Genomic DNA, 108,167 nt, shown 5'->3' on the forward strand with positions numbered 1-108,167 from the left:
GTCTCCTTGACCGAGACCGGAAAACCGAGGTTGTGCACGAAACGAGCGATCCGGTCCGGTGTTAGGTCTGAGGACGGCGCGATCAGTATCAACCGGGTCTCTACATCATCGTTCATTTGGATTTCCCCGCCTTCTTGGTGGACTTGTTCGACCTCGTCCCAGCACCATTGACCTTCTTGGTCTGAGGCCTTTTAGATGGTTTCTTCGAAGTCCCTGTCTTTACCTTGCCCTTAACGACAGGAGCCTTCTTGGTCGCCTTTATTTTCACTTTTTTCTCCGGTTCGACAAACTCATCCAACAGCGCCTTGCGCACATAGATGACGTCTCCTTCCTGGATGTCCTTCATCATGCGATCGAGGTCGCCGATGAATCGCCCTAGGACATTGGTCCCGTGGGCCTCTTCGCCCGTGGGACCGAACTCATCGCTATCCTCCAACCTAATGCCCACCAATCCCTTCTGTGGACGTGACATGTTGGTTATGGCCACATCGCCACGTACCGAAGGTCCCATTAGTCTCTCGGGGTACAGATCGGCGGCCATTACGGGGTCCCCTACGAAGGTGATCATGGGCATGTCCTCGAAGGTGAAGTGTACCTTCAGGGTGCCTATTGTTTTGTGGTCGAGTCCGGTTATCTTGCGGAAGTAACGAACCGACCACGGTGATTCTTTCGCGTCCATGGAAATGGAGAATATCTTCTCCGAGGGAACGCCCATTGTCTCGATCTCCTCCTGTTTAAGGGCAAAGATGGTCATCTCCGGTTCCTGTTCCACGATGACAGCGTCGTCGGAAACATCCCCGACCCTCTTCTGCTTAAGACCTCGGGCTTCCAGGAAGGCCTTGGCCTCTGCCTGGGTCATACCTATGGTCATGACACGCATAGGGTCCGGTCTGACCAATACTTTGCCTCCAACCGGTACCAGATGTACCAGATTGAAGCCGTTCGTGACGTTCCCCACCTGGTTGTGGGAACGATTCATCTGCCGCACTTGGTTATAGAAATATATCTTGCCCGCCTGGTGGCCTTTGTGCCGTACGGTGACCGTATTTGATCGACGTACGTCGCTGTATTCCTGTCCCAAGCTGGTATCCATGTTCGTTTCACAGGCACTGTAGCTGAATCCCTTTTCATCGATGGGCAGACTACCTTCGCTCGCTACCACTAGAAAATGTTCACAGCATAGAGGCGAACGTTCGTCCAGCTTGACACCGACATAGGTCTCGATGGACATGCCATCTTCCACAGGTACGGTCAGATCGACCGTGGCGAAAGCGTCCTTTGAGGTCATGCGGAGCACGACTGGCTCGATGTCCTCAATGATGTCACCCTCATCAAGACGATCCAGAACATGCCTGCCCTTGGTAACGCGCCCAAAGATGGCGTCCTTTAACCCCAGATCATCGTTCATGTCGATCCTGGAGATTATGAAATATGTAGTGGATGCATCGAATCCACCCAGAGCGAAGAAACAATCATAGCGCTTGAAGCTGCTGACGCCCCTTGTCCCTTGAAACTCGGTGGGAAAGGATCCGAAGGCGTGTAGTCGACTTGTCTGCCAGCGAAGATTCTTTCCGATCACGTCGTGGTAGATATCCTTCCAGGCTTCCGCATAGGATGATTCATTGAGCTGAATGATGAATTGTCCCTTAGTGGTCTTGACCATGTATTCGTTGGTCAATTTTCGCTGGGCCTCCATAGGGCGGATCAATGCCACGGAACTACCTGGGACATATGGTTCCCCTTGAATGGCCTGGGCGACCGTGGTCCCGTCGGGCAACTCTTTTTCCAATCCGTTGACGACAGTTCTCATCTTGTCCCCCCATGGATACAGTGCGGCGATAATAAGGGTTTTGCCAAATGTACTGAACTGGCCACTCATTAATTGCCGTACAGCCTTCTCAGATGTCTAGCGCACCATCATCGATAAATAATCTATGAATAGGCATAGGGCCATATTTCGCCGATGAATAGAATGGAATTGCGGTCCATGGTCCGATCGCGGATCATGTCCCTGGAAGGAGTGGACTCCATGGAATTTCTCGATCATCGCCTCCGGGAGAAAGTAGAGGAGATGGAGAGGGGAGCGGAGGGCAATGGTGCGGTCGGTGGACTTATGCCTTTCGTGAACACCGGGGTTTGGGATGTCCTCACCCGCCAGGAGGTCTTAATAATCGTAGCCCGGCCAGACGTTCTCATTATATCACCTCAGCAAAACCTTGTCCATATCGTTGACCAGAACGAACAGATCATAGGTGAATACCTGCCCGAAGGATGTCGTGAAGACATATTATTGAGAGAGAACGCCTACCTGCTTAGTGAGGATTTCGTGATCTATGGCGATGTAGAGATCGTAGGCGAGCCGTACTTTCGCATACCGACCATGAGCTTCCCGCTCTTGGAAGACATACCCGGGATCAAGAACATCGCTAGCGCCAGCATATCTACGATCTCTGACGAATACCTAAGAAATCATCTTGGTTTCGTGGGCACCAAGCACTGGACGCACCTGGTAGGATATGATTATTGAGATCATCACATATTTCTTTTGATCTTGGAGACGATCTCATCCAGCTTGACCTGGCTGACCGTGGTGCCGCGCACTACTCCGGTGACGATGTCCATGATCGTCCCCTTGGTACCGATGTCCGAATCCTTGGGCATGACCAATCGGGTCTTGCAACCTATGCGTGCGAAGTCCTCGAAATCCACCGGGGCCTGACAGACGATGACCGATGGCAGGTCCACGTTCCTCATGATCAACCTTGCCTTGTAGATGATATGGTTGCGGACGTTGCCCAGGTGGATCAAGGCTAATTTGAACTGTTGGATGCGCGCTACCTCCACTGGGTCCAGTCCGAAAAGGGAACTGGTAGAGACGTCCGGAGCATCTGAAGGTACGCCAGACCCGGCCGTGACCACGATGACGGAAGTGTCTATGCCTTCTTCCCTTAGGCCGTAGGTTATCTCGCAGACCGGTTTGGTGATGTGACGCTTACCTGGTCCCATGGCCACTGCCACCACGTCGCGGCCGCTGTCAGAGATGGTCGCCCTGTTGGCGAGACTGCCCCCCACACCCATACCGCGGGCTTCGCGGCATTCCACAAAGCGGGTCTTGCGCCCAATGGAATCTTTCAAGTTCAAACCTCGCAGACCTTGGCCTCTTCACCTTCAAGGTCTTCCTGGGTCATTCCAGCCAGGACCTCTTGGGGTGTCCCCATTGCCACCACTTTTCCCCCCTTTATGAGGGCAACACGGTCGCAACACGCCAAAACGAAATCCATGTCATGACTGACGATGAGGAAGGTCTCGTTAAGCTCCTTGCGGGCATGGAGCACCGATTTGGCCACCGCCAAACGGGTGATGGGGTCCATAGTGCCGGTCGGTTCGTCCAGGACCACGAATCGGGGTTCGATGATCATGGTGCGAGCTAAAGCGATACGTTGCTTTTCCCCCACGCTGAGGGAGTCCGGGTAGGCATAGAGAACTCTCCCCACCTCCTTTGCAGTGAACCCAACTCCTCGGAGCACCTGGATAGCCTTCATCTTGCCCAGTTCTTGAGGTAGCCTCATGCCCAGACAGACGGTCAGGTTCTGCAACACCGTGTTGAACGGGTACAGAGCGTTCTCCTGATGCATGATGCCGATGTACTGAGTGGCGCGACCTCTTCCCTCTTCCCCGAGGTCGGACATATTGACCCAATCGTCGCCGACTCGCACTAAGACCTCTCCGTGCGTAGATGGGGTGATCCCGGAGATCATGCGCGATAAAGTGGTCTTTCCCGCACCACTGAGCCCTATTAAACCGAATATCTCCTTTTCACCTACATCCAAGGTCACTCCGTCCACAGCCTTGACCACGCCGCGAACGATGGAATAGAAATATTTCTTGGCATCGATCACCCGGATCACCGGCAGGCCGATCTCAACGTTCATTTCATTGTCCTTTTCGAACCCTACATCAAAATCCTTGGCGATATCGGAAGGCTTACCTTCCGCCTTGATCATACCGTCCTCGAGCCAGATGGCACGGTGGGATAGTAATTCGATGGCTTTTGGCCAGTGAGATGTGACTATCATGGACATCCCGGTATCTTTGACCGCCTTGATCAGCGCCTGGTGAACTGTTTCGGCCGTTTCCGGATCAAGCGTTCCCGTGGGCTCGTCGGCCAAGAAGAGGATCGGTTCGCGGGCCAATTGCCTGGCTAGTACCGTCCTTTGCTTCTCTCCTCCGGACAGGTCCCGGGCGATATGCATGGTACGGTAGGTCATATTGACCATTTCCAACAGGCGGATGGCCCTTTCCACCTTCTTATCGTCAGATTTCTCTTTCATGGCTTCGAAAACGTTTTCGATCACCGTGAGATCTCCGAACAGGGCGAAGGTTCTCTGCAACATGATAGCTATGCGGCTCCGCATCATCATGCGCACGGGATTCCTATCATCGAGGTTCCAGAAGTCCACTTCCTTGATGACCGTTCCCTTGCCGCACTTGGTGCATTTCGCACCAGGGGCGGGCAGGTCGATCCAACCACATTTCTCACAGTAGTTGACCCGGTAAATGATCTTTCCAGAATCTGGTTTGTACTCCTTGTTTCCCCGCATGGCGTTGATGAGAACGGATTTCCCACTACCGCTTCTGCCGATCAGTCCCAGGACCTCACCGGTATGAACCGTTGTACTAATGTCCTTCAATACCTGGTTCCCATTGAAACTTTTTGAGACCTTGTCCAAAATAATGAAGACCTCTGAACCGTCAGGCATATACCTTTGCCAACGATTATTGTCATTATAATACTTTCCCCGTTTATATCGCCTGGCATTAACAATTTGATTATGTAAAATTTATATGGATGGATTATATATCCATCCTATAATGTCCATGTCTTTTAACTCCTATTTCGCCGGTGGTCCAACACCCAAATTTAACGCTTTTCACATTTGGAAGGCGCACCAGATCGTGACAAAGGAAGGACCCATAGGGCGAAAGGCTTTAGCCGAACTACTTCAGATCGGAGAGGGAAGCACTCGGACCATCCTAGACAAGATGATGCGGGAGGGGTCCATAGAAAGCTCCAGGCTGGGCATCACCATCACCGATCGCGGCAGACACAAGCTGGAGAATTCTGGGATCGAGGCACGTCGGGTGGACCTATCGGACCTTACGCTCGGAAAATTCAACTGCGCCGTACTGGTAAAGGGGATGGCCTCCAGAGTTAAACTGGGTTGCGAACAGAGGGATGAGGCGGTGCGGGCTGGAGCCATGGGGGCCACGACATTGCTGGTAAGCCATGATCGTATCGTCTTCCCAGGCGATGAGGAGTTCCCAGAACAAAATCTGGTAGCTCCGTTGCGCAATTATTTCCGCATGGACGATGGGGATGTGATCATAATAGGCTCGGCATTTAGTTACGATGCTGCGGAGAAAGGGGCGGTGACCGCAGCGCTTTCGTTGGGAAATCTGAGCAAGAGGTGCTGGAACGAAGGTACCAATATTTTGAGCCAGGATACGGAGGCAGACGACCTGCGCTGTTTGGCTTTGGCGATTCATGAGCTCATAGGAAGATTACCGGTGACCATGCGTAGCCGGAACCATGAGGGCGTTCGATGCGAGGACGGTGATGTCGTCGATACGAATTTCACCGGCCCAATGCTGGAGGAATCGATGAGGAAAGGCACCATCATCAGAAGGATCTCCACCAGTGGGCCATACCGTGGTCTGCCGGTGATCGCCGTTCCGATCATGAGAAAGAGGGAGGCCATTGCGGTCATGGCCACTCTGGACCTTGGCAAAGGTACGCCCATTGAACTTCTGGAACGGCTGGCCCGGACCCGCGTTTAGAAGTAATACCAAATGCTGCGGTAGTCGTCGATGTTCTCTCCCCTTTCCGCCAGCTTACCGAGGAAATCGAGGATCGGTACGTCTTGGTGGACGTAGGTTGACGCCACGGCAATCTTCTCCTCCCATGGATGGAACTCATAGACCCGTTCCCCTCGAGGGGTTATGGAGATGAGATCGTGGGCCTGCCATGCCCTGAGATGGTTCTTCCCCAGGGCTGGTATGTTGAACACCGGTTCGTCTGTGCGGCTGAGGCCGGGAATTATTCGGGCCTCTTCCTTCCGCTCCTGCAGGAGACGGGGGATCGGCACTCGATAGCTGGATGTCTCCTCCTTGCCCTTGGCATTGAAGGTGTAGTAGGGATCTATCCCGATGGATTTTAAGGCCTGTCGTAGGGCCACGGTCTCGAAGCGCCGGGCGTTCTCCATGGTGAAAACCTGTTGGTTGTATACCGATATCCCCGACTTCCTCAATTTTTTGATACAGTCGGCCCCATCAGGCGTTATCTCGTAGGTATGCTCGAAATGGGTTACCAGGGCGAATTCACGATTGGGAGGGTCGTGCACCTCGGACACTATGTTTAGAAATCCCTCATCCACCCTCATAGGCAGGACAACTGGCACCCTGGTGCCCATTCTCACCCGTCGGACGTGTTTGATCTCCATCAGGCGTTTCATCAATTTGTGCAACATCCCGTTGGATAGTATGGCGGGATCACCTCCAGTGACCAGCACCTCGGTTACCGCTGGGTGTTCCTGGAACCATTCGATGGCTGCATCCAGTTTTTCAGGAGGAGCCATGGCATCTGGCGATAGTACCCCGTCTATCTCCCAGTTCCTCTGGCAATAGACGCATATCTGGGCGCAGGTGTTGTAGGGCTTGAATATGGCTATCATCGGGTAGCGCCGAGTGACCAGATCGATCGGTGATGTATCGCGCTCCATCATGAAATCCAAGGAAACCCCGGTGGTCCCCCTCGATGCTATCATCCCCCGCACATAGCTAAGGGGAGGAATGACCTGGGACCGTATGGCGTGATCAAATGTCCGCAAGGGCTCATGGTCCATCAAGGATAGGTAGTAAGGAGTGATGCCGAAGGGGATGTGGTTCTGTGAACAGAGGCGAATGGCCTCGTGCTCGTCCTCCGTCAGTTGTATCAGGTCGCCGATCAGATCGGCATCGAGCAGCACATTGCGCATGTGCCAGACGTAGTCCTGCCAATCTTCCATTGAGGCGTTGAAGTAATCCATTATCCGCCCCCGGTTGGCCAAACGGCGCTCGACCACCTCCGGCAATAATCCTGTTGGGTAACGATCAATATACTTCTGGGCCCCATCTGCCATGCCGTCCAAGTAATCAGACCTTATTCGGGCGGCATCCCTTCCGTCCACATACTGGAGGTCTAGAATACCCTCATCCTTGTATATCCCTGACTCGGCGCGGGTCCCCTTCAATACGTTGGCCATGTCGTAAAGGAAGGCCGGGTGACCGACGGTATGACCATCAGAACGAGATAGGTCGAAGAGGTGGGAGATTACCGATACACCGCTCAACTCCTCGTTCCTAGGGGAGAAGTAATTGCGCATGATCCTGATGCAAATAAGGGCGTTCGATCTCTCAAGAGCCTCGGTGTGGAATTCCCTGGAGTGATACCTCTCCTCTCTTCGCACTAACAATCTCAAGACCGCTTTGCGCGCCTGTTCGATCTCTCTGGATCGGGTCAGAATTCCATGCAGCTCCGGGTCTGCGTCCCAAAGCACTTTGTTCCCGATCAGAGTTCCAAAGGTATCTTCGGTCCTCTTTGTACTACCATCTGTAGAATATGGCCTTTTCTTCCCTGGTGTAGCCTTTTTGTTCATGAAATATCCTAGATCGCCCAGGAATTGTTGAAAAGGGATCATCCCGGGGTGTGATACTAATTACAAAAGGCTCATGGTACTTATGATTTATCAGTTTACGTGTGGATATGATTATCTGGCAGGAATGGGATTGAGGGAGAATGACCGATGAGATAGAATTACCATTACAGGCCACGGTGAAGTTGGATCCTGGAGTCTGCCGACTCCCCAGCACGATCCGGGTTCGTACCGACGGCCAGGTGGTGAAGTTCGAGGTGCTCGATAGCCAATGCCCTCAGGTCAGGAACCTGGAGAAGGTCTTGCGCCAGATGGAGATATGGGACGTGATGCGCATGCCATTCTGTGACAACACCGTTTATCAGATATGCGGAGAGGTGCTCAAGCATTCCTCGTGTCCTGTTCCCTTGGCCATGATCAAGTGTGCCGAAGCCGCAGCCGAACTGGCATTGAAGAAGCCAGTGATGATCGAGTTCGTCTGCTGATCATTCGGATAATAATTTCTTGATGGAGGGCATTCCAACTATCGCGCTCGGGCCGGCCAGATACATTGCTACGGTCAAGGATTCACGTATCTCGTCCTTGGTAGCTCCGGCCTCCATTGCTTTCTGGGCATGGAGGTCGAAACATTCATCACATTTCAGGACCGCGGTCACCGCCACGGCGATGAGCTCCTTCTCTTTGAAGGTAAGGATGTTATTCTTGAACACCTCGTTCTTAAAACGGTACATTGCCCGTATGACCTCGGGCTGCTGTTGTGCGATCAGTTCAAGACTCATGATCAGGGAATTGCTTTGCCGGGATAAAAAGCGCATCCAAGCTAATGAAATAAATATTTCTAATTATAGCACATTGGGGGCGGCGTGGACGCAGTAAAGAGGGCGATAGAAATCATCAAGGCCATGACAGGAACCAAGATGGCCTTTCCCTTGGAATCGGAGATCGTCGAGGCCATAAAGAAGATCGAAGGCAATGTAAAGTCCCAGATCGGACTGGATGTCGTCAACGAAGGGGTCGCTCAATGCCTCAATCGACAGCACGTGATCTGCATTATAAAGGATACACGCTTCAGACCTCCGCCAGAGCCGACCGTTCTCATGATGGGTGATAAGGATATGGTCCTAGGCACTGAGATCCTGCCAGGCATGCATACCTTATACAAGGACAAGGAAAACGTCTGCTGGCTTGGAGACGATTTCGTGGTCTTCACCGACATGGTCCCAAAGACCAAGGAGTATTTTCTAATGCCCCCGGTGTCGTTCCCGGAGCTGGAACAAATAGAGGGGGCGAAGAACGTGGTGTCCTGCAGTCCCTCACCTTTGGGAGATATCATTATAAAAAATCATTACGAACTAGAGGACGATCCTAAGCTCGCCAGTCTCCTGGTGGGCTTTGACATGTCCTGAACGATCTTTTTTGATCTTTATTTCGTGGCTGATGAGCGTCAATGACGTTCGTCCGTTTATTTTATTTTTTTAAAAAAAAGAAGATAGATGGAAAGGGTTTGTTTCGCGCGTGTTCAGCCGCCCCCGCTCGGTGTCAAGGTCGATATGTCGGCTATGACATCCTTGGTCAAAGCGTCCATTTCTTCCAATGACATCGTCCGGGTCCTCTCCTTGAAGGAGGTCCGCTTGTACTCGGCCGCCAAGGCAGGTTCGAGGAGACTGGTTACGTACCAGAGTTCGTAGGTGTCGAGCATAGCCCATTCCACCCCATCGCGCTCTTGCACTTCCAGTACCTTTCCCACCGTCCCGGTGACTTTGTATTTCGCGTAGTCTCCTTCTTGCATTGGACACCTTACTTGGCGGGGATGATTGCGGTCCTCTCACCCGCAGGCATGAATTCCCTCAGGCAACCGCGGCCAAACTCCTTGGTGATGTTGGCCCAGTCGAATGGGAGGTTCTTGTCTGCGAAGGCGATCTTGACCAGCGGGTTGCACACGTAGGCGTCGCCGCGAGCTGCGTGAGGAGCCATAGCGATACCGCCGTATCCGCTCAGGTGACCCACGTTCATGGCGTAGTTCGGGAAGTTCGGACCCCTCAGTTCGTGGGGCAGACCCTCGTCGCTCCTGTAGGAGAACGAATTGGCTGCACCGCACATATCCTGAAGATCGTATCCGTAGAACCCTAGCCTGCCGAGCCTCTCCCTGTGTTGGTACATAGAGAGATACCATCCGTTAACACCTGCGTTGGCGTTACCAGTGGCGAAGGCGGTAGCGATACCGGTTGCGGCTGCTGCCACAGTGGCCCTCTGGGATCCACCGAAGTGGGCTTCCATGGCGGCCGGGTAGCGCTCGTACATCTCCAGGGCGTACGAATTGACCTCGGACCCGAGCTTTTCGATAAGGTCGGTGGTGGGCTTGCTGTTGCAGAGTCCGCCGTACTTGTCCTTTATGTGGTCAATGGCCCAGTAGGTGTAGTCCTCTAGGATGTTGTCGGTATAGGCGGCAGTGGCGTACTGAGTGAACCCGACTCCTCCGGACATGTAAGACCCGAGGTATATCTGGTCATAGATCACTGCACCCAAAGCGACAGTCTCCAACGCAGCGCGACCTGGGTCGTCCGGCTTGGTCCTGGTGCTCTGCACCATATCGGCCAATACTCCGAACGGAATTCCACCAGGCTCGTTGGGGCTCCTGGCCCTCCTGGCGGGCATCATGGTACCCATTTCCACCACTGCAGCGTGCTTGGCGGCGAAGGCGAAGTCGGCGATAGCGGCTTCTCCGGCTGCCAGTCTGTAGGCGGTGATAAAGGCCATGGAAATCTGCATCGCAGAGTGCCTGGCTATGGTACCACCGTCGCACACGCGGCCTATGATGGATGGCACACGCACGACCTGCCACAGCTTCTTGCCAACGGCGGCCTTCAGCTGCTTGGCCTGAGCTGCTGGGAACTCCTTGTTGATGTCGATGACGAAGCACTTGTCGATCTCGTCGATCAGCTCGTCGTCACCAGAGAACACCTTGACGTAGGAATCCTTCACCATCTCAGGGCAAAGCTCGGCCATGTGCTCCTGAACCACTGCGCCGCCTGGCATGGTGTGGTTAACAGCTTCCAGGTAGCGGTTGATGGTCTCAGGGGTGACCTCCTTCGACAGCCTCTTCTCTATAACGTTGTGGGCGACGTCCAGACCGACGATGACGGTCCTGCGTATGTCGTCCCAGCACTGCTGCATTGCAGCGTTGTTGACCCAGTGTAGGTCATCGGCCTCACCATAAATGTCGGTATGGGACAGCTGGTAGGGCATCAAGACCCTCTGGCCGAGCGCAACACCGACGTCCTGGTTCATCATGGGGATTCCACGGGCCTTGGCGATCTTGTTCGCCTGCTCTACCCACTCCCGCTTCCTTCCAGACTGTCTCCAGCCTCCGTAGGAATAGTGCTGAGAGCGGACCTCCGTGGGGTCCTCCTTGAACTTCTTCTTCATGGCGGCGATAAACATTTTGTCCTTTTCCTTCGCCATTTTCAGTCCTCCTTAACATCGAAGGGCTTGAAGCCACACTTGCTTCTAAGGGTGTGTATCCTGAGGTTCTGCCTCATGACCTCCTCGTCGTCCCTCATGTCCACGCCATCTGCGCGGAACATCGGGGTGTGCTCCTTCAACCACTTCTCGGGCATCGGCTTTCCGACCGGGACAGGCTTGTCCAACGGGACACCGACCTGATCCTTCACGTACTCGACCTCTCCCTTCTTAGCGTTCCACCGGAACCTCTGCCAGGCGTCGAACATCAGACCGTTCTGGTCAAGCCTAACGGCGTGGCCGTGCACGGTAGCTCCCCTGATACCAGTCCTTGCGGTATCAAAGGTCTCGTTGTCGATGAGTTCCTTGGCGATCTTTTCGACGTCCCTCTCCCTCATCTCGATGATCTGCCTTCCAGATAGGGTACCAGTATCGATACCTCTCAACCTCCACATGTACATCTGAGCCCTAACATACGGTATGATAGGGGCCCAGTAGACAGAGTCGGTGAACTGAACGTATCTTATCCTGTCTCCATGCTTTGCGCCATCGCTTGCCTCGACCAACTGCCTGATCGGGCAGTCGGGCTCGGAACCCTCCTCCAGCGGCGGGTGGATGGTGGCATAGTCGGAACCTGGGGTTCTGTGACCCAAGATCTTGACCACGTCGTCCATCGGAACGTCGCGAAGCTTTTCCAACTTAACGTTGGGGTCCATCAGGCGTCTCCTGTTCTTGGCGGGCAGGGTGGTGCCAGGATAGAATTGTGCTTTGTATTTTGTCTTAGCCATGTTATTTCACCAATCCTTTTTTATAATCGGTAACAGTCGGCTTGAACTTCGAATATCGACCTACCTCGAGATTGAACCCGAAGGGGAGCAAATCCTTGCAAACCTCCTCGATGTCCTTTAAGGCCTGAGTTACAAAATCGATGTCGCTTATCTCGACGAAAATACGACCGACTTGGACCCTCAGTTCCACTTCTTCCCCAACCACTGTGATCATTCGGCGTTCCGGATGATTCACAGGGCCTCCGGTCCCGGGGCCCATTTTCATGACCGCCGGTAGGTCCTCGCCTTGAACGGTTATCTTTCTCACGTTCTTCACTTCGTGCAACCTGTTCAGTAACATTTCAGTGGTGTCCGCGAGCAGTAATCGCTCCGGGAAGATCTGTATCTCGGGCAGGGGAACCTCTTCAGAGGTAGGCTTATCCATGTTCAAGCCACCTGCTCCTTCAACTTCTTGGCCTCCTTGCCGACCACCTTCAATGGGTTCTTGAACTCTGGAATCTCACCGAAGACCTCCTTCAGAACTGCAGAGGTGTGTTCTGCGCTGAAGTACTGTGTTCCGGCATCCAGGGCACAACCCGCGGCAATCACCGGTATGACGGTTCCCTTCGCGTGTCTGGTAACCACGTGGTTTCCGTGGAACAGACCCGGACCGCCTCCACCATAGATAGAGTGGCTGAAGAAAGACATACCGACAGATGTACCCATAGCCCTACCATAGTCAGTACCGGGCAGGCTGGTTTCGTGCTCCACCAGGTCGTTGTAGTATAGAATGGTGGATGGAATACCTTGTGCGGCCCTTGCGGCACCGATGTTCACACAGATCGCGGCTAGCAGACCAGCGGACACATAGGCGTTCCACAGCGGGAAGTCGTTGGTAACGTACTCAACGAATCCGGACGGGAACTTCTTGCCCTTCTTGATGACCTTGTCCTCCAAGGCCCTTCCGACCATGGATGCGACGACGTCACCGACAGTGCCGGTCTTTCCGTTCTCCTTGACCCAGCTATAAACCAGGTTGTTGGCGTTCAGACCCTGGTAAGCCAGGGACAACAGGTGCTGCCTCTCGAAGTTGCCGATTGCGTCACCCATCTCGTAGGCCGCTGCGGTCTCGTAGATAGAGGACAGAGCGGCGGCGTTCATGGCGTTCCTACCGGTCAACATGACGATGTGGTTGGCCATGATGTTCCTGAGCGCGTAGCCAGTACCCTCGTTCAGCTGAGGAACATCAAGGATGCTCTTCAGGTTGGAGCCCAGCATGTTGATGGTCTGAGGGTATCTTCCCCAAACAGCTGCCTTCACCATCGAGGCCTCGAACATATTCACGTCGAAATGGTCGATAATGGCCTCAGTCACGGCGGCAGCGACACAGGTAAATCCAGTGGTATACTCGGCACCAGAGTCAATTCTGACGCTGGGGCAGGTAACAACCATTCTCTTACCGTCTGCCATGCTCTTGACTTCAGAGTCGTCGTCCTTGCTGACCTTGATTATGTCTCTAATCCTTTTAGCCAATTTGTCAGCGTCCGCCACTACTGCGACATTCAAAACCCTGCCTGGGACGTTCAAGTTGCCAACCGCTCCGGTCTTGAGACCTTTCTCAATACCCTCGAGGTTGACTGCGATCGTCCTCTTTGTCAGAGAGATGGTTCGCTTAATGGCCGCGTTGTTTAACGGACTTATTGCTTCTAGAGGCACGTCCTTTTCAATGACCTTGCCTCTGTCATCATACAAGTCCACCTTGTCTTTAAATCTTGCCATTTTTTACCTCCTTTTCAATAACTCGGTAATTTCACGAGCAGATATGCATCAAACTCATGAAAACCGGTTCCCCTTGCGAAGTCGAAAAGGTGGCGTTAGAATATAAGCTTGATGATGGATGGATTATCCATCCATATTAAACAATAGCTTACTTTTTTTAACTACCCAGACAAAAATGCCCCTGATTTAACGTCATTAAATTTTTTAATATTAAAATATATTTATTTTAATATGATTTGAGTTTTTTATTTTTTTTTAATAGCATCGATAATACTTAAAAATGGGGTTTATCGACCTCTTTAAAGAGATAACAGGACTGTTATCGCGTCTTCCTTCTTATAATCTCGGTAATTTGCTGTAAAATAAAAATTGAATCGCTCTGATTTTTCACGAGACAATAATGAAGAGATCATGGACAGGAATCCGGAAATGGTACGCCGGGGATAGTAAATCTTTCTGAATTCGGTGAGCATCTCTTCACCTTCTTTGAGATCGATCACCCCATCGCGTATCGCGGATTTCACTAGAAACCTGATATTGACCATGGGTTCAGATAGAGCTTCATAGTTCTCAGGATCGAATACCAGGGCTACTTCGTCGTCCCCTTCGATCTTACCGCTAGAATATTCTTCAAAAATGCGTCCGACGCCTATCATTCCTAACTGGCTCAGTTCCGATGCTCTTAGGGCGCCCATGCTACCCCCGCCAACCACCTTCACGCCCTTGACCATCAATGCCATTATCTCTCGGTGACCGACCGAGCAGTTCTGTAGGAACACACCGTCGATTATGCCAACGACGTCAACATCCCCCAACTGTGTCAGGTCCCCCCTCTTTACAGGAGGACGATAGTCCGCATCCAATATCTCACGTGCCTCATCCAGCGACAGGCTGGGGCCCAGAAACACCACCGGCCGGCTCATGTTCCCAGCCTGGGTCCGATCCGATCCATGTCCATGGCAAATATCTCCATACCGGGTACGATCATCCTGACCACCGGTATACCGAGCTCCGGCCTGGTCAGCTCGACCGCGATGACCTTCTCGAAGCCCCGGTCAAGAAGATGGTCCAAAACGACCTCGATGTCCTCGAGGATGTCCTTGGTATCGAATTCCGGGAAATCCTTCATACGTACCTCGGACGAGGAGGTGAAGTACATGGCGTTCAGACTCTTCATGCGCTCGTATCCCACCTCTCGGTTCAGGTCCGCCTTGGTGGTATCCTCCCTCGCCCCGTGTATCTGCGTGCAGCGACTTTGTGCCACCTCGGTCAGCGCCCTGATGGCTGCCACCCGAGGACTGAGATGGGTCCCAACTCCCAGATTGAGAAGTGCGGGGTCCTTCATTCGGACATCGTCGGCCGCGGCAGCGATGGTGGGTATGCCTACATCACTGGTCAGGTCCTTGAGGTGCACTTCCACCCCCTGAGAACTGAACTTGTTTAAAAGCTCGCTAACGACTGGACAATCATCCTCGACCACGATCTCCCCTCGTGACACTTTTCTAGCCTCGGAAATTGACCAGGCATCCCTTTCGATCACCTCGCACAGACCGTGCAATACCGCCTCCTCCAGATTGTTTCCGGAGGCGAGACCGTTGGTGTTGCTACGGAATAGCTGCAGGTCTTTTTTGGAGTCATAAGGATGATAGACCGCCACGGCCGGCACCCATATCTCCTCCCCCTCCATGAGATCGTAGCCCTTGACCCAAGCGATGGGGTGGTAATTTACATGCACGTTGATCATCTGCGGCAGGATCAACGTCCTGGGGTCGACGGCGTTCTCCGAGGCGAGCATGTTGTCCATCATATCCCGGCGCAACCTCTCGTCCCCCGGTTCGGCAGAGTAACGTTCCATACCCTCCATGATCGCGGAGACCCGCGCCTGCTCCCGGCTTGCCCCTTTACCATTGTATATGGATATCGCACCCTCCTTGGCCATGGGCCTGATGCTAGAGAACACCGGTATTCCAATGCGATCGAGGTCGGTGATGTCCGCCACTCGAGTGATGCCAGCCTTAGAGAGCAATGGTTCGACCCTTTTCAGGGTGGTGAGCGGATCAACAGCGCGGTGACCGTCCTTGGTATAGGTCTTGGGGGCGGGTCGTAGCTCCATGGAAGGGGTTAACCATCAGGGCGGTCAATAAATCTTTGGTGTCATCCCTCTCGACCTTCTTCCTTTTCCGCCAGGGGAGTTGCTAGGTCGAACATGGCATCCTCGTTCATACCGATCCTCTCTATGAGTATGTCCACCTCCACCCTTTGAATATACGGTATATTGACGATCTTGTCCTGAATGAGGTCATACAGCTTATCAACGCTGGTTGCGTAGACCTCACATATCAGAGAGTGATCGCCGAACACCTTGTAGACATATTGTATCTCATGATATTTTTTCAACTCATCGATGACCGATGTCAAGGGGGCGCCCACCACCTGAAGACCGATCAGCGCCCGCATGAGACCCATCTTAGTGGTGTTCACCTGCATGGTGTAGGCCTGCACATACCCATCGTCCTCCAGACGAGAGATGCGCCTGCTGATCGTCGCTTTAGAAACGCCTAACCGGTCAGCTATGCTACTTAGTCCCTCGCGAGCATTGCGCCGTAACATTCTGAGGATCTCGAGATCCGTTGTGTCCATGACCTTCCCCTGCAACAAATTTGCAAAATGGTCATTAATTATATGATTATTTGGACTTTTGTTTCATAAACTACATATTAATGTAAAAAAATTGTAAAAAGGGAAGTTTATCCTGTTTTGATCTTGGACTTCCCTCTTGGCCCGACGAGCCTCTCCAAAGCCGCCACTACCTCATCCAGTTTGGAGGCGGGAATACCGACCAGCATCTCTGAAGGCTCCAGATCGGTGGACTTGCGGCAACCGAAGCATCCGATGGACAGACTGAGCGTGTCATGCAAATAAGGGTAGACCGTGGAATAAGCGCAGCTCGCCTGGAACGGCTCCATCTCCACCACCATCTTGCCTCCTTGGAAGAACTTCGCCGCCACTGGGAGCAACCAATACATCTGCTCTGGCGTGCCTGTTACGATGACGACATCCGGTTTTATCTTCGTTTCGCTCAGTGGAGAGACGGCAGTGGCCATTACACTTCCGCATTCCAGCTGGGGGCGTTCCTCGATCATCTTCTTGGCCGCCTCAACCGTATCGAACATACCGATATTGAAGTGGAACTCACCGGATTTGACCTTGTCCGGTATGGGTAATATGCCAAGGGCGGACCCGCCCACCACGCAGGCATGCTTTTCCCCGGTCAGAAGCAACTTCTCCCCTCTCCTGGCCCTCATAATGGATTGACAATGCCTTATGTTCTTTTCCGGGACCTGATAACCTTCTGGCAGGGCCTCCCCCTTTTTGATCAAGGTAACAGCCACCGGTTCTGTCTTGAGCTCCAGAACGTCCATGAGAACTTTGGCGGATTTTGCATAGTCGGTCAATTTAACACCTTATAGAATACGTCCGTATACGATAGATAATGATTGGTATTGACCTACGTCCGATCCTGATCAACGCACCGAACATACCCAGCGATCGTAGAAGAGGTCTCTTTGATTTTCGAAGATGGTGCATGTACGACCTTTGTCATGGCACCATTGCTCCATGAACTTCACCTCCTCCTCTGTGGCAACCGTCATGATTATATTATCCGCCAATTCCAAAATCTGGTCAACTATCAACTTCCAGGTCCAGGAGTTGATGATGTTGATGTCTCCGGCCATCAACATGATGGCATACGGGGCCTTATCCAGATATTCCGAGGCCTTGGTCCCGTCCAGCAGCACGGTGTTCCAAGGTTGCAACCGACCCTCCAACAGACCGCGGCACAGCAGATCGCGGTCAACGTCATATGCCAATGGTCTCAGACCCATCTTCACCAGGGTCTTGCTCCCTACGCCGGAACCGCAACAACAGTCATAGCATAGGTCTCCAGGCTTGAAATGCCATTCCTTCCAGATGAGATCGGAGACCTTCTTCTCCCGATCGGCAGGAAGGTCATCCAAGGCAGGCTGGCATTCTTTCAACATTTTATTGGAGAAATATTCCATCACCGCTTCCCGCCAATCCTCGATACTGCACTTGAATACCTTGATGTCCAATTCCGGAAGGATCTCGATGAGGTCCTCGGAAGGCTCCTTCCACAGAAAACTGACGGCCTTCCATCCTTCGTCCTCGCGGGCCATTGCCAGCGGTGTTTCATCATTGTCTATCAGTAAGCGGACCTCGGTCGACCCCCGGAGCATTTGGACCAGGGATGACTCGTTGGTCAACGCTTCGAACGAGCTCTCGATCAATCGTACGTCCTCCAACTGGAAAAGCTCGGGAAGTTTCATTTCAATGCGGAAATGATTAATTCATTATTAATAACTGGTCGATACGACCCCGGCCCTGCACAAATGGATTATATATCTTTATTCTCTCCACATTGCAAATGAACCTTCAGCCTAAACGGGACTGGGACCTATGGGCCATCATCGGGCTTTCCTTGACCCTGATTCTGATCATATATCTGTTGCCGGACAACGTTATGCGTGTGATCATAGGCCTGCCGTTCATTCTATTCTTTCCCGGTTACGCCGCATTGTCCGTGCTCTTTCCTGAGAGCAAGGACCTGGAGATCATCGAGAGGGTTGCGCTCTCGTTCGGTCTCAGCATAGCCATCTCACCATTGGTGGGCTTCGGCCTGAACTATACGCCCTTCGGGATACGCCTAGCACCGATCCTGCTCAGTTTGTCGGCCTTGAACGTTGCTCTTAGCGCCGCGGGATTATACCGCCGACAGATGGCCGAGAGTCCCTACCTCCCGTTCGACCCCGTGAGGACCGCTCGAGGATACCTCGTGCAGTTCAAGGCCGAGAAAGGTTTGGACCGGATACTCACGGTCGTATTGGTGATCTCCATTCTGTCGTCCGTGATCGCCTTGGTGTACGTCGTTGCCGTCCCCCGACAAGGAGAGAGCTTCACCGAGTTCTACATACTGGGACCGGGGGGCAAGGCTGAGGACTATCCACACAATTTGACCGTCGAGCAGGAAGCCTCGGTCATCATCGGTCTGGCTAACCACGAGCATCGGGCGGTGGAGTACACCGTGGAGCTGTGGTTGGTAAACATGACCTTCGTGGATAACGTCACCCAGGTTCACAGCATGTATTATTTCGATTCTCTCACCGTGACATTGAACCATACGGATGTCGACCTTGAAGGGGAATGGCAGCCACAGTGGGAGGAGGCTTACAACTTCAACGTCAGCGTGACGGGCAACTACAAGCTCTGGTTCCTGTTGTACAAGGATGGGGCGCCGATCCTGCCTTTCGCCCCTGTGTCGATGGTCGATTATTCGGGCACCTCGGCCGAGGAGCGCATAGTAATGGCCGTAGAAAATGAGGTCCAGAGCCTGAACCTGAATCTAAGGGTGACCTGATCACATGATGGTCAGGTAACGCCTATCGTACTCGTTCATCAGGGCGTTACGATATATCTTCTCCTGCTCGGCCATGATGTCGTTCTTTGCCTTGGTCCGGGATAACAGTTCATCGGCCACGTCCTTCCTTTTTGTCAGTTTCATTCGTCGAACCTCTTCCATGGTCATTTCCAGATCGACCACATCCACCAATCTACCGTCGACCAGCAGTTTTTCCCCTTCCCGCATGGAAAGACCAGGGCCACAGTCAATACATTTCAATTTGGATTTTTCATCGCTCATGCTCGCACATGATGATGAATGTTAAAAAAGAAAAAAAGGGTTTCGGTAAGGGTTACAGGAAATAGAAGCGGGACCTGGAGGTAACGCAGACGTTCCCCATCTTCTCCAGGCGGTCCAGGACCCCTGAGTAACGGCGAACCATCATCTTGCCTTCGTCCGGCAGCTTCTCCCTGAGAAGTTTGACCTCTTCCAAAAGCTTGGCCGCCTCTTCCGCCGAGAATAGCTTCTTGCTACCGACGGAGCTCGGGACGCTGGCTATGATAGTGCACCCGTTCTTCTTTGCGATCTCCGGTAAGGCGCTGTTCTCCGGTCCGAAGGTACCCATGCATCCGCGTCCCTCGTCCCAGGAGAGGACGCACTTGGCGCAGGCCGCACCCATCTCGTCAAAGGAAAGCATGTCCCAGGCGGTAAGCCTGTCGTCCTTGCCTGACCTTTCCATCAAGGCGCTCATCCTTTCAGGCGAGACCTTGTCGACCGGGATCCATCCGGTGTATAGTTTCTGGCTCTCCGCCACTAACCGCTGCTTGTCAGCATCCTGCTTGATCTTGTCCAGATAGAGAGTTTCCATCTCCGGGTCCAAACGGTTCCTCTTTAGAAAGGCCTCCCAGTCATCGCCCATGACCAACTTGGCCTGGCTAATAGGGACCACTAGATCGAACTCGGCCACATCTTCAAAGCCTGCAACGTCCTTCAAATTCACCTTGAGCAACGTGGACTTGCCCACCTTGCACAAAGCGCTGTCACTGTCAACTTCACATATTGCTATAGAAACGCCCATTTTACCCCTTCTTACCTGTGTTACAAAACGAGTTGTATTTATCAATTATCCTCTTAACAACGAAATTGAATTCCTAAAAATGCTCATCCATACATTAGCCAGCATATCGACTGAGTTTAAATTTATATATAATTGAAATGAAATACATAGTTAGAAGGATCAACCATATGCTGGAAGGAAAATGGCCGATCGCTAGTGGGGATTACGTCCTTGGGAATGACGGATCTCCGGTGGCCGTCCTCATCATCGGCCGGGGGGCGGTGGACGTACCTTCGGACCTTTTCTGCATCAAGGGAATATTAAAGACGGAGAACATAGGATTGGAGAAGGTCATCGCCAACATCATCTCTCTACCTAGTATCCGAGTTCTAATAATGTGCGGACGGGAGGAGTTCGGTCACTTCCCAGGGGACGCCATACGAGCCTTGATGGAAAATGGCATCGATGAGCATCACCGCATAATCGGGACCAAGGCGGCCATACCTTTTTTGTGCGACCTGCCGCCCCAGGCGGTGGAGAGGTTCCAGGAACAGATCGAGATCGTGGACCTCTTAGACTCCTCCCAGGTAAATGAGCTGGTGGAGTTCGATCCCATTTACGAGTTCGATGAAGCTAGCGGGAAAAAGCTCATACAGGTATTGGAGGAGCTGCGTTCCCGGAAGTTCTCCCCCTTCCCGGCCGAACCATTGATCATAAGGGCCAAGGCGTTCAGCGGGGAGAGCGGCCGGATAGCTAAACAGCTCCATCTTGCCTCGGACGATTTCATTTCACCTATGCTTCGCATGCCCTCCGACGGGCTGAACACCGGTATGGGCATGGTATTGGTCTCCGAGGAGTTCGGTGTGGTCATAGAACCGCTCCAAGGAAGAGTGTTGACAGTTCCCTCGGTCGAATTTTCCCTTAGACTGAGGACGTATCTTACGGGGGTATGACATGTTCAAGTTCCAGACAACGCAGAGAAAGGCATGCATCGGTGGAACGGAGTTCGGAGGGCAACCGGGCCAGAGGCGAACGGTCATGGTCGGTTCATTGTTCTACCCCCGGCACTCGGTCGTTCTGGACCCTCGCACCGGGGCTTTGGACCATCATAAATTAACAGAAAGGTTGCACCAGTACCGTAAAGTGATCGAGAGCTGCGAATGCCCGTCCGCCCTCATGCTGTACGCTGAGAACGAGACGGCGGCCAGGAATTATCTGGAGGCGGTATGCGACATCGTTCCTGGTCCGTTGTTCGTGGATTCCGGCAGTTCCGATGTCCGCATCTCTTTCCTGAGGCATGCTGAGGAAATGGGGTTGCGGGACCGAGTGGTTTACAACACCATCAACGCCGGCCTCTCCGCGGAAGAGAAGAGTATGCTCGAAAAAGCTCCACCGAAGCACGCGGTTGTCCTGGCCTTCAATCCCCGCAGTGATGATGTCAAGGGACGCATCTACATGCTGGAAAGTGGGGACGACCTTCTACCGCAAGGTCTGCTGGAGACGGCCGAGGGCCTGGGAATAGACAATCTGCTACTGGACGTGGCGGTAACGTCGCCGCAACAGAACGCTGGATCGGCCTTGCGGGCGATAATGGTGGCCAAGGCTAAATGGGGACTGCCCTGCGGCTGCGCCCTGCACAACGCCGTGGAGTGCTTGGACCTGAGCGATATGACCGATGCCAAGGAGGCCATGCGCCATGTGGACAGTTCGGCGGTGGCCTTGAGCATGATGGCGGGAGCGGATTACGTGGTCTACGGCCCGCTGGAATATGCTAAAAGGGTGATGCCGGTGGCCGCCTTCGCCGACCTGATGCTGAGCCAATCGGTGGCTGACATCTAGATGTCGATGTAACAGCCCGTACCGAAGAGCTCAAAGCCGGGGAAACGGTCGGAGAACATCTTGGTGGCCTGGAAGCCGGTACAGTGCATCGGGACCACCTTCTCTACCCCCAGCTTCTTCAGTCCGTCCATGGTCTTCAACAATGTTTCCGGTGAACCTTGGGATAGGTGGAAACCGCCCATCACCATGTACAATTTACGTTCGCTTCTTTTTCTGACCTGGGACAATATGTTCACGACCCCGGCGTGACCGCAGCCTGTAACGACGATCAATCCTTTTCGGGTGGAGAGGACCAGCGCCTGCTCTTCCAGGATGTGGTCCGGCATCATAGCTCCCTCTCGCTCCAACATGAAGGTCGATGGGACCTCGAAACTGTTGGTGCGCAATACCTCACCGGTGGTGCTGATCCCAGAGACCAGTTCTTTCGGTCCGTTCTCGTAGATAGGAGGGTGTTCTTTCAGAAGGGATAGCAGTTCGGTCGATGGACCGATCTCTCTTGTATTCCCGGAAGCGGAATAGAAACGTTGCCCTTTGAAAGTGCTTGAATGGGCATAGCAGGGGACCCCGGCCTTCAACAGCAACGGCAATCCGCCCAGATGATCATAGTGACCGTGGGTGATGAACACCGCATCCAGCTCTTCCGGCCTAATGCCCAGCACACCCAGGTTGTGCGAGAACACCTGTTCCGATGAACCGGTGTCCATGATCACCTTCTTCCCATCATTGTTCTCGATGAGCATGGACAGCCCATGTTCGGATATGAATTTGCCAGGCGCCTTCTGCACTGAACGAGAATTACCACTCGATCCAGTGCAATTGTCTACTACGCACGTGATACGCAATTAGGCGTCCTCTCCTTTTCTTACGATCTTAAATTCGCTGAAATTGTAGACGTCCTCTGGACAGGCCGCCTGGCACTTCTTGCATGCCGTCCCCAGACAATGCTCGGTGTTGATCCTGACCTGGAACTTCTTTTCTCCGATCTTTGATACTTGCAGGGCACACTCTGGACACGCTTTTTGGCACTTCTTGCAGCCGATGCATCCTTCGAACGATCCTACGAGGAACACACCGACATCGTCCAGGGTCTTTAGACCCTGGGCGCCGATGACCGGGATATCCGAAACGACCAGGCGGATGGTCTCGCTCGGGCGCTTGATCTCCGGCAGCGGGCGCAGACCGGAGAACTGGATCATCTCGTTGTACATCTCAAGGGACATGCCCTCGGTCCAGTAGGCGATCTCGTTCACGTACATGTCCTCGAAGATCTTGCTGGTGGCGAACATGATGTGCTTGCTGGCGATGGAATTGGCCACGTCCTGCATGCGATCCAGACCATCATCGTCAACCAGGATATCGTAGGACATCATCAGTGAGGTGTTCCCGGCCTGCACGGTCTTGTCCAGGACCCTGGGGATCAATCCCACGGTCTGGGCCTTCAAAGGGTCCACATATGTGCCGGAGGCGCCAGCCATATACATGGTCCTGACACCGAAGTCATCTATGCCCACTTCCTCGATCAGGGTGCGGTGACCGGCGCGGATGGCTCCGAAGGCCTTTCCGGCTTCGCGGACGTCCTCTTCTCCGAAGTAAATGCCGTTCGTAAGGTGGATGCGGCGATCGGGGGTCTCGATGTAGGGCAACTTGATGATGCCAGCCTCCAGACCCATGGCCATTGCGGCTACGACGCCAGTACCGGTTATGCCCCGGGCGACCACACCGTCAAGCCGGCTCTCCGCACCGTTCCTTGGATCGACTATGGAGGATTTGATAGGGTGCAGTTTGTCGCTGAGGACCATATTGTACCAGCGGCCGTCGTCGGTAGGTATTACATCGGAAATGGCCTGCGGTGCGGCCAGCATGCCGAACTGGATGGATTGCCCTTCCATGGCTGGCCCGGCGGCGGCGCTGCCGGTGTACAGCTCACCATTATGGAACAGCCCCATTTCGGCGTTGGTGCCGTAGTCTGTCACCATGCAGGTCTCCTTCTTGTCCATGAGACCGGTCTTCATGATCATAGCCAATGCATCGGCGCCGATCTCGTGGCGTATGGACGGAGGAATGCGCACCTCAGCGGTTCGCCTGACCGAATTCATACCCAGCTCCTCGGCTTTGATAGAATGGGCCTTTCGTTCCGGGACCTTGACGTTCAATCTTTTCAATATCGATTGCCCGGCGAAGGCCAGGTCCCGTATCTCGATGTTCTCGAACATAGACATCTGGGCCGGATTTCCGCATACCGATACTCGAGCGATCTCCTCGGGCTTGGCTCCCAGGGTAGAAATAAGCTTGTCGACCGTCTCAATGACTATCCGGTGCCCCACCTCGGAACCGTTCTCTAACCAGAAGTGGAGATGGTCCATAATGTTGGCACCCGGTAGGGGATGCCTCATTGTTATGGCCGTGGCCAGAATCTTGCCTTTCCTATCCAGATCGACCAGGTGACCCCGGTAACCGCTAGTTCCCAAGTCGAGCGCTACTCCCAATGCCATGGAAAACCTCGGAGAGGGAATGACATCGCCTCATTATTAATACTGTTCCCGAAACAATCGCCTATTTATTTGTCCAGTAGCTCCATTTTAAACGCCGATGAACGTATTATACGGGACAACGGAATTATAGTGAAAAGGACGTTAATGCCTAGTTGTGATTTAATGAGAATCGCCCAGGTGACCGGATTCTTGGGGAGCGGAAAGACCACCTTTCTTATCGAGGTGGCCAAAGAGCTGAATTCAAGAGGTTTGAAGGTAGCGACCATAGTCAACGATGTTGGTCATATCAACGTGGACCGCAAGTGCATGGAGATACATGGCATAGACACCATGGAGATATCTGGAGGGTGCATATGCTGTGAAGTGCAGGGTACGTTGACGACCACCGTCACAAACATCTATATGAGCTTCCACCCGGACGTCATTTTAGTAGAGCCGACCGGTGTGGCCATACCGTTAGGCCTCAAACAGGCCGCGGCGGAGACGGTGAAAAAGATGCCGAAGATACTGGAACAATCACCCATCGTCACCTTTGTCGACGCTCTGCGCATCGATAAGCTGATGAACAATGTGCGTCGGTTGGTGGAGACCCAGATAATCGAGGCGGACGCGGTGTTGATCAATAAGGTCGATGCCGTCGACGAGGACCGACTGGACCGGGTGACCAAGATGGTGAGAGAACTGAATGCAGAGGTCCAATTGTACTATGGCTCCGCTCGCACCGGAAAGGGGGTCAAGGAGATAGCCGACATCATGGTCAACGGTAAAGCGGTGATATACGACCTACATGACGCTGAGAAACGCTTTGATCGGAAATACGGAGAGTGATGTGTGTGGACCAGAAATCAAGGGAACTGCTGACACACCGGGCCACGGACGAGCTGGGTAAGTTCTCTGTGTGGGTACGACTTTACATCGCCGATCCGTTGAGCAGTGAACAATCCGAGGGCATGGTGGTCGACCTGATGAACGAGATCACCACGGAGTGCTTCCGACAGGGTGCGGACATGATAGGACATGTCAAATCGTTCCTGACCGCGGAAGGCGGCAAGACCATTAACGTAAGCCTGATCGACATGGATATCGGACCGACCGTTCAGAACCGATTCGATGGAACGATGATGACACGTGGGGAGCTCATCGTCCACGTCATCGTGCATGGTATGTGGGACCCGGAGGTCCGGGAGACATCCCTGAACATAACCAAGGAGTTCATGGCCGAAAGGGGCATTGAATACGAGATCATCAACGATTTCTTCGAGAAGGAGAAGAGGGTGAAGGACTAGGTCGGCCCATTCGAGCTACCTTTTAATTCATACATCGCCTAAGATATGCTTATGACGCCCAAAGAAAGGTTCGAGGGAGCTATATCGCTTTTACCAGTGGACCGCCCGCCGATGATGTATCAGCATCTGGGGGCGGCCAAGACGGTCCTGTCCGCGGCAGGGCTCACTATGCGGCAGGGCTTCCACGACCCCGAGATCTTCGCTCGCATCGCCATCTTAGCGCAGAGGATCACCGGCTTCGACAACGTCATGGCCGGTTGGGGCGACATATTGGTCGAGGCACGGGCTCACGGCACTCAGTGGATGTGGCCGGAGCGGGACTTCTACCCCAGGGTTGAAAAGTACGCCGTAATGTCGCCGGCAGATGTAGATAAGGTTCACCCTGTGGACCCCATGAGGGACGAGTACTGGTCTGTTCCACTTAAGGCCGCGGGGATCATGAACGAGCGGGTCGGGAACGAAGTGGCGGTCCTGGGGTGCATAAATTCGCCGATGCTCATCGTCAGCGAGATCATGGGGTTGGAGGGTCTGCTCATGGCGACCATCACCGATCCGGACGTGGTGGACCAGCTTCTCGGGGTTGTGATAGAGTCCACTAAAGCATACTCGGAGCATCTGGCCGGCATGGGCGTCACCACGGTCTTTGTGGAGAACGGCACCGCCGGATTGGAGACCAATTCACAGGAGAACATCGAACGGTTCGACCTGTGTAATCTGAAAAAGGCCATCGATCATTTTCACCATCATGGAATTAAGGTCATTGCCCATAATTGCGCTGCAAAACCCTACCTGGACGGTTATCCAGGCGTTGGTGCGGACGCTGTACATTTCCACCTGACGGCCGTGGACAAGAACGAAGTGTTCTCCAAGCTTAAGGGGCGCACCGCGGTCATGGCCGGTATCGACCATATGTTCCTGCTGTTCAAGGGTACGCCCCAGGAGATCGATCGAGAGGTAGCTGACATCGTGAAGACATGGGGGGACGGGGCGGGGCTCATGATCAGCCCGGGCTGTGAGATGCCGTTCAAGACCCCGATGGACAATATAGTCGCATTTCGAGAGGCGGTCGCTCGGCACGGAACTGCCTCGAATCGTTGATGATCGTTGGTTGAACATTTGTTAATTTATTTACAATTGTTTCACATGGAAGACCATGAGCCAGATTATTATTATTAACCGGTGTTAAAGGATGATTGTTGTGAAGAACACCCCGATACATTAATGTACGGTAAAATTGATACTCGGGACAGGTCCGATTCCAACTGGATTATAGGGGGAATGAATTTGTCTACAAATATGACTCCAAGGGACAGAGTACTAGATGCATTGAAGGGCAAGCAACATGACAGGCCGCCGGTCGCGGTCTTCACCCAGAGCGCCACGATGGGACAGATGGATGCGCTCGGTGTCAGCTGGCCAGAAGCACACTACGACGTTGACATGATGGTCAAGTTGGGTGCGGGACAGGCCACGGTATTCGGGTTCGAGGCCGTCAGGGCCCCGTTCTGCTTGACCGCCGAGGCCGAGAGCATGGGATTGACATGTGACAAGGGGCGCAAGGACAGGACCCCGATGCTTAAGGGACACCCCTATGCGATCGAGGACGAGCCCACCATTATGCCCGTAGATCAGTTCCTGAAGAGCGGCCGTGCCGCCATCGCCCAGCAGGCCATCACCAAGATGAAGGCCCTGTACGGCGCCGAATATCCGATCATCGCCGGGAACACTGGACCGTTCACCCTGGCAGGACACATGGTCAGTACCGAGAACCTCGTGCTGTACATCATGGTCGAGCCAGAACTGGTGCACAAGTGGGTCAAGGCCGTCAACGTCATATGCAAGGGATATTCCCAGGCATTGGCCGACGCCGGAGCCGACGTAGTGCAGATGTCCGAGCCGTCCGCCAGCACAGACCTGCTGTCCCCGGACATGTTCAACGAGTACGCAGGTACATACTTGGCCGATAGCCTGGCCCCAGTGAAGGGCGCTACTGGCGTTCTGCACATCTGCGGTAACACCACCGATATCCTGAACAACATGATCAACACTGGATGCAAGGCTCTGTCTGTTGAGGAGAAGGTCGTTCCGGAAGAGGGTGTCAAGATCGTCAACAAGCGTGCCGTCCTGATCGGTAACGTCGGTGTGGTCAACCCGCTTCTGCAGGGTACCCCGGCTGATGTCTTGGCTCACGGAAAGCGCTGCGCTGCCGCCGGCTTCGACATCGTCTCGCCTGGATGCGGCCTCTCCGCCCTGATAAAGGACGAGAACCTGGCTGCGCTGGTCAAGGCCGTAAAGGGCTAAAAGCCCAACCCTTTTCTTTTTTTTTATTTTTTCTAACTTCTGTGATCAAGAAATATCGTTTATCGAACTGTTAAAACGAATAGCAAAAATAGTGCTCCTTCGCCTTGATCATATAAAGACGATGTATCGAGTGATCTTCATATGTGAGCTGCCGCTCACCGCACCTGCCATTATACCAAAGGTCCTCAAATGGCACATTTGGAAGATCTTGTCAGCAGGGTCTTCAAAAACTAGATAGATTGATAGGATGTGTTTTAGCGACCCATGTTTGAATGATGAGCCCCGTCGTTGTGGAAACGCGGTTTGTCACCGGTTCCCGGAGGATGGGGCAAGGATCGTGACGAGGACGCCTAATCCGAACGCTTAGGCTTAATCATCATACGCGGTTCCCCGGTGGCCCTTGCTGTCACCTCGACCCAAGCGGTCTGTTCACCTTCCACGTTAATGCCGCCGTAGAACTTCTGTTCGTAGATATCGCTTCGCACCCGGATGTTCTCGGCCCCGGCCTCGTATGCACGATTCTTCACGTACTCCTCGGCCTGCCTTCGGGCGCTACCCACCGCCTGTTCTACGTGACCATATGTCACCGGCGGCCCGAAAGGGCCGAGAACGAAGAAGCGGTTGTCCTTGTCCGGAAAGACCTGAACGGTGATGGTCTCTGATATTTGGCTACAGACAGCCCCCACGGCATTGCCGACATCGTGGTGCTTAGGGATGATCACCTTGACGTCCATGCGTTTCTCGAGCGGGGGCAGGTATATGTGCGTGGGCGCTCCGATCCCCACCAGAGGCCGGTCCATGCGTGTGGTCATCTGTATGGTGCTGCCCTTGTTCCCTTGCACCGAGGAACGCAGTAGATAATTGAAACCGACATTCTCCGGTATCTCTCCGGCCTCATCCAGGACCACTTTCCTCATGATCTCCTCACCGACCCTGGTGATCATCTCGTAATTGAAGGATCCCACGAAATCGTCCAGGGACATGTTCCCCCAATTGGCCATGAACTGTACCCCTAGCAGCGCCGCTTCCATATCGAAACGGTCGAAAAATCCCTGCACGTGCATGAAATCCGTGGGGGTAAGACCGGTCATCTGCAGGAAGCCCCGGTCCTTCAGCCTTTTCACCACATCCCGGTACGTGAACACATCCGGGACCCCGCCCCTGATCTCCTCCAGAGTGGATATCGGGTTGACCTTGACGAAATCATAGACCGCCCTTTCACGAGAGGTGAGCTTGCTGGTTCCTCTCTCCACATGGGTGTAGTAGTTGGTCTCGCTGGTGGCTTTCATCTTCTCCTTCAACCCGGGGAAGCTGGAAGATGCTATTGCCAACGGCACCACGCGTTCCGGACCGATCTTGAACATTCCCCTTTGATCCGAGACCACATGGGAGTCGCCTCCCAACCCTACCGTCCAAATATCGATGGCCTTTACCCGGGTACGCCAACGGCCTACAATGGCACCTTCCTTGGAAATGCGTGGGAAACCCTCGTCCAGATATGCGATGTCGGTGGACGTCCCTCCGATGTCCACCACTATGCAGTTCTCCTCATTGCAAAGGATCTTTCCGCCCATCAGGCTGGCCGCCGGCCCGGATAGTATGGTCTCCACCGGCCTCTCCCTTGCCATCTCGATGTTCATCAAGGTCCCATCGCCCTTGAACACCAGTATGGTGGCGGTTATCCCTCTTTCCTGTATCGAGCGCTCCACTCCGTCCAGGAACTCGTCGATGACCGGGAGCAGACGTGCGTTCAGCACCGATGTCACGGTCCTCTCAGGCACGCCCAGCTGCGAAGTTAACTGGTGGCCCATGACCACCGGCATCTGGGTCATCTCCTTGATTAATTTCGCGGCGTCCCTCTCGTGCTCGGGATTGTAAACACTGAAATGACTGGATACGACGAAGGAATCGACCTCATCTTTCATCTCCTCGATGGCTTTCTTAAGAGCTTTCAGGTCCAAAGGCGCCTGCTGCTGAGCCCAAACGCCGTGCCCACCAGTGATGAACACCTCCATGTCCGCTCCGGACTTGAACTCGGGCTGAGGGGTCCAACCGATCCCGATAAGGCCGACCTTTCCCCCTTTGCCCGTGAGTATGGAATTTGTGGCCAAGGTGGTGGAGAGGCCTATGAACACTATCTCAGAAATATCAAAAGTTTTCATCCCCAGCACGCCGTCGATGGCCCTTAGGACCCCAATGGAAAGATCGTGATAGGTCGTCGGAGATTTTGCCTTGGCGAGTACCTCCAATGTGGACATGTCCACCACAGCTGCATCCGTATAGGTACCACCCGTATCCAGACCTAATCCTAGTTTTCTTTCCATCACAGTTCACGCTCACACGTTTGAAGGCACTATTACCTTTATTAAATATTTTTTTAGCCCTTGGCGAATTATAACACAAGGGCAATTGGAAGCATCAACAGAACAAAGGCGGCGGCTACCGTACTGGTCATTTTGAAGCGGACGGAAAGTCCCTCCGAACGTGCCCAGAAGAACAGTGCCAATGATGACAGGATGACCATTTGCGCCCCTCCCAATAGTACGTACTTCTCACCAACACCGCTGAACTCGTCGATCGTGATGTTGGCCGCCATCACTACCACTGCCAGACCCTCCAAGGCCGCTATTGATAGGACCATGATGGGCAGGGAGGTGACGATCTTTTTCGGCCATTTTCCCAGCAGGGGGCTTCCCTTGACCAGCCAAGCCATCAATCCGATCGATGAAAGGACCAGCAGCTGAATTCCGGCCAGACGGAATGTGCTCTCAAGAATTCCACCAATGCCGTCTATATAGGTATCGGCGGCCAGCCCCATGGCGAACACGCCCTCGAATGCTAGTATCACCATGGCCAACATACTGGTGAATTCAGGCATGAACTTCCAGCCCAACCTTATTTCTCGCACCTTCCAGAGCAGGGGAGCGATGAGTCCTAGAGCGAACAATTGGGCGCACCCTGCCACAATATAGTGTTTGAATGCCCCCCCAATATCATCGATCACCACCGTTCCAGCGATCGTTGAGGCGATTATGCCTTCGAGGGCGACCATGCCCCCGAGAACGACCATGATCACCAACGACCATCTGCGGGTCAAGTACTTGCTCACACGGGGTGCAAGATATGGATCTTGAATGATGGTCCAAAGCATGAACATTAAAGCGCCCAGGACGAACAACTGCGCCCCGGCATTGAAGACCGTGCTTCCTAGGATCCCCCCGGTACCTTGTAGGTTCATGGTGTTGGCAATTCCCACCACGGTCAACCCCTCGACCATGAGCATTGTCGCCGCCAGGGAGCCCAACGTGTCGACCAGCCAATTGACGCTGGGGACATTGCGCAGCCTCCATTGTCGTAGGGAGAGCGTTCCTAGAGCGAAAAGCAGCGCCCCGATGAGAACGATGTATTTCTTGCTGACCCCACCAAAACCGGTGAGGTTGACATCGCCTGCCAAGTAGACCATGACCAGTCCCTCGATGGCCAACAATCCCATGACCAGGTAGATGGAAATGCTTACCAGCTTGCGTATCATCGGTTGTTCCAATCGGGGCATGATGCCCTTGAGAACCCAGACGATCGAGAGTATGATCCCGATCGTGGTAAGCTGTAAGGCAGCCAAAAAGAAGGTGGACCCCATGATACCGCCGATCCCTTCGACCACCACAGAATTTGAGATGGACAACGCGAAGAAACCTACGAAGGCAACGATCCATCCTATTATTATCCCGATCGTTGCCCTACTAGAGAACCCATACCTCATTTCGACACCGTTTGCCGAGCATGACCATTTTCTGAATTTAAAGAATTTGCGGGAGGAGATGGACCCATGCGACCCTTTTCTACATATATATCATCCATCTGCCCCACTTTGAGCGAGCGTTCAGGCGTCCTTTTCGCCTCACCATTGGCCAAACGAACGTCCTCGGTATTGAGCGTCCTTTGGTATAGGTCATTGATCATCTCAAGGGCCTTCATACCTCGCTCGGACAACGCGTAATCGCCCCGACCGCTCCTCTGTGAGATCATCCCGGATGTCATCAGACGCTGTAGATGGAACAACAGATTTCCCCCCCTCAAACTTGTCAGGGATGATAATTCGGAAAAGGACCGGGGCGTCTTGGCCAATGATTTCAGGATGGACAACCGTTGACCGTTGGATAGAGGCTCCAGGAGAGTCTTTACCACTTCCATCTCCGGTAGGGTGTAAATACTGCTACGCATGTCCTCCCGACTTCTATAGAGCTTTAGCGAACGCATGAGGTCCATCTGCTGTTGGAACAGCGTTCCCACCTCTGTGAAACAACCGTCGCATCTGCCTAGAATGCCTTTTGCCTTTATTGATTCAAGCAGTTCGATTCTAACGTTTATATCCTCTTCATCGATCCGGGGGAGGTCAAGCAGATCCATATTATCGTCTAGGAATCCCATGAACCTGGATCGACATTCTTTGCGCATGTCGCATCGCTTGGTCATTCCCGAGTCAAGGCGAGTGGCGGCCTTCTCCCTGGCCTCCCCCCTCAATAGATCGAACAGGTCCGATCTGTTAGAAGTAACGGTCTGAGATGTATGCAGCAGTGCGATCACATGCCTGAGCTCCAGACTTAACTCCTCCACCTTTTCTTTCAACTGACCTAGTTCTTTTTCGATGGAAGCGTCATTGGAGCTCATGTTCTTCCCAGACACTGCAATGACCTCATGATATAATATTGTGACCTGCCATTATATTATTAGATATAATTAATAATTATAAAACGAATAAAAAAATAAATTTGGGGCGAAAGCCCCGATTACTTCTTCAACAGACCGATGGCGACCTGGACAGCCTCGTTGGCGTCATAGCCCCATCCATCGGCTCCGATGCTCTTGGCAAAGTCCGCGGAGGTGGCACCGCCGCCTACCATGGTCTTTATCTTGCCCTTTAGACCAGCCTCGGCCAGCATCTTCTCGATCTCCTTCATGCCCGCCAGGGTGGGGGTCATGAGGGTCGAGGTAGCGATGATCTGGACGTCCTCGTCCTTGGCCTTCTGCACTATGTCCTTCAGGGGCACGTCGCGGCCCAAGTCGAACATGGTATTTCCTGCGCCGGTCAGCAGGGCCTTGCAAATGTTCTTGCCGATATCGTGCACGTCACCCTCGACGACACAGATGACAATCCTTCCAGCGGCTGCAGCGGATGCGGCATCCAGCTTCGGAAGGGCCACGTTCAATCCCTGGTACAGGGTCTGAGCGGACAGAAGGACCTGGGGCAGGAAGTACTCTTTCTTCTCATACTTCTCACCAACGACCTCCATAGCCTTGCTCAAACCGTCGAAAATGATCTCACGGGCGGTAACTCCGCCGTCGAGGAGAGCCTGGGTGGCACCCTTTGCCTCCTTGATCTTTCCCTTGACAACTATCTCGATCAATGCGTCCATGTTTGCCATTTTAGATTTCCTCCTAAGAAGTTTTCTGCGTCCAAATTTCAATTAAGACTAATAAACCCTTGGATGGATGGATGAATTATCCATATCGATTTTAATGGATGGATTATATATCCATACGAGGATGGCCATGTACTATCGTTAAGGCTGTTTAAAATAAAAACATTCATAATAAACGACAGATAATTTGACCGCATTCGGGGCACTTCCCTTCCACCGTTCTATCGATTATATCGGAATAAGAAGGGCAGAATTTGCTAAGCCGCTCCCTGCTGTAGACGATCTTCTCGGAGACCTCCTTCGCCATCCTCTCGATAACCACAAGGCCGCACTTGGGGCACGATGTACGATGCTCGTCCCCCTCGACCATACCGCTCAGGTAAACGAAGTTCAGACCCGCACGCTCAGCCATATCCTTGGCGGCCCTCATCGCATCCATGCTGGTCGATGGTAAATGGGAGAGCCTATGCGCTGGCATGAATCGATAAAGATGTAATGGCACATAGCTACCTAAATCGTCCTTGACCCATTGGAAGAAAGCGTTCAATTCATCGACCTTATCGTTAAGACCGGGGATGATCAGATAAGCGAGTTCCAGATGGTTTCCGTTCCCGTACAAGTACTCGCATGTCCGAAGCACCGGCGCCAGCGAGCCCCCGCAATGTCGACGATAGAACTCCTCTGTGAACCCTTTCACATCCACCTTGAACACGTTCACCACCGAGGCTATTTCCTTTAGCGGCTCTATCTCAATGAAGCCGTTGCTGTTCATCATCGTGTATAAATTAGATTTACGGGCCAGTAGGGCTACGTCCGTCACGAACTCGTTCCAAATGATGGGTTCGTTAAATGTGAAGGCCACCCCCTGCACATCCTTCTGCACGGCGAATGCGACCATCTCCTCCGCTGTCCTCTCCGGACAATCGATCCCTTCGAGCCCTGCGGACGCCAGGGCGGCGTTCTGGCAGCAATCACAGTCCAGGTTGCATCCGAAGGTGCCCAGGGAAAGCAGCTTGGAACCGGGTCGGTAGTGGTAAATGGGCTTCTTCTCTATCTGGTCCACGGCCTGGGCGCACACCCTGCCGTAATTGAAGGCCCGCATTTCACCTTGTATTACGCCCCGAGTGCGGCATATGCCCACCTCACCTTCTCTCAACATGCAATGGTGAGGGCAGAGCGCACACTCCCCGGCGGGAGTTCCCTCTATGCCCCACCGTGCTCGATGGAAGACCGTTTCTGGTATGTCCGATTCAATAGTCGTCATCCTCAGATTGAGATGCACCACAAACGGGGCATTTATCCTGGTTCTTCTTTAAAATACATCCACAAACGATGCACTCGACCAATATAACCCTCAATACATTAAGGTAGTTGAATAGTAACTAATTTTCGGTCCAGATTCCCTTATTTGTAATGATGACGGATTTTCCACGACCTTGATACCCACCTCATCGCGTAGCCAGACCCAGTTCTGGTCGCTGGACCCATGGGCTTGGTGGTGATCACTGGAACGGCCCTCTCCTCATTCCTGAACGATAAGAGCAATGATCGGAAACTAGACCGGGTCACCCAAGAGCTGACCGAGACCTTTCTGAACTGTGACCTGCGGCGAGTAATTCAATCCAGTCATGGTCTTGGTTATATCGGCCAGCGAGTACCGGATATCCCCTTCCCGGGCAGGTTGGTGCAGTACATTGCCCTGTACATCCTTTCCGAACGGCTTTAAAACCATCTCAGCCAGTTGATTGATGGTGATCGGTTCTCCTCGGGCCACGTTGAATACCTCACCGTTGTGTTCGGTGTCCAACGCCGCCAACACGTTTGCTTGGACCACATCGCTTACATGAACGAAGTCCCTGGTCTGCTCCCCGTCCCCGTAAATGGTCAGAGGTTCGCCCTTATTGGCCATTTCTATGAAGCGGGGGATGACCGCGGCGTACTGGGAATTGGGGTCCTGACGAGGCCCAAAAACGTTGAAATAGCGCAAACTGCAGGTCGGCAGACCGTAATTCAGCCAGAAATTTCTGCAATAATGCTCCCCGGTCAACTTGGTGACCGCGTAGGGAGAGATGGGCATTGGGAGGTCGTCCTCAAACTTGATCGGAGACGGAGCGTCCCCGTAGATGGCCGAGGATGAGGCGAACACCACCTTTCTTACCCTGGCCGCCTTGGCCTCCATCAGGACACGCAATGTCCCGCAGACGTTGACCTGATTGCTCGAGATGGGATCGTCCACGCTTCGCGGCACAGACGCGATGGCCGCATGATGGAATACGTAATCCACACCCTCCATGGCCCCATGCACCAGATCGACGTCCCTGATGCTCCCGGTCAAGAGTTCGGCCTTGACCCCCTTCAGGTTCTCACGCTTGCCGCTAGATAGGTCGTCAATAACGATGACCTCGTTCTCCTCCGCCAGAGCGGATGCTATATGCGAACCGATGAAACCGGCGCCGCCGGTTATACAGACCCGGCGTCCAACTATATTTTTCCCTTTCATGTTCGGACTTTTCCCTTAACACTTTAAACGCATTTCAAATTATGGCGCTCTGTCCCTTCCCCGTTGAAGGTCCCCTTTTCGACCTAAACGGATAAGACCGATGTCGCTGCAACCGTAGATATCCGCACCTTCCAGGTCCGCCCCTTTCAGACCGGGGGAGAGCATGTCGTCGGAGGTCATCTTATTGATGTCGTTCCCTGCCGCCAAAGGGCTGAAGGCCGGTAGAACCAGCACCCTTTCCTGGAAAAAATGCAGGAAGGCTGGAAGCTTCAGATAACCGCCTATGCCGTCGAACAATCGTATGGAAGGATGTTCGTGCCCTTGTATCAAAGGTCTTTCGGTCACCGCGGTGTGCCCGTGCACCAGGTGATAACCGTCCAGCTCCAACCTGTCAACCAGGTCCAGACCCAGGCGGGAGGTTATGTTGGCCAGAAAGTTATCATGATTGCCCCGGACCACGGTCACCTGGGCCAACGAACCGAGGTACTCCAACATACCCCGTACCTCCCGCCACTCCTCGTCCAGATTGCGGGAGAACTCATGCTTGAGGTCTCCCAGCACCACGATCCGTTTAGGATGGTGGTCCTCTATGATCGATTCGATCCTCTGTCTCATCGTCAGGCTTTGAGCCCGGGGTAGCTGCAAACCTTCCAGTTCCAAGCTGGCCTCGACGCCCAGGTGAAGATCTCCCAGGATCAAGGTATCTGAAGAGCTAAGAATTGCGCAGCGGTCGTTGGTGATCAGCAATCCCGGAGCGATCTCGAGTTGGCGCATTCATCGATGTCAAGGGTGGATGAGGATATCAACCCCTCCTACACTTTCAGTGGCGGTTACAAAACAATATTATATGGCCAGTCCGCTGATTGGACGATGATCAAGCGCACCTTCCTGCATCTATCAGGCATTGGACAAGTGAAGGAGCGCCGATTATGGGAGAGTGGAGTGCTATCCTGGGAGGAATTCATCCAAAGGGATAGCGTAGAGGGCGTATCCTCCAAACGAAAGACGGTGATGGACCAGGAGCTGGAGGCCTCCTCGGAATGTTGGGAACGGGGTCAGACCGAATATTTCTGCAAACTGTTGCCTAGCGGGCAGCATTGGCGCATGTTCCAACGATTGAAGGAGGACGCGGCTTACCTGGACATCGAGACCAATGGACTGGGGCCGTGGGCGATCATCACCATGATATCAGTTCACCGGGGTGAGAAGACCACCACCCTGATCCGAGGGCAGGACCTTGACGTGGATTCTGTCCGACGTTCCTTGGAGGGAGCCAAGATGATGGTCACCTTCAATGGAAGCACGTTCGATCTGCCGATGATCGAACGGGAGTTCCCTTTCGCCGTACCCAGGGTTCCGCACTATGACCTAAGGCACGCTTGCCCCAAGGTCGGTCTGCGTGGAGGACTGAAGCACGTGGAGGTGGAACTGGGCTATCGTCGTCCGCAGGAGATAGAATACGTGACCGGCGAGGAAGCGGTATACCTCTGGCGATTGTGGGAGAAAAAGGGCAGTGAGAACGCTCTCAACCTTTTACGTCGCTATAATCAAGAGGACACCAGGAACCTCGTGCCCATAGCCGAGACGGTATACCGGCTTTTAACGGAGAAGGTGCTAAAGGAGTGCTCGCTGTGACCGAGGACCTGGAAGGATTCCTGAGAAGGGCCAAACATCTGTCCGAGGTGATATCATCGGCAAGATCCGTGGTCGTTGTCTCCCATATCGACGCTGATGGTATATCCTCAGCCGCCATAGCGAAGCGGGCACTGGAAAGGCTGGATCTACCCCATCGTGTACAATTCGTGCGTTCCTTGGGAGAAGGGGAGATCGAGGCCATCTCAAAGATGCGTGAGGATGTGATATGGATATGCGATCTCGGCACAGGACCTTGTCAAAGGATCTCCGATCGCAAATGCGTCATCACCGACCATCATCAGATCTTCGGACCTGGGCAATCCAGTCTTGAACTGTTCGGAGATATGGACCACATGTTGAACCCTCTGCTGTTCGGCATGGAAGGGTCCACACAACTGAGCGGGGCGGGGAACACCTACTTCGTAGCCAGGGAGCTGGATGAGCGAAACCTGGACCTGGCATATCTGGCAGTGGTGGGAGCGGTGGGGGATATGCAGGACCGTAGCGCCAGGAAATTGGGGGGGCCCTTGCATTCGTTGGTGATCAAGGACGCCGAGTCCCGCGGCGACCTAGAGGTGGTGACCAACGAACTGCAGTTCTTCGGTTGGGTGACGAGGTCGGCAGCGGCCATGCTGGCCTTCTCCAATGATCTTAAGGCCATCGGGTTTTCAGACACCATCAAAGAAGTGTCTTCCCTGTTCTATCGGTCCGGGATCATCTTGAAACGCAGCAGCTCGCAATCCGCTGGTCGTTCAGGAGACCGAGGATTCGAATGGCGCAGCTGGTCGGAACTGACCCAGGAAGAAAGGAACACCATGAAGGTGGCATTAAGGGACCGTCTAGGTGAGATCGGGCTCGACCGCAACGCCTTGGATGGCCTGTTAGGTGAAGTATACCTCTTTCCGAACCACCCCAGTGGTTCGCCGACCCGGGAGGCCAAAGAGTTCGCCACCCTGTTGAACGCCTCCGGACGTTACGTACTGACGAACGATGGCCAGGGAGAGGAGGAGAGAGGAGACCTCATCATCAACGTATGCCTGAACCCTAAGGTCTATTCGGAGAAGGCCCTGGAGAACGTGAACAACCATCGGGTCAACATCCGCGAAGGCATGAAGGAGGTTCACAGGGTGGAACAGATGACCAACATCCAATACCTCCTGCCGAAGAGGAAGAACAGCTTTTGCCTGAAGGTCAACGATACGATCCTGGGGATAATCACCGGCATGGTCCTGGACCAGAAGAGAGGGGGTGAAATATTGGAGATGGACATCTCGAAACCCTTGGTGGCATTAGCTGAAAAGGAGGGCTCCGGAGGAAAGAGCGGTGATCCGGTCGTGAAGGTCTCCAGCAGGATGAGCCGGGAACTATTGCAAAAGGGAATCAATCTGAGCAGTGCCATCGGTCATGCGGCCCGTATCGTAGGTGGCGATGGGGGCGGCCACGATGTCGCCGCCGGGGCCAACATCCCCCAGAAACAGATATCAAGGTTCCTGAAGGCCTTGGACGATGAGGTGGGAGAACAGGTCTCCCGATTCAACCCATCAAAGCGACCATGATGGCCTTCTGTGCGTGCAACCGATTCTCAGCTTGGTCCAGCACGACACTGCGCTCGCTGTCGATGACCTCGTCGGTTATTTCCATGCCCCGGTGGGCCGGCAGACAGTGCATGACGATGGCCTTCGGATCGGCCACGGACATCAGGTCGGCGTTGACCTGATAGGGTTTGAAGATCTGTTCGCGCATGCGCGATTGCTCCTCCTGCCCCATTGAGACCCAGACGTCGGTATATACCACATCGGCGCCCTTAGCGGCCTCTTTTGCTGATTCCGTGATCTTCAGGCTGCACCCGTTCGCCTTGGCGATCTCCTTGGCCTTCTCGGTGACACCTGCATCCGGTTCGTATCCCTTGGGACAGCCGCATGCCAGGTCCATGCCCACCATGGCACAGCCTAACATCAGGGAGTTGCAGACATTGTTGCCATCGCCGACATAGGCCATCTTGATCCCCTTCAGACGACCGAAGCGTTCCTTGACGGTCAGGAGGTCGGCCATGATCTGACAGGGATGCTCGAAATTGTCCAGGCCGTTGATCACTGGCACCGTGGCGTACTTGGCCAGTTCCAAGACCATGCTGTGCTCGAAAGCGCGATACATGATACCGTCGACGTAGCGGGAGAGCACGCGGGCGGTGTCAGCCACCGTCTCCCCGCGACCCATCTGCAGGTCCTTGGTGTTCAAAGTGACGGCGAAACCACCCAGCTCGATCATTCCCACTTCGAATGATACCCGGGTGCGGGTGGAGGACTTCTCAAAGATCATGGCCAATGTCTGACCTTTCAATGGGGCCATCTCCTCGTACCTCCGCTTCTTCATGTCCTCAGCCACCTCCAGTATGTCCAGGATATCATCCTGGACGTCCAGCATCGAAATCATATCTCGCTTCATCACTTGCACCGTTTTTCAAATTCACCGCAGCGATAATATTGTTATCGGCAGGAGTTCGTATGAATGAGACCTCGATGATAAAAGGGATGATGGGAAAATGACAAAAAAGGGGTTTATTGTCCAGTCATGGTACTATTTCCTTTTTTTATCAGCCATCAGTACGGCGAGGGAATTGAGTATAAGACCCGCCACGCCCATTAAGCCTCCTACCAGGAGCAGACCAAGCGCGGCTATGGACTGGGTCAAAAGGGCCCACTGGAAAATAACTATTGTGTCCAGCCAGGTGAATAGACCGAGTACTAGACCGATAAGAGTCAGCATTCCCCCGGGAACGCCGAAGAGCAGCAATGGGCGGCGATATCCTATGAAGCCTACCACATCACTAAAGACAGATATACCGTGCCTGAAAGGGCTCATCTTGTGTCCGTTTGGAACGTCGTAACGAACAGAGATCGGTACTTCCTCTATTTTGAGACCCATCTCATTGAAGCGCATGATCATCTCTGATTCAACGCTGAATGGCGATAGGGAGAAGTTCATTTGCTTAAGCGCCTTTAAGCTGAACGCCCGATAACCACTCTGGCTGTCGGATATATTTGTCCCCGAAGAAATGTTAGTGGCTCGATCGAGGATCTTCTGTCCGGTACGACGATAAGTGGGGATGCCATCATTCCCGTTCTGAAAACGCGAACCGATGACCATGTCCGCTTTGCCTTGAAGCACTGGCCCAGCCAGATTGGGAATCTCTACTGGGTCCAACTGCATGTCCCCGTCGATGGTGACCACGCAATCAGGTTCCAATTCAAGACATCTTAAAAAGCCCACCACCAAGGCTTTTGCCTTGCCTCTGTTCTTGGGCATTGGAATTACCTCTGCGCCTGCCAGCTGGGCCACGAGACTGGTTCGGTCGGTAGAACCGTCATCCACTACGATCACATGCTCCGCGAATCGCCGGCTGAGAGTCACCACTGTGGCGATGGCTATCTCCTCATTGAAGGCCGGTATCAGGACCACTATCTTGGGCATGCTTTTTGAGTGTAGCCGTCCCCTTTGATTAAATGGTATCGCTTGAATTCTTGTTGTCGTTAGATTATGGTAAAAGGTTGTAACCGAAAGGAATGAAGGAGAAAAGGAAGAAATTCAGCATACCGTGCATCAAAGCGACCAACCCCAAGCTGCCGGTCCTTTCGTAAGCGTAACCCAGTGTTAGACCGACGCCGAATACGAAGAACAGGTAGATTATGCTTTGATAGCCAGAGTGCATGACGGCGAAAAGCAGGGCGGACAGGATTATCGCTACCAACCTACCGTATTCCGGCGCCACGGCGCTCTGGAACAGGGCACGGAAGATCAGCTCCTCACCGAAACCCACGAACACCACCATGATCAGGAGGAGGAACGAAAGGTCTCTGAATCCCAGGTCCGGCACCAGCGCTTCGTTGCCCAGTACCAAGAACTCCATGTTTGACAACAGAAAACCGAAGATGATGGCATAGAGGAGGTATTCCCATCTCCATTGCACATTTGGACGCAGCCCATGACCGTTGAGGAATCGAACCAGATTTCGCGGATGAAATCTTCCCGCGTCAACTACGCACTGCCTCCATATGATGTAGCCAGCCAGTATGATCGGTCCATAGATGAACGGCAACCAATATAGTGTCCAGGTGAAAAATATGGGCATGCCGACGTTCAACACCCTCAGCAATGATATGAGGGCGAACGCCTGGTAAAGCATCATGCGTTTTTCCACCCAGATCGGGAGCAGAATGCATAGGAATATGTTCAAAGCATGCAGGCTCAGGCTGGCTTCTATTTGAGAGGTGAAAAGAAAGGCCTCCGCCAAGGCTATAAGTAATATTGGGAACAAAAGTCCAGCCTTGTACCGCATCCATCGGTCAATGAGTGCGGATATTTATGAACTATCGTCTGGTCGTGAGAGAAAAAAATAAAAAAAGGAGGACTGTCTACCATGATTTGGACGTTTAGGCCCTTACGAAAATTATGTTGCCGTGAACGATTACGTAGTTAGGATTTCCGAACTTTTTCTTCATTGATATCACCTCTTTAGTGAGTTCTTACCGTTATAATCTCATTTGAGCGATATTTGAAATAATATTTAAGCATTACTTTTATACTAAGACGTTAAAAAATGATTTTAGTGGTGAACATGACCGAAATAGACGTCGAACAATTGAAGGTACTGTCGGACCCCAATCGGCTGGCCATCCTCTCGCTGCTAACGATGCGAGAATTGACCACCACCATGGTATCTAATCTGCTGGGACTTAGCGTGCAGAACTCTCAATATCACCTCAAGAAACTGCTGGAGGCCGAACTCATCGTGCCCACCCGTACTGAGCTGGTAGGGAACCTGATGGAAAAGTACTACCGCTCGGCGTTCGAACCGGGGATCATGGGCGATGCCGCCGGGGTCAGCAGCGTTGATATCTCGGAAAGACTGAACATCGTCTTCGCCGCCATGGGTGCCATCAAGGGAATATTGAATCGAGGAATTTCTGTCCTGGACGAGCGGAAGGATTATTTTATTAATGTCGCCGATAGACCGAACTACCCTTTCGGGGCTAACTACGTGATCATTCCGGTCAATGACCGTTCCTGTCAGGAAGCGGAGGAACTGATCTCCGATATGGACGACCGATTGAAAGAGCTGACAGATAGGCACTCTGAGGAGGGCAAAGCCAAGTTCGCCATTTTGTACTCGGTCTTTCCGATCGAGTGAGCATGGTAATATTTATTAAGCTGGAAGCATTCCAGAAATCCCAACATGGCCGGGATGGGGTAGCCTGGTTATCCTGTGGGATTGTGGATCCCAGCACCCGCGTTCAAATCGCGGTCTCGGCCCCTTATTTTTCACTCCACCAACTCCAGTTCGCGTTCTAGTATGGCCTTCTGCTTTTCAGTGAGGGTCCGCGGGTCTGCGGTAAGTAATAGGATTGCATTCTCCACGATGACATGGTCTCTTAACTGGCCGATGAATTTTAGCACCCGGGTCAGTTCATTGTTCACCAGCAGGAACTCCAAGCCTTCGATGGCGATGATCGAGTGGCCCTTGCGCATGAAATCGAGGGTCATATGGGTCAGCAACTGCAGGTTGCTGGGATCTATCCTGTCCGGCCCCGGGCTCTGTGCCAACCATATCAATGGCGTTTTTAAGAGATGGTAACGTGCCCTGAGCTGATCGGGATGGGTGCGGCAGATGATGAGGGCCGGTGTGCCCATCTCCATTTCCTGAAGCAAGGCCTGGAACATGCGATCGTTGTCCGACGCCTCGAACAGGTAGGCCCGACCGTGATGGAGCGGAGGGGATCTCACCGAGACCAGAGCGTTCTCCTGGACGCGTTTTACGGAGAACAGATCATACTTGACGATGCCGAAGCCCAGAACCATGGTCGATACCAGCTCGGCCAGTCCGTATACCCGGGGGGTGTGGAACCCCCAGAGGTCCAACGACCATATGAACAGCGTGAAGATCGCTGGGAAGGCCAAGGCGATGGTTAGCACCTGAGCCTGGACCTTTTGCACCTTGTTCTGGAGGTTACGGGTTTTTCTCACCAACGATATGAAGAGAAGGATGATGAATGTCAGGAGCAGGATGGTCAACCAGATTATAGGCCAGAAGCTCCGGAACACCCAACCGAACTCGTCTTGTGACAATGATTGTGCGCTGAGCGCTGAAACCAATGCTAGGACCAGTACGATCAAGACGTTCCACGACCACCGCTCCTTCAAGCGGGTCGTTCTCAGATCGTAGATCACGACCGTGTTGAGATAATAGGCCGCGGCTAGTTTGATGACCGAAAAGAATATCAAGGCTTGGGCGACCAGCAAGGCCAATTCTGCCTGAGTGAGCTGTATCAACGCCGTATTCAGCAGGCTGCCTAAGGCTGCCAGCAGGGTGATTATCAGAAAGTAACGGTTCACCAGCGACCATTTTCCATGGTAGAACACATAGATGCCCAAAACCACCTCTAGAATGGCGATGATCGGGAAAATGATGATAGGGGTTGTCTGATCAATCATGACGATGAGCGGATATTGAACGTTCGAAGACTAATAAGGATATTTTTTACTTTATCAAATATGGGAATGAGAGCATGGTTTCCTATAAATTAGGGAAGCTACATGAGTTGGCGAGATAGGAGGAAATGAAATGAGCTGGAACGGGCCGTTGGAGAAGGTCGACGATTTTCGATGGAAAATACCCCGCTCTTATAAGAAGGGCATGAACGGAGATGCCATCATCTTCGCCGACGAACGGATGATCAAGACCATCATTTCTGATAACTCGCCGGAACAGGTGGCCAATGTCGCATGCCTGCCCGGACTTGTCAATAATTCCATGGCCATGCCCGACATCCACTGGGGCTATGGATTCCCGATAGGTGGCGTTGCGGCCATGGACGCCGAGGAGGGGGTCATCTCCCCCGGCGGTATCGGATTCGACATCAATTGTGGTGTAAGGCTCATCACCACCAACCTACGGACCGCTGACGTCGTACCTCACATCAAGGAACTGGTAGATGTCATGTTCAAAAACGTTCCCGCCGGGGTGGGCTCGAAGGGAGTTGTGGACGTGGCTGCGAACCAAATAAGCCGCATCCTGGAGGAAGGGGCGGAATGGGCCGTTTCCGAAGGATACGGCTGGGCGGAGGACCTGGTGCACACGGAGGAGAACGGCCGTATGAAGAACGCCGATGCATCCAAGGTATCTTCGAAGGCCAAGCAAAGAGGCGTTCCACAGGTCGGCTCATTGGGCTCTGGCAATCACTTCCTTGAAGTAGATAAGGTCGAAAAGATCTTTGACCCGGTGGTGGCAAAGGCCTTTGGACTGGAGGAGGGGCAGATCACCGTTTCCATCCACTGCGGTTCCCGCGGCTGCGGGCACCAGATCGCCACCGATTACCTGCAGGTAATGGAAAGAGCGGTGAAGGATAGCGATCTTCGCCTGCCGGACAGGCAATTGGCCTGCGCCCCGGTGAATTCTAAGGAGGGACAGGATTACTATGCCGCCATGGCCTGCGGCGCCAATTACGCCTGGGCCAACCGACAGATGATAATGCATTGGGTGAGGCAGTCCTTCGAAAAGGTCTTCTCCCGCAGCGCCGAGGACCTGGAGATGAATTTGGTCTACGACGTTGCCCATAACATCGCCAAGGTGGAGGACCATTTGGTCGACGGAAAGAGGAGGAAGGTATACGTGCACCGGAAGGGCGCCACCAGGGCGTTCCCCAAAGATCATCCCGAGGTGCCATCGGTCTATCGTGCCGTCGGTCAGCCTGTCCTCATACCGGGGGACATGGGTACGGGCTCATACGTGCTGGTTGGAACTGAACAGGCCATGCTCGAGTCGTTCGGTTCCACCTGCCACGGAGCGGGAAGGATCATGTCCCGAGAGGCGGCCATACGCAACTACTCGGTCAAAGCCATCAACCAGGAGATGGAGAGCAAGGGAATTTACCTGAAGGGGAGCACCAGGGACGGCATCCAAGAAGAGGCCCCGGGGGCCTATAAGGACATAGATGACGTCATCCGCGTGGTCGTCGGGGCCGGACTCTCCAGACCGGTGGCCAAATTGACCCCTCTGGGTGTCATGAAAGGTTAAAGATCGAGTATGGTCCGGGCCGAAGCCTTTTCCACCTTGGCCATATGCTGCCACGGACAGGATACCATGACCGCCCAGTCGTGCACACCTCGTGACTGCAATGCTTTACCTATAGGGCTAAGGCGGGTGAGCGGCCTCACCCGATCACCGTTCAATATGGGCACTTCGGTCTTGCCCCGGCGGGCCTCACCGGTTATCAGTTCCCGATGAGGCACGTCCAATATGACCTCGGACGGATCCACCCCGGCCCTATCGGCTATCATGTTCTCCACATTCTTGCGGGTATGGTAATCAGTAAGTCGTATGAGCTGCTCCACCTCATCATCGCCCAGGTCCGAGATGAACAACGAATAGGCGCGTTTGTAGAGCTGGCGATATTTGAGCATGGTCACGATCCTCTGCGATCGCCCTCCCTGCTTCATCAATCGTTCGGTCAACGAGGCATCGTTCAATTTCTGCAGCTGATCGGCAACGCTGTCATCGGCGAGCTCCACGGCCTTGCATAGCATCATCTCGGCAATGCGTACGGTCTTGTGAAAGTAGACCGAAGTGTACATGAGCGCCCTTGCCACCATTAGCCCTTCCGCCGCCACCATGCCGTTCTTGCGCACCACGATGTCGCCGTGATGCAGGGCGATGGTCTGTATGATCCGGTCTATGTCGATCGTTCCATGAGCGACACCAGTGTAATGAGCATCCCTCAACAGATAGTCCATCTGGTCCGCGTCCACCGGACCGTGTATCATCTGATGGAGGTATTCAGGTTGATTGAAATGCGCTTGCCCGTCCTGTTCCATCAGCAGGCTCTGACCCATGCGACCTCGATGTCCGGGGGAGATGATGATGTCCGATACCGCCTTCGCCGATATCCCAGCCCGCTCCAGCACTTCAGCGATGGGAGGAAAGGGAGCTAGGTGCTCCCTTTCCTCATCTAGGCATACGGTCCTTTCCCCGTTGATAAGGGAAACACCCACTTCGGTGTGGTCCAGGGAGAAGCGGTTCTCCAGAACTTCCTCCAAGGTGTGGGAGAACGGGGCGTGCCCAAGATCGTGAAGCAATGCGGCGGCCAATACCTTGTTCCTGTCCTCACTCCCCAGGTCCAATGCCTCGCACATCAAGCTTGTCACGTGATAGGTGCCCAGGGAATGCTCGAATCGGGTGTGATTTGCTCCGGGAAAGACCAAATAGGCCAGCCCTAGCTGCTTGACCCCGTGCAGTCTCTGCAGTTCTGGACGAAGCAACAGCTCTAAAAAGACACCTTTCACCTTGACGCTGCCGTGCACGCTATCGTGAACTATCTTCTGCTCAGGCACGGACATGGTCGGTATGAAAATTCGTGGTTATGGTGAATAAAGGAAAGAGAGGACGATTACTGGTAACCGCCCTTTATCTTCTTCCTGTCGATCCGGATACCGTTTGGCGCCACCACGATGAAGTTATTACCGATCGCGGCGACGTCACCGTTAGTGTCCCGGGCCACCGCCTTCAGTTCGTTGGTGATCCTTTTCAGGGTGTTCTGATCGTTAGCGATGGGGGAATAATCGATCATCAGAATGTTGCCTTGATAAACTGGCTGGGTAATGGGACCCACATCCTCATAACGGTAGATCTCGGCCACCTTGATGCCCCCGGCGGAGATGCTGCTCTCCTCCTGGAAGTACAGCGCACCAAGATCGATGTACTGGTCGGTCTCTACGCTCTTGACCTCTTCCTTCCCCTTTCCCAGCGGTTTCTTGAGAATCGGCATTGCATCCCTCGGTTGGCCTTGTTATGGTGTGTTATTGATATTAATTTATCGCACACCCCAGAATGGATTTCGGAAGATGACCGTCAACGTTCGTCGTACTTCCATACCTTATCACCCACGAAATGGAGGTTCTTGATGGCCTTCCCAGATGACCTCGCGGCCATGACCTCGGCGGAGACCAGCGCCCTACCCACGGCCAAGGGCCGTTTGTGCGTGACATCCCTTATCCAGACCATATCCCCTTCCTTTACTTGGGGATCGACCTCGACTATGCCGGGGGTCATGACGTCTGCACCATTGGTGACGAAAGGTACCGCCCCCATGTCCACGGTGACATAGCGTTGCAACACATTGCGCTTCAAAAGCCCGCGCACCGTTAGGAAGGGCTTCCCTTCTACGATGAGGCCTTCGATGACGTTGTTGATGAACACTAGTTCGTAATCCGGTCCTGCTGCGATGTCTACGGTGTCCTTGAGAGCCAACACCTCTACCCCGGTGGCGGATGACAGACCATCCGACAGGGCTTTCAATTCCTTCTCCCGTAAACGCTTGCGCTTCCTGACCCTGATCTCGCTCATGTCAGTTGCCATAACACAGCAATTGCCAATTAACTTTATGCCTTATTATCAATCTTCAACTGGCTAGAAGATAAATTCATATCCGTGAAAATATCTGCGTGGCCTATGAAGCTGCCCTTGGTAGCCGTGCGTTTAGGAATCCTGGCTATTAAATTGATCGCGTTAATGATCATCATATTGAGCATCCTGCCACTTATGAACGGCGGTATCGATGTCAACTTCGACACTGCGAACGACAGTGACTGGAGCTATACTAGCACATCTCTGAGTCTGGACTCCCCATTGACCGTTACGAACAATGGTTTCTATGACATAAACGACCTGACGATCGGGTTCACCTTCCTTGGCGAGGACGGAGAGGTCCTGGCTGAAAGTACCAGTGACAGTATGGACATTCCCGCGGGAAAGGAGACCGAGCTACGGGTCCGAATGACCTTGGACCTGGACGATCTGACCCAGAACGTATTGTCAGACATTGTCTTCAACGGTACCCGCATGGAGTTCGTGGTAGAGGTTTCGGCCAAGTACAGCATGGACCTGGTGCGGATCAGCGTGGAAGGTGGGACCGACCTGTCCTGGCAACCTATGCTCTCTAACCTGGATATCATGAACGAATACTCACGTTTGATGTCCGATGGATCCAACCATTCCCTTTCCATCCCCTACACCTTCTATGCTCAGGACCTCATCCAAGGACAACCGGTCATGGTATTGACCCAGTTCAGTGATTCTCATGGATACATGACCAACTTGACCCAGGTGATCGACGCTCGAGACAACGTCTATGAAGAGGCCGTTGTCCCGATCACACAGGAGGTTTATGATAGGATGACGAGCGGTCCCGAGGAGCTGACCGTCAGCGTGACCCTGGTGTTCCTAGGGTGTTCAAATACCGTGACCGAGACATGGGGGTGGTCGTCGTGAACGTCGGGGAGTTCTCCTGGAAACACGCCAACCTGAACAAGGGGATCGTGTCAGCGGCCTTGCACGGAGTGAAGTATCTGGTGCTGCCGCTGGTGCTCATCATGTTCGCTAGCACAGCCCTCTCCAATTTTGATGCTCCTCGGGCCATTGAAACCATGCTGCTGGAGATACAGACCCTGGTGCTGATCTTCGGCACGGTCCTGCTGGTGCTGGGATTCTTCAAAGGCGCATACCCAAAGGGCAGCTATTCACGTCTGACCTTCGGCATGACCGTGGCGGTGCTGGCGATCTTCTATGCGTTCAGCCTGCTGCTCGATGGTCGCCTGGAGGAGGAACTGGCCGATGCCATGTTCGAGCTGGACCTATACCTGCTGTTCGCCCTCTATTTCATCGGAGCGGCCTTCAATGTCCTGGTGCAGTTCGGTGAGTTCGTCGATCATCGCCGCTCTTGGATGGAGGGTACGGAGCATTCGATCCCCCAAGAGAAGGAAGATCCCAAGGAGCACCGTTGGATTCACGATTTCCGGATAAGATATGGCAGTCTGTTCAACGGTTTGCGGTTGTCGAGGAGAAACCTGATAGGTTTCGTCATCATACCCCTGGTCTTCGTGATCGTCCTGAAGGCGGCCCTTTCCAGCATAGACCTTGAACAATTGGACCAGCTGGCGTCCAGGCTAGACAGCGTGGCGACCTTCATGCTGATGCTGGGACTGCCCATAACAGCCCTCGCCTTCTTCAAGGGCTTCTATCCCAAAGGGTCCGTTTCCCGCTTCCTGCCGGCGCTGGGCATGGTGCTCATCTGCCTGTACTGGATATGGGTGTTGGGATTGGAAGGGAGACTAGCCGTCGATGTCATGGACGGCGTAGTGTTCGGTCTTGACTATTCGGGACTGCTGCTCATCATAATGTGCGGCACAGCCCTCTGGATCGTATATTACATCCTTGAACTGTGGCTCTACCGCCCGGAATGGAAAGATGGTGGGTTCCAGAAGGACATCGGAAAGAAAAAGGAGAGACAGAAGAAAAGGAAGGATAAGGACGATGAAAGCGCTGAAGTGATCGAAACGGCCACTTCAGTAGTGAAGAACGATCCGTAATGGGGGTCAGCACAGACCGCTCACAACTGCGGCGGTGTGAAGACCCCCTCACGATCTTCATCGTCCCGACCTCGATCCTTCCTCAGAAGCTGGACCTCCATGTAGGCCCAGCTGATGAAACAGATGCTGATGGCGCTGATCAGGATCACCATCGAGAATTGTATGATGTCACTGTGGAACATCGTCATTATCAACAGCTGGAAACCGGTGAAAACGCTCAGAATGATAATGTAGGCGTAATGGTCCGTTGCCAGCCCATAAAAGAGGAACAGCTGGGCCAGACATAGGAAGAACATGGCCACGCCTAGGATGCGCAACGCCGGAGCCGCTGGAACGTACTGTGCCCCATACAACAGGTCCAAGGTGAGTTCCGGGAATAGGAAGAACCCCAGGGCCGTAATCCCGCCCAGCAGAAGGACGTACATTATCGATCGCCTCATTATGCCGATGGTCCGCTTCCCCTGGGAATGGGCCTCGGACACCTTGGAGAACATGACCAAGCTCACGGCGGCTGGTAGCCATAGGGATATTTTCCCTAGCATGGAGGCTGCCGAGTAAAGCGATGCGTCGTAGTAGGAGAAGAAGTTACGGGCCAGAAACGTGTCCACGTTGGTTATGACCGTAAAGCAAAGCATGCCTATGGTCACCGGTACCAAATAGACCAAGATAGGGCGGGCGGGGAAGGCGATCTTCTCTATCTTGATGTGTTTCCTAAGCGCGTAGAAGACCAGTATTACGGCCAGCAGTCCTCCCACCATTACCCCCCCGAAGGCCCCGCTGACCCCCATGCCGGCCATGACCAGTATGATACCGAACGCCAGCTTTCCCAACGGCCCCACCAGGTTGAATGCGCTGAGCGCCCCGAAGCGCTGCAGCCCCTGGAGGGTGCCGGTGCCTACCGGTCCCACCATGGTCACCACGATGCCTACCATCAGGATGAAGATGGGAAGCCACGAGCTAAGGGACAAAAAGGAGACCAGTTGGGGCGACAATAGAAAGAGCCCTATGGCCATCACTCCTCCGAGCACCAACGAGGCCCAGAACGCCCGGTTCATGAGCCATGCTATCTGTCCTTCCTGGCCTTCGGCCATGAATCGTGAGACATAACGGGCGATGGCCGTACCTATGGTCTGGACAGGGACCGAAAGAATGTAGAAGATCGACAGAAGGGCGGTCAATGCCGAGTAGTCTTCGGTCCCGAGCGCCCGACCCATGAGTATCTGATACAGGTAATTTGCCGCGCCCCCGATAAACGTGGCAATGAACAATATCATGGTCGGACGGGCCATGGGGTCCGATCTCCAAAAGGAGGGCAACCTCGGTACATTGGGGGAGACCTAGATAATCATTACCCGAGACTGGATGGAACGTTTTTTAAATACGTCGTTTATCATTCAATTCCAGGGAACGAAATAATGAGAGTCTCCGTAATCGGGTCCGGGTATGTGGGGCTGGTCTCCGGTGTTTGCTTCGCTGAGCTTGGCCATACCGTGGTCTGCATCGACACCATAAAGGAGAAGGTGGACAGCATCAACGCTGGCGTCCCTCTGATATTTGAAGAGGGACTTGAAGAGCTGATGCGCAAGCATCTGGACGACGAAAGCTTCCGAGCCACCCGAGACCTATCCGCGGTAATCGACTCCGATGTGACGTTCCTCTGTGTCGGTACCCCTTCCCGGGAGGACGGTTCAATAGACCTGCGGTACGTGCTGCAGGCGGTGGAGGACCTGGGGACCATTTTACGGAAAAAAGAGGGAAGACACGTGCTGGTGGTCAAGAGCACGGTTCTGCCTACCACGACCAATGATAAGGTCATCCCACTGCTTGTCCGGGCATCAAGGAAGAGCATCGGAGACCAGCTGGGGGTGGCCATGAACCCGGAGTTCCTTAAGGAAGGTGTAGCGATCACTGACTTCCTGAACCCGGACCGTGTGGTCATCGGTGCCACTGACGATAGGACGTTCCATGAGGTGGCCTCGTTGTACGGGCGGATAAAGGCCCCGATCCTGCGGACGGACCTTTCAACGGCGGAGATGATCAAGATGGCTTCCAACGCATTCCTGGCAGCCAGGATCTCCCTGGTGAACGAGCTGGGCAATCTGAGCAAGCTCCTGGGGATGGATTTCAGAGAGGTGGCCAAAGGGGTCGGACTTGATCCACGTATTGGTCCGCAGTTCCTGCGGGCAGGTTGCGGCTTCGGAGGCTCCTGTTTTCCCAAGGACATCAAGTCGATAAGGGCCCATGCCAGAGAACTGGGGGTTCCCACCGACATGCTGGACGCGGTGCTTTCCGTTAACAATAGGCAACCACTGCGCATGGTCGAGATATTGGAAAGAGAGATGGACCTGGAGGGAAAGACCGTGGCCGTCCTGGGACTGGCCTTCAAGCCCGGCACCGACGACATCCGGGAGGCGAGCTCCCTGACGGTGGTGAAGGAACTGCTGAGGAAGGGTGTCAAGGTCCGAGCCCACGACCCTCGGGCCATCCCCAACTTCAGGCGTCTATTCCCGGGGATCACCTATTGCGATAGTGCCGAGGAATGTCTAAGTGAGGCGGACGCGGCGCTCATCCTCACCGAGTGGAAGGAGTACGCCGATCGGGTTCTTTACGGCGACATGCTCGTGGTTGACGGCCGGGGCATCACGAAGACTAATAACTATCAAGGGATATGCTGGTAGGACATGAAAGCAGTGATCCCTGCGGCCGGATGGGGCGTACGTTTTCTTCCTCTGACGAAGGAGCAGCCGAAGGAGATGCTCCCGGTCATCGACAAACCGGTCATACAGTACGTGGTGGAAGAGGCGGTCGAAGCCGGCATCGAGGACATCATCATCGTCACCGGTCGGCACAAACGGACCATAGAAGACCATTTCGATCATTCCTTCGAGCTGGAGGCCATTCTGCAGAACGGCAATCGCCGCGAGCATTTGGAGAAGATTAAGGACCTATGCAACCTGGCGAACCTCCATTACATACGTCAGAAGGAACCAAAGGGACTGGGGGATGCGGTCTACCAGGCCAGGCATCATGTGGGGAACGAACCTTTCGCCGTCATGCTCGGCGACACCATACACGTGTCCGACGTTCCAGTGGTCAAACAGTTGATGGATGTACACGCGCGCACCGGAAAATCGGTCATCGCGGTGGAAAGGGTCCCGGGAGAGAAGGTCAAGGACTATGGGGTGCTGGACGCCGTCAAGGTGGAGGACCGCTTGTACGAGATAAACGACCTGGTGGAAAAGCCATCGCCGGCCGAGGCGCCCTCGGACCTATGCATCGCCGGCACGTACGTGCTCACTCCAGGCATATTCGAGTGCATAGAGAGGACCAAACCTGGTCACAACGGTGAACTGCAGCTCACCGATGCCCTTAGATTATTGAGGGAGAAGGAGGGTATGCTGGCCTGGGAGTTCTCGGGCAAGCGATATGACATCGGTGACATTCCGGGATGGATCACCTCACAGTTCGAGCTGGCCCTTAAGCATCCTCAGTACGGAGAGCAGATAAAGACATTCCTGCGCGATCTAAACAAACGAGAGCCGTTCCTATGATGTTCGACCTACGCTCGTTCATCGCGTAGGGTTCTAACCGCACCGCGGCCGGAGTATAACGCGGAACAGGTTCTTCCGAAAGGACCGGTGATCAAAGGACCAGAGGCGGATGGACCACAACTTCATCTCTCCAGTGATTTTTTGGAAAAGATGGGAATTATGCTAACCAAGGTTGACGAATATTTCCACTGAACGGGGACATTATTAATGACGGAGAACGTTTGGTCGGGCGTGACATCCTGCTTCGAGCTGCGGAAGGTCAGTGTGACCCTGAACGGCAACCAGGTCATTACCAGAGGGGACGTCGAGGTGAGGAAGGGAGAGCTGCTGGCAGTGGTCGGTCCCTCCGGCGCCGGTAAGTCCACTCTGCTTCGCTGCCTGAACCGCCTTACCGAGATCACCACCGGCGAGATCTCGTTCTTAGGCGTTCCTTTGCATGACATTGACCCCATCACCCTGAGGCGGCGAGTGGGCATGCTGTTCCAATTACCTGTGATGTTCGAAGGGACCGTGGCCGACAACATTAGCTACGCTACCACCCTGGGCGCTCCCGCGAAGGATGTGGCCGAAATGCTCATCAAGGTCGGGCTGGACCCTTCGTTCGCCAACAAGAACGCCTCCACGCTTTCGGTGGGGGAGCAGCAGAGAGTGTGCTTGGCCCGGGCCTTGGTGAACTCCCCGGAAGTGCTGCTGATGGACGAACCGACCGCCTCCCTGGACCCGGCCAACACCCGCTTGGTGGAAGAGCTTATGATCAGGTTGAAGAATGAAGGGATAACCATCGTTCTGGTGAGCCACAACATGGCCCAGGCCCGCCGCTTGGGAGAGAGGGTGCTGCTAATGAAGACGGGAGAGACCATTGGGACCTTCCCCCGGGAGGAGTTCTTCCGCGATTACGGTGAGGAGGGAAATTGGTGATCTGGGATTGGATGGTGCTGATAAGAGTGCTCTCGGCCGTGGGATTGGTCACAGCGGTCATAGTACTGACCTCCCGGCTCAAACTGGGTTTGGTCTCGGAGATGGCCCAGGCCATGATAAGGGCCTTGGTGCAGCTGACAGCTCTCGCCCTGCTTCTCTCCTTCGTTTTCCAGATGGAGGATTTCGCACCTTTGCTTTTAGTATTGGCCGTCATGTTGGCCTTCGCATCATTGACCTCGGCCCGCCGGGTCCGCGACCTGCCCAACGCATTCCGTGTGAGCCTCGTGTCCATCTTGGCCTCATCGGTCCTGACCATCACCGTGATGGTGGTCATCGGGACGTTGCCATTGCGTGGCGAATATCTCATTCCGTTGGGTGGAATGGTCATCGGCAATACCATGAACATCAACTCCCTGGCGCTTGACCGTCTGAGGGGCGAGGTGGTCAACCAGACGGCGCGGGTCGAGGCCGCTTTGGCCCTAGGGGCCCGCTACGATCAAGCGATCGCGCCCATGGTCCGCAAGGGTGTGCGGTCCTCGCTCATCCCTACCGTGGACAACATGAAGACCTTGGGACTGGTGTGGATACCGGGTCTCATGGCCGGTATGGTGCTGGCGGGAGCCGACCCCATGGAGGCGGCAGTGTTCCAGATAGTGATCTTCTCCATGATACTGGCATCGGGGGCCATCACCGCCGTTCTGTCCACAAGGTTGATGTCCAAAGAACTGTTCACCGAATCTCATCAATTGTCCTACCGTGGTTAGAATGGTTACCGATATTTCCCCCAAGACCGGAGCAGTGCTCAGCACCCTGCTCTCCAGCCTGATGATGGGCTCCTCCTACGTGGCGGTAAAGATGCAGGTGGGCAGCACCAACCCCTTCCTGCTGGGAGCAGCGACCATGGCCGTCGGCTCCCTGGCATTGATATTATACATGTTCTGGAGAAGGATATTTACCAAGGCGATGCTGGGCCGTTGGGAATTCTGGGCGGCCTCCCTCGCTAACACCTGTGTGGTAGCACCCACCTATGTCGGTCTGACCATGACCACGGCATCGGCCGGAGCCTTGATAATTGGCACGAACGTGATATTCGTGGCGTTCTTCAGCCGCTTGGCCTTCAGAGAGAGCCTGAGCCTTCACCGGACCGCCGGTTTGGTCCTGGCCATGATGGGGCTGATAACCCTGACCACCCGTTGGGACCCTTCGACCTTGGAAGGCACACAGATGTTAGGCAACCTGCTCATGCTGACCGCGGCCGCGGGCATCGGTGTGGTGGTCATCATGTCCCGCGTGGCCTTACGTACCCTTCGGCCGGAGCAATGGACCCTGGGATTGCACATGTTCCTGCCGGCGACATTGCTGGCCCTTTCTTTCCTGATACCGTTAGAGGGTTCGTTGAACCTGTCGGCCCTGCCTGTGGTGATGTTCGTCGGTCTGTTATGCACCACGCTACCAGCGGTGCTGTGGATCGGGGCGCTCAAACATTTGAGCGTGGTCAGCTCCGCCACCATATTGCTATGTGAATCAGCCTTTGCCGTGTTCCTCAGCTGGCTGGTCCTTGGCGAGAGCATCGATGCCTTCGTGGCCATCGGTGCCGTGATGATATTCAGCGCTATCCTGATAATGGCAAGAACGGACTAGAACCGGGCCTTAAGAAGAATGGGAAAAAGGTTTGAAAGTCATTGGACCGACAGAAGATCACTTCTTCTTCTTGTCATCCTTCTTCTTGTCATCCTTTTTACCGCACTTACCGCAGGACATTGCTTGACCTCCTATGGACAGGCCCACGACATAACGATTGATAGGTGAAATATATTAATGTTATCTAGGCCGTAAAATAATTATTAAAAAAGTATACGCTTAGTAATACTTCGCTCGATTTCTTGATACCTGTTCTTTTTACATCTTTCCATTACCTTAAAAGATAAAGAAAGACAGTAATATCATCTTTAAATTTGATACTGGCTTCACAATATTATCAAAAATCAACATTGATTCCCAGACGATTCCAATTAAATATACTTCCTGACCCTAGCAGTTAGAAGGTGGGTAAAATGCAGGTACTGCAAACTTCGAGATTGCTGACCGATGAGTACACGGCGAAGATATTGATGGCCACTATGGGCCGCCCTAAGAGCGCCTTCGAATTGAGCGACGCCCTAGGCATCCCGATAGCCGCCTGTTACCGGAAGATCCGTGTGCTCGAAGATGCCGGACTGATCCATTGCTCCGAAAGACGATTGACCCAAGCGGGTAAGAGGATCAGCATGTACAAGTCGATGGTGCGCAATGCGAACATCTCCTTTGAAAGGAACAAGATACGAGCCCGTATCGAGATGATCGATGGAAGTAGCACCGATGACTGTCTAGACATAGATCTGAACGCCATGTTCAGTGAATCGCACGCTTAATGGGGCGGTCCCCCCTGCCCATTTTTCTTTTTTTTGATTCCTTAGAGGAATTGATTTTATAAAATTGGAATCGAACAGCGCAGAAAAATCGACAATTCCAGTAGGGAATATCGGAAAATATAATTAATTCCACCTGTGCTATGCGTTTTCCGTAATCCTTATAACTAATGTCACGGACATGAACCCGGCGATAGGCCATGTTCCGGCGGATGTCCGCCCAGAGGAGGAAGCGGAGAATGAGTGACGGAAATACCATCGAGAGCGTAATGGAAGAGATACGGCGATTTCCGCCGTCCAAGGAATTCAGCGAGAAGGCCTACATCAAGAGCATGGAGCAGTACAATAAAATGTACAAGGAGTCCATCGACGACCCGGAGAAGTTCTGGGGCGAGATGGCCGCCAAGGAGCTCCAATGGTTCGCCAAATGGGACCGTGTTCACAGCTGGGATGTTGATAACACCATAATCAAATGGTTCGAAGGCGGCAAATTGAACGTCTCCTACAACTGCCTGGACCGGCATCTGGAGAACGGCCGCAAGAACAAGGCGGCCATCATCTGGCAGGGAGAGAACGAGGATGATGTCAAGATCTACACCTACCAGCAGTTGCACACCGAAGTATGCCGCTTCGCCAACGTCCTGAAGTCGTTGGGCGTGAAGAAGGGCGACCGCGTTTCCATGTACCTCCCGATGATACCCGAGCTGGCCATCGCTATGCTGGCCTGCACCCGCATCGGCGCTGTGCACAGCATCGTGTTCGGAGGCTTCAGCTCTGCATCGCTCAAGGACCGCATCGCCGACTGCGAATCCAAGGTCCTCATAACCGCTGACGGTAACCACCGTGGTAGCAAGTTCGTGCCCCTGAAGACCAACGCCGACGCGGCATTGGAGAGGGGAACGTCGGTAGATAAGGTGGTCGTGGTCAAGCGGGCCGGGGCAGATTGCCCCATGATGCCCGGTCGGGACATGTGGTGGCATGACGAGATGGCCAAGGCCGCCCGGTCCTGTGAGCCGGCGTGGTGTGATGCTGAGGACCCGCTGTTCATCCTATACACCTCTGGATCGACCGGAAAGCCCAAGGGCGTGGTCCATAGTACCGCCGGCTACCTGCTCGGAACCAGTATCACATTCAAGTACGTCTTCGACTACCATGAGGACGACACCTACTGGTGCACGGCCGATATCGGTTGGATAACCGGGCACAGCTACGTCGTCTACGGTCCGCTCTGCGCTGGTGCGACCACCCTCATGTTCGAGGGCATCCCGACCTACCCACAGGTGGACCGCTTCTGGAACATCGTGGAGAAGTTCAAGGTCAACATATTCTACACCGCCCCCACCGCCATCCGCTCCCTGATGAGGGAGGGCGAGAAGTGGCCACAGAGTAGGGACCTGTCCTCGCTGCGGGTGCTCGCTTCCGTGGGCGAGCCCATAAACCCGGAGGCGTGGATGTGGTACCACAAGTACGTGGGGAACGAGAAGTGCCCCATCATGGACACCTGGTGGCAGACCGAGACCGGCTCCCTGATGATAACCCCGCTGCCGGGGGCCATAACCACGAAGCCCGGCTCAGCCACGTTGCCTTTCTTTGGCGTGAGTCCGGAGGTGGTCAAGGACGATGGGACCCTCGCCGGAGTGAACGAGGGCGGTTACCTATGCATAACCAAACCCTGGCCAGCCATCATGCGGACCGTGTGGGGAGAGCACGATCGCTTCAAGGAGCTATACTGGACCCGGTTCCCGGGCAAGTACTTCACCGGCGATTCCGCCCGCAAGGACGAAGAGGGATACTACTGGATCATGGGCCGTGTGGACGATGTGATCAAGGTCTCCGGGCACCGCATCGGCGCGGCTGAGGTGGAGAGCGCGCTGGTGTCCCACCAAAGCGTGGCCGAGGCAGCCATCGTTCCGGTGCCGCACCCCATCAAGGGAGAGGCCATCTACGCCTTCGTCACTTTGAAGACGGGAGTGGAAGAGACGGAACAGCTGCGCAAGGAGCTGGTGACCCATGTGCGAAAGGAGGTGGGACCGATAGCCACCCCGGAGGTCATACAGTTCTGCCCCGGAATGCCCAAGACCCGCAGCGGCAAGATCATGCGCCGCATATTGAGGAAGGTGGCCACCGGTACCGCGGAGGGGCTGGGAGACACCTCTACTCTAGCGGACCCCGCCATATTGGATGTGCTCATAGAAGGCAGCCGGGCCCTTTCCAAGAAGTGAGAAACCTTTTCCCGATCCCTTTTCTTTTTACATCTTACTTTTTCTTCAGCTCGTCCTTGAAGTAGGAGATCATCTTCTTTACGTTCGCCAGCTCCATGAAGAAGCGATAGTCCTCACGAGTGAACTCCTTCAATGCGTACAGGGTCAGAATGAATGTCCCTATCGACATCAGACCGAAAACCACCAGCATGAACCAGCTGCTGACCTCTATGAACATACCGCATAATGCCAAGGCCACCGCTGCCGCCACGCCGGCCAGCAACTGTAGCGCTAATCTTGGGTCGGTGGTGGTACCGGTCAGATGCCACACTACGTAACGTATGACCAGGAAGTTGAAGGTGGTACCGATCAACAGGGCAATGGCCGCTCCGGTAAAGGATAACCCTAACCCGAATCCGAGGAAGGAGTCTGGTATGAAAAGCAGGAACATCCCCAGGCTCACTACGAATGTCATTAGGGTGATGCGGGCCGAAAGGTCCGGACGGTCCACGGCGATTATTTGTGATGCGTGCACCGCATTGAGCATCATGATAAGATTGGTCACCGCCATGATGCCGATGGCCTTCCCAGATTCCTCGAACAAAGGTCCGAGAAGCACTAAACAGACCTCGAAGGGGAACATGATGATGACGATGCTCACTGGCAGTCCGATCATCATAATGTATCTCTCCGCCTGTCTGGTCAAGGTCCTGATCTGTTTGAGATTCCCTTCGGAATGCAATTTGGAGAAGGAGGGGAAAGTGAGAGCGGCCACGGCAGTGCTGATGGCCGCAAATACTCCCAGGAACACCTGGGGAGCGGAATACAGCCCAACCTCCCCGGAGGTCCAGAAGAAGCCCAGGAGCAACTTGTCCATCGTACTGCTCAAAACACTGATGATTGCGATGAGGGCCAACGGCAACGCGAACTTGTAATATGAACGGAAGAGCGTCGGCCGTCGCCATTTGATGTGGTCCCTGAACAGGAGGTACAGGGCCATTATCGCTACCGCCAGAGCACCGATCACGTAGGTGAAGGCCAACTCGATGACCCCCATGAAGTTGACGCAGACGAAGATGATCAGGGGCACCCTTACAATGGGGTCGATCAACGTGACCAGGGGCAACTTGGCCATCTCCATCTTGGCCTGGAAGGTGGCGGTCGCTATCGATGATATGTCGAACAGCACCTGGAAGAGGACGAATAGCAATATGAGGTCGGTGCTGGTCTCCTCCAGCGTTCCTCCCAGGACCGATGTCCATACGAAAACAGAGACGAGTATGAACGCCACCATTATTCCGGTCAAGGTCAACTTGATGATCGCGAAGGTACTGACGCAATCATCCAGGTCCTGCCCTTCCGATATCCTCTTGATGTGCGCGCTGCCGAAGCCCAGGTCGGAAACGGCGTTGAAGGTGGCTACGAAGGCCAATGTCCAGGTGACAGATCCGTATATGTCCTTGCCTAGATACCTGGTCATGAAATATAGGCCTACGAAAGCCAGAGCCGAGGAGAGTAACCTCGACAGGAACAGGATGAAGGACCTTCTACCGATCACGTAATCGTCTAGGAAGACGACCCAGGCTATTTAACCCTGCGCAGATAGGCCCAGTGTTCAGTCCTCCTCCCACTTTGTGACCAGTACGGCCACTACAACGAATATCACGGCGATCACGGCCACCACGAGCAAGTTCAGATACGCCCCCTCCATATTATCGTAGACCATGGCGTCCCTCAACCCCTGACCGAAGTACGTCAACGGCAGCGCCGATGCGATGGTCTGCAGATAATCCGGCATGAGCTCCAGTTGGAAGAAGGTGCCTGACAGGAACATCATGGGGAAGGTGATAGCGTTGGTCGCGGCGCTGGCCGTCTCCTCGTTCTTGACGAAGCGGGCGATTATCATGCCCAACGCAGAGAACATGGCACTGCCGGAGATTATCAACAGTATGGCAGCGGGGTTCAACGTCATGCTCATTCCGAAGACCAGAATTCCGAACACCATGACCACTGAGAGAGTGATGAACGAGATGAACAGGAACCATATCATTCGGGAGATCAACCACTCGAACGGGGTCATCGGTGTCGTCGCCAGCTTGCGGAATATACCGGCGGCGCGGAAACGGGATATGGTGCCCTGCATGCCGAATATGCAGGTGGTCATGACCGTAAGGGCGATGACCCCCGGCACGAAGAAGTCCAGGAAGGAGAACCGCTTCTGTACGATGCTGCTCACTCCCAATGTGACGTACTCCCGTCCCCCGGACATCTCCAGGTTGAAGTTGTTGATGACCGCGGAGACGATGTTGCGCACGATCGAAGCGGAGGAAACGGTCTCGTCCAGGCGCAGGTCGACGGTGGCCGTGGCGGTGGCATTGGGCACGAAAGCGTCCGAGAAGTCGGAGGGCAGTACCATGACGAACGTCAGCGAGTTGTCCTTGATGTACTGCTCCAGGTCCACGTTCTCATCGATGAACCGCAGTTCGAACGCCTCTGTATGGTTGAGCGCGTCCAGGAACTGTACGGAGCCTGGCCCGTGATCGAGGTCCTGAACGTACAGGGTGATGGTGCTCGAGCCCATGTTGGAGAAGATCGCACCGAAGACCAATATCAGGAACAGAGGGAAGGCCAGGGTCCAGAACAGGTTGCTCTTGATCCGGAAGAAGGCTTTCGATTGGCCCTTGAGGTCCACCAGGACGTGCTTCAGCCTCATGAGGACACCTCCACCAGTTTCTTGCCGGTGAGCTTGAGGAACACATCCTCCAGTGAACTGCCCTTGATGAGCATCTCCTCATAGGTAACCTCGCTCCCGGAGAGCAGATTGACCAATTTTGCCAAACTGCCTTTGTCCTCCAGCTTGACCCACAGGTCGCCGTTCTTGAACTCCGAGGACATGCCTGCCGATGCCACCAGCGTCCGGGCGGCATCGTTCGCTGACTTCACCAAGCAAGTGCTGCCTGAACCATACTTATCGATGATCTGCCTAGGGGTCCCCATGGCGATGAAGCCCCCCTGGTCCATGATGGCCACACGGTCGGACAGTATCTCGGCCTCCTCCATGTAGTGGGTGGTGAGAATGACCGTCTTGTTGCGCAACTTGAGCTTGCGGATGACATCCCAGACCTCCCTGCGGGCCTTGGGGTCCAGCCCGGTGGTCGGTTCGTCCAGGAAAATGAGCTCCGGGTCGTTGACCATGGATATGGCCACCCCCACCCTCTGCTTCAACCCCCCTGACAGGTTCATGAACCACACGTTTCGCTTGTCCTGCAGCTGGACCGATTCGATGAGCTCATCGACGCCCAGACGACGGTCGAACAGACCGCCGAAATAATCGATGTTCTCCTTGACGGTGAGATAGTCGAAGGCGTTGAACGATTGAGGGAGGACACCTATTCGCTTGCGTATCTCCTTCTGTTCCTTGTCGATATCATGACCGAGGATACGAACATCGCCCGAGGTCTTGACCCTCAGGCATTCCATTATTTCCACCGATGTCGTCTTCCCGGCACCGTTGGGACCTAGGATCGAATACACCTCTCCGGCCTTGACCTCCAGATCGATCCCGTTGACCGCCTTCAGCTCTCCGTATGACTTGACCAGGCCCTTTACTTCGATCACCGTTTCTGCCACGATCGTCCCCCAATCCACCACCTGTAGGTTCTTCAAGGGTTTTTATTTAATTATGATCGCGCCTCATCATTTATCCTCCATAGGAATTTGTTATATGCGTTCCGTGGCATTAAGTATGGAGCGCATGAAGGACCGGTATTCACGTCAGCTCTCTGTTGAGGGCTTCGGACAGAAGGCCCAGGATAAATTGGCCGATGCCACCGTAGCCGTGGTAGGCGTCGGAGGCCTCGGCTCTCCGGCATGCCAATACCTCGCCGCGGCCGGGGTGGGCAAGCTGATAATCGTGGACGATCAGAGAGTGGAGGGATCAAACCTCAACCGGCAGATCCTTCACTGGGAAGAGGACGCCCTTCTACCACGCTACAAAGTGGAATCGGCAAGGAACAAGTTGAAGGACCTCAACTCAGAGGTGCTGGTCGAAGCGTTGCCCATGAAGCTCATGGAGGACAACCTGTACATATTGGAGGACGCCGACCTCACCCTGGACTGCCTGGACAATTCTAAGGGAAGGTACCTGCTGAACCGGCACTGCCTGGCGACCAGGACCCCTCTGGTCCATGGAGCCGTGGAGGGGATGGCTGGCCACGTCGTTACCTTCGTCCCCGGAGGGCCTTGCCTGAGATGCGCCTTCCCCCATCTGACCTCGCACCGGGGGTCGGTCCCGGTGCTGGGCGCGGTCGCCGGCGTTATAGGCGCCATGCAGGCCATGGAAGCCATCAAACTGATCACGGGAGTTGGTGACGCCCCTGACGGCCGAGGTCTGTTCTTTGACCTTCAGAGGAACGAGGTGAACGAGGTCGTCTTCGTGAAGGACCTGGCCTGCCTCGACTGCGGCTCACTTTGACCATAGGTCGATGGTCACCAGGTAGGTGTCTTCCACCAAACGCGTTTCCACCTTTAGACCGGTCCTGTAGAACAGGTCGAGCATGCGCATGTTCTCAGCCAACAGTTCCGCGGTCAAGGCCTTGATCTTGCGATCGCGGGCGATGCCGATCATCATTTCCATGAGCAGGGTGCCGATCCGTTTGTTCTGCCATCGGTCCAGGACGGCAAACGATATCTCCGCGGTGTTGCTCTTCTTGTCCATGTCGTACATGGCGAACGCCGCCATGGACCATACGCCCTCCTCGTTGACGAAGCCGCCCATGGTCATCCGTGTGTCGTAGTCTATGTTGACGATCCTTTGCAGCTCTCGGTGAGGCATGCTGCGCTTCAGGCCCATGAACCTGTTGTAGACCGTGTCCTTGGACAACGAGTAGAACATCTCCTTGAGCATCGGTTCGTCCGTTGGCTTCGCCGGTCGGAAGTACATCTCCTGGCCGGCCACCAATTTGATCACTTCGTACTGCTCGGGGTATACGCCCACATATCCGGCGTCCGTCTGGTCCTGGTAGACGTAATGCAGCGATTTGGCATGCATGAGCAGTTCCGCTCGGAACCGGGGGTGGGATATGCCTATGAGCGCCAAGGCCCGTTCCATGATGTTCTTTCCCCGCAGATCGGCCACTCCATACTCGGTGACGATGAACTGCACATCGCCCCGGGTGGTGGTCACTCCTCCCCCGGCCGTCAACGTGGGAACGATGCGGGATATGGTATGGTGCTGCGCCGTGGACGGCAGGGCGATGATGGCCTTACCCCCTTTGGAACGGGAGGCTCCACGCATGAAGTCCGCCTGCCCCCCGATACCGGAATAGAAATAATGCCCTATCTGGTCGGTGCACACCTGTCCTGTGAGGTCCACCTCCAAGGCGGAGTTTATGGCTATCATGTCGTTGTTGCGGGAGATCTTACAGGGATCATTGGCGTATGAGGACGGGTACATCTCGAACATCTCGTTCCCGTCGATGAAATCGTAGAGACGCTTGGTGCCCATGCAGAAGGAGGCCACCACCTTGCCCGGGTGGAAGACCTTGCGCTTCCCGTTGATGACCCCTTTCTCCACCAGTTCGATGATCCCATCGGAGAACATCTCGGTGTGCACTCCCAGGTCCTTCTTTTCCCCCAAGTACTTGAGTATGGCGTCGGGAATATGTCCGTAACCGACCTGAATGGTATCCCCATCGTGAACAAGCTCGGCCACGTTCTTACCTATGCGAGGGGAGACACGCGACGGTTCGTCCTCCATGGCGAACTCCAGCAGTGGCTGGTCGTTCTCCACCAGGTGATCGATCTCCTTTATATGCAAACGGCTGTCCCCGCCCAGACGGGGCATGTTCGGGTTGACCTCCGCTATGACCACATCAGCGTGCATGGCCGCGGCCATGGTGATGTCCACGGATACGCCCAGATTGCAATACCCTTCCTGGTCCGGCGGCGAGACCTGGATGAGCGCCACGTCCACCGGCTTGAGGCCGCTGGTAAAGAGCTGTTCGATGTCCGAAAGGTTAACCGGTGTATAATCGGCCCTTCCTTCGTTGACAGCGTTGCGCATGTTGGGTCCGATGAAGAAGGCGTTCAGGCGGAACTGGTCCATGTACTTCTCCTCGGCGTAGAACGTCAGTCCTAGCGATAATGCCTGAATGATCTCGCTGTCGATCATGGCATATGACTTGGCCAGGAGCGCTTTGACTAATGCTTGCGGCTCTCCGCAGGCAGTACCCAGGAAGACCGTCCTTCCAGGACCGATCTTGAGCACTGCCTCCTCAGCGGTCAGTAATTTTTCGCGATATTCCTTTTCCAAGGCCGGGTCCATCGAGGGTACTAATTAACAATCGCGACATTAAAGGCTTCTGCGTCGTTGGCAGGGTTCGACAGGCAAAGATTTACAAATCGAAGGGGTCATGAACATGACGTGATCGTCGGACTGCTCGCCTTGCTGATCTTCCTGGCCATGGTGGCCATAGGTATTATCATCCTCGTTCTGGTGATAGGCAGCCTGATCTTGTTCTTCCCAGCCACCATCGTAGCTCTGGTGGTCCTGCTGCTGACCGGAAGCTGGTTGTTTGCCGGAGCTGCTTTCCTTGTCACCGCTATTATCATGATCGCGCTGAAATGAGCAAATGCTTATCTCCGCCCTCCTCCATCATCAGCGGGGTTCTCAAACATGGAACTGAGCAGCGTCGAGAGAAAAAGGGTGATCAGCAAGGACGGTCGCGAACTGGGCGTCCTGGCGGGCAGCAAGATCGACACTGTCAAATGGACAGTGATAAGCATCATGGTCAATGTGCCCAAGGAACCGGCCAAGGAGATGGGTATCAAGAAGAAGCTCTTCAAACCGGTCATCATCAATGTGTCGACCGACCTGATCTCAGTGGTGGGCGATGTCATCCAGCTTAGCCTGGACATGAAGGAGCTGGCGGAAAAGTTCTGAGAGCTCAATTTTTCTCAGGGATGCGGGGCTTTCCACATTTCCAGCACTTTAGGTCACGGGATATGTTCACTGCGTCGCATTCACAGGTCCATGTCCCCTTCATATTGAACGATTCGCAGATGGTGCACTTGCCCTTGCGCGGTTCCGGATCTCCCTCGGCCATTTTGATCCCTTGATGTTCTCAGCTCGATGGTAATAAAAGTAACCATTGATAGACGGTCATCAAAAGATCTTAACGTCGAACGTTCTAGCTTTCCTCTCAGCGTGAGAATTTGCGCTGCTCCCACGATCCATGGGAACCGACCATTGACAATGGTGAACCGCGACAATATGGGACGGTCGAGAGCACATTGGATCGTCTGTCCTCATCGCTCTATCGGTCCACGCCCTTTCTTGAGAGCACGCCTTTTTGATATGGGTGACGCATCGATCTCATCTCGGTGATGTAATCGGCCAGTTCAAGCAGTTCCGGAGGTGCGTACCGTCCGGTGAGCACCACCTCCATCCCTTTTTTCCGGTCGCGGACCGCCTCGGCCACTTCCTCCGCGCTCAGCAGACCCAGCTTGATGGCCACGTTGACCTCGTCCAATACTACGATGTCGTATTGACCGCGATACAATGCGTCCCTGGCCGCCTCCAACCCCTCCGCCGCTCGGTCCAGGTCCGCTTGGGTGACCGCCTGGGAGAACACCAGGCAGTCGTGGCCTGAGGGCATTACCGTCAGACCGGGGATGTCCAAGAAGTTCTCACCGTAGGTACCTCCTGTCTTCATGAACTGGATGATGAGGGCGGTATAACCATGGCCCAATGCTCGAACGCACATTCCCAGAGCGGCGGTGGTCTTTCCCTTTCCGTCGCCGGTGTAGACATGCACCAGCCCCAAGTGCTGCTCCATTTCAATCCAACTTTTTCAGGAGCCAGGCCATGTTCTGTCCCAGTATCTTGAAGGTGCGCACACCCTCCTCGTCGGAGATGATGTCCCCTGGTTTCGATGCCGTGCCTACGTTCCAGTAGTTACTGCCCGGGACGATCATCTGGCTGATGAGAAAGAACTTGTTGATCTCGCCGAAGGTCTCCAATGCTCCCGCGCGACGGTTGATAGCGACGGCCGCCCCCACCTTTCGGCGCAGCATATCATCGTTGCCCCCGACCACAAAACCAGCGCGATCGATGAGCGCCTTGGTCTGAGCTGACATGTTACCGAAATAGACCGGAGAACCGATGATGATGCCGTTCGCGGACTTCATCTTCTGTACGTACTCATTCAAAAGATCATCATCGATCACACATCTCTCGTCCTTGTTCCGCTTGCAAGTACCGCATGCCTTGCAGGGTTTCAGTTCCTCCCGGCATATGTCGATAAGCTCGGTCTCTATCCCTTCTTTCCTGAGCTCTTCCAGGACCATCATCAACGCCTGGTGGGTGTTGCCGTTCACCCGGGGACTGCCATTGAACGCCACGACCTTCATAATTTTACCTCTTGGGACCAGATCGCCTCGACCGTATTACCGTTTTTCATTGGGACCGCCCGCCCATGAATTTTTATTCCGCCAACGTTTCAGGTGGACGGTTGCAACCATGAGCGCTTTGTTGGACGGTCTGATCGCGGGGTACGGCATAGCCATACCTCTGGGTGGGATCTCCGTCCTCATCGTCAATCTAGCCCTGGAAAGAGGATTCCGCCTCGGATTCATGGCGGGGGCTGGAACGGCCACCATCGATATGATCTGCGCCACCCTGGCCGTCTTCGCTGGCGCCGCCGTGGTAGCATCGATCTCCCCCTATGCCCAGCCGCTTCAATTGATGAGCGGCCTGGTGCTCATCGCCATGGGCGTGTACGGTCTCTTTCAAATTAGAAAGAGAGGATCAACGGATGAGCATCCACCCTCTGGAGGTCGGGAGGAGGCGTGGACCACCTATGGCAAGTTCTTGGCCCTCACCATATTGAACCCTTTCACAGTGGCCTACTTCCTGGCGTTGATAATCGGAAAGGGATCGACCTGGTCCTTTTCATTGATGGACTGTATTTGGTTCATCGGTGGGGTGACCTTTGCCTCGTTCTCCTGGCAGATCGTTCTAGCGGGAGTCGGGGCCGTGGTTAGAAAGCACCTTACACCTCGTTTCATGAAAGGCAGCATCATCGTGGGAAACGCCATAGTCATCCTGCTGGGCTTTCAGATCATGATCTCGATCTGAACATTTACTGGATGGATGTTTGGCATATATGTCCTGAAAATATCGTTATCTAAAAATTTTGTAAACGGCCATCTTATTCAATTCCGTACTTTTCTATTATAATAATAAGTTATTGTATTATAAAATTCAATAATGCTTATATATGGCCATTAATGTGCACACATCATCATGAAAAGAACCCCTAGGACCGTATACGAAGAGGTGGACCTGCGCCTATCCCCGGCCGAGGCCTACGCCAGGTTGAGGAGGGGCAGTGATGCCTCTTTCCTCCTGGAGAGCGCTGAAGGGTCCTCCCGCACCGTAGCCTATTCGTTCCTGGGCGCCTCCCCTGTGAAGATATTGCGAGGGGAGGGAGAACATCAGGGATTGGACCAGGTGCGGGAGGTCATGGCCGCGAGAGCGGGTGTGCCCTCCCCTTTCCCGTTCATGGGCGGGTTGGTAGGATATTTCTCCTACCATTTGGTCAATTCGTTCGAGGAAGGTTTGGACCTCAGTTCCGGAGGTTTCCCCAGCTATGAGCTCGGACTTTACGATAGAGGGTTGATCTATGATCATTCCGCGTTCAAGGTCTACTACTTTCACCCCGAGGGAGAAAAGGACGCCCCCCCATTGTTCGAGAACGACGGAGCGTTGACGGAGGATGAGTTCAGGCTGGAGGAGAGGTCGTCCGCTACGTTGCAGCAGGATTACGAGCATGGGGTGCGCAACATCAAGGGAAGGATATTGGACGGAGAGGCCTTCCAAGTGGTGCTTTCGGGGTTTGAAGAGCACCGGTTCCAGGGAGATCCGTTCCAACTATACCTACGCCTGAGGCAGGTCAACCCCTCCCCCTACATGTTCTACTTGGACTTCGGGGAGCGCAAAGTGCTGGGTTCCAGCCCGGAGACCCTGGTGACGGTACGGGAGAACGAGGCCACCACCTATCCCATCGCCGGGACCCGACCTCTTGGCTCCGATCTTCTGGAAAGACGTAGCAATCGCCGTGAGATGTTAGCTGATGAAAAGGAAAGGGCCGAGCACGTGATGCTGGTGGACCTGGCCCGCAACGATCTGGGAAAGGTCTGTGATTACGGCAGCGTGGAGGTGGCCGATCTCATGAGAGTGGAGGAGTACAGCCACGTGCAGCACATGGTGTCCCGGGTAAGGGGGATCCTCCGTTCCGACCGGGACTCTTTGGACGCGTTCGCCGCGGTGTTCCCCGCGGGTACGGTGAGCGGGGCACCCAAGCACCGGGCCATGCGGCTCATTGAATCCTTGGAGAGCAGAGGGAGGGGACCATACGCCGGAGCGGTCGGCTACATCTCGGACCAGGGGGACCTGGACACCGCCATCACCATTCGCTCCGCGTTCGTCAATGGCGATCACATCTATCTGCAGGCCGGAGCGGGCATCGTCATGGACTCGGTGCCGGAAAGGGAATATCAGGAGTGCGTGAGCAAACTGGGGGCGGTGCATCGGTCCCTCAACATGTGTGCGGGGGGAAGGACATGAGACCACGGGTGCTGCTCATAGACAATTATGACTCGTTCGTCTACAACCTGGCGCACTCATTGGCCATGGCCGGGGGGGAACCGGTGGTGTTGAGGAACGATCGATTGGACCTCGTTTCCGCCAGGTCCGAATATCAAGGCATAGTCATCTCGCCCGGGCCTGGACACCCGGCCAATATCGGCGATTTCGGCAGCTGCGGAGAGGTGCTCAGGAAGCTTTCACCCACCATCCCCACCTTAGGCGTCTGTCTAGGGCACCAGGGTATCGCCCAGGTATTCGGCGGAACCGTCCTTCGCGCTCCCACGCCCATGCATGGCAAGGTCTCAGAGATACGACACGACCGGGAGGGAATATTCCGAGGACTGCCCTCCCCCTTGAAGGTGGGAAGGTATCACTCCCTATGCGTACGGGAAGACGACCTTCCCTCGGAGATCGTGGTCACGGCGCGCAGCGAGGACGGTACGGTCATGGGACTGCGCCATCGTTCCTATCCCATCGAAGGGGTGCAGTTCCATCCAGAATCATTGCTGACCGAAAGAGGACAGGAGCTGATCGACAACTTTGTTTCCTCATTGGGAGGATGACCATGTCCCAGACCGAGCGTCTTTTCCAAGCGCAGAGGTTCGCCACCGAGATCTTGAACGGCCGGATGACCGATCAGGTCATCGCCGACCGACTGCAGGATATGGGCCGGCGGGGGGAGAGCGCCGAGGAGATGCTGGGCATTGCCAATACATTCTACGGCCTCTGCAACCGTCTGTCAACCGTTCACCCCATGGTAATGGACGTTTGCGGCACCGGGGGTGCGGCGGTCCGCAGCTTCAACGTCAGTACCATCAGCGCCTTCGTCCTGGCGGCGGCCGGTGTGCCCGTGGCCAAGCACGGCAATCGTTCCTCTCAGGGACGGTGCGGCAGCGCCGACCTGCTGGAGGCCATGGGAGCGGACATATCGCCTGGCCCGGAACGGTCCGCGAAGATGCTGGACAGCATCTCCTTCACCTTCCTGTTCGCCCCCGCCTATCATCCGGCCATGCGACACGTGGTTAGGGCCAGGCGGCTGGTGTCGGACCGCACCATATTCAACATCATAGGTCCGCTCATGAACCCCGTGCTCGGTCCCCGAAGACAGTTGATGGGTGTCTGTTCCCCAGAACTACTGGAGACCGTTCCCTCGGTATTGCGGTCCCTGGGAGTGGACCGGGCCATGATAGTGCACGGTCTTCCGGGCATGGACGAGGTATCTCTCTGCGGAAGTACCTTGGTGGCCGAGCTGAAAGGAGAGGATGTGGAAAGGTACGAGATATGTCCGGAGGAGCAGGGACTGAAGCGCTGTCATGAAAACAAGGTCAGGGAACTGACACCTCAGGCCTCGGTCCGCGTCTGCATCGACCTCCTGCGAGGGAAGGCCAACGAACGGCGGGACATGGTATTGTTCAATTGCGCCTGCGCCCTCTATGTCTTTGGCAGTGCGTCCAGCATAGCTGCGGGCCTTTCCTTGGCGGAACGGGTCATTGACAGCGGCAATGCCTTCTCCAAGATGCAGCAGTATATCCTGGCCAGCAATGGCGGGGAGGCGGTCTGATGCTCAGAGGGGTAGAGGACCGGTTATCGCTCCTGGTCCGCAATGCCCGGGAGCTGGTGGATTGCGGGTTCTATTCCCATCGGTCGACCCGATACGGGAGGGATCAGAACTGCATCCGACCCTCATTGGTGAAGGAGGTGAAAGACCGTCCGAACTTCCCCATAGTGGCCGAGGTCAAGCTGGCCTCCCCTACGGCTGGGCGTCTCGGCACACATTTGGCCGAAGAGCTGATCGATGATTACCGTCAGGGCGGGGCGGCGGCATTGTCGGTGCTCACCGAACCCCGGTTCTTTCTGGGCTCCCTGCGCTATCTCGAGCTGGCCGCCAGGACCGGACTTCCGGTGATGATGAAGGATTTCATCATTGACCAGGTACAGATAGAGACAGCCTCCCGTCTGGGGGCGTCGGCCGTTTTGCTCATAGAGGGGATATTCGACCGGGAATTGGCCACCGGAAGGGACGCTCTCATCGATAAGGCCCATGAGACCGGAATGGAAGTGGTCCTGGAAGCCTCGACCTTAACGGAACTAGAAGGGGCGATAGGTAGTAAAGCTGACATCCTGGCCTTCAACCAACGGGACCTGCGCACCTTCCGACAGGGACCGAACGACACGGGACCGGCATTGAGCGTGATCGGACGGGACGGCCGACCGGCCATGGTCATGAGCATGATGAACGGTAAGGAGGACGTGCGCCGCATGCGGGACATGGGCGCCTCCTGCGTACTGATCGGTTCGGCCTTGAGCGGTTCTCCCTGCCCCCGCGACAAGCTGTCCTCCATGAGGATGGTCCGATGACCGCGGTGAAGATATGCGGCATGCGTACCTTCGCCGATCTGGAGACCTGTCGCCAGGCGGACTACCTGGGTTTTGTGGTCCTTTCCGATTCGCCTAGGAACCTGGAACTGAGCACAGCTCAGGAGCTTATGTCCTGCTGCGGCAACCTCCGGGTGGCGGTGACCACTGAGCGGAGGCCGAGGGAGCTTGAAAATATGGTGATGGACCTTGAACCGGACGTGCTACAGTTGCATTCCCCCCTGGACCGGAAGCTGTTGGCTTCGTTGAGCGGCATGGGGGTGCACCTGTGGGGCATGTTGCCAGCAACAACGGACGTCATCATCGACGCCGGATGCTTGCATGAATGTCAGGCCTTGGTCCTGGATACGCCAAGCGAGAGGCTAGGTGGGAGCGGCAAGGTCCACGATTGGGACCTCAGCCGAAGAATTAACCGTATGATCAGGCCGCTACCGCTGGTACTGGCCGGGGGGCTTCGCCCGGATAATGTCCCGGAGGCGATAGCCAAAGTGGTCCCTTTCGCCGTGGACGTTTCCAGCGGTGTCGAGGAAGACGGGATCAAGGACCGACGGAAGGTCGATGAGTTCATAACGAACGTGAAAAGAGTTGATGGATCATGAATTCAAGGTTCGGTGTGTATGGGGGGCAATACGTGCCTGAAGTACTGGTACCCGCGCTCCAGGAACTGGAGAGAGAGTACCTGGTGGCTCGGAAGGACCCAGTGTTCCTAAATGAGCTGGAGAGCTACAACCGTCACTACGGTGGAAGGGAGACCCCTCTTTATTTCGCCCGGCGATTGACGGAACGTTGCGGCGGCGCGAAGATATACCTGAAACGGGAGGACCTTTGCCATGGTGGAGCCCACAAGTTCAACAACGTCATGGGCCAGGCACTCCTGGCCCGCCGCATGGGCAAGAAAAGACTGATCGCCGAGACCGGGGCTGGTCAACATGGCACGGCCACTGCCATGGCCGCGGCGGTACTTGGATTGAAGGCGGAGATCTACATGGGAGAGATAGACGTTGCTAGACAGCGCATGAACGTCTTCCGCATGAAACTGATGGGGGCGAAGGTTCACGAAGTGAGGTCCGGCTCCAAACTGCTCAAGGACGCCATTAACGAAGCTTTACGCGATTGGTCCGGGAGCGTGGAGCATACCTATTATCTTCTAGGCACCGCCGCCGGTCCGCATCCCTATCCCACCATGGTGCGGGACTTCCAGAGCGTCATCGGCCGGGAGATACGCCAGCAGCTTCAGGAGGCCGAGGGTTGCCTGCCAGACCTGCTGGTTGCCTGCGTGGGCGGGGGAAGCAACGCCATCGGGACCTTCCACCCGTTCATAGAGGACCCCGGGGTCAGACTGCTCGGCGCGGAGGCGGCCGGGGAAGGGCTGGAGACCGGGCATCATTCCGCCTCCTTGTCCATAGGGGAGGTCGGGGTTCTGCAGGGATGCAAATCGTATCTGCTTCAGGACGAGCATGGCATGATCCAGGAGGCGCACAGCATCGCCCCGGGACTGGACTATCCAGGCGTCGGTCCAGAACATAGTTTCCTGAAGGACCTGAAACGCGCCGAATACGTGGGCGTCACCGACAAGGAGGCCTTGGAGTCCTTTATCACCTTGTCCCAGGTGGAAGGGATCATTCCCGCCCTGGAGAGCGCGCATGCCGTCTCCGCCGGAATGAACGAGGCGTCGTCCATGTCCAAGGACCAGGTGGTGGTCATAACCATCTCCGGCCGGGGGGACAAGGACCTGGAGACGGTGTTCGACATGGGGGTGGTCGAGTGAGCCGTTTGCAAAAGACATTCGTCGACGCCCGTGCGGAGGGGCGCACCGCCTTGATATGCTATCTGATGGCCGGGGTGCCCTCGCCAGAGGATTTCGTGAAAATGGCCGTGGCCTGCCTGGAGGGCGGGGCGGACGTTCTGGAGATAGGCGTGCCTTTCTCCGATCCGTTGGCCGACGGTCCGGTCATTCAGCTGGCGGCAGTACGCGCCCTGGAGAACAAGGTGACCCCCCCGATGGTCATGGACATGGTACGTGAACTGAGGAGTAGGACCGATCGACCCATTGTGCTCATGGGCTATTACAACCCCATCTTCCGCATGGGGGAGGAGCGGTTCGTGGATGCTTGCCGGAGCGCCGGAGCGGACGGCCTGATCGTGCCGGACCTGCCGTTGCACGAGAGCGCCTCCCTGCGCCAAACCTGTCAGGAAAAAGGATTGGACCTTATTCAGTTGACCACCCCGTTGACGCCGGACGACCGGAACAGTGAACTGGTGCATGCCACCTCGGGTTTTCTGTATCTGGTCACACGCACTGGCGTTACCGGAGGAGGATCGGTCATGACGGAAGACCTTCGGAAAATGATAAGCCGGACGCGCTCCGTCGACCTCCACGTCCCCTTGGCCGCCGGATTCGGCATATCTAGACCGGAACAGGTTCGGGCGGCGAGGGACATGGGAGCGGACGGCGTCATAGTCGGCAGCGCTCTTGTCTCCCTGACGCTCAATGGCTCCTCCGCGGATGATCTTAAGGACACCGTCCGCCGTCTAGCATCGGCCTGCGATGCGGAGCGCCCGCGGATTCAATAATTATTTATTTAAGATAGGGGATTTCGTGTTACTAAAATAAAATTCTTAACACCTAAACCCCATATTGAATTTGAGGAGACGATAATGCATATTCCTGACGGTCTGATGGATCCCATGGTGATCATCATGGGCTGGGCCTTGGCCCTGCCGGTCATAGCTTTGGCCATATACAAACTTAATAGAAGCGTTGACGAGCGCATGGTGCCCTTCATGGCCATATTGGCGGCGGGAATATTCGTGGCCCAGATGCTGAACTTCCCGATCGGCGGCGGGACCACCGGTCATCTGATCGGCGCCGCCCTCGCCGTGGTGCTGCTGGGATTGTACGGAGGAATTCTGGTAATGACCACCATCCTGGTCATACAATGTCTTATCTTCGGGGACGGGGGGCTGACCGCACTGGGACTCAATCTTCTCAACATGGCGGTGGTGGCACCACTGGTAGCTTACGGAGGCCTACGCCTGCTGAAAAGGGGAACGACCGAAAAAGGACTGACCGTGCCATTGGCCGCTTGGACCTCGGTCTTCGTCACCGCCCTGTTCTGCGGAGTGCAGATGGGGTTGAGCTATACACTATCCGGAGGGGCGTTCGGCATCGACTGGATCATATCCCTACCGGCCATGGGCATCTATCACGCCTTCATCGCCATCGGTGAGGCCATCATCACCACGGGAGTGGTGCTCTTCCTGAGCAAGGTGGCCCCGGAGACCCTGGAGTTCGGTATGCATCCCCAGGAGGTGTCTGCATGAAAGGTCGATACGTGAAGGCCTCGGTGGTCATCCTGGCGATATTCGCTATCGGACTGGTCGGCTTTTTCGCCCTTTCCGCCGCCTTCCCAGACGGTCTGGAGAAGATAATGGAGGAGAATGGAGTGGATGAGGGCGATCAGGTCTACACCGCCCCCCTGAGCTACGGCGACGACTACGGCGGTGCTTTGATGGCCGGGATAATCGGCTTCGGTATCACCTTCGGTTTGGTATTCCTTTATCTTAAAGGTATGAAGGCCCGTGAGAAGCCGCAATAGGACATTTCCTCCTATACCCCCTCTCGAGGCCTCGAACAGGAAAGTTGAACATGGAACAGCACGTGGACAGGTTCGCCGGGGATTCCTGGTTGTCAAGTTTCGACCCCCGAGTCAAAATGCTCTGCGTGTTCGCGTTGGCGGTGCTTGTGGCCACCCTCACCCAGGTCGGGGCCCTCCTTCCGGTCCTCCTGTTCGCTCTCGGCCTGGTGATGGTGTCACGCATCCCGTTCCTTCATCTGGCCAAAGGATATGCCTTGGCCTTCCCCTTCGTCCTCTTCGCCTCCTTGACGATGCTGTTCACTTCCGGAGGGGAGAACGCCCTGGCCATGGGACTGAGGGTGTCGACCTCGGTATTGCTCTTACTGGTGATGGTGTCGTCCACCCCCTTCATGGACGTGCTGTGGACCCTGCGATGGTTCAGAATGCCGATGATACTCAGCAACATGATCATGTTCACCTATCGATTCATATTCGTCATGCTGGACGAATCGGAACGCATGCGCCTGGCCCGCAGGTCCCGAGGGTTCAAGGGAGGAAGGTCCCTTCTTGATCGGGAGGCGTTCAAGGTATTGTCGAACACCATCGGCATGCTGTTCCTTCGCTCGTACCGTCGGGCCAGTCGGGTCTACGTGGCACTGCTCTCACGCGGGTACGATGGGACCATCAGGGGGGTCACCTCCTTCAGATTGAGGGGCAGGGACGCGGCCTTCAGCCTGGCGTTCGTTATAATAGGCACTTTGACATTATCCAGGCAGATGGGGTGGTACCTCTGGCCGTGATCTCCCTCAAGAACGTTCGTTTCGAATATCCCGGGCGACACCTCGCCCTCGATGATGTGAGCCTGGAAGTGGCGGAAGGAGAGCGCGTGGCCTTGATCGGCCCCAACGGGGCCGGGAAGAGCACCCTGCTGCACCTCATGGCCGCCCTGGACTTCCCTCAGGCCGGGGAGGTCATCGTGGCCGGAAGGAAAGTGGAGCGCAAAGGGGCGGCGGAGACCAGGAAGCAGGTGGGATTCCTGTTCCAGGACCCGGACGACCAGGTGTTCATGCCTAGCGTCTGGGAGGACGTGGCCTTCGGACCTTTGAACATGGGGCTTCCGGAAGAGGAGGTTCGCCACCGGGTGGAGAAGGCCTTGGAGGAAAGCGGTGCGTCCCATCTGTCAAAAAGAGTGCCGCAGAACCTCTCGCTGGGGGAGAAGAAGCGGGTGGCCGTTGCCGGACTCCTCTCCATGTCCCCACCGGTGCTGCTTCTGGACGAACCCACTGCGAACCTGGACCCTCAAGGTCGCCGGGACCTGTTGAACATCCTTTCCGGGCTGAAGCAGAGCATGGTCATCGCCACGCACGATCTGGCGTTGGCGTTCGAGTTGGCCGACCGGGCGGTGGTGCTGAACAAGAAAGTGCTCTTCGACGGCAGCATTCACGAACTGGTGAAGATGCCGGAGGTTCTGAAGGAGGCGAACTTGGAACTGCCCAGCTTTTCCCGCCTGATGATGATGTACCGTCAGCATGTGGGCGCTGATTTCGAGCCCCCTCTGACCGTTGAAGAGGCCTTCGAACTTCTGAAGGATCACAGGTCGTGAAGCAGTTCCTTCAGCAACTGCTCCGGGGTGGTCTTCGTGGGGACCATGTCCACCTTCACCCCGTGCTCCTCCAGCCGCTTCCTTGTCTCAGGACCCATGGCTGCCACCGTCACCCCTTCGAGCATCAATGGCAGTTCCTCCACATCGCAGCGTTCGATCAACTGTAGAAGGAACGCTTGCACGTGGGCAGGGGTGGGGAACACAAGTACGTCGACCTTTCCTTCCTCCAGACGGTCCAGCAGGGAGATCATCATCTCCGATTCATCCAGCAGCAGGGAGTAAACCTTGACCTCCACCACCTTCCAGCCGGCATCCTCGAGACCTTTGATCAATTGGGGGGACCCCTGGTCCGAACGCAATATTGCCACCGTTCCCCGGCGCTCCTTTCGGTTGAGATGACCGACCAGCGAATCGGTGGTGGCCTCAGGGGCTTCGGACGACACCGTCAGGCCGTGTTGTTCGGCGCGACCGGTGGTCCTTTCACCAATGGTTACCAGCTCCGTTCTCCTGGTGGCATCCTGCAGACGCTCCAGCATATTACGGTCGCGGGCCATGACCACCGCGGCCTCGATGGCCGTCGGGCATGTTGCCACCAGCACATCGTACCTCCCGGAGAACAGGTCGACCAGGAACAGCGAGAAATCGACGTCGTCCATGGGGACCGCCCGTACCGGTGAGACACATATGAAATCCGCCAAATGGCGATGCTCCCGGCACAACGGTGTCCAACGCTCCGGCGGCCCCATTATGGCGACGACCTTCTTCATGCCCCGGGGATGAGCGCTCCGGATTAATTACTTTCTCGACCCCCCACCATAGGGCGTCCATCGCCCGTGACATGATGGGAAGGGGGGCTGCCCGGAACGCGCTGGACCGATGTCGTTTTATCGTCCCAGGAGGATATGGTCATCATGCCTATCGGCGATCCCATGGGAAGCAACGAACCATTGCTGGAGAAGGGACGATTGACCCGCGTATGGATGACGGCCGTTCCCGTCTCCAACATGGACGACGCGTTGGAGTTCTACATGGAGGCCTTGGGGCTGGAGCTTAGGTACCGGGACGGCGATTGGGCCGAACTGGGACCCAATGAACCATTGGGAAAGGTGGCGCTTTATGTGCCGGGGAAGAACGATCTTCGTAAGCCGGGCGGACCGACCGGGATCGTCCTTTCCTGCGACAGCATGTACGACCTGCACCGTGAGCTGGTGGACGAGGGCGTCGTTTTCAAGATGAAACCGGAAAAACAACCCTGGGGCGGTCTGCTGGCCATCTTCTTGGACGAGGATGAGAACGAGCTAATGGTCATGGAGCACCCTGACCGCTACCGCGAGTGACGGCTCGATATCCTTAACTATTACGCCTAACAATCGCCAGGGAGAGTGGAAAAATGCTGGAGATAGAAAACCTGACCGTCGAGGTTGGCGGCAAGGAGATCTTGCACGACCTGTCGCTTAACGTCATGACCGGTTACACCACCGTGCTGTTCGGGCCCAATGGCTCGGGGAAGTCGACCCTGCTCATGACCATCATGGGCTTTTCGGGCTACAACGTCAAGAGCGGACGCATACTGCTGAACGGAGAGGACATCACCCACATGCCGGTGAACGAGAGGGCCAAGAGAGGCATCGGCATGATGATGCAGCGCCCCCCGAACCTGATGGGGGTCAAATTGAAGGACCTGGTCCGCGTGACCGGGAAGGGCGACATCGACCCGGCGGTATTGGCCAAGGACCTCGACATGACCGCGTTCCTGGACAGGGACGTCAACATCGGTTTCTCCGGAGGGGAGATCAAGCGGTCCGAGATATTGCAACTAGAGGCCCAGGACCCCTGCCTCCTCCTTCTGGATGAACCGGAGAGCGGCGTGGACCTGGTGTCCATAGAGAAATTGGGGGCGAAGGTCCACGATCTTCTACAGGGTACCTCGCACTGCGCTGGTTGGAGGGAACGAAGCGGCAAGGCGGCGCTCATCATCACCCATACCGGGCAGATCCTGGAATATGTCGAAGCGGACCGAGGCTACGTCATGTGCAATGGGACCGTGGCCTGTTCCGGCAACCCCCGTGAACTATTGACGGAGATTCGCAAGATGGGGTACAACGAATGCATCCGCTGCAAGATCAACCGTTCCAACATCAAGGAGAACTTCTGAGGGTTTCCCATGGTTTCCAATGATGAGAAGAAGGCCAAGGACGCCCTGAAAAAGGCGGCAAAGTTCGGGGAGGACATCGACCTGGACGATTACCAGGAGGGAAGCAGGGAACTATCGGCCACCGGGTCGTTCGAGGAACTTTCGGATGACACCAAGGAGACCATGATGGACGCGGGGATCGTGCCCACCGAAAAGGGCAAGGCCGGCAATTTCCTTCTGATGGACAACACCGTGGTACATTCGGCGATGATGGGTTCAGGCGTGGAACTGATGCCCCTGTCGCAGGCGCTCAAGGTCCACGATTGGCTGAAGGACTACATGTGGAAGGCGGTCATGCCGGACACCGACAAGTACACCGCGGAGACCTACCTCCAGAATGCGGACGGCTATTTCATCCGGGCGCTCCCGGGCGCCAAGATCAAAATGCCAGTGCAGACCTGCCTCCTATTAAAGAACCGCAATTCCAAGCAGTACGTGCACAATGTGCTGATAGCCGAGGAGGGGTCCGAGATCGAGGTGGTCACCGGTTGCGCCACCTCCAAGGGGGTGGAGAAAGGGCTGCACCTCGGCATTTCCGAGCTCTTCCTGAAGAAGAACTCCAAGCTGTCGTTCACCATGATACACAACTGGTCGGAGTTCATCGGTGTTCGTCCGCGCAGCGCTATCGTCATGGACGAAGGCGCCACCTACATCAACAATTACATCGCCTTGAAACCGGTGAAGACCATACAGACGTATCCGACGGCGTTCATGAACGGCAAGAACGGCGTGTGCCGCTTCAACTCCATCGCCGTGGCCCACCCTGGCAGCATGATGGACCTGGGCTCCAGAGCGGTTCTGAGCGCCCCTGGATGCCGGGCCGAACTGATCTCCAGGACCATTACCACAGGCGGTACGATCATCGCCCGCGGGCAATTGATCGGCAACTCACCAGGGATCAAGGCGCATCTGGAGTGCAAGGGATTGATACTCAGCGATAAGGGGGTTCAGATCGCCATTCCCGAACTGGAGGCGCGCTTCCCTGACGTGGAGATGACCCATGAGGCCGCCGTGGGCAAGATCGCACAGGACCAGGTGGAATACCTAATGTCCAGGGGACTGAGCGAGGAGGAGGCCGTTGGCATGATAGTGCGCGGCTTCCTGGACGTGGGCATCCGTGGCATTCCTGACCATCTCAAAGCGGAGATAGATAAGGCCTTACGGGAAACGGACGTCCGGGGGTCCTGAGCCTCGGCGATCATTTTTTTATTTTGATCCCTCAAACCATCTGGCAAAAGATTTAACATACTTAAGTGTCATTCGGGCCTGGGGGAGTTTATTATTCTTAAAGGTCAGATGGAGATAGAAGGGGCGGTGCATGATGCTATTGCAAAAATGCGAAGCATCGATAGTGAGGAGATCGCTGTTTTCCTGATCGATCCAGTGGTGCTCTATATTTTGGCGGCCACGTCGAAACGCTGCCTCACCGTATCTGAGATGTCACCGGTGGTCAATCTGCCGGTGGCGACCTGCTACAAACTTGTCTATCAGATGGAGAGCATGGGGCTCATCGCTTGCTGCGGAGCCTCCCGCACCTCTGGCAGGGGAAAGGCCTCGATCTACACCTCCGTATTGAAGGAGATGAGCCTGGACATGAAGAACAGCATGATCAACGTCGTGGTCACCTGGAAGAACGGCCAGACCGCTGAATATCACCGGGACCTGATAGTGCAGACGATCTGTCAACACCCGGTCGATCGCCCCATGAAGGCTGAGATGGACCGGGAAGCGGTCCCTGTTTCAGCGTCCAACTAGTAAGGTTGATTACCCGCATGGACGTTATGGGTAGCCATGCGAGTGGTGAAAAGGTCCGGGGAGATCGAAGATTACGATCCTCGTAAGGCCATCAACGCCATATTGAGAGTGGGGATCTCCCGGGATGACGCGGAAAGCATCCTAGAGTCCCTAAAACCATACCTGTACGACGGCATGACCACCGAGGAGCTCTACCGGCGCATAAGAGCACTTCTCCCCTCCTGCCAAGCGATGAAGTACTCGCTAAAGAAGGCCATAATGCTCATGGGACCGGACGGTCACGCCTTCGAAACGCTCATGGGCCGGGTGTTCCGCGAACTTGGCTATCAGGTCGAACTGCGACAGATCCTTAAAGGCCGCTGCGTCACTCACGAGGTGGACGTGGTCATCCTCAAGGATGGTATCAAGGGCACCGTGGAGTGCAAGTTCCACAACTCTCTGGGGATCAAGTCCAGCATACAGGAGGCCCTGTACACCTGGGGACGTTTCCAGGACCTCAAGGACATCAATGGGGTCACCGTCCCCTGGCTGGTGACCAACACCAAGTTCTCCTCCGACGTGGTCCGCTACGCCAAGTGCGTAGGCATGAACCTCATCGGTTGGAACTATCCCGATGACAATGGACTGGAGAAGCTGGTGCAGAAGGTCGAGATCTATCCGATAACCATCCTGGACATCAAGAGAATGGAGCAGCGGGCATTGCTCGATCACCATTTTGTCATATGCCAAGATATCCTGGAGAGGAGGTCTGAGCTGTTATCGATCCTATCCCGGGAGGCGGGGGAGCGCATCATCAGGAAGGCGGAAGATTTCCGGGAGTGCGCGAAAAGATGAGATTCAGCGTCGTATTGGGCACCCGCCCGGAGATGATCAAGATGTCCCCCATCGTGCGGGAGCTGCAAAGGAATGGGGATGATTTCGATCTGGTGCACACCGGGCAGCACTACTCCTTTGAGATGGACAAGGTGTTCTTCCGCGACCTGGGGCTGCCCGATCCGACCATAAATCTAGAGGTCGGCTCCGGGACGCACGGCGCGCAGACCGGCAAGATGCTCATCGGACTGGAACGGTTCTTCCAGCAGACGGAACCGGACGTGGTCCTGGTGCAGGGAGATACCAACACGGTCCTGGCGGGCGCCTTGGCGGCGGTCAAGTTGAACATCGCCGTCGGTCACGTTGAGGCGGGATTGCGCTCCTTCGATCGCACCATGCCGGAGGAAGTGAACCGGGTCATGGCCGATCATATCTCCGATATGCTCTTTGCACCAACGGCGGTATCCGCGGACAACCTCAGGGCGGAAGGGATAGCTGATGATAGGATACACATCACCGGCAACACCATCGTGGACGCCGTTCGGGAGAACCTTCATCTCGCGGTGGAGAAGGGCGATGCCCTGTTGAGCCTGGGGTTGGTGAAAGGAAAGTACATCCTGACCACCCTGCATCGCCAGGAGAACGTGGATTCCCCGGCCCGCATGAAGAACGTGCTGCTGGGACTGGAACAGGTGAGCATGAATACCGGACTGAAGATCGTCTGGCCCATGCACCCCAGGGCACGCAAGAACCTGGAGCGTTTCCAATTGAGCGTCCCGCCAGGCGTAAAGGTCGTCCAACCTCTGGGCTTTCCAGAGTTCTTGCAGTTAGAGGGCAACGCCGCCCTGGCCCTCACCGACTCCGGCGGAGTTCAGGAGGAATGCTGCATCCTCGACATACCTTGCGTCACCCTGCGCGACAATACGGAAAGGCCGGAGACGGTGCAGGTCGGCGCCAACAAGATCGTGGGAACGGACCCGGTGAGAATAGCTGACGGTGTCCGGGAAATGCTTGGCCGTGACGGTTGGGTCTGCCCCCTGGGAGAGAGTGGTGCTGGCGCCCGCATCGTGGAGATATGCCGGAAGTTCCGAAAGACCTGGGCGTAACCTTTTCTATCCCCGGTGCTTTTGGCTGGATACAGGGTTGAAAAATGATCGAGGCGGTACTGGAAGTGAACATCCCCGACGGGTGGGTGCACGACATTTCTGTCAATTTCGATGTCCCAGTCCGCATTTTGGATTGTATCCCTTTCGGAGACAAGGGGGCCCGTTCCTTCGTCGAACTGGAATGTGACGACCCCGAGATGCAGCAGATCATCTCCCGCGCCATCGAGAAACATCCAGACGTGTGCAAGTGGGAATCATCTGTCACCGATGAAGGTCGCATGCGGGGCATCGCCCTCTTGACCAAGTGCCGCGCCTGCAAGGCCATCATGCGTTCGGATTGTTATCTTCGCAGTGCCAAGACCAAAGGCGGTGGCCTAGTGGAATGGAGGGTCATCGCCGCCAGGGAAAGCGCCCTGGCTCAGATGATCGCGGAACTGAAGCAGGCAGGATGCTCCATCAAGCTTCTGTCAAAAAAGAACTTGGACGATACCAACTTCGTCACCAAACGTCAGGAGATGGCCATCCTTGACGCGTTGGAGAAAGGATATTATGATTATCCCCGCAGAGTAGGGCTCCAGGACCTGGCAAAGAGCTTTGGGGTCACAGCCTCCACCATGGGCGAGATACTGCAAAGAGGGGAAAAGAACATCATCCGGGAGTTCTTCCGGACCAAGATGTGAGGTTGAAAATATGGAAGATTCTGATAAGATCGAAGTCAAGACCATGGATGATAAGGATTACCGTTTGAAGAAGTCCCTGGCCCGAATAAAGCACAAGATCATCGTCATGTCAGGCAAGGGGGGAGTGGGGAAGAGCACCGTCTCGGTGAACCTCGCCATCTCTCTGGCCATAAGAGGTTACGAGGTCGGTATATTGGATGCCGACATTCACGGTCCGAACATCCCCAAGATGCTGAACATCGAGAACGAGTCGGTCATGTCCGATGAGGAAGGGCTGATCCCCGTACTTGTGCCGCCACGCATAAAGGTCATGTCCATGGCCTTCCTGCTTCAGGACCCGGACACCCCAGTGGTGTGGCGTGGACCGATCAAGATGGGCGCCCTGCGCCAGTTCGTTGCCGAGGTGCGATGGGGTGATCTGGACTTCCTGATCGTGGACCTGCCTCCGGGAACGGGCGACGAGCCATTGACCATCGCGCAGCTCATCGATGATGCCGACGGCGCCATCATAGTCACTACACCGCAGGACGTAGCGCTGCTTGATTCGCGCAAGAGCGTCACCTTCGCCCAGGCACTGAAATTACCGGTGCTGGGGATCGTGGAGAACATGAGCGGACTGATCTGTCCCCACTGTCACAACACCATCGACCTGTTCAAGAAGGGCGGCGGGGAAAGGGCCGCCGAGCAGATGGGCGTCCCCTTCCTGGGAAGGGTGCCTCTGGACCCGGAAGTGGTTCTGGGCGGGGACGATGGCATGCCTATCGTGGTCAAGGATAAGGATAACCCTGCCTCCATAGCGTTCGGAGAGATGGTGGACCGCATATTGACCAAGGTCAACAAGGGAGAATGAGATGGTCCGCCTCTGCGTCACCGCCGAGGGGCCTACCCTCGATGATCTGGTAGAGGAGGACTTCGGCCACGCCAAGTACCTGTTGATCGTGGACCCGGACACCTGGGCGGTCGAGGTGAACGACAATCCCAAGAAGTACACCGACGTCGGGCATGGCATCATGACCGCGGAGAACGTGGGCAAGCTGAAGCCCGACGCGGTCCTCACCGGTTTCGCTGGGGACCATGGCCGACGCAAGATGGAGGCCCTGGGGATCAAGCTGATCATGGATGAAGAGGGGACGGTACGCGACGCCGTGAACGGTTATATCCGCCGGCACATGCAGAAGTGACCGAAACCCCTTTGTTCCTTTGATCTCCATCGGAATTCATGGTGATGAACGGAATCGCCTCAAAACGGTGATCGCCGATTTTTTTCATCTAATTAATTCGTAATTATACGAAGTAATTACCTTCCTCGTTCCATCTGGTAATCGATGAATGACGAGTTAATAAAGAGCAAACGAATCGACAATACAGGAAGTGTGTCTTCCCTGAATAACGATTGTTGATGATTATCGTAATAATTCTGCAATTTCAGTAGATAATCTGCTTAGGATATGAGAATATCGTAGTTATTTCAAATAGATTTAAGTATTAATCTCGAAGTAACTTCCTTTATGGATGTCAGATCCCATCCATGCGAAAGCAATAAGCGGCACTGCTCCGCCGGTGCCGGCCCTGATCGGCTAGAGAAAGGGGTTGCCTGGGTGGACCTTCTGGACGACCGTGACGCATGGTGCGCGCTACGGAACGACGGAAGGATTTGTGAACGCGTGGTCCGGAAGCGGATCAAAAACATGAGGGGGGGAGTCGAATAAGCTCCCCGGTCACAATTAACGGACGATCCCTCACGATATGGGCAAATTTAGATCTCGAGAGGGCAACCTCTTGGATGGACCCAGGAGGTGCCGAGTGATGCTGGATAAGATCCTGAACCGCAATAACGGACGAACCAACGGTCAAGAGAACATAATTCTGCTAGCCACCGACGGCTCTAAACCGGCCCTCACCGCCACCAAGAAGGCGGTGGAGCTGGCGAAAGCTACTCGAGCCACTCTTCACGTGGTGTGCGTTAATGAAGATTCGATGAGCTCACCACTGGAAAGAATGGGCGATGATGTGGCTGAGGAGAAGTTGATCGGCATACACTCCAAGGGAGGAGAGGTGGCCATGGAATGGGCTGCCTTGAATTCCGTACCGGCGGTCATAAAGACATACGCGGGAGGACCGGTAGTAGGTGCTATCCTAGACTACGCCAAGCAGATCAAACCATCGTTCATTGTGCTAGGTTCGTCCGGCCGCAGTGGTTGGGAGAGGATCACCCTTGGATCGGTCGCCGAGGGCGTGATGAAGCACTCCCCATACCCGGTGATCATGACCAAAGGGTACAATGACGCGTATATAACCGACATCCTGCAGATCGCACTGGCTAAGCTCATTCCAGAGGAACGGGAGGAAGCCCCGCTGGAGATGGTGGACATAGCGGACCTGCACATAGGACGTAAGCTGGGACTGGCGGTAGGTACCCTGATGGCCTTCCTCGTTCCCTACTTCGGCCTGGGGTTCCTGAACTCCATTGCCCCGGACATCGCTACGGCCAAGGTCTTCGGCGATGCCAATGTGACCGTGGTGTGGGTACTGCTGCTCTTCCCCATCGGATGGATAACCGCCATCATGTTCCACCGCATGGCCAGCAGAATGGAGGGATTTGAATGAGCAGCATAATCGCCATGGTGTTCGTGGTCGGCCTCATAGCGATCTCTCTGGGAGTGGCCGTATACACTAGGCGTTCGGCCAGAACATCCTCGGAGTTCTATGTGGCCGGTCAGAACATCAGCTGGCTTCAGAACGCGCTGGCGCTCACGGGAGACTATCTGAGCGCCGCATCATTCCTGGGTGTGGCCGGCGCCATCGCGGTCTTCGGTATCGACAAGACCTGGGACGGTCTGGGATATTTCGGCGGGTACATAGTGCTGCTCGCTCTGCTGGCAGTGCCCCTGCGGAAGGTGGGTAAGTTCACCACATCCGAGATACTTACCACCCGATTCACGGGCAGCAAGTCCCTGCGTTTCGGAGGTATGCTAGGTGCCGTGGTCATATCCACCTTCTATGTGGTGCCGCAGATCGTGGGCGCGGGAGCCCTGCTGCAGCTGCTGATGGGGTGGAACTACACCTTCTCCGTACTGGTCATAGGAGTGCTGGTGATAGCTTATGTTACCACCGGAGGCATGCGTGCTACCACCTACAACCAGATCATCCAAGGGCTGATACTGTGGGCAGCGATGTTCATCATTCTCATCCTGATGCTGGGAATGACGTTCCACTTCGACCCCGGGGAGGTGTTCACTCAGGCGGACAAAATGATCCCCCCCAAGCTGGCCTCCGGGCTGCTGGCTAACGACCCCACCGTGCCTGACTTCAGTACGTTGACCGCTGAGGAGGCCATAAACTTCGTCAGTGGCAAGTTAACTGGACAGAACACCGCGCTGACTCCTGGTACTTTCGCCCCCAATTGGATGAATACCATAGCCTTAGCGGCCGGACTGGTGTTCGGTACGGCAGGTCTGCCCCATGTACTGACCAGGTACTACACCGTAAGGAAGCCGAAGGACGCCCGCACCAGCACCATCGGGGTGCTGCTGATGATCGGTACCTTCTACATCATGACGGTGTTCGTAGGGTTCGGGGCCATGTATGTACTGTACCCGGACCTCATGGGCTTCTTCATGAACGGACAATCGTCCATAGCCGTGAACATGGCGGTACCGCTGCTTGGTGAACAAACAGGTGGCCAGGTCTTGCTGGGTGTGGCCATAGGCGGAGCCTTCTGTGCCATCCTGAGCACCGTGGCCGGACTGCTGATCACCATAGGGACGACCGTGAGCCACGACTTCTATAAAGAGGTCATCAACAGGAACGCCTCCGATCGCCGCGAAGTGATGGTAGCCAAGCTGTCCATCGTGCTCATGGGTGTAATGGGAGTGGGGATCGGACTGGGAATGGCCAACCAGAACGTGTCCTACCTCGTGACCCTGGCCTTCGGTATGGCGGCCAGTATCTTCTTCCCGGTGCTCTTCATGAGCATCTGGTGGAGGAGGTACACTCGGCAGGGGGCCCTAGCGACCATGATCGCCGGGCTGGTGGTGTCGGTGGTGTTCGTCATCGCCACGCTGACCGGAACGACGAACGTCCTGGGACTGCCGGTGCTTATCAACCCGGCGCTCTACAGCCTGCCGGCGGCCATCATCGCCGGTGTGATCGTGAGCTACCTCACCGATGACGTGGGGGACGTGGACAACTTCATGCGGAAGGCCCACGGGAAGACCGAGTAAACCCTTTTCCAAAATCTTTCTTTTTTTTACCACGATTTTTTACCACGACGATCGCTCTTTAGTTCATGGGCGTTAAGGTGGAGCTTAATAAAGAGTTCAAGGTCGACCCTGTTCTGAAATCATATTTCCTGGCTTTCGTGCTCATGCTTCTGGCGCTGTTCATTTTGCCTTGGTGGTTACCGTTGATGACCCTGACCACCTGGGCGGAGGGCGGACAGGGCGCGACCCTTTCGACACTGGTCATCCTGGTGATATTTCTGGTCCCGGCGATCGTCTGGACCCCCCTATACCATAGAAGCTTGGTCTACGGTCTGACCGATGATGAGGTGATCTGGTCAAGGGGAGTGCTGTTTCGGAAGACCAGCATCGTGCCCTATACCAAGATAACCAACGTGGACATTCATCAGGGTCCGTTGATGCGCCGTTTCGGCATATACGGTCTGAACGTGCAGACCGCCGGTTATTCCGTACAGCAGGCCGGAAGGTCCGAAATATCCATAATTGGGGTGAAGGACCATGATCGACTGAGGAACTTGATCATGGAGAACGTTAGGAGGTCAAAGAGAGGAACGCCTCACGCCCGACCCCTGGGAACAGAGGAGCTGATGCTGGAAGAATTGAAAAAGATAAGGGGGTTGTTGGAGCGAATGGACTAGAGATCCAGCCCCTCGTCCCACTTCTTGGGCGGCTTGATGTCCAGCCAGGGCATCTCCAGACGCTTCGGTGCGATCGGGGCGCTCATGTCCACCGGGTTCGGTCCCAGTTCCTTCACCTTCCCCACGTAGCTGTTGACCGCCTCGACATATCCTTCCACCTCCTCCGAATCGACGTAGTCGATGTGGAAGCGGTCGGGATGGAAGCCCATCTGGTCAAGGTAGGTGTGCAGCAGGGTCATCCTCTTTCTGGTCCTCAGATTGCCTATCTCGTAATGGCAACGACCGGGGTGACCGGCCAGTACCAGTACGCCGTCGGCTCCTTTGGATAGCGCCTTCAATACCCACTCTGGATCGACACGGGCGGAGCACATCGTACGGATGACCACGAAATGAGGGTCCATGGCCATGCGCTTCATTCCGGCGGTGTCCGCAGCCGTGTAGGAGCACCAATGGCAGGAGAAGACCACTATCTTCGGGAATTCCATCTTGGTGTTCTTCAGGAACGTCTCGATCTGGGATACGATCTGTATGTTGGAGAAGCATGTCTGGTCCATGGCGGCCGTTGGACAGGCGGCTACGCAGGCACCGCAGCCTTCACAGGCGTTGATGTTGACATTGGCCTTGAGGGAGTTGCCGAAGTCCTTGTCCGGAACGACCTTGATGGCGTTGAAGTTGCACACAGACTCGCATATCCTGCAGCCAGTGCAGCGGAACTTGTTGACCTGGGAGACGTTGGACTTATCCACATTGGACTGCATCAGCAGGCGATCGTGGGACATGCGCAGCATGTCTTCGGCCTTGACCGTGGCGGCGGTACGATCGTTGAAATGGACCCAGGCGCACTGCTCGCGTATGTTGCACATCTCCATCATGCAACCTTTGCCATCGGCGGACTCTATCACCTGCTGGAACTCCTTTAGGTAGAGCTTAGGGGAGCATGCAGCTATCAATACCCGGTCCAGTTTGTGCTGTTTGACCTCCTCGGCGATCGACCTTCTGGTCTCGGGAGCGCAGGCGAAGTCGACCGTGGCCGTATGGACCACATTCTCCAACTGGGATGCCGTTTCGTGGAGCATCTTGGTGTCCAGGCTATTGTCGATGTTCCCGCCGCAACGGCATATGTACACACCCATTCTCTGTGAACCCTTGACCATTTTTTAATCCTCCGAAACATGTTTGATAGATGTACAAAAGTTAAGGTCCATTATTATTAAGATTTCCCTGAAAGTACCAGAAAGAAGAAGGTTTCGGGGCCGTGCCCGATTCAATATTGTTCGGAGCGGCGTTGGAAGAAGGAGCGGGGGTGTTCACAGGAAGGGCACTTCTCCGGAGGTTCCGTTCCGATATGCTCGTAACCGCACTCCCGGCATATCCAACTGACCTTGGCCTCTTTCTTGAACACGGTTCCGGCCTCTACCTGTGCCAATAGTGCCTGGTATCGCTCCTCGTGATGCTTCTCGGCGTGACCGATGGCCCGGAGGCGGGCGGCAACGTCCTTGTAGCCCTCTTCATCAGCGACATCGGCGAACTCCGGGTACATGGAAGACGTTTCGTAATGCTCACCGGCTATGGCGGCCTTAAGGTTCACAGCAGTGCTGCCGTGCTCGGCCGGGAACTCCGCCCCCACGTGCAGGGCGGGGAAGTCCAAACATTCCTTGGCCCTAATGGACTGGACCATCTTCCAAAGGCTGCTGGCATGGGACCGCTCCTGCTCGGCGGTCTCCAGGAAGGTCCCGGATATCTGCTCGTAGCCCTCGGCCCTGGCGGCCTTGGCGTAGATGGTATAACGGTTGCGTGCTTGACTCTCGCCAATGAAGGCCTTGGCCAGATTCTCAATTGTCTTCTTCATGAGGATCGCTCTGAATTGTATTGGATAACCGGGGATATTAGAATTACGGCCCGACCCGATCCGCTTAAAATAGCCTAGTAGGTCGACCGTGGACAGGAAACGTTCAATTGCATGAAGATATATGATAGAGGGAAAATCGGTCTGCGTATCAGATACAAGACCGTTCGTTAAGGTGTTCAGATGTCCGCAAATGAGAATTTCGACGAATTAGATGTGCCGGAGCAGGCGCTCTATATCATCGACAACTATGCCGACATCTTCCTGGACAATCTCGGGCTGGGATTGAACAGGCGGCGCATTCTAGGCATCATGTACGAGTCGCGCAAGCGCCTGATGCGGGAACGGCGCTTCGCCGAGCTGGTGAAGGTGCTGAGCTTCCTTCAAGACACCTTCAAGCAGGATCTCGAAGTGGAGATAGGGGTGTTCGAATTCCTGCGCAACATGGGACCAGTGGAGGTCGAGAGGACCGTGGCCCTCAAGGCGGAGCAGCACTTCCAATTGGGGAACTATAGAATGGCCCTTGTCTATTATCAGATGATGGAGGACGAGACCGGAGAGGGTCCGATGTCCGAAAGGGTCCAGGAATGTCTGGGACATATTGATAGTGGTTGAGTTTTCCGTCCGTGATGAATTAGGATCAGAGGTCCAGCCTGGAGTTCTCCCCGATGACGAAGCGCATCCCCTTCGGGAGACGCCCCTGGTTGGACAAGATGGTGCAGCCTCCGCCGATGAGACTTTCAACGACCTTTCGTCCACAGTCGATCAAACAGTCACCGATGATGATGGAAGACTCTATCTCCCCGCTAAGCAACCTGGTGCCGTCACCGATGGCCGTGTAGGGACCTACGTAGGTATTGGGACCGATCTCACAGTTCTTGCCGATGATGACCGGCCCTCGGACCACCGCTCCCTGACGGACGATGGACCCTTCCCCGATCGATACCCGACCGACTATGGTCACCCCTTCTTCTACGGTACCGGAGATCTCGCCCTCAAGGTCCTCCAGAACCAAATGGTTGGCCAGCAGTATGTCCTCCGGCATTCCGGTGTCCTTCCACCAACCGCGCACCACCCGGGCGCTGACCTTGTTGGTCTCCTTGCGCAGCTCATCTATGGCGTCGGTGATCTCCAGCTCGTTCCTCCAGGAAGGTTTTAGCTTCTTGATGATGGGAAATATGCTCGGCTTGAGCAGATAGATGCCGATCAGCGCCAGATTGCTCCTGGGCTCCTTGGGCTTCTCCACCAGAGATACGATCTCCCCTTTCTCGTCAAGCTCGGCGATCCCGAACTTTTGCGGTGTGTCCACGGGACACAAGGCCACCATACCTTCCCAATCACCTTTCTTGAAATCATCCACCATGTAATTTATGCCACCCTTGAGGATGTTGTCTCCCAGATAGACCACGAACGGTTCTCCGTTCATGAACTCCTCGGCGCAGCCTACCGCGTGGGCGATGCCTCGCGGTTCACCTTGGACTATGTAGGTGATCTTGACACCGAAGGACGAACCGTCCCCCAACATCTCCCTCACCTTCTCAGGCATATTATTGCCTAGGATGATGCCTATATCGATGACCCCGGAGTCCCGCAGGTCCTCCAGGCAGTAGAGTATGTTCGGTTTGTTGGCAATGGGGATCAATTGCTTGGGGCCGGTATGGGTCAACGGTCTCAACCTTGTTCCGCTGCCCCCGGCCAGTATCAGTCCTTTCATGGTCTATCGCTCCTCATCATCGTCAATCCCTGGGACATGTTGACCATGGACCGGTCCAGCTCGGCCTCGGCCTGGTCTACGGAAAGACAGGACCGAGGCGGTCTAGCGGCCATCAATGGCATCTCCTCAGTGAGGACCGGAGATATCAATCCCTGGTCCAGAGAAAAGGTCTCCGCCACCTTTACACCTATCTCATACCGGCTCAGGCAATCCGGGCCGCTGGTGTGGTACGTTCCATGGGCGCCTTTGACCGCCAGCTCCAGGATGACCTTCGCCGCATCGGGAGCGTATGTGGGGGAGACATACTGGTCGCTGTATAGCCGTACCCCTTGTCCCTTCTGGAGCGAGTCGATCACCCAGGTGACGAAGTTTTGCTTGCCCCCTTCACGGTTCCAGCCGTAGACCACGGAAACCCGGCATACGAGATTGGACCTCGAAGCGTCCAGTGTCACCCTCTCGCCCTCCAACTTGCTCTGGGCGTAGATGCCCAGGGGATCGGGATTTTCGAACTCGTAATAGTGACTTCCTTTCAAACCGTTAAAGACGTAATCGGTGGATATGTAGACCAGTTTGACGCCCGCCTTCTTGCACTCGGCGGCCACGTTGAACGCCCCTTCCATGTTGACCGCGTACGCCTTGGCCGGCTCTCTCTCGCACTGGTCAACGTTGGTCATTGCTGCGGACAGCACCAGCAGTTCCGGTCGAGAACCTTCGATGACCTCAGCGACCCGACCCCGGTCGGTGATATCCATATGCAGCATTTCATTGGTGTCCGTCGGGACGACGCTGTTGTACGTACCGGACATTTTAAGGCCCATCTCCTTCCCGGCCTTCATGAGGTACTGACCCAGCAATCCGGCTGCGCCAACGACCAACACCCTATTCATGATACCCATATCCCGATGGGTTAAATAAGATTTTACGATATTTTTTCGGGGATTCATTTAATAAGCTGGAGTAAAAATATACCTTGGATAATGATGAAAGGTTTGATAGAAGGGGTCAAGGTGCGCAAGCTGAACCCCGTCCCAGACGAACGGGGATGGCTCATGGAGATGTTCCGCAGCGACTGGGAAGAGTATGAATCGTTCGGACAGCTTTACGTCACAGCCTGCTATCCGGACGTGGTCAAAGGATGGCATTACCATAAACTGCAAGATGACCACTTCATTTGCCTGAAGGGCATGGCCAAGGTCGTTCTGTACGATCCCCGGGATGATTCCTCCACCAAAGGGAAGATCAACGAGTTCTTCATGGGAGAGCGCAATTTCATGCTGCTTAAGATACCCAAGCTGGTCTACCACGGCTTCAAGGGCATCGGCGGCACCGAGGCGCTCATAGTCAACATGCCTACGAAGCTGTACGATTACAAAGATCCGGACGAGTACCGTTTGCCGTACGACACCCCGGAGATACCTTATGATTGGGATGTGAAGATGGGGTGAATCCCCGTTCTCATCGTTCCCGTGGAGATGACCGTCGAGCAAGTCTATGTAAATGGCGGGTCGTTCGCCCCGATCGGTTCGAGCGGCGATATTGGTCCCTCGTCCCGTCATGGGGTTCGGCCGCAACGATCGAAGGAAAGATTATGACCATCATAGGCCATCAACCCCGGAGGGTAGAATGAAGATCGTATTCGTTAACGGCAGTCCCCGTTCCATGGGGAATACTGGCACAATGCTGAAGGCATTAGCGCAAAAAGCCAAGGCTAGAGGGGCCGATGTCACCTACTTCGAGATCGTGGATAAGAACGTCCAGGACTGTGATGGTTGTTATCTCTGCGATAGTGAGGACAAATGCAGCAAGGACGATGACATGAACGAGGCCTATACCCTATTACAGGAGGCGGACGTGTTCATCATCGGTTCACCCATCTATATGGGCGTGGAGACCGGCCTGACCAAATGCTTCGTCGACCGTCTCTATTACCTGATGGCGAAGAAGCGCATTCGACCTGGAAAAAGGGCCGTGGCGCTCTTCACCTGCGGTCTGATGGACGGACACATGATCTATGGCTATATGCACGGGAGGTTCAGCAAGCTCCTGAAGCAGGACCTGGGGTTCGATGAGGTCAAGACCGTCATCGTCCCGGGAATGAAGAACAGCGTGAACGTGGAGGACAGCTTCTACGCCCAGGAATCGCTCGTAGAACTGGAAGAGTTCATATTCCCCGCGGATTGAGATGACGGAAAGAGTGGTGGCATGTCAGTACTGCGGCTCACGCCGCGTCGTTCCAGAAGTGATCGTCGGCGGGCCCATGGCCGGCGTGGACAATAATAGCGGCCGCTCCATCTGCCTGGACTGCGGACGTTCCCTGGTCCCCTTGGACTTCAGTGGTGAGGAGGAGCGACAGGACTTCGTCGCCAAGACCGAGACGGAAGTGAGGGACTTTCTGCATATCCCCATCGTTCCAGTGGACACGTGGAGCCTTTTCAGCCTGCCCATCATAGACGTTCCACTGGTACAGGTGGCCAAGGTGGTGGAGCTTGAATGGCAGAACGGATGGAACATCCTTCCTGGAGGAGTTCCCTTCGAAGCCTACTGGAAGGCGGTCGGGTCTAAGCGCTACGGTGCAAAGGACGTTTTGATAATGGACCTGGCTGGGATGCAGCATTCCCGTCCTAACTTCGATGCTCTTAAAACTCTGATGAAAAGAAAGTACTCCATCTGGTTGGAGATGGGAGTGAGGGAGGTGCATGACATCTTCGATGCCTTCACCCTCGGATCGCAGAACGTTCTGATCGGCAGCATGACCTGCCGATCCCTGGGCCTATTGGAGGAGATCATCGAACTGTCGGATCAGAGCATTCCCCTCCTCTACTATGACGGTGAGGTGCGCTGGGGCTCTAAGCATTTCGGCCCAGCTTCACTGACTGAATCGCTGGATCTGCTATTTGACCTGGGCTTTGACCGATCGGCGGTGCTGGACCTCCGACAGCTGGGTTCTAAGAAAGGGTTCAACGAGGGCATGGCCGAGGAAGCGATATCCCGGAAGATCGAGGTCCTGATCGGCGGTGGAGTACGAGAATCGGACCTTGAGAGATTGAAGGAGATGGGAGCGATAGGCGGTCTTCTGGACCCGTTCACCCCGGTAGTGCGGGACCTCATGGCTTCCGATAGGCCCGATGAGAAAGAGAGCCCGGTGCCGGCAACGGTCAAGCGGGAAAGTCCCAAGGGCTACGCCCTAGACGCTTGAACAGGCTGAAAACAAAGATTATTATTTGGTTGGGCTTTCTTCGTTGTCATGGGCAAGAGAGTACTGGTGACCGGAGGCATGGGCTTCATCGGCAGCAATTTCGTGCGCCACATGCTGAAGGTACACTCCGACATGGAGATCGTCAATCTTGACAAGCTCACCTATGCCGGCAACCCGGCCAACCTCGAGGACGTGAAGGAGCGGATGACCTTCGTTCACGGGGACATATGCGACGCTGAACTGGTCGACGGCCTGATGGCGGACGTGGATCAGGTGGTGCATTTCGCCGCCGAGACGCACGTGGACCGCTCCATACAGGACGCGGGCTCCTTCGTCACCACCGACGTCTTCGGAACCTACACTCTGCTGGATGCGGCACTCCGACACGATGTGGATAAGTTCATTCACATCTCCACCGACGAGGTCTATGGCGAGGCGGTGGACCACCCGTCCCTGGAGACCGATGGATTATTTCCCAAGTCACCCTACGCCGCGAGCAAGGCCGGGGCCGATCGGCTGGCCTATTCGTACTACGCCACCTTCGGACTGCCGGTAATCATCACCCGCTGCTCCAACAACTACGGTCCGTACCAGTACCCGGAGAAGTTGATACCGCTTTTTGTCACCAACGCTCTTGAAGGGAAGAAATTACCCGTCTATGGCCATGGCCGCAACACCCGCGATTGGATACACGTGGAGGACCACTGCCGGGCGGTGGACACGCTGCTGTCGTCGAAAGGGCAAGAGGGCGAGATATTCAACGTAGGAACGCTGGAGGAGAAGAGCGTGCTGCAGATCGCCGCCGTCATACTGGACGAACTTGGTATGGACGAGGACGCCTTGACGTTCGTGGACGATCGCAAAGGCCATGTGGCCAGGCATGCCGTGGATGCGGGGAAACTGGAGAAGACCACTTCCTGGAGGCCCCGGCAGGAGTTCGATCCGGCCCTGCGTCAAACGATACGGTGGTACAAGGACCATCCTGAATGGTGGAAGCCCATAAAGAACGGTGATTTTCGGGAATATTATACCCGAACCTATGCGGCGAAAGGGCCCTCAACCTGAGAGCCCAATCGGCACATTGATATCCCCTGGAAGGGAATAGATGTGGCAGGTGAGCAATGGAACTTTGGGAATTGACAGCGGTCCTGCTTTCAGCCATCGTGCCTTCCCTGATCTACCTGGTCTGGATCAGGAACTCTGAGATCTATAACCGGGAACGTTGGGGACACGTGCTCTCGGTGTTCTTCTTCGGTGCCACGATATCCATCTTAGCGTCGGTACTGCTGGAGAGCTTGGCCATTGAGGTCATTCGCGCCCCGGGTTCGATATTCTCCGAGGGGTTCTGGAACTTCGGACCGTACGACCCCTCCTTGGAGATAGTGGTCCTGGCAGTGGTCGTCGCCCCATTTGTGGAAGAATGGGCCAAAGGATGGGGTGTGCTGGCAACACGGAATTGGATCCGGGAACCGGAGGACGGTCTGATATACGGCGCCGCGGCCGGACTGGGGTTCGCCGCGGTGGAGAACATCTTCTACAACAGCAGCTCCCTTATCTCGGGGATCGATGTCTTAGTGGCCAGCGCCACTTTGAGGGCCTTGACGTCCACGTTATTGCACGCCACCGCCTCTGGTGTGCTTGGTTTCGGCATAGCCCGAAAGCATCTGTTGGGCGCCCGGGGAATAAAGGCCAGCTGGATCCCTTACTTCCTGGCGGCGGTCCTGCTTCATGGCATCTTCAACGGTTTCGCCGTGGCCGAGGAGGTCTTTGATGACGTCCTGGTCCCGATAATCGGCCTCATAGCCGCATTCGTGCTGGTGATCGGCATGTTCGGCTGGCTCAGGAGAAGCATCCAGGTCATGGACCGGGAGAATTGAACGACCGGACCAGCTCCTGTCCCAGAGAGAAGGCCTGGGATAACGCTTCTGGTCGCTCAGTGACAGCCCCCCTGCGTTCCAGACCACCCACCGTGATCGAACCGGCTGGTCGGACACCGATACCGATGAGGAACGCCCTCAGCTCCGAGAGGGCGTTGTCGAACTTGGCCTGGGGCTGCGCCGCGGCCAGGATGATGCCGCCGACGCCCGGGCGCCTGTTCAACTTCAAAATATGACGGCGGGCCCATAGCGCCTGGCAACGATCGACCACGCATTTTGTCTGTGCGCTCATTCCAGAGAAGTATATGGGTGATGCAACGATGATCACATCGGCCTTTTCCAGCAGGTCGTAGAGCTTGCCCATCCCATCGTTGAGCACGCACTCCCCGTCCTTGAAGCAGTCCTCACAGGCATGGCAAGGCGCCACATCCATGAATGCCAGATCAAAACGTACTATTTGGGCGTCTTTTCCTGTTCCCTTCAGCGCCTCGTTCAAAAGTATTTCGGTATTGCCAGGATGGCGCGGGCTACCGTTAAGGCCCAGCACCAGCACCCTTATTCCTCCATCGATTCCCGTATGCGATCGCGCAGGGTTCGGAAGTACCCGAAACCCTTGACCACGTAATCGGATGCGCCGGCGCGCAACGCCTGGTAGCTTAGGTCGGGGTCCTCCAAAGCGGTTACGAAAAGTATGTACGCGTTGGGTTGGAACTCCCTGACGCGAGGGAGAAGGTCCATGCCATTGGTATCGGGAAGATAATAGTCCAGGAGGACCACGTCGTAGGGGCGGCTTTTGATGGCGGCGAGGCATTCGGCACCGTTATGAGCGACGAACAGGTCGAACTCTTCCGGGGGCATATGCTCCCGACAAAGGTCAACATGGTCGATGTTGTCCTCGACCATGAGCACCGAGAGTTTGATCTTTCCACCCATCTTATTACCCTCGCTTTATTATTATTCTACCATATAGTATTATTGAGCTTTTGGCAGCATTATCACGAAGACCGAGCCTTTGGTATGATCTCCCTGAATGCGGTCCTCCACCCATACCTTTCCTTGATAGCGATCGACCAGGGCCTTGACCACGGAGAGACCCAGCCCGTGGCTTTCCGCGGCCATGCTAGTGTCTAGGTTCTCGAACCTATGGAACAGTTGGATCTTTCGTTCATCCGTGATGCCCTTCCCCTGATCACGCACCTCCACCCTCCAGAAATGGTCCTCTCCGACCTTCTCCGGCCGTACGACCACTTCCACCTTCTTCTGGTCGCCGTACTTCGCCGAGTTGTTTATGATGTTATAGAACGCGTCCCTGACCAGCGAATCGGCCCGTACCATGGCGCTGCCCTCCGGGTACTTTATTTCCAGGGGGATGTCCGAGTAGAGGTACGAGGTCTTGATCTCCTTTACGATGTCGTGCAGCAGTGGCAGGATGTCCACAGGTATCAGCTCCACGGTATTGTCTGATTCCAGGATGTTCCATAGCTTGCGCACATCGGTAATGAGGTTGGAGATGTTCTGTGACTGGGCAAGGGCGCTCTTCACATAACGGCGCTGCCTCTCGTCTAGCTTCGGGTCCTTGATGAGCATCTCCAGGAAACCATGTATCGGCACGTTGTAGTTGGCGACATCGTGGGTCAGCAGGATGTTGTATATCTTCTGCGTAGACACCTTGGACTTGATGTCCTGGAAGCGACCGGAGTTCTTCAATGCCATGGCCGCATGCACTGAGAAGAGCTCCATGAGGCGATAATCGCCCTCGGTGAACGGTTTTCCAGGCACCTTCTCCAGGGTCATTACCCCCATCATATCGTCCCCGATCTTCAGCGGGACGCTGATCAGTGTGGAGGGCTCATCCGGAGTGCCATCTACCTGCTTGGCCCTCTCGTCCAGGTCGGCCCTCTCCACCAGAATGCCTTGGCCGGTACGGGCGACCTCTCCGGTGATCCCTTCCCCCACATCGATCGCCAGGGCATCAGAGTCCAATTCGTACTTGCTCAGGAAGGACAAGGGTATCAGACGGGTTCCGCCCCGATCGTAACCATAGATGATGCAGTTGTCCGACTGCACCAACTCCCTGGCCTTGGAAAGGATGATGTTCAGCACCTCTCGGTAATCCAGGGTGCTGGATACCAGCCTGGATATCTCGAACATTATCTGGAACTCCGTCACGAAACGCAGGTAATGCTGGTTCAGAACGGAGTAGAAATAGACCATCGCTATCTGGTTGGAGAACACCTGCAGGGTCAGCTTTCTCGTTTCCAGGTCCTCCATGGGACTGTTCTTACCGAACAGGCCGGCCCCTACAAAGTCACCACGGAACTTCAGTGGCAGACAAACCAATGATTGGAATCCCAGGGAGGTGATGTCACCGATCAGGTCCCCGTTCATGGCGGAAAAGATGCAGCTTTCCCCCTTGGACATCTTGACCCCCAATGTTGAACTCCCAACCTCCGTCTCGAAGAGCTGTCTTGCCTTTTTGAAGTCGATGCCGGAGCAGAACAGTTGCGGGCGCCCGTCCCAACCCAGGAGACGGAGCACTGCGAAGTCAAGACCTTCTCGGCAAAGCAGGTTGTCCAACTCGTTCTGCAGGGTCTCTTGGGGGTTGACATCGGCAATTAGGTCCGAGGACGTTTTTGCCAGGAACAACAGGGATTCGTTCTCAGAGGATCCCAGGCCACTGTGGATCAACGGAGGATCTGCCACGGCCAGCACCATGTCCGTTTCCTCGGACCGGAAGGGATGAAGGGACCATGTCAGCTTCGCTGGTCGGCCGTGCATCTTCATCGGAAGCGTAATGAACGAGGGCAGTTCCGGCTGGACCAGGGTCTTCGCCCATTTCCGGCGATCATCTTCCTCACCATGAAGTATGAAAGCCAGATCCTGGTTCATGAGGGTATCGCGATCGATCTCCAGCAATCTTTGGAGCGGGGAGTTGCTACCGCGAATATCTCCGTCGCGGGAATATACCAGCACTAACAGGTCGTGGTCCTGCAATACCTCCAGGACCATTTCCAAGGTGATCTCCCGTCGGTCATCGCCCACGATGAAACCGATCAGGCTAACGCCCACTACCTCTTCTCTCTCCTTCACCGGCGTCATGGAGATGGAGAACTGAGCTTGGCCAAGTTCCATTATCAGCCTTTCCCGGGAGCTCCTGCCCTCGAGACATTCCTGGATCGCCTGATCCACATCCTTGGAGGAATCGTTCTGAAGCAGGGAGGCAAAGGATATACCCAGGAGACGTGATTCGTCAGTTCCTAGCAGAGCTTCGATGGTCCGGTTGTAATATTTCAAGTGACCCACGCGGTCCAAGGTGCAGATAATCGTGCGTCCGACCATGTCCCCCAGACCATCTTTACTTTCGATCGCGCTCATATGAACTAAGGCACCTCTTCTTCCAACCCTGGTACGCAATAGTATGTTGATAAAAGAATCCTTGCCCATAAATGTCAGCAATTGAGGATGATACCATCGGATCGGTGTGTTATTGGTAGTATGTACGATACGAATATATTTATTAAAAAAATAGTCATTTTAATACCGCATGATCAATGATACTTTAAAATGTCCAGCAAAGATGATATTCAATTTATTGAAATGAATACTAATGAACCTAAATAATGCCTAAACGAATCATTACGATTAAATATTAAAAAATAATTTCTACCCCTAGAGAGCGCTCGGACAAGGACCCCCGCTATTCTCCTCCTATAGAATAGTAATATTCCACCTTGCATCCTTGGCGAGCCTCTTTTTCTCTTATTCGCTCCTTTTATCTACATTCCTTCCGTTCTCCGATCATGTACTCCCCCATGCGCCTGGGAGCCATGGCCACCCTGCGCGATCACCGGGTCATTTCAGCATTACAGTTGGATTTTTTGGAGCTGCTAGTGCTCCCTAATGACGACCTTGCCGAAGTGGCCAGGTTCTGCGATGATTTCGATGGCGAGCTGATACTGCACGCCCCGGAAGAGCTGCCTGACGGCCGTTTGATCGACCTCAGCTCTGCCGATCATAGGTATCGGGAGGAGAGCGTGCGGCGCATCCGGGAAATTGCCCGGGCCGGCAGGGACACCGCTCGGCCAGTGGTAGTGCATCCTGGAGGGGTGAGCGAATCCCCCGTAGGTGACACCATTGCCATCACTTCCAATCTGAGATCGTCCCTGGACCTTCTGGACGATTACCTGTGGTTGGAGAACATGCCTTTGCATTACCATCACCGAGGACGGAAGATGCACTCCAACCTGATGCACGTCCCATCGGAGATGAGGGAGGTAGAAGACCTGGTGGCCGGTTTCACCATTGATGTCTCCCATGCCTATCTGGGGGTAGTGGAGAACGGGAACGAGAACGTCCTCGCGATGTTCCGGGAGCTGGGAGAGGCGGTCAAGCACGTACATCTGTCCGACGCCAAACGGCCGGATATCGAAGGTATCATGATCGGCGAGGGCGAGATGGACATGGGGTTCATGTCCTACCTGCGGGGATTGCCGGTACTGCTCGAAATTTGGGATGGTCACCTTAACGGGGGGGCGGGATTCCGTGAGGCTTTGCGGCGGTTACGCGGAAAATAACCCCCACCCAGCATGATACAACAACCGCAATAAACCGATAACTTGAAAAAGAAAGACCGAGATAGTAGGGAATACCAGGGTGCTTGGATTGGAGGATGGAGATTTTACCAAGGCTCGCTCGATGCTTTTCCCAAGGCAGGTCCTAGCGGGTCACGATGTCATAGGCACAGTTCCAGATTCTTGCCGGAACTTCGGATTGAGCGGCACCGCCCTCATCGTCACCGGTGAAAAGACCATGAAGGTGGCCGGGAGCACCATCGAAGAGGGACTGAAGAGCGCCGGTTACGAGGTACAGACCATCAAGGTCGGGGAGGCCACCGAAGAGAACCTGCAGAAGGTGGAGATCGCCGCCAGGGAATGCAGGATCGACTTTCTACTAGGGGTCGGAGGCGGCTCGAAGATCGATCTGGCCAAGATGGCCGCCATGAACATGTCCAAGGAGTTCCTTTCCATACCCACATCGGCGTCGCACGACGGCATCGCCTCCGGACGCGCCAGCATTAAAAGCGGAAGCGGTCCCATCTCGCACGAGGCAAAGGTTCCTTTGGCCGTCATCGCCGACACTGGGATCATCGCTAAATCACCATACCGATTATTGGCCGCAGGGTGCGCCGACGTCATCAGCAACGCCACCGCCCTGATGGACTGGGAGTTCGCCCGCAGGCTGCGCAACGAGGAGTTCTCTCGTTCGGCATACGCATTGGCCGACTACACCGCGCAGACCATAATTGAGAACGCCGATCTCATAAGACCGAACTTGGAGGAGAGCGTCTGGATCTCCATACGCCCCATCATCATCTCCGGGATAAGCATGAGCGTGGCCGGTTCGTCCCGGCCAACGAGCGGGAGCGAACATATGTTCTCGCATGCTCTGGACATGATAGCTCCGGGCAAAGCGCTGCATGGAGAGCAGTGCGGGGTCGGCAGCATAATGATGATGTACCTTCACGGAGGCGACTGGATGCGCATACGTGAGGCTTTGATGAAGATAGGTGCCCCCACTTCGGCCAAGGAGCTGGGGATCACCAGGGAGCAGGTGATCGAGGCATTGGTGACCGCACACCTGATCCGCAAGGACCGCTTCACCATATTGGGTCTGGGATTGACCCCCGAAGCGGCCGAGCGCATAGCCACTATCACCAGAGTCATCTGAAGGAGGCTCGTCGGACATGATCACTGTAATAGGGGAGAGACAGGCCAGGGTAGGTGGGCAGTTCGTCTACCTGGGGCCGTTGACGGAGTGCAAGGAGTGCAAGCTCAAGGGGGTATGCTTCAACCTGGATACCGGATGCTTGTACCGCATCGTGGAGGTGCGGGACGTCAAGCACGATTGCAAGGTGCATGAGGATGGTGTCCGCGTCGTCAGGGTGGAGAAGGAGAAGATGGAAGGCGCGGTGAGCAAGAAGGGCGCGTTGGAGGGGACGACCATCACCTATGAGGTGATCAAGTGCGATCACCTCGGCTGCGAACATTACCGCCTCTGCCATCCGCTAGGCATCGACAAGGGTCGCAAGGCTCGTATCGCCAGGATACTGGGCGACCTCGACTGCGCCGAAGGCAAGAAATTGGTCATGGTGGCCTTTGAATAAGGCTTTGTAATGACGCTCCGTAAATTTCTTACCAATATCTTTCACCCCCAGTTCTGGCTCCGGTCGCGGAGCTCGGAATGCATATCTGAAGAGCGTTTGATGCAATTGAAGGAACTTCAGGATATCATCTCCTATCATTTCAATGACCTTTCATTGCTCCAGGAGTCCCTGACCCATCGCTCGATGAAGATCGAGAGAGGGGCGTCCGTCCGCACGAATTGCAGATTGGAGGTCCTGGGGGATTCCATACTGGGCTTCGTGGTCATGGACGATCTGTTCCAACGATTCCCAGAAGCGGACAAGAAAGAACTTTCGACCAGAAGGGCGGAGATGGTGTCGAACGATAGGTTGAACGAGATCGGTTCCGAAATAGGACTGAGGGGGTTCGTGGAGATCGGTAGTTCCATTCAAAAAAATACCGAGGGGGCGGCTAAATACATCGTAGCCGATGCCATGGAATCGTTGATAGCAGCCATCCACCTGGATGGCGGCCACGAGGCCGCCCGTTCTTTTATTAAAAGGGAAATTATCGATAGGGAAAGAGTTTAGAACTTCTCCCCGGTCATCCTCTCGTACATGTCGATGTAGAGCCTGCTGACCTTCTCCACCACGTCCTTCGGTAAGGCCGGTATGTCCGGCTCAGGGCGGTGCTCCTTCCTCGCTTTGTACAGCTCCTCATGATACCCGGTATCGCGGTAGTGCTGCCTGACCATCTCCTTGCTCAGCTCCACACAGTTACCCTTCCCATACTCGGCGGCGTCCCACCAGCGGTCCTCGTCCAACGTGCCGAAGGTGTCCACGATCATCAGTCGGCGTTCTTCATCGTAGGCGAACTCCTTCTTGCCGTCCACGTGGATGAGCCCGGCCTTTTCGGCGCGCTCAGCGATGAGCCCGTCGATCTTGGATATGGTCTCGAAGACCTGATCGTACTCCTTCTCGCTCAGACCGGAGATGCGCTTCGCCTCCGCGTCGTCCAGATTCCGGTCGGTCTCCTCCAACTTCGTCGTCGCCTCGAAGAACATCTTCGGCAGCTTCTCACCGTACTTCAACTGGTGCCCCTTGGGGAATCCCAGCTGTTCCACGGTGATCTTGCCTTCCTTCACCCGGTCGTTCAGGGAGCCAGCGTTGTAATGGCGGCAGATGAACTCCAGAGGGATGAGGTAGTTGGTGGTCTTGCTGTTCAGTTTAGAATAATCGGGAATGACGTTGACGCGCTTCACCAGCATGCGGTCATTTCCGGTGAGCTTGACGAAATCCGAACGGATGCCGTGCTCAGCCAGTAGCTTGAACCAGTATGCGGAGGTTCTGCATAGCACCTCACCCTTGTAGGGGATCTCGGTCGGAATGATCTTGTCAAACACCGAGATGTTGTTGGTGAACTGGAACTCCAGAGTGCTCTCGTCGACCTCGAAGACCTTCTTGACCTTGCCCACGCGGAAGAGCTTCATCATACACGGAACACAGTAATAAGGATAAATCTTACCTAGAACTCCGAACCGGCATGCACTTCCAAACCCTTGCTGGTAATGGAGTAGGGAGTGATCTTCCTGGAATGGTCCGTCCGTCGCATCTTGATTATGCGCAAGGACAGCATCAGTTCGTTGCGGTCAGTGAGCTCGATGTACCGCAGGGATATCACCCCGTCGGCCACGTATTCGATGAGCCCGTCCCTTGAAGCGAAGGGGTTATCGTCCTTGACCTCCGCGGTGAGGATGAGCGTGGCACCGGTCTTCTTGATCATCTGTGCCAGGTTGAAGAGGTTCGTCCGCCGGTCGTGATCGTTGTCGAATAGCATGTTGAGCAAGGAAACGGAATCGACGACGATGCGGGAGGCCCCGAACTTTTTGATGAAATCGGGCAGCTCGCTCTTGATCCTCTGAATCGTCACCTTGGCATCCGTAGGCTCCAGCTTCACGATCTCCAGCTGTTTGGCGTCCATCTTTTCGCGCATGCCCCAACCGTGCGCCTCTGCGTCGGCCAGTATGGACTCCTTGTCCTCCTCGAGTGAGATGTATATGCCTTTCTCGCCCACGGCCAGACCCTCGTTCAAGAACTGCAGGCCTAGGGTCGTCTTACCGGTACCGAAGGACCCCATCACCACTACCGTGGAGGATCTCGGTATCCCTCCGAAAAGCATCTCGTCCAGCCCGTCTACCCCTGTCTTGATCTTATCCATTCCCATCACCCTACCCGTTCCGTGTCTATGACCACCAGTCCGTGCTGCGCTGTGACGATGGTCGCGAACCTAGCTATACGTTCCTTGTCCAGGTGCGGCAATATACTGATGAACTTCTCCACATACATATACCTCTGACGGCGGGAGGATTGCACGAACTTGCTCCATTCGAACACCAGCGCCCCATCCACCGAGTCCATGATGAGCTTCTCCTTACGCTTGTCCACGATATCCTTGGTGAGCAGTATATAGATGACACCTTTCCATCGTTTCGCCATGCGCTGCATCCCTCGCATGACCGCCACCAGGTCCATCTCATCTATGCCGGTGTTGACCACCAGGTCCGTCAAGGAATCGATGATGACCATGCTGTCGTGGGCGTTGGTATCTAAAAAGTCGACCAGAGCCTCCAAGGTGTTCTGTTCCCCGTCGTCGGAGAAGAGACCGCTGGAAGTATCTCCGGTCCAGCTTCTAGGCACCATAGTGTTACGGAAGTACTGTTTGGAGAAGTCCTTGAAGACGACGTTCCTTTCGAACGCCCCGTAGAAGTCCTGATTGAAGGAGGTCTTGATCTCCTGCAGGATGTCCTCCTTGGATCGAGCGAAAGTGACATAGCATATCTTCTTCGGCAGGATACGCTGGCCAACCCGTTGACCCAGATAATAATCCATTGTATTGGGGTTCTCTCGAACGAGAGATAACTTCGAGGCGGAGGTCAGCGCATATTCCTGCTGACCCGCACCTAGATCTCCCATGAGCAGAATAACGGAACCGGCCGGTATCCCGCCCTTGATTATACTATCAAAATCAGCGACACCGCTGGGGATCCTCTTGACCGTGCCATCCATTCCCACACCTGACCTGGCAGTTATCGGGATGAGCGAATATAGAGTTTTGCAGAACCTGACCGTGCATTCAACGATTTAAATAAATATGATAAATTATTAATAAATATTTTTCAGGTATTCCGAGAAACGGAATTTTGATGCACCGAACTGAAGAACACCGGCCGATCCCGTTCACACCGCCGGTTCTACATAGCCCCCGAAGGTGATACTGTCGCTCCCGCTGAAGCTGATGATGATCAGATTGAGCTGGTTGAAGCCTTCGAATATCTCCTGCCCGCCCACCGGTCCTACCGCCCCTACCAGGGTATCACCTTGATCGATGAAAGTGATGGGGTTCCATGTTAGGCTGATCCAGTCGAAATAGTAGGCTTCCGCGTTTTCGATGGATATCCCTGGTTGGGTTACGTAGAACTTGAGGACCGCTCTCTCCTCGTCCATCAATCCCCGCATCCTGATGCCGGTGTCGTACTCGATCCCGTTTATCACGTTGTTCGTGAGGCTGGGGTGCTCATCGGTCCCGCCCAGGCCATTGGTGTTCACCTGCTCGAAGGTGATGGTGGCCATGATCACTGGCTCATCCACATCTGGTACCAATTTGTCGTTCAGCGCTCCGGCAGCCAGATAAGCTGTGGATACCAGGACGACCATCAATATCAACGATATGACGATACATTTCTGACCATTGATGACCTTCATTACCCTAACTCCCCGAAATTGATAGATAGAACATGAGCTCGATGAAATTCAGTCTCTGTTCAGCAATCAAATTTATTTTGGATATATAGAATATTCCCTTCATTTTTATAGATCGGACGATAGCATCAGGTCCAATGCCAGTTTCAAAGCAAGGTCGGACGCCTCCTCCTTGATCCGCTCCCGATCTCCGTCATTATCGATACGGAACGTTTCCCTCTTGCCTTTGTAATCTAGGCCGATGAACACCAATCCCACCGGTTTGGTCTCGCTTGCGCCCCCTGGGCCAGCTATCCCGGTGACGGATATGCCTACATCCGCCCCGAAGGCCTTGCGCACTCCTGCGGCCATCTCCGCGGCGCACACTGAGCTGACCGCACCGTACGTTCCTAGCACTTCCAGGGAAACGCCCAACAGCTTGACCTTGGAATCATTGCTGTAGGCGACGACCCCGCCCAGGAAAACGTCGGAGGAACCTGGGACATTGGTCAGCTTGTCGCAAATGCGACCACCGGTACAGGATTCCGCCACGGCGATGGTCAACCGTTTCTGTCGAAGGGCGGTTAGGAGCTCAATCTCCGGCATCCCATTCCCCCTGGGCCATCAGCTCCCTGATGCGCTTGACGCCATCGATGGAATCGATGACCTCGGCCACCGCCCGCGGTACGAAGCGGCGCCAGTCGTCTCCGGCCACCATTCTCTTTCGTATCTCTGTGCCGGAGTAATGAGAGCGGTTGAACAGAGGGGACGCGGACACTTCGTAACCGGCCTCGGAGAACAGCCTTTTCGTCAAGGGATTATTGGTATACACCCGTTGGAAGGGCGGAACCATGGAGCGCACGTGCGATACCCATATGCCGTACTGGTTGATGTCCACTA

Annotated in this window: 117 protein-coding genes and 1 tRNA gene (1 of these 118 cut by a window edge); 62 read left to right on the forward strand and 56 right to left on the reverse strand. The window is 55.0% G+C overall.

Annotation, left to right across the window (positions count from 1 at the left end):
- A protein-coding gene (locus tag VMW85_00665; GenBank protein ID HUT26546.1) for a methanogenesis marker protein 6 crosses the window boundary here: on the reverse strand, window positions 1-116 show its beginning. 310 nt of this gene lie to the left of the window's left edge; only the first 116 of its 426 coding nucleotides appear in the window; it begins with the start codon at window positions 114-116; its stop codon lies beyond the left edge, outside the window.
- Entirely contained in the window at window positions 113-1,810 is a 1,698-nt protein-coding gene (locus VMW85_00670) for a methanogenesis marker 3 protein (protein HUT26547.1), read from the reverse strand. The genes VMW85_00665 and VMW85_00670 overlap by 4 nt, the downstream gene beginning before the upstream one ends.
- Window positions 1,811-1,963: 153 nt before the next feature.
- On the opposite strand from VMW85_00670, the gene VMW85_00675 reads away from it, so the two are divergent.
- Entirely contained in the window at window positions 1,964-2,527 is a 564-nt protein-coding gene (locus VMW85_00675; GenBank protein ID HUT26548.1) for a hypothetical protein, read from the forward strand.
- A gap of 5 nt (window positions 2,528-2,532) precedes the next feature.
- Here VMW85_00675 and mcrC read toward each other — a convergent pair whose 3' ends face one another.
- Window positions 2,533-3,135 carry a methyl-coenzyme M reductase I operon protein C gene (gene mcrC / locus VMW85_00680; protein ID HUT26549.1) on the reverse strand — a complete coding sequence of 201 codons (603 nt, stop codon included), beginning with the start codon at window positions 3,133-3,135 and terminating at the stop codon, window positions 2,533-2,535.
- 2 nt (window positions 3,136-3,137) lie between these two features.
- Window positions 3,138-4,760 (reverse strand): methyl coenzyme M reductase system, component A2, encoded by a 1,623-nt coding sequence (gene atwA, locus VMW85_00685; GenBank protein ID HUT26550.1) that lies wholly within the window; start codon window positions 4,758-4,760, stop codon window positions 3,138-3,140.
- Window positions 4,761-4,956: 196 nt separating this feature from the next.
- Between atwA and VMW85_00690 the strand changes: the two genes are divergently transcribed.
- Complete coding sequence (locus VMW85_00690) at window positions 4,957-5,838, forward strand: DUF4443 domain-containing protein (protein HUT26551.1); 882 nt, start codon at window positions 4,957-4,959, stop codon at window positions 5,836-5,838.
- Here VMW85_00690 and VMW85_00695 read toward each other — a convergent pair.
- Window positions 5,835-7,694, reverse strand: coding sequence for a KamA family radical SAM protein (locus VMW85_00695; protein ID HUT26552.1), 1,860 nt, complete (start codon window positions 7,692-7,694; stop codon window positions 5,835-5,837). The two genes, VMW85_00690 and VMW85_00695, sit on opposite strands and share 4 nt — an antisense overlap.
- A gap of 140 nt (window positions 7,695-7,834) precedes the next feature.
- Between VMW85_00695 and VMW85_00700 the strand changes: the two genes are divergently transcribed.
- On the forward strand, window positions 7,835-8,176 hold the full coding sequence (locus VMW85_00700; protein HUT26553.1) for a hypothetical protein: 342 nt from the start codon (window positions 7,835-7,837) through the stop codon (window positions 8,174-8,176).
- Here the strand turns inward: VMW85_00700 and VMW85_00705 are convergent, their stop codons facing one another.
- Window positions 8,177-8,470, reverse strand: coding sequence for a carboxymuconolactone decarboxylase family protein (locus tag VMW85_00705; protein ID HUT26554.1), 294 nt, complete (start codon window positions 8,468-8,470; stop codon window positions 8,177-8,179). It lies immediately after the preceding gene.
- A gap of 84 nt (window positions 8,471-8,554) precedes the next feature.
- Here VMW85_00705 and VMW85_00710 point away from each other — a divergent pair, with 84 nt between their 5' ends.
- Window positions 8,555-9,097: a hypothetical protein gene (locus tag VMW85_00710; protein HUT26555.1), complete on the forward strand. Its 543-nt coding sequence runs from the start codon at window positions 8,555-8,557 to the stop codon at window positions 9,095-9,097.
- Window positions 9,098-9,210: 113 nt separating this feature from the next.
- On the opposite strand, the gene VMW85_00715 is transcribed toward VMW85_00710, so the two are convergent.
- The 10 genes from VMW85_00715 to VMW85_00760 form a co-directional block, all read right to left on the reverse strand.
- A complete protein-coding gene (locus tag VMW85_00715) occupies window positions 9,211-9,480 on the reverse strand; it encodes a DUF2098 family protein (protein HUT26556.1) in 270 nt (89 codons plus the stop codon).
- An 8-nt stretch (window positions 9,481-9,488) separates the two neighbouring features.
- A complete protein-coding gene (gene mcrA, locus VMW85_00720; GenBank protein ID HUT26557.1) occupies window positions 9,489-11,153 on the reverse strand; it encodes a coenzyme-B sulfoethylthiotransferase subunit alpha in 1,665 nt (554 codons plus the stop codon).
- A gap of 2 nt (window positions 11,154-11,155) precedes the next feature.
- Entirely contained in the window at window positions 11,156-11,938 is a 783-nt protein-coding gene (mcrG, locus tag VMW85_00725) for a coenzyme-B sulfoethylthiotransferase subunit gamma (protein HUT26558.1), read from the reverse strand.
- Window position 11,939: 1 nt separating this feature from the next.
- The gene (gene mcrD, locus VMW85_00730) at window positions 11,940-12,362 is read right to left on the reverse strand and encodes a methyl-coenzyme M reductase operon protein D (protein HUT26559.1); all 423 of its coding nucleotides are present in this window, start codon (window positions 12,360-12,362) and stop codon (window positions 11,940-11,942) included.
- A gap of 2 nt (window positions 12,363-12,364) precedes the next feature.
- The gene (gene mcrB / locus VMW85_00735; GenBank protein HUT26560.1) at window positions 12,365-13,696 is read right to left on the reverse strand and encodes a coenzyme-B sulfoethylthiotransferase subunit beta; all 1,332 of its coding nucleotides are present in this window, start codon (window positions 13,694-13,696) and stop codon (window positions 12,365-12,367) included.
- A 299-nt stretch (window positions 13,697-13,995) separates the two neighbouring features.
- Window positions 13,996-14,619, reverse strand: coding sequence for a TfuA-related McrA-glycine thioamidation protein (locus VMW85_00740; GenBank protein ID HUT26561.1), 624 nt, complete (start codon window positions 14,617-14,619; stop codon window positions 13,996-13,998).
- Complete coding sequence (locus VMW85_00745; protein HUT26562.1) at window positions 14,616-15,809, reverse strand: YcaO-related McrA-glycine thioamidation protein; 1,194 nt, start codon at window positions 15,807-15,809, stop codon at window positions 14,616-14,618. Before VMW85_00745 ends, VMW85_00740 begins: the two co-directional genes overlap by 4 nt.
- 41 nt (window positions 15,810-15,850) lie before the next feature.
- Window positions 15,851-16,336: an Lrp/AsnC family transcriptional regulator gene (locus tag VMW85_00750; GenBank protein ID HUT26563.1), complete on the reverse strand. Its 486-nt coding sequence runs from the start codon at window positions 16,334-16,336 to the stop codon at window positions 15,851-15,853.
- Window positions 16,337-16,443: 107 nt separating this feature from the next.
- On the reverse strand, window positions 16,444-17,151 hold the full coding sequence (locus VMW85_00755) for a DUF169 domain-containing protein (GenBank protein ID HUT26564.1): 708 nt from the start codon (window positions 17,149-17,151) through the stop codon (window positions 16,444-16,446).
- A 69-nt stretch (window positions 17,152-17,220) separates the two neighbouring features.
- Entirely contained in the window at window positions 17,221-18,045 is an 825-nt protein-coding gene (locus tag VMW85_00760; protein HUT26565.1) for a hypothetical protein, read from the reverse strand.
- A 98-nt stretch (window positions 18,046-18,143) separates the two neighbouring features.
- Here VMW85_00760 and VMW85_00765 point away from each other — a divergent pair, with 98 nt between their 5' ends.
- Entirely contained in the window at window positions 18,144-19,133 is a 990-nt protein-coding gene (locus tag VMW85_00765) for a DUF1616 domain-containing protein (GenBank protein HUT26566.1), read from the forward strand.
- Here the strand turns inward: VMW85_00765 and VMW85_00770 are convergent, their stop codons facing one another.
- Window positions 19,134-19,415, reverse strand: a complete 282-nt coding sequence (locus VMW85_00770) for a hypothetical protein (GenBank protein HUT26567.1) — start codon at window positions 19,413-19,415, stop codon at window positions 19,134-19,136.
- A gap of 52 nt (window positions 19,416-19,467) precedes the next feature.
- Complete coding sequence (locus VMW85_00775; GenBank protein HUT26568.1) at window positions 19,468-20,193, reverse strand: hypothetical protein; 726 nt, start codon at window positions 20,191-20,193, stop codon at window positions 19,468-19,470.
- 137 nt (window positions 20,194-20,330) lie between these two features.
- Here VMW85_00775 and VMW85_00780 point away from each other — a divergent pair, with 137 nt between their 5' ends.
- Both VMW85_00780 and VMW85_00785 read left to right on the forward strand, forming a co-directional pair.
- Window positions 20,331-21,125: a hypothetical protein gene (locus VMW85_00780; GenBank protein HUT26569.1), complete on the forward strand. Its 795-nt coding sequence runs from the start codon at window positions 20,331-20,333 to the stop codon at window positions 21,123-21,125.
- A 1-nt stretch (window position 21,126) separates the two neighbouring features.
- A complete protein-coding gene (locus tag VMW85_00785; GenBank protein HUT26570.1) occupies window positions 21,127-22,011 on the forward strand; it encodes a hypothetical protein in 885 nt (294 codons plus the stop codon).
- On the opposite strand, the gene VMW85_00790 is transcribed toward VMW85_00785, so the two are convergent.
- Together VMW85_00790 and VMW85_00795 are read right to left on the reverse strand one after the other, a co-directional pair.
- On the reverse strand, window positions 22,008-22,853 hold the full coding sequence (locus VMW85_00790; GenBank protein HUT26571.1) for an MBL fold metallo-hydrolase: 846 nt from the start codon (window positions 22,851-22,853) through the stop codon (window positions 22,008-22,010). The genes VMW85_00785 and VMW85_00790 overlap by 4 nt on opposite strands.
- Window positions 22,854-24,503: a methylamine methyltransferase corrinoid protein reductive activase gene (locus tag VMW85_00795; GenBank protein ID HUT26572.1), complete on the reverse strand. Its 1,650-nt coding sequence runs from the start codon at window positions 24,501-24,503 to the stop codon at window positions 22,854-22,856.
- Window positions 24,504-24,665: 162 nt separating this feature from the next.
- Here VMW85_00795 and VMW85_00800 point away from each other — a divergent pair, with 162 nt between their 5' ends.
- The 4 genes from VMW85_00800 (at window position 24,666) to VMW85_00815 (ending at window position 28,090) form a co-directional block, all read left to right on the forward strand.
- On the forward strand, window positions 24,666-25,331 hold the full coding sequence (locus tag VMW85_00800; GenBank protein ID HUT26573.1) for a GTP-binding protein: 666 nt from the start codon (window positions 24,666-24,668) through the stop codon (window positions 25,329-25,331).
- Between the two features lie 5 nt (window positions 25,332-25,336).
- Window positions 25,337-25,789, forward strand: a complete 453-nt coding sequence (locus VMW85_00805) for a hypothetical protein (GenBank protein HUT26574.1) — start codon at window positions 25,337-25,339, stop codon at window positions 25,787-25,789.
- Between the two features lie 51 nt (window positions 25,790-25,840).
- On the forward strand, window positions 25,841-26,887 hold the full coding sequence (locus VMW85_00810) for a uroporphyrinogen decarboxylase family protein (GenBank protein HUT26575.1): 1,047 nt from the start codon (window positions 25,841-25,843) through the stop codon (window positions 26,885-26,887).
- 198 nt (window positions 26,888-27,085) lie between these two features.
- A complete protein-coding gene (locus VMW85_00815) occupies window positions 27,086-28,090 on the forward strand; it encodes an MtaA/CmuA family methyltransferase (GenBank protein ID HUT26576.1) in 1,005 nt (334 codons plus the stop codon).
- Between the two features lie 350 nt (window positions 28,091-28,440).
- Here VMW85_00815 and VMW85_00820 read toward each other — a convergent pair whose 3' ends face one another.
- The 7 genes from VMW85_00820 to VMW85_00850 all read right to left on the reverse strand — a co-directional run bounded on the left by VMW85_00820 (window position 28,441) and on the right by VMW85_00850 (window position 36,784).
- On the reverse strand, window positions 28,441-30,414 hold the full coding sequence (locus tag VMW85_00820; protein HUT26577.1) for a hydantoinase/oxoprolinase family protein: 1,974 nt from the start codon (window positions 30,412-30,414) through the stop codon (window positions 28,441-28,443).
- A 68-nt stretch (window positions 30,415-30,482) separates the two neighbouring features.
- Window positions 30,483-31,850: a hypothetical protein gene (locus VMW85_00825; GenBank protein ID HUT26578.1), complete on the reverse strand. Its 1,368-nt coding sequence runs from the start codon at window positions 31,848-31,850 to the stop codon at window positions 30,483-30,485.
- On the reverse strand, window positions 31,847-32,773 hold the full coding sequence (locus VMW85_00830) for a winged helix-turn-helix domain-containing protein (GenBank protein HUT26579.1): 927 nt from the start codon (window positions 32,771-32,773) through the stop codon (window positions 31,847-31,849). The genes VMW85_00825 and VMW85_00830 overlap by 4 nt, the downstream gene beginning before the upstream one ends.
- 104 nt (window positions 32,774-32,877) lie before the next feature.
- On the reverse strand, window positions 32,878-33,513 hold the full coding sequence (locus tag VMW85_00835; GenBank protein HUT26580.1) for a cobalamin-dependent protein: 636 nt from the start codon (window positions 33,511-33,513) through the stop codon (window positions 32,878-32,880).
- A 163-nt stretch (window positions 33,514-33,676) separates the two neighbouring features.
- A complete protein-coding gene (gene amrS / locus VMW85_00840; GenBank protein ID HUT26581.1) occupies window positions 33,677-34,774 on the reverse strand; it encodes an AmmeMemoRadiSam system radical SAM enzyme in 1,098 nt (365 codons plus the stop codon).
- A gap of 291 nt (window positions 34,775-35,065) precedes the next feature.
- Window positions 35,066-36,010, reverse strand: a complete 945-nt coding sequence (locus VMW85_00845) for an SDR family oxidoreductase (protein HUT26582.1) — start codon at window positions 36,008-36,010, stop codon at window positions 35,066-35,068.
- A gap of 39 nt (window positions 36,011-36,049) precedes the next feature.
- Window positions 36,050-36,784 carry a metallophosphoesterase gene (locus VMW85_00850; GenBank protein ID HUT26583.1) on the reverse strand — a complete coding sequence of 245 codons (735 nt, stop codon included), beginning with the start codon at window positions 36,782-36,784 and terminating at the stop codon, window positions 36,050-36,052.
- Window positions 36,785-36,880: 96 nt separating this feature from the next.
- Here VMW85_00850 and VMW85_00855 point away from each other — a divergent pair, with 96 nt between their 5' ends.
- Window positions 36,881-37,645, forward strand: coding sequence for a ribonuclease H-like domain-containing protein (locus VMW85_00855; protein HUT26584.1), 765 nt, complete (start codon window positions 36,881-36,883; stop codon window positions 37,643-37,645).
- Window positions 37,642-39,201, forward strand: a complete 1,560-nt coding sequence (locus tag VMW85_00860) for a DHH family phosphoesterase (GenBank protein ID HUT26585.1) — start codon at window positions 37,642-37,644, stop codon at window positions 39,199-39,201. Before VMW85_00855 ends, VMW85_00860 begins: the two co-directional genes overlap by 4 nt.
- Here VMW85_00860 and argF read toward each other — a convergent pair.
- The 3 genes from argF to VMW85_00875 form a co-directional block, all read right to left on the reverse strand.
- Window positions 39,179-40,090 (reverse strand): ornithine carbamoyltransferase, encoded by a 912-nt coding sequence (argF, locus tag VMW85_00865; protein HUT26586.1) that lies wholly within the window; start codon window positions 40,088-40,090, stop codon window positions 39,179-39,181. The genes VMW85_00860 and argF overlap by 23 nt on opposite strands.
- 132 nt (window positions 40,091-40,222) lie before the next feature.
- The gene (locus VMW85_00870) at window positions 40,223-41,116 is read right to left on the reverse strand and encodes a glycosyltransferase family 2 protein (protein HUT26587.1); all 894 of its coding nucleotides are present in this window, start codon (window positions 41,114-41,116) and stop codon (window positions 40,223-40,225) included.
- Window positions 41,117-41,180: 64 nt separating this feature from the next.
- Window positions 41,181-41,981, reverse strand: coding sequence for a type II CAAX endopeptidase family protein (locus tag VMW85_00875; GenBank protein HUT26588.1), 801 nt, complete (start codon window positions 41,979-41,981; stop codon window positions 41,181-41,183).
- Between the two features lie 279 nt (window positions 41,982-42,260).
- Between VMW85_00875 and VMW85_00880 the strand changes: the two genes are divergently transcribed.
- Both VMW85_00880 and VMW85_00885 read left to right on the forward strand, forming a co-directional pair.
- Window positions 42,261-42,833 (forward strand): helix-turn-helix domain-containing protein, encoded by a 573-nt coding sequence (locus tag VMW85_00880; GenBank protein ID HUT26589.1) that lies wholly within the window; start codon window positions 42,261-42,263, stop codon window positions 42,831-42,833.
- 48 nt (window positions 42,834-42,881) lie between these two features.
- Window positions 42,882-42,955 (forward strand) — tRNA-His (locus VMW85_00885).
- 9 nt (window positions 42,956-42,964) lie between these two features.
- Here VMW85_00885 and VMW85_00890 read toward each other — a convergent pair.
- On the reverse strand, window positions 42,965-44,134 hold the full coding sequence (locus tag VMW85_00890) for a DUF835 domain-containing protein (protein HUT26590.1): 1,170 nt from the start codon (window positions 44,132-44,134) through the stop codon (window positions 42,965-42,967).
- A gap of 130 nt (window positions 44,135-44,264) precedes the next feature.
- Between VMW85_00890 and VMW85_00895 the strand changes: the two genes are divergently transcribed.
- Window positions 44,265-45,716: an RtcB family protein gene (locus VMW85_00895; protein HUT26591.1), complete on the forward strand. Its 1,452-nt coding sequence runs from the start codon at window positions 44,265-44,267 to the stop codon at window positions 45,714-45,716.
- On the opposite strand, the gene VMW85_00900 is transcribed toward VMW85_00895, so the two are convergent.
- The 3 genes from VMW85_00900 to VMW85_00910 all read right to left on the reverse strand — a co-directional run bounded on the left by VMW85_00900 (window position 45,713) and on the right by VMW85_00910 (window position 48,053).
- Window positions 45,713-47,035: an HD domain-containing protein gene (locus tag VMW85_00900; protein ID HUT26592.1), complete on the reverse strand. Its 1,323-nt coding sequence runs from the start codon at window positions 47,033-47,035 to the stop codon at window positions 45,713-45,715. The two genes, VMW85_00895 and VMW85_00900, sit on opposite strands and share 4 nt — an antisense overlap.
- Before the next feature lie 50 nt (window positions 47,036-47,085).
- Window positions 47,086-47,463 carry a cell division protein SepF gene (gene sepF, locus VMW85_00905; GenBank protein ID HUT26593.1) on the reverse strand — a complete coding sequence of 126 codons (378 nt, stop codon included), beginning with the start codon at window positions 47,461-47,463 and terminating at the stop codon, window positions 47,086-47,088.
- Between the two features lie 83 nt (window positions 47,464-47,546).
- Window positions 47,547-48,053, reverse strand: a complete 507-nt coding sequence (locus VMW85_00910) for an RNA-binding protein (protein HUT26594.1) — start codon at window positions 48,051-48,053, stop codon at window positions 47,547-47,549.
- 93 nt (window positions 48,054-48,146) lie between these two features.
- On the opposite strand from VMW85_00910, the gene VMW85_00915 reads away from it, so the two are divergent.
- Window positions 48,147-48,965 carry a hypothetical protein gene (locus VMW85_00915; GenBank protein ID HUT26595.1) on the forward strand — a complete coding sequence of 273 codons (819 nt, stop codon included), beginning with the start codon at window positions 48,147-48,149 and terminating at the stop codon, window positions 48,963-48,965.
- Window positions 48,923-50,062 (forward strand): hypothetical protein, encoded by a 1,140-nt coding sequence (locus VMW85_00920; protein ID HUT26596.1) that lies wholly within the window; start codon window positions 48,923-48,925, stop codon window positions 50,060-50,062. The genes VMW85_00915 and VMW85_00920 overlap by 43 nt, the downstream gene beginning before the upstream one ends.
- A 20-nt stretch (window positions 50,063-50,082) precedes the next feature.
- Here VMW85_00920 and VMW85_00925 read toward each other — a convergent pair whose 3' ends face one another.
- A complete protein-coding gene (locus VMW85_00925) occupies window positions 50,083-51,351 on the reverse strand; it encodes an oligosaccharide flippase family protein (GenBank protein ID HUT26597.1) in 1,269 nt (422 codons plus the stop codon).
- 126 nt (window positions 51,352-51,477) lie between these two features.
- On the opposite strand from VMW85_00925, the gene VMW85_00930 reads away from it, so the two are divergent.
- The 7 genes from VMW85_00930 (at window position 51,478) to acs (ending at window position 59,161) form a co-directional block, all read left to right on the forward strand.
- Window positions 51,478-52,740 carry a UDP-glucose/GDP-mannose dehydrogenase family protein gene (locus VMW85_00930; GenBank protein ID HUT26598.1) on the forward strand — a complete coding sequence of 421 codons (1,263 nt, stop codon included), beginning with the start codon at window positions 51,478-51,480 and terminating at the stop codon, window positions 52,738-52,740.
- Between the two features lie 3 nt (window positions 52,741-52,743).
- Complete coding sequence (galU, locus tag VMW85_00935) at window positions 52,744-53,613, forward strand: UTP--glucose-1-phosphate uridylyltransferase GalU (GenBank protein HUT26599.1); 870 nt, start codon at window positions 52,744-52,746, stop codon at window positions 53,611-53,613.
- Window positions 53,614-53,820: 207 nt separating this feature from the next.
- Entirely contained in the window at window positions 53,821-54,531 is a 711-nt protein-coding gene (locus tag VMW85_00940) for a phosphate ABC transporter ATP-binding protein (GenBank protein HUT26600.1), read from the forward strand.
- Window positions 54,528-55,295, forward strand: a complete 768-nt coding sequence (gene fetB / locus VMW85_00945) for an iron export ABC transporter permease subunit FetB (GenBank protein HUT26601.1) — start codon at window positions 54,528-54,530, stop codon at window positions 55,293-55,295. The genes VMW85_00940 and fetB overlap by 4 nt, the downstream gene beginning before the upstream one ends.
- 1 nt (window position 55,296) lies before the next feature.
- Window positions 55,297-56,172 carry a DMT family transporter gene (locus tag VMW85_00950; GenBank protein HUT26602.1) on the forward strand — a complete coding sequence of 292 codons (876 nt, stop codon included), beginning with the start codon at window positions 55,297-55,299 and terminating at the stop codon, window positions 56,170-56,172.
- Window positions 56,173-56,585: 413 nt separating this feature from the next.
- On the forward strand, window positions 56,586-56,942 hold the full coding sequence (locus VMW85_00955) for a helix-turn-helix domain-containing protein (GenBank protein ID HUT26603.1): 357 nt from the start codon (window positions 56,586-56,588) through the stop codon (window positions 56,940-56,942).
- Between the two features lie 236 nt (window positions 56,943-57,178).
- On the forward strand, window positions 57,179-59,161 hold the full coding sequence (gene acs / locus VMW85_00960) for an acetate--CoA ligase (GenBank protein ID HUT26604.1): 1,983 nt from the start codon (window positions 57,179-57,181) through the stop codon (window positions 59,159-59,161).
- 34 nt (window positions 59,162-59,195) lie between these two features.
- On the opposite strand, the gene VMW85_00965 is transcribed toward acs, so the two are convergent.
- The 3 genes from VMW85_00965 to VMW85_00975 are packed head-to-tail and all read right to left on the reverse strand — an operon-like array spanning window position 59,196 to window position 62,770.
- Window positions 59,196-60,698, reverse strand: a complete 1,503-nt coding sequence (locus VMW85_00965; GenBank protein ID HUT26605.1) for a flippase — start codon at window positions 60,696-60,698, stop codon at window positions 59,196-59,198.
- Between the two features lie 57 nt (window positions 60,699-60,755).
- Window positions 60,756-61,853, reverse strand: a complete 1,098-nt coding sequence (locus VMW85_00970) for an ABC transporter permease (GenBank protein ID HUT26606.1) — start codon at window positions 61,851-61,853, stop codon at window positions 60,756-60,758.
- The gene (locus VMW85_00975; GenBank protein ID HUT26607.1) at window positions 61,850-62,770 is read right to left on the reverse strand and encodes an ABC transporter ATP-binding protein; all 921 of its coding nucleotides are present in this window, start codon (window positions 62,768-62,770) and stop codon (window positions 61,850-61,852) included. The genes VMW85_00970 and VMW85_00975 overlap by 4 nt, the downstream gene beginning before the upstream one ends.
- Before the next feature lie 103 nt (window positions 62,771-62,873).
- Between VMW85_00975 and VMW85_00980 the strand changes: the two genes are divergently transcribed.
- Window positions 62,874-63,614 (forward strand): HesA/MoeB/ThiF family protein, encoded by a 741-nt coding sequence (locus VMW85_00980; GenBank protein ID HUT26608.1) that lies wholly within the window; start codon window positions 62,874-62,876, stop codon window positions 63,612-63,614.
- Here VMW85_00980 and VMW85_00985 read toward each other — a convergent pair.
- Complete coding sequence (locus VMW85_00985; protein HUT26609.1) at window positions 63,606-65,465, reverse strand: GNAT family N-acetyltransferase; 1,860 nt, start codon at window positions 65,463-65,465, stop codon at window positions 63,606-63,608. The two genes, VMW85_00980 and VMW85_00985, sit on opposite strands and share 9 nt — an antisense overlap.
- Window positions 65,466-65,564: 99 nt before the next feature.
- Here VMW85_00985 and VMW85_00990 point away from each other — a divergent pair, with 99 nt between their 5' ends.
- Window positions 65,565-65,768, forward strand: coding sequence for a hypothetical protein (locus VMW85_00990; protein ID HUT26610.1), 204 nt, complete (start codon window positions 65,565-65,567; stop codon window positions 65,766-65,768).
- Window positions 65,769-65,816: 48 nt separating this feature from the next.
- Window positions 65,817-66,083, forward strand: a complete 267-nt coding sequence (locus VMW85_00995; protein HUT26611.1) for a hypothetical protein — start codon at window positions 65,817-65,819, stop codon at window positions 66,081-66,083.
- 4 nt (window positions 66,084-66,087) lie between these two features.
- Here the strand turns inward: VMW85_00995 and VMW85_01000 are convergent, their stop codons facing one another.
- The 3 genes from VMW85_01000 to VMW85_01010 form a co-directional block, all read right to left on the reverse strand.
- On the reverse strand, window positions 66,088-66,246 hold the full coding sequence (locus VMW85_01000; GenBank protein HUT26612.1) for a hypothetical protein: 159 nt from the start codon (window positions 66,244-66,246) through the stop codon (window positions 66,088-66,090).
- 210 nt (window positions 66,247-66,456) lie between these two features.
- Window positions 66,457-66,978 (reverse strand): cob(I)yrinic acid a,c-diamide adenosyltransferase, encoded by a 522-nt coding sequence (cobO, locus tag VMW85_01005; protein ID HUT26613.1) that lies wholly within the window; start codon window positions 66,976-66,978, stop codon window positions 66,457-66,459.
- A gap of 1 nt (window position 66,979) precedes the next feature.
- Window positions 66,980-67,552 (reverse strand): flavodoxin family protein, encoded by a 573-nt coding sequence (locus VMW85_01010; GenBank protein HUT26614.1) that lies wholly within the window; start codon window positions 67,550-67,552, stop codon window positions 66,980-66,982.
- Between the two features lie 109 nt (window positions 67,553-67,661).
- Between VMW85_01010 and VMW85_01015 the strand changes: the two genes are divergently transcribed.
- The 12 genes from VMW85_01015 (at window position 67,662) to VMW85_01070 (ending at window position 77,348) form a co-directional block, all read left to right on the forward strand.
- Window positions 67,662-68,279 carry a LysE family transporter gene (locus VMW85_01015; GenBank protein HUT26615.1) on the forward strand — a complete coding sequence of 206 codons (618 nt, stop codon included), beginning with the start codon at window positions 67,662-67,664 and terminating at the stop codon, window positions 68,277-68,279.
- Between the two features lie 168 nt (window positions 68,280-68,447).
- Entirely contained in the window at window positions 68,448-69,770 is a 1,323-nt protein-coding gene (locus VMW85_01020) for an anthranilate synthase component I family protein (GenBank protein HUT26616.1), read from the forward strand.
- Window positions 69,767-70,354, forward strand: coding sequence for an aminodeoxychorismate/anthranilate synthase component II (locus VMW85_01025; GenBank protein HUT26617.1), 588 nt, complete (start codon window positions 69,767-69,769; stop codon window positions 70,352-70,354). The genes VMW85_01020 and VMW85_01025 overlap by 4 nt, the downstream gene beginning before the upstream one ends.
- Before the next feature lie 2 nt (window positions 70,355-70,356).
- Complete coding sequence (gene trpD / locus VMW85_01030; GenBank protein ID HUT26618.1) at window positions 70,357-71,352, forward strand: anthranilate phosphoribosyltransferase; 996 nt, start codon at window positions 70,357-70,359, stop codon at window positions 71,350-71,352.
- Entirely contained in the window at window positions 71,352-72,149 is a 798-nt protein-coding gene (locus VMW85_01035; GenBank protein HUT26619.1) for an indole-3-glycerol-phosphate synthase, read from the forward strand. The genes trpD and VMW85_01035 overlap by 1 nt, the downstream gene beginning before the upstream one ends.
- On the forward strand, window positions 72,146-72,766 hold the full coding sequence (locus VMW85_01040; protein HUT26620.1) for a phosphoribosylanthranilate isomerase: 621 nt from the start codon (window positions 72,146-72,148) through the stop codon (window positions 72,764-72,766). Before VMW85_01035 ends, VMW85_01040 begins: the two co-directional genes overlap by 4 nt.
- On the forward strand, window positions 72,763-73,935 hold the full coding sequence (trpB, locus tag VMW85_01045) for a tryptophan synthase subunit beta (protein HUT26621.1): 1,173 nt from the start codon (window positions 72,763-72,765) through the stop codon (window positions 73,933-73,935). The genes VMW85_01040 and trpB overlap by 4 nt, the downstream gene beginning before the upstream one ends.
- Complete coding sequence (trpA, locus tag VMW85_01050; protein HUT26622.1) at window positions 73,932-74,741, forward strand: tryptophan synthase subunit alpha; 810 nt, start codon at window positions 73,932-73,934, stop codon at window positions 74,739-74,741. Before trpB ends, trpA begins: the two co-directional genes overlap by 4 nt.
- 84 nt (window positions 74,742-74,825) lie before the next feature.
- Entirely contained in the window at window positions 74,826-75,491 is a 666-nt protein-coding gene (locus VMW85_01055; GenBank protein ID HUT26623.1) for an energy-coupling factor ABC transporter permease, read from the forward strand.
- Window positions 75,488-75,766, forward strand: coding sequence for a hypothetical protein (locus VMW85_01060; protein ID HUT26624.1), 279 nt, complete (start codon window positions 75,488-75,490; stop codon window positions 75,764-75,766). The genes VMW85_01055 and VMW85_01060 overlap by 4 nt, the downstream gene beginning before the upstream one ends.
- 50 nt (window positions 75,767-75,816) lie before the next feature.
- Complete coding sequence (cbiQ, locus tag VMW85_01065) at window positions 75,817-76,545, forward strand: cobalt ECF transporter T component CbiQ (protein ID HUT26625.1); 729 nt, start codon at window positions 75,817-75,819, stop codon at window positions 76,543-76,545.
- The gene (locus tag VMW85_01070) at window positions 76,527-77,348 is read left to right on the forward strand and encodes an ABC transporter ATP-binding protein (protein HUT26626.1); all 822 of its coding nucleotides are present in this window, start codon (window positions 76,527-76,529) and stop codon (window positions 77,346-77,348) included. Before cbiQ ends, VMW85_01070 begins: the two co-directional genes overlap by 19 nt.
- Here VMW85_01070 and VMW85_01075 read toward each other — a convergent pair.
- Window positions 77,336-78,115, reverse strand: coding sequence for a uroporphyrinogen-III synthase (locus VMW85_01075; GenBank protein HUT26627.1), 780 nt, complete (start codon window positions 78,113-78,115; stop codon window positions 77,336-77,338). The two genes, VMW85_01070 and VMW85_01075, sit on opposite strands and share 13 nt — an antisense overlap.
- A 135-nt stretch (window positions 78,116-78,250) precedes the next feature.
- Between VMW85_01075 and VMW85_01080 the strand changes: the two genes are divergently transcribed.
- The 12 genes from VMW85_01080 to VMW85_01135 all read left to right on the forward strand — a co-directional run bounded on the left by VMW85_01080 (window position 78,251) and on the right by VMW85_01135 (window position 88,775).
- The gene (locus tag VMW85_01080; protein HUT26628.1) at window positions 78,251-78,685 is read left to right on the forward strand and encodes a VOC family protein; all 435 of its coding nucleotides are present in this window, start codon (window positions 78,251-78,253) and stop codon (window positions 78,683-78,685) included.
- A 53-nt stretch (window positions 78,686-78,738) separates the two neighbouring features.
- On the forward strand, window positions 78,739-79,503 hold the full coding sequence (locus VMW85_01085; GenBank protein ID HUT26629.1) for an ABC transporter ATP-binding protein: 765 nt from the start codon (window positions 78,739-78,741) through the stop codon (window positions 79,501-79,503).
- A gap of 9 nt (window positions 79,504-79,512) precedes the next feature.
- The gene (locus VMW85_01090; GenBank protein ID HUT26630.1) at window positions 79,513-80,730 is read left to right on the forward strand and encodes a SufD family Fe-S cluster assembly protein; all 1,218 of its coding nucleotides are present in this window, start codon (window positions 79,513-79,515) and stop codon (window positions 80,728-80,730) included.
- 108 nt (window positions 80,731-80,838) lie between these two features.
- A complete protein-coding gene (locus tag VMW85_01095) occupies window positions 80,839-81,297 on the forward strand; it encodes a hypothetical protein (protein ID HUT26631.1) in 459 nt (152 codons plus the stop codon).
- Window positions 81,298-81,333: 36 nt separating this feature from the next.
- Window positions 81,334-82,131 (forward strand): ATP cone domain-containing protein, encoded by a 798-nt coding sequence (locus VMW85_01100; GenBank protein ID HUT26632.1) that lies wholly within the window; start codon window positions 81,334-81,336, stop codon window positions 82,129-82,131.
- Window positions 82,128-83,216, forward strand: a complete 1,089-nt coding sequence (gene wecB / locus VMW85_01105) for a UDP-N-acetylglucosamine 2-epimerase (non-hydrolyzing) (protein ID HUT26633.1) — start codon at window positions 82,128-82,130, stop codon at window positions 83,214-83,216. The genes VMW85_01100 and wecB overlap by 4 nt, the downstream gene beginning before the upstream one ends.
- Window positions 83,217-83,260: 44 nt before the next feature.
- Window positions 83,261-83,896, forward strand: a complete 636-nt coding sequence (locus VMW85_01110; GenBank protein HUT26634.1) for a helix-turn-helix domain-containing protein — start codon at window positions 83,261-83,263, stop codon at window positions 83,894-83,896.
- A 10-nt stretch (window positions 83,897-83,906) separates the two neighbouring features.
- The gene (locus tag VMW85_01115) at window positions 83,907-84,746 is read left to right on the forward strand and encodes an Mrp/NBP35 family ATP-binding protein (protein HUT26635.1); all 840 of its coding nucleotides are present in this window, start codon (window positions 83,907-83,909) and stop codon (window positions 84,744-84,746) included.
- A gap of 1 nt (window position 84,747) precedes the next feature.
- Window positions 84,748-85,077 (forward strand): NifB/NifX family molybdenum-iron cluster-binding protein, encoded by a 330-nt coding sequence (locus VMW85_01120; protein HUT26636.1) that lies wholly within the window; start codon window positions 84,748-84,750, stop codon window positions 85,075-85,077.
- A 625-nt stretch (window positions 85,078-85,702) separates the two neighbouring features.
- A complete protein-coding gene (locus VMW85_01125; GenBank protein HUT26637.1) occupies window positions 85,703-86,503 on the forward strand; it encodes a universal stress protein in 801 nt (266 codons plus the stop codon).
- Window positions 86,500-88,119 carry a cation acetate symporter gene (locus VMW85_01130; GenBank protein ID HUT26638.1) on the forward strand — a complete coding sequence of 540 codons (1,620 nt, stop codon included), beginning with the start codon at window positions 86,500-86,502 and terminating at the stop codon, window positions 88,117-88,119. Before VMW85_01125 ends, VMW85_01130 begins: the two co-directional genes overlap by 4 nt.
- Before the next feature lie 65 nt (window positions 88,120-88,184).
- On the forward strand, window positions 88,185-88,775 hold the full coding sequence (locus VMW85_01135; GenBank protein HUT26639.1) for a PH domain-containing protein: 591 nt from the start codon (window positions 88,185-88,187) through the stop codon (window positions 88,773-88,775).
- On the opposite strand, the gene VMW85_01140 is transcribed toward VMW85_01135, so the two are convergent.
- Window positions 88,772-89,929 (reverse strand): hydrogenase iron-sulfur subunit, encoded by a 1,158-nt coding sequence (locus tag VMW85_01140; GenBank protein ID HUT26640.1) that lies wholly within the window; start codon window positions 89,927-89,929, stop codon window positions 88,772-88,774. The two genes, VMW85_01135 and VMW85_01140, sit on opposite strands and share 4 nt — an antisense overlap.
- A 110-nt stretch (window positions 89,930-90,039) precedes the next feature.
- On the reverse strand, window positions 90,040-90,624 hold the full coding sequence (locus tag VMW85_01145; GenBank protein ID HUT26641.1) for a rubrerythrin family protein: 585 nt from the start codon (window positions 90,622-90,624) through the stop codon (window positions 90,040-90,042).
- Window positions 90,625-90,804: 180 nt separating this feature from the next.
- On the opposite strand from VMW85_01145, the gene VMW85_01150 reads away from it, so the two are divergent.
- Window positions 90,805-91,236 carry a hypothetical protein gene (locus VMW85_01150; GenBank protein ID HUT26642.1) on the forward strand — a complete coding sequence of 144 codons (432 nt, stop codon included), beginning with the start codon at window positions 90,805-90,807 and terminating at the stop codon, window positions 91,234-91,236.
- Between the two features lie 25 nt (window positions 91,237-91,261).
- Here VMW85_01150 and VMW85_01155 read toward each other — a convergent pair whose 3' ends face one another.
- Both VMW85_01155 and rfbD read right to left on the reverse strand, forming a co-directional pair.
- Complete coding sequence (locus VMW85_01155) at window positions 91,262-92,335, reverse strand: glucose-1-phosphate thymidylyltransferase (GenBank protein HUT26643.1); 1,074 nt, start codon at window positions 92,333-92,335, stop codon at window positions 91,262-91,264.
- On the reverse strand, window positions 92,332-93,222 hold the full coding sequence (rfbD, locus tag VMW85_01160; protein HUT26644.1) for a dTDP-4-dehydrorhamnose reductase: 891 nt from the start codon (window positions 93,220-93,222) through the stop codon (window positions 92,332-92,334). The genes VMW85_01155 and rfbD overlap by 4 nt, the downstream gene beginning before the upstream one ends.
- Window positions 93,223-93,312: 90 nt before the next feature.
- Between rfbD and VMW85_01165 the strand changes: the two genes are divergently transcribed.
- From VMW85_01165 to VMW85_01185, 5 genes are all read left to right on the forward strand, one after another.
- Entirely contained in the window at window positions 93,313-93,780 is a 468-nt protein-coding gene (locus VMW85_01165; protein ID HUT26645.1) for a dTDP-4-dehydrorhamnose 3,5-epimerase family protein, read from the forward strand.
- Between the two features lie 178 nt (window positions 93,781-93,958).
- The gene (locus VMW85_01170) at window positions 93,959-94,516 is read left to right on the forward strand and encodes a flavodoxin family protein (GenBank protein HUT26646.1); all 558 of its coding nucleotides are present in this window, start codon (window positions 93,959-93,961) and stop codon (window positions 94,514-94,516) included.
- A 1-nt stretch (window position 94,517) separates the two neighbouring features.
- Window positions 94,518-95,531: a HisA/HisF-related TIM barrel protein gene (locus tag VMW85_01175; GenBank protein ID HUT26647.1), complete on the forward strand. Its 1,014-nt coding sequence runs from the start codon at window positions 94,518-94,520 to the stop codon at window positions 95,529-95,531.
- Window positions 95,532-95,579: 48 nt separating this feature from the next.
- Window positions 95,580-96,596: a dTDP-glucose 4,6-dehydratase gene (rfbB, locus tag VMW85_01180; protein ID HUT26648.1), complete on the forward strand. Its 1,017-nt coding sequence runs from the start codon at window positions 95,580-95,582 to the stop codon at window positions 96,594-96,596.
- A gap of 56 nt (window positions 96,597-96,652) precedes the next feature.
- Window positions 96,653-97,408: a PrsW family glutamic-type intramembrane protease gene (locus VMW85_01185; GenBank protein HUT26649.1), complete on the forward strand. Its 756-nt coding sequence runs from the start codon at window positions 96,653-96,655 to the stop codon at window positions 97,406-97,408.
- Here VMW85_01185 and VMW85_01190 read toward each other — a convergent pair.
- From VMW85_01190 to VMW85_01200, 3 genes are read right to left on the reverse strand one after another with little or no spacing between them, the layout of a single operon-like run.
- The gene (locus VMW85_01190) at window positions 97,389-97,961 is read right to left on the reverse strand and encodes a flavodoxin family protein (GenBank protein HUT26650.1); all 573 of its coding nucleotides are present in this window, start codon (window positions 97,959-97,961) and stop codon (window positions 97,389-97,391) included. The two genes, VMW85_01185 and VMW85_01190, sit on opposite strands and share 20 nt — an antisense overlap.
- 2 nt (window positions 97,962-97,963) lie before the next feature.
- Complete coding sequence (locus VMW85_01195) at window positions 97,964-98,341, reverse strand: response regulator (protein ID HUT26651.1); 378 nt, start codon at window positions 98,339-98,341, stop codon at window positions 97,964-97,966.
- A 39-nt stretch (window positions 98,342-98,380) separates the two neighbouring features.
- On the reverse strand, window positions 98,381-100,783 hold the full coding sequence (locus VMW85_01200) for an ATP-binding protein (GenBank protein ID HUT26652.1): 2,403 nt from the start codon (window positions 100,781-100,783) through the stop codon (window positions 98,381-98,383).
- A gap of 425 nt (window positions 100,784-101,208) precedes the next feature.
- Between VMW85_01200 and VMW85_01205 the strand changes: the two genes are divergently transcribed.
- From VMW85_01205 to VMW85_01220, 4 genes are all read left to right on the forward strand, one after another.
- Window positions 101,209-101,982 carry a sugar phosphate isomerase/epimerase gene (locus tag VMW85_01205; protein HUT26653.1) on the forward strand — a complete coding sequence of 258 codons (774 nt, stop codon included), beginning with the start codon at window positions 101,209-101,211 and terminating at the stop codon, window positions 101,980-101,982.
- A 79-nt stretch (window positions 101,983-102,061) separates the two neighbouring features.
- Window positions 102,062-103,135 (forward strand): NAD(P)-dependent glycerol-1-phosphate dehydrogenase, encoded by a 1,074-nt coding sequence (locus VMW85_01210; protein ID HUT26654.1) that lies wholly within the window; start codon window positions 102,062-102,064, stop codon window positions 103,133-103,135.
- A gap of 16 nt (window positions 103,136-103,151) precedes the next feature.
- Window positions 103,152-103,571, forward strand: coding sequence for a UPF0179 family protein (locus VMW85_01215; protein HUT26655.1), 420 nt, complete (start codon window positions 103,152-103,154; stop codon window positions 103,569-103,571).
- A gap of 99 nt (window positions 103,572-103,670) precedes the next feature.
- On the forward strand, window positions 103,671-104,120 hold the full coding sequence (locus VMW85_01220; protein HUT26656.1) for a ribonuclease III domain-containing protein: 450 nt from the start codon (window positions 103,671-103,673) through the stop codon (window positions 104,118-104,120).
- On the opposite strand, the gene VMW85_01225 is transcribed toward VMW85_01220, so the two are convergent.
- From VMW85_01225 to VMW85_01250, 6 genes are all read right to left on the reverse strand, one after another.
- Window positions 104,117-105,022, reverse strand: a complete 906-nt coding sequence (locus VMW85_01225) for a phosphoribosylaminoimidazolesuccinocarboxamide synthase (protein HUT26657.1) — start codon at window positions 105,020-105,022, stop codon at window positions 104,117-104,119. The two genes, VMW85_01220 and VMW85_01225, sit on opposite strands and share 4 nt — an antisense overlap.
- Window positions 105,023-105,054: 32 nt before the next feature.
- A complete protein-coding gene (locus VMW85_01230) occupies window positions 105,055-105,747 on the reverse strand; it encodes a KaiC domain-containing protein (GenBank protein ID HUT26658.1) in 693 nt (230 codons plus the stop codon).
- 5 nt (window positions 105,748-105,752) lie between these two features.
- The gene (locus VMW85_01235) at window positions 105,753-106,595 is read right to left on the reverse strand and encodes a hypothetical protein (protein ID HUT26659.1); all 843 of its coding nucleotides are present in this window, start codon (window positions 106,593-106,595) and stop codon (window positions 105,753-105,755) included.
- 171 nt (window positions 106,596-106,766) lie between these two features.
- Window positions 106,767-107,291, reverse strand: coding sequence for a hypothetical protein (locus tag VMW85_01240; protein HUT26660.1), 525 nt, complete (start codon window positions 107,289-107,291; stop codon window positions 106,767-106,769).
- Window positions 107,292-107,396: 105 nt separating this feature from the next.
- The gene (locus tag VMW85_01245; protein HUT26661.1) at window positions 107,397-107,873 is read right to left on the reverse strand and encodes a nicotinamide-nucleotide amidohydrolase family protein; all 477 of its coding nucleotides are present in this window, start codon (window positions 107,871-107,873) and stop codon (window positions 107,397-107,399) included.
- Window positions 107,860-108,167, reverse strand: a 308-nt coding sequence (locus VMW85_01250) for a nicotinamide-nucleotide adenylyltransferase (GenBank protein ID HUT26662.1), incomplete at its 5' end; no start/stop codon positions are given. The genes VMW85_01250 and VMW85_01245, both read right to left, overlap by 14 nt.

The organism is Methanomassiliicoccales archaeon, assembly GCA_035527755.1.
Lineage (GTDB): Archaea > Thermoplasmatota > Thermoplasmata > Methanomassiliicoccales > UBA472 > UBA472.

Bases quoted from the DNA above. Each gene is read 5' to 3' on its own strand.
- VMW85_00970 (HUT26606.1), bottom strand. From the start codon at position 61,853: ATGAGGCTGAAGCACGTCCTGGTGGACCTCAAGGGCCAATCGAAAGCC.
- VMW85_00955 (HUT26603.1), top strand. From the start codon at position 56,586: ATGCAGGTACTGCAAACTTCGAGATTGCTGACCGATGAGTACACGGCG.
- VMW85_00695 (HUT26552.1), bottom strand. From the start codon at position 7,694: ATGAACAAAAAGGCTACACCAGGGAAGAAAAGGCCATATTCTACAGAT.
- VMW85_00705 (HUT26554.1), bottom strand. From the start codon at position 8,470: ATGAGTCTTGAACTGATCGCACAACAGCAGCCCGAGGTCATACGGGCA.
- VMW85_01100 (HUT26632.1), top strand. From the start codon at position 81,334: ATGCGAGTGGTGAAAAGGTCCGGGGAGATCGAAGATTACGATCCTCGT.
- VMW85_01120 (HUT26636.1), top strand. From the start codon at position 84,748: ATGGTCCGCCTCTGCGTCACCGCCGAGGGGCCTACCCTCGATGATCTG.
- VMW85_01130 (HUT26638.1), top strand. From the start codon at position 86,500: ATGAGCAGCATAATCGCCATGGTGTTCGTGGTCGGCCTCATAGCGATC.
- VMW85_00940 (HUT26600.1), top strand. From the start codon at position 53,821: ATGACGGAGAACGTTTGGTCGGGCGTGACATCCTGCTTCGAGCTGCGG.
- VMW85_00740 (HUT26561.1), bottom strand. From the start codon at position 14,619: ATGAGCCGGCCGGTGGTGTTTCTGGGCCCCAGCCTGTCGCTGGATGAG.
- VMW85_01000 (HUT26612.1), bottom strand. From the start codon at position 66,246: ATGGCCGAGGGAGATCCGGAACCGCGCAAGGGCAAGTGCACCATCTGC.
- mcrB (HUT26560.1), bottom strand. From the start codon at position 13,696: ATGGCAAGATTTAAAGACAAGGTGGACTTGTATGATGACAGAGGCAAG.
- VMW85_01020 (HUT26616.1), top strand. From the start codon at position 68,448: ATGAAAAGAACCCCTAGGACCGTATACGAAGAGGTGGACCTGCGCCTA.
- VMW85_01085 (HUT26629.1), top strand. From the start codon at position 78,739: ATGCTGGAGATAGAAAACCTGACCGTCGAGGTTGGCGGCAAGGAGATC.
- VMW85_00675 (HUT26548.1), top strand. From the start codon at position 1,964: ATGAATAGAATGGAATTGCGGTCCATGGTCCGATCGCGGATCATGTCC.
- rfbB (HUT26648.1), top strand. From the start codon at position 95,580: ATGGGCAAGAGAGTACTGGTGACCGGAGGCATGGGCTTCATCGGCAGC.
- galU (HUT26599.1), top strand. From the start codon at position 52,744: ATGAAAGCAGTGATCCCTGCGGCCGGATGGGGCGTACGTTTTCTTCCT.
- VMW85_00825 (HUT26578.1), bottom strand. From the start codon at position 31,850: ATGAGGTATGGGTTCTCTAGTAGGGCAACGATCGGGATAATAATAGGA.
- trpB (HUT26621.1), top strand. From the start codon at position 72,763: ATGAATTCAAGGTTCGGTGTGTATGGGGGGCAATACGTGCCTGAAGTA.
- VMW85_00855 (HUT26584.1), top strand. From the start codon at position 36,881: ATGATCAAGCGCACCTTCCTGCATCTATCAGGCATTGGACAAGTGAAG.
- VMW85_01145 (HUT26641.1), bottom strand. From the start codon at position 90,624: ATGAAGAAGACAATTGAGAATCTGGCCAAGGCCTTCATTGGCGAGAGT.
- VMW85_00820 (HUT26577.1), bottom strand. From the start codon at position 30,414: ATGGAAAGAAAACTAGGATTAGGTCTGGATACGGGTGGTACCTATACG.
- trpD (HUT26618.1), top strand. From the start codon at position 70,357: ATGTCCCAGACCGAGCGTCTTTTCCAAGCGCAGAGGTTCGCCACCGAG.
- cbiQ (HUT26625.1), top strand. From the start codon at position 75,817: ATGGAACAGCACGTGGACAGGTTCGCCGGGGATTCCTGGTTGTCAAGT.
- VMW85_01175 (HUT26647.1), top strand. From the start codon at position 94,518: ATGACGGAAAGAGTGGTGGCATGTCAGTACTGCGGCTCACGCCGCGTC.
- cobO (HUT26613.1), bottom strand. From the start codon at position 66,978: ATGGAGCAGCACTTGGGGCTGGTGCATGTCTACACCGGCGACGGAAAG.
- argF (HUT26586.1), bottom strand. From the start codon at position 40,090: ATGAAGCGAGATATGATTTCGATGCTGGACGTCCAGGATGATATCCTG.
- VMW85_00890 (HUT26590.1), bottom strand. From the start codon at position 44,134: ATGATTGATCAGACAACCCCTATCATCATTTTCCCGATCATCGCCATT.
- VMW85_01055 (HUT26623.1), top strand. From the start codon at position 74,826: ATGCATATTCCTGACGGTCTGATGGATCCCATGGTGATCATCATGGGC.
- VMW85_01140 (HUT26640.1), bottom strand. From the start codon at position 89,929: ATGGTCAAGGGTTCACAGAGAATGGGTGTGTACATATGCCGTTGCGGC.
- VMW85_00875 (HUT26588.1), bottom strand. From the start codon at position 41,981: ATGCGGTACAAGGCTGGACTTTTGTTCCCAATATTACTTATAGCCTTG.
- VMW85_01125 (HUT26637.1), top strand. From the start codon at position 85,703: ATGCTGGATAAGATCCTGAACCGCAATAACGGACGAACCAACGGTCAA.
- VMW85_01040 (HUT26620.1), top strand. From the start codon at position 72,146: ATGACCGCGGTGAAGATATGCGGCATGCGTACCTTCGCCGATCTGGAG.
- VMW85_00850 (HUT26583.1), bottom strand. From the start codon at position 36,784: ATGCGCCAACTCGAGATCGCTCCGGGATTGCTGATCACCAACGACCGC.
- VMW85_00760 (HUT26565.1), bottom strand. From the start codon at position 18,045: ATGAAACTTCCCGAGCTTTTCCAGTTGGAGGACGTACGATTGATCGAG.
- VMW85_01150 (HUT26642.1), top strand. From the start codon at position 90,805: ATGTCCGCAAATGAGAATTTCGACGAATTAGATGTGCCGGAGCAGGCG.
- VMW85_00700 (HUT26553.1), top strand. From the start codon at position 7,835: ATGACCGATGAGATAGAATTACCATTACAGGCCACGGTGAAGTTGGAT.
- mcrG (HUT26558.1), bottom strand. From the start codon at position 11,938: ATGGCTAAGACAAAATACAAAGCACAATTCTATCCTGGCACCACCCTG.
- VMW85_01115 (HUT26635.1), top strand. From the start codon at position 83,907: ATGGAAGATTCTGATAAGATCGAAGTCAAGACCATGGATGATAAGGAT.
- VMW85_00930 (HUT26598.1), top strand. From the start codon at position 51,478: ATGAGAGTCTCCGTAATCGGGTCCGGGTATGTGGGGCTGGTCTCCGGT.
- VMW85_01095 (HUT26631.1), top strand. From the start codon at position 80,839: ATGGAGATAGAAGGGGCGGTGCATGATGCTATTGCAAAAATGCGAAGC.
- VMW85_00950 (HUT26602.1), top strand. From the start codon at position 55,297: ATGGTTACCGATATTTCCCCCAAGACCGGAGCAGTGCTCAGCACCCTG.
- VMW85_01245 (HUT26661.1), bottom strand. From the start codon at position 107,873: ATGCCGGAGATTGAGCTCCTAACCGCCCTTCGACAGAAACGGTTGACC.
- VMW85_01075 (HUT26627.1), bottom strand. From the start codon at position 78,115: ATGAAGAAGGTCGTCGCCATAATGGGGCCGCCGGAGCGTTGGACACCG.
- VMW85_00835 (HUT26580.1), bottom strand. From the start codon at position 33,513: ATGGCAAACATGGACGCATTGATCGAGATAGTTGTCAAGGGAAAGATC.
- VMW85_00915 (HUT26595.1), top strand. From the start codon at position 48,147: ATGAAGCTGCCCTTGGTAGCCGTGCGTTTAGGAATCCTGGCTATTAAA.
- amrS (HUT26581.1), bottom strand. From the start codon at position 34,774: ATGACGACTATTGAATCGGACATACCAGAAACGGTCTTCCATCGAGCA.
- VMW85_01200 (HUT26652.1), bottom strand. From the start codon at position 100,783: ATGAGCGCGATCGAAAGTAAAGATGGTCTGGGGGACATGGTCGGACGC.
- VMW85_00670 (HUT26547.1), bottom strand. From the start codon at position 1,810: ATGAGAACTGTCGTCAACGGATTGGAAAAAGAGTTGCCCGACGGGACC.
- VMW85_01205 (HUT26653.1), top strand. From the start codon at position 101,209: ATGTACTCCCCCATGCGCCTGGGAGCCATGGCCACCCTGCGCGATCAC.
- VMW85_01035 (HUT26619.1), top strand. From the start codon at position 71,352: ATGCTCAGAGGGGTAGAGGACCGGTTATCGCTCCTGGTCCGCAATGCC.
- sepF (HUT26593.1), bottom strand. From the start codon at position 47,463: ATGCCGATTCTCAAGAAACCGCTGGGAAAGGGGAAGGAAGAGGTCAAG.
- VMW85_00770 (HUT26567.1), bottom strand. From the start codon at position 19,415: ATGAGCGATGAAAAATCCAAATTGAAATGTATTGACTGTGGCCCTGGT.
- VMW85_01220 (HUT26656.1), top strand. From the start codon at position 103,671: ATGCAATTGAAGGAACTTCAGGATATCATCTCCTATCATTTCAATGAC.
- atwA (HUT26550.1), bottom strand. From the start codon at position 4,760: ATGCCTGACGGTTCAGAGGTCTTCATTATTTTGGACAAGGTCTCAAAA.
- VMW85_01230 (HUT26658.1), bottom strand. From the start codon at position 105,747: ATGGATAAGATCAAGACAGGGGTAGACGGGCTGGACGAGATGCTTTTC.
- VMW85_00900 (HUT26592.1), bottom strand. From the start codon at position 47,035: ATGTCCGTGCCTGAGCAGAAGATAGTTCACGATAGCGTGCACGGCAGC.
- VMW85_01080 (HUT26628.1), top strand. From the start codon at position 78,251: ATGGTCATCATGCCTATCGGCGATCCCATGGGAAGCAACGAACCATTG.
- VMW85_00810 (HUT26575.1), top strand. From the start codon at position 25,841: ATGACGCCCAAAGAAAGGTTCGAGGGAGCTATATCGCTTTTACCAGTG.
- VMW85_01170 (HUT26646.1), top strand. From the start codon at position 93,959: ATGAAGATCGTATTCGTTAACGGCAGTCCCCGTTCCATGGGGAATACT.
- VMW85_00910 (HUT26594.1), bottom strand. From the start codon at position 48,053: ATGGCAACTGACATGAGCGAGATCAGGGTCAGGAAGCGCAAGCGTTTA.
- VMW85_01185 (HUT26649.1), top strand. From the start codon at position 96,653: ATGGAACTTTGGGAATTGACAGCGGTCCTGCTTTCAGCCATCGTGCCT.
- VMW85_01195 (HUT26651.1), bottom strand. From the start codon at position 98,341: ATGGGTGGAAAGATCAAACTCTCGGTGCTCATGGTCGAGGACAACATC.
- VMW85_01060 (HUT26624.1), top strand. From the start codon at position 75,488: ATGAAAGGTCGATACGTGAAGGCCTCGGTGGTCATCCTGGCGATATTC.
- VMW85_00870 (HUT26587.1), bottom strand. From the start codon at position 41,116: ATGCCCAAGATAGTGGTCCTGATACCGGCCTTCAATGAGGAGATAGCC.
- VMW85_01155 (HUT26643.1), bottom strand. From the start codon at position 92,335: ATGAAAGGACTGATACTGGCCGGGGGCAGCGGAACAAGGTTGAGACCG.
- wecB (HUT26633.1), top strand. From the start codon at position 82,128: ATGAGATTCAGCGTCGTATTGGGCACCCGCCCGGAGATGATCAAGATG.
- VMW85_00880 (HUT26589.1), top strand. From the start codon at position 42,261: ATGACCGAAATAGACGTCGAACAATTGAAGGTACTGTCGGACCCCAAT.
- VMW85_01225 (HUT26657.1), bottom strand. From the start codon at position 105,022: ATGATGAAGCTCTTCCGCGTGGGCAAGGTCAAGAAGGTCTTCGAGGTC.
- VMW85_01015 (HUT26615.1), top strand. From the start codon at position 67,662: ATGAGCGCTTTGTTGGACGGTCTGATCGCGGGGTACGGCATAGCCATA.
- VMW85_00795 (HUT26572.1), bottom strand. From the start codon at position 24,503: ATGGCATTGGGAGTAGCGCTCGACTTGGGAACTAGCGGTTACCGGGGT.
- VMW85_00925 (HUT26597.1), bottom strand. From the start codon at position 51,351: ATGGCCCGTCCGACCATGATATTGTTCATTGCCACGTTTATCGGGGGC.
- VMW85_01240 (HUT26660.1), bottom strand. From the start codon at position 107,291: ATGAAGGTCATCAATGGTCAGAAATGTATCGTCATATCGTTGATATTG.
- VMW85_00995 (HUT26611.1), top strand. From the start codon at position 65,817: ATGGAACTGAGCAGCGTCGAGAGAAAAAGGGTGATCAGCAAGGACGGT.
- VMW85_00745 (HUT26562.1), bottom strand. From the start codon at position 15,809: ATGGAGCTACGACCCGCCCCCAAGACCTATACCAAGGACGGTCACCGC.
- VMW85_01025 (HUT26617.1), top strand. From the start codon at position 69,767: ATGAGACCACGGGTGCTGCTCATAGACAATTATGACTCGTTCGTCTAC.
- mcrD (HUT26559.1), bottom strand. From the start codon at position 12,362: ATGGATAAGCCTACCTCTGAAGAGGTTCCCCTGCCCGAGATACAGATC.
- VMW85_01110 (HUT26634.1), top strand. From the start codon at position 83,261: ATGATCGAGGCGGTACTGGAAGTGAACATCCCCGACGGGTGGGTGCAC.
- VMW85_00765 (HUT26566.1), top strand. From the start codon at position 18,144: ATGAACCTTCAGCCTAAACGGGACTGGGACCTATGGGCCATCATCGGG.
- VMW85_00785 (HUT26570.1), top strand. From the start codon at position 21,127: ATGTTCAAGTTCCAGACAACGCAGAGAAAGGCATGCATCGGTGGAACG.
- rfbD (HUT26644.1), bottom strand. From the start codon at position 93,222: ATGAATAGGGTGTTGGTCGTTGGCGCAGCCGGATTGCTGGGTCAGTAC.
- VMW85_00985 (HUT26609.1), bottom strand. From the start codon at position 65,465: ATGGACCCGGCCTTGGAAAAGGAATATCGCGAAAAATTACTGACCGCT.
- VMW85_00775 (HUT26568.1), bottom strand. From the start codon at position 20,193: ATGGGCGTTTCTATAGCAATATGTGAAGTTGACAGTGACAGCGCTTTG.
- VMW85_01215 (HUT26655.1), top strand. From the start codon at position 103,152: ATGATCACTGTAATAGGGGAGAGACAGGCCAGGGTAGGTGGGCAGTTC.
- VMW85_00800 (HUT26573.1), top strand. From the start codon at position 24,666: ATGAGAATCGCCCAGGTGACCGGATTCTTGGGGAGCGGAAAGACCACC.
- VMW85_01165 (HUT26645.1), top strand. From the start codon at position 93,313: ATGATGAAAGGTTTGATAGAAGGGGTCAAGGTGCGCAAGCTGAACCCC.
- VMW85_01090 (HUT26630.1), top strand. From the start codon at position 79,513: ATGGTTTCCAATGATGAGAAGAAGGCCAAGGACGCCCTGAAAAAGGCG.
- VMW85_00895 (HUT26591.1), top strand. From the start codon at position 44,265: ATGAGCTGGAACGGGCCGTTGGAGAAGGTCGACGATTTTCGATGGAAA.
- VMW85_01010 (HUT26614.1), bottom strand. From the start codon at position 67,552: ATGAAGGTCGTGGCGTTCAATGGCAGTCCCCGGGTGAACGGCAACACC.
- VMW85_00715 (HUT26556.1), bottom strand. From the start codon at position 9,480: ATGCAAGAAGGAGACTACGCGAAATACAAAGTCACCGGGACGGTGGGA.
- mcrA (HUT26557.1), bottom strand. From the start codon at position 11,153: ATGGCGAAGGAAAAGGACAAAATGTTTATCGCCGCCATGAAGAAGAAG.
- VMW85_00780 (HUT26569.1), top strand. From the start codon at position 20,331: ATGAAATACATAGTTAGAAGGATCAACCATATGCTGGAAGGAAAATGG.
- VMW85_00750 (HUT26563.1), bottom strand. From the start codon at position 16,336: ATGGACACAACGGATCTCGAGATCCTCAGAATGTTACGGCGCAATGCT.
- acs (HUT26604.1), top strand. From the start codon at position 57,179: ATGAGTGACGGAAATACCATCGAGAGCGTAATGGAAGAGATACGGCGA.
- VMW85_00845 (HUT26582.1), bottom strand. From the start codon at position 36,010: ATGAAAGGGAAAAATATAGTTGGACGCCGGGTCTGTATAACCGGCGGC.
- VMW85_01235 (HUT26659.1), bottom strand. From the start codon at position 106,595: ATGGATGGCACGGTCAAGAGGATCCCCAGCGGTGTCGCTGATTTTGAT.
- VMW85_00815 (HUT26576.1), top strand. From the start codon at position 27,086: ATGACTCCAAGGGACAGAGTACTAGATGCATTGAAGGGCAAGCAACAT.
- VMW85_01135 (HUT26639.1), top strand. From the start codon at position 88,185: ATGGGCGTTAAGGTGGAGCTTAATAAAGAGTTCAAGGTCGACCCTGTT.